Origin of the sequence: Mucilaginibacter psychrotolerans, assembly GCF_004519315.1 — a bacterium.
GTDB classification, from domain to species: domain Bacteria; phylum Bacteroidota; class Bacteroidia; order Sphingobacteriales; family Sphingobacteriaceae; genus Mucilaginibacter; species Mucilaginibacter psychrotolerans.
In genome coordinates this window covers 57,672-142,093 of sequence record NZ_SOZE01000015.1, presented here as the reverse complement: position 1 = coordinate 142,093, position 84,422 = coordinate 57,672, and the positions used below count along the sequence as shown (strand labels likewise).

General features: G+C 45.2%; 70 protein-coding genes and 1 riboswitch (1 of these 71 only partly in view). Of the genes, 31 read left to right on the top strand and 39 right to left on the bottom strand.

Annotation, left to right across the window (positions count from 1 at the left end):
• Positions 1-130 precede the first annotated feature (130 nt).
• Entirely contained in the window at positions 131-454 is a 324-nt protein-coding gene (locus tag E2R66_RS15675) for a BLUF domain-containing protein (protein ID WP_133235305.1), read from the top strand.
• Positions 455-475: 21 nt separating this feature from the next.
• Here E2R66_RS15675 and E2R66_RS15670 read toward each other — a convergent pair whose 3' ends face one another.
• The 8 genes from E2R66_RS15670 to E2R66_RS15635 form a co-directional block, all read right to left on the bottom strand.
• Positions 476-1,108 carry a response regulator gene (locus E2R66_RS15670; protein WP_133235303.1) on the bottom strand — a complete coding sequence of 211 codons (633 nt, stop codon included), beginning with the start codon at positions 1,106-1,108 and terminating at the stop codon, positions 476-478.
• A gap of 1 nt (position 1,109) precedes the next feature.
• Positions 1,110-4,040: a sensor histidine kinase gene (locus E2R66_RS15665; protein ID WP_133235301.1), complete on the bottom strand. Its 2,931-nt coding sequence runs from the start codon at positions 4,038-4,040 to the stop codon at positions 1,110-1,112.
• A 29-nt stretch (positions 4,041-4,069) separates the two neighbouring features.
• Entirely contained in the window at positions 4,070-4,963 is an 894-nt protein-coding gene (locus E2R66_RS15660) for a hypothetical protein (protein WP_133235299.1), read from the bottom strand.
• A 12-nt stretch (positions 4,964-4,975) separates the two neighbouring features.
• The gene (locus E2R66_RS15655) at positions 4,976-5,404 is read right to left on the bottom strand and encodes a DUF3592 domain-containing protein (RefSeq protein ID WP_133235297.1); all 429 of its coding nucleotides are present in this window, start codon (positions 5,402-5,404) and stop codon (positions 4,976-4,978) included.
• Positions 5,405-5,623: 219 nt separating this feature from the next.
• A complete protein-coding gene (locus E2R66_RS15650) occupies positions 5,624-6,127 on the bottom strand; it encodes a hypothetical protein (RefSeq protein ID WP_133235295.1) in 504 nt (167 codons plus the stop codon).
• Between the two features lie 25 nt (positions 6,128-6,152).
• Positions 6,153-7,700, bottom strand: a complete 1,548-nt coding sequence (locus tag E2R66_RS15645; RefSeq protein ID WP_158288423.1) for an LGFP repeat-containing protein — start codon at positions 7,698-7,700, stop codon at positions 6,153-6,155.
• A gap of 78 nt (positions 7,701-7,778) precedes the next feature.
• Positions 7,779-9,800, bottom strand: a complete 2,022-nt coding sequence (locus tag E2R66_RS15640) for a thiol-activated cytolysin family protein (RefSeq protein WP_133235291.1) — start codon at positions 9,798-9,800, stop codon at positions 7,779-7,781.
• Between the two features lie 24 nt (positions 9,801-9,824).
• Positions 9,825-10,547: a hypothetical protein gene (locus tag E2R66_RS15635; protein ID WP_133235289.1), complete on the bottom strand. Its 723-nt coding sequence runs from the start codon at positions 10,545-10,547 to the stop codon at positions 9,825-9,827.
• 510 nt (positions 10,548-11,057) lie between these two features.
• On the opposite strand from E2R66_RS15635, the gene E2R66_RS15630 reads away from it, so the two are divergent.
• Entirely contained in the window at positions 11,058-13,295 is a 2,238-nt protein-coding gene (locus E2R66_RS15630) for an alpha-N-acetylglucosaminidase (protein ID WP_133235287.1), read from the top strand.
• Between the two features lie 256 nt (positions 13,296-13,551).
• Here the strand turns inward: E2R66_RS15630 and E2R66_RS15625 are convergent, their stop codons facing one another.
• The 10 genes from E2R66_RS15625 to E2R66_RS15580 all read right to left on the bottom strand — a co-directional run bounded on the left by E2R66_RS15625 (position 13,552) and on the right by E2R66_RS15580 (position 30,373).
• Positions 13,552-14,538 carry a DUF5007 domain-containing protein gene (locus E2R66_RS15625; protein ID WP_133235285.1) on the bottom strand — a complete coding sequence of 329 codons (987 nt, stop codon included), beginning with the start codon at positions 14,536-14,538 and terminating at the stop codon, positions 13,552-13,554.
• A gap of 65 nt (positions 14,539-14,603) precedes the next feature.
• Positions 14,604-15,317 carry a hypothetical protein gene (locus tag E2R66_RS15620; protein ID WP_133235283.1) on the bottom strand — a complete coding sequence of 238 codons (714 nt, stop codon included), beginning with the start codon at positions 15,315-15,317 and terminating at the stop codon, positions 14,604-14,606.
• Between the two features lie 31 nt (positions 15,318-15,348).
• Entirely contained in the window at positions 15,349-16,869 is a 1,521-nt protein-coding gene (locus tag E2R66_RS15615; protein WP_133235281.1) for a RagB/SusD family nutrient uptake outer membrane protein, read from the bottom strand.
• An 11-nt stretch (positions 16,870-16,880) separates the two neighbouring features.
• A complete protein-coding gene (locus E2R66_RS15610) occupies positions 16,881-20,045 on the bottom strand; it encodes a SusC/RagA family TonB-linked outer membrane protein (RefSeq protein ID WP_133235279.1) in 3,165 nt (1,054 codons plus the stop codon).
• Between the two features lie 327 nt (positions 20,046-20,372).
• Complete coding sequence (locus E2R66_RS15605; RefSeq protein WP_133235277.1) at positions 20,373-22,667, bottom strand: S9 family peptidase; 2,295 nt, start codon at positions 22,665-22,667, stop codon at positions 20,373-20,375.
• A 417-nt stretch (positions 22,668-23,084) separates the two neighbouring features.
• Positions 23,085-24,287, bottom strand: a complete 1,203-nt coding sequence (locus tag E2R66_RS15600; RefSeq protein WP_133235275.1) for a glycoside hydrolase family 76 protein — start codon at positions 24,285-24,287, stop codon at positions 23,085-23,087.
• Between the two features lie 18 nt (positions 24,288-24,305).
• Positions 24,306-26,669 carry a GH92 family glycosyl hydrolase gene (locus tag E2R66_RS15595; protein ID WP_133235273.1) on the bottom strand — a complete coding sequence of 788 codons (2,364 nt, stop codon included), beginning with the start codon at positions 26,667-26,669 and terminating at the stop codon, positions 24,306-24,308.
• Positions 26,670-26,730: 61 nt separating this feature from the next.
• Positions 26,731-27,039: a carboxypeptidase-like regulatory domain-containing protein gene (locus E2R66_RS15590; protein WP_133235271.1), complete on the bottom strand. Its 309-nt coding sequence runs from the start codon at positions 27,037-27,039 to the stop codon at positions 26,731-26,733.
• Positions 27,040-27,125: 86 nt separating this feature from the next.
• Positions 27,126-28,556, bottom strand: coding sequence for a sugar porter family MFS transporter (locus E2R66_RS15585; protein ID WP_133235269.1), 1,431 nt, complete (start codon positions 28,554-28,556; stop codon positions 27,126-27,128).
• Positions 28,557-28,561: 5 nt separating this feature from the next.
• Positions 28,562-30,373 carry a class I mannose-6-phosphate isomerase gene (locus E2R66_RS15580; RefSeq protein ID WP_133235267.1) on the bottom strand — a complete coding sequence of 604 codons (1,812 nt, stop codon included), beginning with the start codon at positions 30,371-30,373 and terminating at the stop codon, positions 28,562-28,564.
• Between the two features lie 269 nt (positions 30,374-30,642).
• Between E2R66_RS15580 and E2R66_RS15575 the strand changes: the two genes are divergently transcribed.
• Positions 30,643-31,371 carry a GntR family transcriptional regulator gene (locus E2R66_RS15575; protein WP_133235265.1) on the top strand — a complete coding sequence of 243 codons (729 nt, stop codon included), beginning with the start codon at positions 30,643-30,645 and terminating at the stop codon, positions 31,369-31,371.
• 375 nt (positions 31,372-31,746) lie between these two features.
• Here the strand turns inward: E2R66_RS15575 and E2R66_RS15570 are convergent, their stop codons facing one another.
• On the bottom strand, positions 31,747-33,348 hold the full coding sequence (locus tag E2R66_RS15570) for a hypothetical protein (RefSeq protein WP_133235263.1): 1,602 nt from the start codon (positions 33,346-33,348) through the stop codon (positions 31,747-31,749).
• Positions 33,345-33,926 (bottom strand): RNA polymerase sigma factor, encoded by a 582-nt coding sequence (locus E2R66_RS15565; RefSeq protein ID WP_133235261.1) that lies wholly within the window; start codon positions 33,924-33,926, stop codon positions 33,345-33,347. Before E2R66_RS15565 ends, E2R66_RS15570 begins: the two co-directional genes overlap by 4 nt.
• A 160-nt stretch (positions 33,927-34,086) precedes the next feature.
• Between E2R66_RS15565 and E2R66_RS15560 the strand changes: the two genes are divergently transcribed.
• Positions 34,087-34,890 (top strand): class I SAM-dependent methyltransferase, encoded by an 804-nt coding sequence (locus E2R66_RS15560; RefSeq protein ID WP_133235259.1) that lies wholly within the window; start codon positions 34,087-34,089, stop codon positions 34,888-34,890.
• Positions 34,891-35,035: 145 nt separating this feature from the next.
• On the opposite strand, the gene E2R66_RS15555 is transcribed toward E2R66_RS15560, so the two are convergent.
• Together E2R66_RS15555 and E2R66_RS15550 are read right to left on the bottom strand one after the other, a co-directional pair.
• Positions 35,036-36,463, bottom strand: a complete 1,428-nt coding sequence (locus tag E2R66_RS15555; protein WP_133235257.1) for an L-serine ammonia-lyase — start codon at positions 36,461-36,463, stop codon at positions 35,036-35,038.
• A 66-nt stretch (positions 36,464-36,529) separates the two neighbouring features.
• Positions 36,530-37,273 carry an RDD family protein gene (locus E2R66_RS15550; protein WP_133235255.1) on the bottom strand — a complete coding sequence of 248 codons (744 nt, stop codon included), beginning with the start codon at positions 37,271-37,273 and terminating at the stop codon, positions 36,530-36,532.
• A gap of 94 nt (positions 37,274-37,367) precedes the next feature.
• On the opposite strand from E2R66_RS15550, the gene E2R66_RS15545 reads away from it, so the two are divergent.
• The 6 genes from E2R66_RS15545 to E2R66_RS15520 are packed head-to-tail and all read left to right on the top strand — an operon-like array spanning position 37,368 to position 43,524.
• Positions 37,368-38,327 carry a stage II sporulation protein M gene (locus E2R66_RS15545; RefSeq protein ID WP_133235253.1) on the top strand — a complete coding sequence of 320 codons (960 nt, stop codon included), beginning with the start codon at positions 37,368-37,370 and terminating at the stop codon, positions 38,325-38,327.
• On the top strand, positions 38,324-39,277 hold the full coding sequence (locus E2R66_RS15540; protein ID WP_133235251.1) for a hypothetical protein: 954 nt from the start codon (positions 38,324-38,326) through the stop codon (positions 39,275-39,277). Before E2R66_RS15545 ends, E2R66_RS15540 begins: the two co-directional genes overlap by 4 nt.
• A complete protein-coding gene (locus tag E2R66_RS15535; protein ID WP_134737936.1) occupies positions 39,277-40,017 on the top strand; it encodes a hypothetical protein in 741 nt (246 codons plus the stop codon). The genes E2R66_RS15540 and E2R66_RS15535 overlap by 1 nt, the downstream gene beginning before the upstream one ends.
• Entirely contained in the window at positions 40,014-41,204 is a 1,191-nt protein-coding gene (locus E2R66_RS15530) for a DUF4350 domain-containing protein (protein WP_133235247.1), read from the top strand. The genes E2R66_RS15535 and E2R66_RS15530 overlap by 4 nt, the downstream gene beginning before the upstream one ends.
• Positions 41,194-42,171, top strand: coding sequence for an AAA family ATPase (locus tag E2R66_RS15525; RefSeq protein ID WP_133235245.1), 978 nt, complete (start codon positions 41,194-41,196; stop codon positions 42,169-42,171). The genes E2R66_RS15530 and E2R66_RS15525 overlap by 11 nt, the downstream gene beginning before the upstream one ends.
• A 6-nt stretch (positions 42,172-42,177) precedes the next feature.
• Positions 42,178-43,524: a DUF58 domain-containing protein gene (locus E2R66_RS15520; protein ID WP_133235243.1), complete on the top strand. Its 1,347-nt coding sequence runs from the start codon at positions 42,178-42,180 to the stop codon at positions 43,522-43,524.
• Between the two features lie 249 nt (positions 43,525-43,773).
• On the opposite strand, the gene metF is transcribed toward E2R66_RS15520, so the two are convergent.
• The 3 genes from metF to hflX all read right to left on the bottom strand — a co-directional run bounded on the left by metF (position 43,774) and on the right by hflX (position 50,182).
• A complete protein-coding gene (metF, locus tag E2R66_RS15515) occupies positions 43,774-44,730 on the bottom strand; it encodes a methylenetetrahydrofolate reductase [NAD(P)H] (RefSeq protein ID WP_133235241.1) in 957 nt (318 codons plus the stop codon).
• Positions 44,731-44,853: 123 nt separating this feature from the next.
• Complete coding sequence (gene metH, locus E2R66_RS15510; protein WP_133235238.1) at positions 44,854-48,573, bottom strand: methionine synthase; 3,720 nt, start codon at positions 48,571-48,573, stop codon at positions 44,854-44,856.
• 197 nt (positions 48,574-48,770) lie between these two features.
• Positions 48,771-48,881, bottom strand: a riboswitch (SAM riboswitch).
• Positions 48,882-48,997: 116 nt separating this feature from the next.
• The gene (gene hflX, locus E2R66_RS15505) at positions 48,998-50,182 is read right to left on the bottom strand and encodes a GTPase HflX (RefSeq protein ID WP_133235236.1); all 1,185 of its coding nucleotides are present in this window, start codon (positions 50,180-50,182) and stop codon (positions 48,998-49,000) included.
• Positions 50,183-50,433: 251 nt separating this feature from the next.
• On the opposite strand from hflX, the gene E2R66_RS15500 reads away from it, so the two are divergent.
• Both E2R66_RS15500 and E2R66_RS15495 read left to right on the top strand, forming a co-directional pair.
• Positions 50,434-50,676 carry a DUF433 domain-containing protein gene (locus tag E2R66_RS15500; protein ID WP_133235234.1) on the top strand — a complete coding sequence of 81 codons (243 nt, stop codon included), beginning with the start codon at positions 50,434-50,436 and terminating at the stop codon, positions 50,674-50,676.
• Positions 50,666-51,019: a DUF5615 family PIN-like protein gene (locus tag E2R66_RS15495; protein ID WP_133235232.1), complete on the top strand. Its 354-nt coding sequence runs from the start codon at positions 50,666-50,668 to the stop codon at positions 51,017-51,019. The genes E2R66_RS15500 and E2R66_RS15495 overlap by 11 nt, the downstream gene beginning before the upstream one ends.
• A 7-nt stretch (positions 51,020-51,026) precedes the next feature.
• Here the strand turns inward: E2R66_RS15495 and E2R66_RS15490 are convergent, their stop codons facing one another.
• From E2R66_RS15490 to E2R66_RS15470, 5 genes are all read right to left on the bottom strand, one after another.
• Positions 51,027-52,448, bottom strand: a complete 1,422-nt coding sequence (locus E2R66_RS15490; protein WP_133235230.1) for an ATP-dependent DNA helicase — start codon at positions 52,446-52,448, stop codon at positions 51,027-51,029.
• Positions 52,449-52,507: 59 nt separating this feature from the next.
• Positions 52,508-53,290, bottom strand: coding sequence for an indole-3-glycerol phosphate synthase TrpC (gene trpC, locus E2R66_RS15485; protein WP_133235228.1), 783 nt, complete (start codon positions 53,288-53,290; stop codon positions 52,508-52,510).
• 177 nt (positions 53,291-53,467) lie between these two features.
• Positions 53,468-54,037: an anthranilate synthase component II gene (locus tag E2R66_RS15480; RefSeq protein ID WP_133235226.1), complete on the bottom strand. Its 570-nt coding sequence runs from the start codon at positions 54,035-54,037 to the stop codon at positions 53,468-53,470.
• A gap of 85 nt (positions 54,038-54,122) precedes the next feature.
• The gene (locus E2R66_RS15475; protein ID WP_133235224.1) at positions 54,123-55,532 is read right to left on the bottom strand and encodes an anthranilate synthase component I family protein; all 1,410 of its coding nucleotides are present in this window, start codon (positions 55,530-55,532) and stop codon (positions 54,123-54,125) included.
• Between the two features lie 211 nt (positions 55,533-55,743).
• Entirely contained in the window at positions 55,744-56,190 is a 447-nt protein-coding gene (locus E2R66_RS15470; RefSeq protein WP_133235222.1) for a cytochrome B, read from the bottom strand.
• 267 nt (positions 56,191-56,457) lie between these two features.
• On the opposite strand from E2R66_RS15470, the gene E2R66_RS15465 reads away from it, so the two are divergent.
• Positions 56,458-57,006, top strand: a complete 549-nt coding sequence (locus E2R66_RS15465; RefSeq protein WP_133235220.1) for a hypothetical protein — start codon at positions 56,458-56,460, stop codon at positions 57,004-57,006.
• A 38-nt stretch (positions 57,007-57,044) separates the two neighbouring features.
• Here E2R66_RS15465 and E2R66_RS15460 read toward each other — a convergent pair whose 3' ends face one another.
• Positions 57,045-58,238 carry an anhydro-N-acetylmuramic acid kinase gene (locus E2R66_RS15460; protein WP_240049332.1) on the bottom strand — a complete coding sequence of 398 codons (1,194 nt, stop codon included), beginning with the start codon at positions 58,236-58,238 and terminating at the stop codon, positions 57,045-57,047.
• Between the two features lie 120 nt (positions 58,239-58,358).
• Here E2R66_RS15460 and E2R66_RS15455 point away from each other — a divergent pair, with 120 nt between their 5' ends.
• From E2R66_RS15455 to E2R66_RS15430, 6 genes are all read left to right on the top strand, one after another.
• A complete protein-coding gene (locus E2R66_RS15455) occupies positions 58,359-60,278 on the top strand; it encodes a glucosamine-6-phosphate deaminase (protein WP_134737935.1) in 1,920 nt (639 codons plus the stop codon).
• Between the two features lie 241 nt (positions 60,279-60,519).
• Positions 60,520-60,945, top strand: coding sequence for a hypothetical protein (locus E2R66_RS15450; RefSeq protein ID WP_133234032.1), 426 nt, complete (start codon positions 60,520-60,522; stop codon positions 60,943-60,945).
• Positions 60,946-61,006: 61 nt separating this feature from the next.
• Positions 61,007-61,423: a hypothetical protein gene (locus E2R66_RS15445; protein ID WP_133234034.1), complete on the top strand. Its 417-nt coding sequence runs from the start codon at positions 61,007-61,009 to the stop codon at positions 61,421-61,423.
• 15 nt (positions 61,424-61,438) lie between these two features.
• Entirely contained in the window at positions 61,439-62,548 is a 1,110-nt protein-coding gene (locus E2R66_RS15440; RefSeq protein WP_133234036.1) for an acyltransferase family protein, read from the top strand.
• Between the two features lie 2 nt (positions 62,549-62,550).
• Positions 62,551-63,012: a DUF2059 domain-containing protein gene (locus E2R66_RS15435; protein ID WP_133234038.1), complete on the top strand. Its 462-nt coding sequence runs from the start codon at positions 62,551-62,553 to the stop codon at positions 63,010-63,012.
• 104 nt (positions 63,013-63,116) lie between these two features.
• Complete coding sequence (locus tag E2R66_RS15430) at positions 63,117-65,978, top strand: M16 family metallopeptidase (protein WP_133234040.1); 2,862 nt, start codon at positions 63,117-63,119, stop codon at positions 65,976-65,978.
• Positions 65,979-66,111: 133 nt separating this feature from the next.
• Here E2R66_RS15430 and E2R66_RS15425 read toward each other — a convergent pair whose 3' ends face one another.
• Positions 66,112-66,717, bottom strand: coding sequence for a hypothetical protein (locus tag E2R66_RS15425; protein WP_133234042.1), 606 nt, complete (start codon positions 66,715-66,717; stop codon positions 66,112-66,114).
• A gap of 64 nt (positions 66,718-66,781) precedes the next feature.
• Between E2R66_RS15425 and E2R66_RS15420 the strand changes: the two genes are divergently transcribed.
• Positions 66,782-69,403 (top strand): ligase-associated DNA damage response DEXH box helicase, encoded by a 2,622-nt coding sequence (locus E2R66_RS15420; protein ID WP_133234044.1) that lies wholly within the window; start codon positions 66,782-66,784, stop codon positions 69,401-69,403.
• 30 nt (positions 69,404-69,433) lie between these two features.
• Here the strand turns inward: E2R66_RS15420 and ypfJ are convergent, their stop codons facing one another.
• A complete protein-coding gene (gene ypfJ, locus E2R66_RS15415) occupies positions 69,434-70,291 on the bottom strand; it encodes a KPN_02809 family neutral zinc metallopeptidase (protein ID WP_133234046.1) in 858 nt (285 codons plus the stop codon).
• Positions 70,292-70,697: 406 nt separating this feature from the next.
• Entirely contained in the window at positions 70,698-71,711 is a 1,014-nt protein-coding gene (locus E2R66_RS15410) for a hypothetical protein (protein ID WP_133234048.1), read from the bottom strand.
• Positions 71,712-71,939: 228 nt separating this feature from the next.
• Between E2R66_RS15410 and E2R66_RS15405 the strand changes: the two genes are divergently transcribed.
• From E2R66_RS15405 to E2R66_RS15390, 4 genes are all read left to right on the top strand, one after another.
• On the top strand, positions 71,940-73,172 hold the full coding sequence (locus tag E2R66_RS15405) for a DEAD/DEAH box helicase (RefSeq protein ID WP_192901982.1): 1,233 nt from the start codon (positions 71,940-71,942) through the stop codon (positions 73,170-73,172).
• Positions 73,173-73,255: 83 nt separating this feature from the next.
• Entirely contained in the window at positions 73,256-74,131 is an 876-nt protein-coding gene (locus E2R66_RS15400; protein WP_133234050.1) for a TIM barrel protein, read from the top strand.
• Between the two features lie 151 nt (positions 74,132-74,282).
• Positions 74,283-74,810: a peroxiredoxin gene (locus E2R66_RS15395; RefSeq protein ID WP_133234052.1), complete on the top strand. Its 528-nt coding sequence runs from the start codon at positions 74,283-74,285 to the stop codon at positions 74,808-74,810.
• Positions 74,811-74,884: 74 nt separating this feature from the next.
• Positions 74,885-76,018 carry an alpha/beta hydrolase gene (locus E2R66_RS15390; protein WP_133234054.1) on the top strand — a complete coding sequence of 378 codons (1,134 nt, stop codon included), beginning with the start codon at positions 74,885-74,887 and terminating at the stop codon, positions 76,016-76,018.
• A gap of 201 nt (positions 76,019-76,219) precedes the next feature.
• On the opposite strand, the gene E2R66_RS15385 is transcribed toward E2R66_RS15390, so the two are convergent.
• The 5 genes from E2R66_RS15385 to E2R66_RS15365 form a co-directional block, all read right to left on the bottom strand.
• Positions 76,220-76,720, bottom strand: a complete 501-nt coding sequence (locus E2R66_RS15385; RefSeq protein WP_133234055.1) for a hypothetical protein — start codon at positions 76,718-76,720, stop codon at positions 76,220-76,222.
• A 91-nt stretch (positions 76,721-76,811) separates the two neighbouring features.
• On the bottom strand, positions 76,812-78,155 hold the full coding sequence (locus E2R66_RS15380; RefSeq protein WP_133234057.1) for an MFS transporter: 1,344 nt from the start codon (positions 78,153-78,155) through the stop codon (positions 76,812-76,814).
• 220 nt (positions 78,156-78,375) lie between these two features.
• Positions 78,376-79,155, bottom strand: a complete 780-nt coding sequence (locus E2R66_RS15375) for a molybdopterin-dependent oxidoreductase (RefSeq protein WP_133234059.1) — start codon at positions 79,153-79,155, stop codon at positions 78,376-78,378.
• Positions 79,145-79,843, bottom strand: a complete 699-nt coding sequence (locus E2R66_RS15370) for a cytochrome b/b6 domain-containing protein (protein WP_192901981.1) — start codon at positions 79,841-79,843, stop codon at positions 79,145-79,147. Before E2R66_RS15370 ends, E2R66_RS15375 begins: the two co-directional genes overlap by 11 nt.
• Before the next feature lie 22 nt (positions 79,844-79,865).
• Positions 79,866-80,669: a DUF1223 domain-containing protein gene (locus E2R66_RS15365; protein ID WP_133234061.1), complete on the bottom strand. Its 804-nt coding sequence runs from the start codon at positions 80,667-80,669 to the stop codon at positions 79,866-79,868.
• Between the two features lie 198 nt (positions 80,670-80,867).
• Here E2R66_RS15365 and E2R66_RS15360 point away from each other — a divergent pair, with 198 nt between their 5' ends.
• The 7 genes from E2R66_RS15360 to E2R66_RS15330 all read left to right on the top strand — a co-directional run.
• Complete coding sequence (locus E2R66_RS15360; RefSeq protein ID WP_133234063.1) at positions 80,868-81,446, top strand: sigma-70 family RNA polymerase sigma factor; 579 nt, start codon at positions 80,868-80,870, stop codon at positions 81,444-81,446.
• A complete protein-coding gene (locus tag E2R66_RS15355) occupies positions 81,443-81,721 on the top strand; it encodes a zf-HC2 domain-containing protein (protein ID WP_240049331.1) in 279 nt (92 codons plus the stop codon). The genes E2R66_RS15360 and E2R66_RS15355 overlap by 4 nt, the downstream gene beginning before the upstream one ends.
• Before the next feature lie 58 nt (positions 81,722-81,779).
• Positions 81,780-82,043: a hypothetical protein gene (locus E2R66_RS15350; RefSeq protein ID WP_133234067.1), complete on the top strand. Its 264-nt coding sequence runs from the start codon at positions 81,780-81,782 to the stop codon at positions 82,041-82,043.
• A gap of 105 nt (positions 82,044-82,148) precedes the next feature.
• Positions 82,149-82,739 (top strand): peroxiredoxin-like family protein, encoded by a 591-nt coding sequence (locus E2R66_RS15345; protein ID WP_133234069.1) that lies wholly within the window; start codon positions 82,149-82,151, stop codon positions 82,737-82,739.
• An 86-nt stretch (positions 82,740-82,825) separates the two neighbouring features.
• Positions 82,826-83,338, top strand: a complete 513-nt coding sequence (locus E2R66_RS15340; protein ID WP_133234071.1) for a molybdopterin-binding protein — start codon at positions 82,826-82,828, stop codon at positions 83,336-83,338.
• A 121-nt stretch (positions 83,339-83,459) separates the two neighbouring features.
• Positions 83,460-83,648: a hypothetical protein gene (locus E2R66_RS15335; RefSeq protein WP_133234073.1), complete on the top strand. Its 189-nt coding sequence runs from the start codon at positions 83,460-83,462 to the stop codon at positions 83,646-83,648.
• Positions 83,649-83,756: 108 nt separating this feature from the next.
• A protein-coding gene (locus E2R66_RS15330) for a sodium:solute symporter (protein WP_133234075.1) crosses the window boundary here: on the top strand, positions 83,757-84,422 show its 5' end (the start). It continues 1,032 nt past the right edge of the window; the window shows 666 of its 1,698 coding nt (coding positions 1-666); it begins with the start codon at positions 83,757-83,759; its stop codon lies off the right edge, out of view.

Below are 84,422 nucleotides of genomic sequence, written 5' to 3'. Positions count from 1 at the left end.
CGCAAAAATCAAGGCTTTCAGGGCTACTTCAAGAGGCGTTAGAGATACTACCTTTTTCCTCTTCAGACTTGCTAAAATCTATGCTTAATCTTTTCTTCCCCCCAACTTTTCTCCTTGATCCAACAAATCCATCACCGGTCTTTTAGTTTTTGTGGAAGGAGTACATAATGGGTCAGTTATCGCCCGTTTTATGCAAGTGCTTGAGGGGCCTGAAGATGAAGTGAAAACTACTTATGAAAAGATTACGAAAGACAAGCGACATCACAATGTGTGCACCTTAGCAGCGGGATCAATAGCTAAAAGATCTTTTGAAGGTTGGGGTATGAAGTTCGAAAAAATCAATTTAAATGCACACCCGGCCTTGTTCGACTTTTTCACGCTCGATCAGCATTTGTTGCAGGGTACTGTTTTCAGCAATTGTGATGCTGCGCTCAACTTTTTAAAGAGCTTCTAGCGCATACCAATGAATTACAATTTATTTAATTATTTTAAGCCTTAAGCCTTTGCCAACAGCCTCGGTGCCGTTAGCTACGTGCATTTTATGATACACATTTTTAAGATGCGTTTTAACGGTTTCAATAGAAATGCCTGTTTGTGCGGCTATTACTTTATAAGGCAGGCCTTGGGATAACATGGTAAGCAATTCAACTTCCCTTTCGCTCAAACCATGACTCGGCAACGACTTTTCTTCCTTAAACATTTGCATTACTTTGCGGGCTATCTCGGGGTTCATAGGGGCACCACCGCCATATACGTCTTTTATGGCTGCCGTTATCTGCGATGCGCTGTTCTTTTTTAACAAATAACCATTCGCTCCGGCCACCAGGCATCTAAAAAGTTTATCGTCATCCTCATAAACGGTAAACATAATGACCTGTACGGCGGGCAACATTTGCTTAGCAATCTTTACCCCTTCAATACCGCCTATACCGGGCATATCTATGTCCATCAAAATCACATCGGGCTTTATGTCACCCTCCAGGTGGTTTTTTATGTGATCGCAATTGTTAAATGCCCCGGTTAGCCATAAATCATCGTCATGGTCAATCAGCAGTTTTAGCGTTTGCCTTAAGCTGTTGTTATCTTCAAATACCAATACCTTTATCATACTACAGCTTTATTTCAACAACTATTTCGGTTCCTTTATTATTGCCTGTATTTATTTGTATCCGCGCACCTATTTCTTCGGCACGCTTACCCATACCACTTATACCATTGCGCTTATGCATTCGTTCGGGTGGTATTCCCAGGCCATTATCAGTAATAGTTATTACCAAAAGTTTTTTTTGTAATTTAAATAACAATGTTGCCGCTGTGGCATTGCTATGTTTAGCTATGTTGTTTAAAGCTTCTTTTACTAATAAATACAGATTGCGGTTAATCTGGTAAGATAATGTTTTTTCCTGCTGGCCCATTTCATCGTAATGTTCAAAAGCAATATCCCTTGCCTCCATCATTACATAACCGTAGTTAACCAGTTTTACAAAAATTTGCTGAAGTGAGTTTTCTTCTTTTTTTAAACTCCAGATAATCTCATCCAGCTTCACCTGTAGTTGCTGCACATCGGTATTGATGCGTTGCAAATACAGGGCAGATTTCTCTGGCAGCCTGGTTTCATCTTTCAGCATACCCGATAAAATATTGATACTACTTAGCGTTGCACCAACATCGTCATGCAGATCTTGCGATATGGCCGACCGGAACTTGCCTATCTTTTTTAACTGTCTTAGTCTGAACGCGAAAAACAGCCATACCAACGATACTACCGCAGCTGTAATGACAATAACAAACCATATCGTTTCGTAAAAAGCAGGTAACGCAAGTACATATAGCAGTAACTGTTTGGTTTGTTGGTTACTTAAATTATCAACAGCTTTTACCGTTATTGCATATTTTCCGGGCTTAAAATTAGAAAAGGTTAAAATCGGGTTATTGCCAAGCGTTGACCATTCGCCATTGTTAATACTGTATAGGTAGGTTATTTTACGTGTATCAGCAAAATCCAGCGTGGAGAAGGCCATTTGCAGGTTACGTTCGGATGGGCTTACGGTTATTTTGTTTGCAATTACCTCGCGGTTCTTTCCGTTAACGTGCAGCGACGAGACGACCAGTTTATTTTGAAGCGTACTTTTAAATACTTTGCCGGTATACAACAGGCTAATGGCTTTGTTAAAGCCGATGGCAATTACGTTATCATTTATTAAATCGAACCCGTAAATGGCATTGTTTGATGGCAAGCCATTTTGAGTAGTAACCAACGTTAGCTCATCTGTTTTAGGGTTCCATACCTGCACGCCCTCTTCTGTGCCGAACCATATACGCCCGTCCGGCATTTCGGCAATCCCCTCCACATGTTCATTGGCCAGGTTATGGTCATTTATAGATATGATACGCGTAACCTGGCCTTGGGGGTTTACCGTATTAAAGCCGCCATAACCCGAAAACAACAAGTTAAACTTTTTAGAAGGCGCGATGTGATTATAATAATCACCTATAAACATATTTTCGTTTTTTGTTCTGCCAGATATAGGCACAAAGGTGCTTTGTAGTTTATCATAAACCGCCAAACCAAAACCGCTCCGCATCCAGCCAGCCAAATAAACTTCGCCCCGGCCAGTTGCATAAATATCATTCCACAAGTTTTCCTTTGCAAATACCGGACTATTCTTTACAGGCCAATTTTTAGCTAAGGAATAATTGACCTTGTTAAGTACCAATACAGGGCCGTTATCCAATAGCAGCCATAGGTAGCCGCCAGCCTCCAACACCTTTTTTATACCAGGTATTTTTACTACCTTAATTACCTTGCCGCCATCATAAACATAAAGCCCCACAGATGTGGCAATCAACAGCTTAGTGCCGTAAACCACTATATGGTTAACCCGTGCCGCCACGGGTAACTTTTCCCAATACCCATCCAGATAGGTAAAATAACATTCGCCAATGCTGGTATTTACAAAGTAGCCCTTACCGTTACGTTGCTTAACAACCTGCGTAATCGCGCTTTCGCCGGCGTTGCCAATAAGCGGGGTTACCGGTATGTTTACAATGGCATCAGCGGGAGGAGTTAGTTTGATTAAGCCCTGGCTGCTGTTAACCCATATAAAACCGTTTTGGCGCACACAGTATATGCTGTTGATAATGCCGCCATAAGGGCGCATATTAAAGATTTCGGTTAAGTGGGCCGACGGGTTGCTTAGCGTATATACCTTATCGCTTGATGCCAGTACAACATATTTTTTACCATTTATATAGCTTGTGGTAATGGAAACAATGGCATCGGTAATATTGGTGTTTGCGGTTGAAAGGATGGTTTGCGTTGAAGGTTGTACAAGAATTAAGCTATTGCCGGCAGCCAGTAAAAGCGAATCGTGCCCTATACGTGCCGAGGTGGAAAAATTTAGGTTATTAAGCAGTTGTATTCTACTTTGGGTTAATTGCCCTGTTTTTTCATTCCACAACTTCATCCCAAAAATACTGGCTATCCATACCTCTCCATTTTTAAACTGGGTAAAGGTGGCCAGCCTGTCTGTGGTACTGTCGTAATCAATAAGCGCATAGCTTTTAAATGCTTTTTTACGGGCGCTGTAATATTTTACATGGGCAAAATCGCAGCACCAGATACGGCCGGCATTATCAACAAAAATATTATTATAATGATCATTAGATGGATCGCTATCTCTAAATTGAGTAGTGGCTATTTGCTTAGCAACGGCTTTATAGGGATTAAACCGGGCCAAACCACCTGTATTGGTATAGTAAACTAAACCGTTATTACCGGCATTATACATGCTTAATATATTGCCGCGCACTGCAGGGTAAGGTTTAAAGTTATAGCCATCGTATCGGCAAATGCCGCGCCTGGTGGCCACCCATAAAAAGCCAACGCTATCGGCAGTACAGCTTTCTACATGGTTTGATGGCAGGCCCAGGTCTGCATTGTACACATCAGCGGTAAATTTATTTTGGGCCTGCAAAACACCACTAAAAAACAGGCAGTTGCATAATATTAAAAGCAGAAGTTGTGTTGTAAACCTCATAGTTAATGTTTAGCAATATACAAAACCTTCTATGGATCTATAACTACTGTAACTTCCAGTTCTTTTGCCTTGCTGCCCGGCAAAAACATGCCCGCGCATGCGCCGTTACCGCTCCCGGTAATACAGCCATCTGCTGCACAAGGCACGCCGTTAAGGTCCATAAAACGGTTTATACAAGCATCCGGATGCACTACTGCGGGGGCTTTGAGCTGCCCCCGGCTAATGAAAATTTTCCCTTTGTACAGGTATGCTTTTTTTATCACGAACTGCTGTCCGGCCTTTGATACATCGCTATACATGGTATTATAGGGCTTCGTTCTTAATGCCGCCGGGATATCGTTTTTTTGTAACCTAAAATATAGCGTGGTATCTATAATCTGCGGGGTATTCTGCAGGGCATCTTCTTTTAAAGGCACAGATAGCATCCAGGTTTTTTGAAGCCATAGCAGGTTTCTTTGCGTTACATCCATATTTTGCAGGTAAGCCAGGTTAAGCGAGTTTTCGGTTACAAAATCAAACAAAACAGGCATGGCATAAATATCCGGTTGCAAGCCTTTAGCCGTAAGCTGTATTTTATACCTTTCGGGATGCACGGTCATTTCAATCAGCATATCATCATCACATAACCAGGCGTAAGTACCAGCCGGCACTGTTACCGGAATTTTAAGCCCGCCTACCTTATCGCTTGCTGTTGCCGAGTATGAAAATGACGTTTGAATATACCGTTTAATCCCGCCGATAAAGCGAGGTTTTGAAACCAGCAATTGCTTATCATAAATCACATTGGCCCTAATGAATTTATTACCAGACAGCGTAGGCGGTAACTTAAAGGTAACGATCATGGTACCTGCCCAATTTTGATTTGTTTGCGCAAATAGATTAAGGTTACCCAGCAAAAGCAGCATTAACAATAGTTTTTTCATAGCGGGCGGTATTTATATGGTATTATCGGCTTTTTCCCATAGCATTTGCCAGGCAATAAAAACAACCAACAACCCAAAAGCGGTAACAAATAAACCGCCTGGCCACTCGCGCCAGCTAAGTATTACAGCGTCCGATGGGTCATCGGCTTTGTAGCTTAATGCTATCTCCTCGTTAATGCCATAGCTTTTACTCAGCCACTTAAATGACAAGGTTTTACTAATACCATTTACTATTGTACCATTAGGAATGGTAAACGAAAAGGCCGGGTGCGCTTTGCCCGTACCTTTTATTCTTTTGTAGCTAGTGATATGCGCGGTAGCTTTTATACCCGTAATGGCCGTGTAGCTGTAATTATAAATGTTCCACATATTAAAAACAGCTATCGCGATACCAAATAGCAGGCAAATTGCTGCAATTAGCTTTTTATTTTTGATGATCATTTTATTTCCATTTAAGTGGCCGATTTAATAAGGCAGAACAATGGTGAAAAATTACCTAAGGCCGGCCAATCAAACTAAATTGACGGGTATCTTATATTACTACCGGTATTGATGCCGGTATCCGCACATTACACCGGTTTAGCATCAGTAATATAATAAGTAACTGCGCTTTTTCATGTTGGTAAATATTGGAGATTAAATACAGGTTAAACCATGCAGTTACAGGGATAGATTAAGATTGTTAAAGTTACCGCTTATTTTACCGGAAGGTACCGTAGCGGCCTTGGACTTGTTTTTTGCTACCGCGTACAAAACCCCGGTAAACGTTCCGGAAACATTTTTGCCCGATACTTTTAAGTTGGCTGTACCGGTAACTTGATACACTGTTCCGTTAATCATGGCGATAGTGCTGGCATCTTTGTTCTGCAAAAGCAGCTGTGTGCCGGTTTGTATTTTGGCTAAAAACAAATGCACCTGCGCACCGTCGCCATGATCAGTAAGAAAGCTGGAACCCAGGTCGTAAATACCTTTCGGACCTTTAATCACCGTGGCGTTATCAGTTATCGAAGCACCCATAGCTTCAAAATGAATAGTACCCTTGCTGTTTTGGTTACGCATTTGTTTAATAATGGCATCCGTTTCGGCATTGCCGCTTTGGGCAAAAGTTGTTTTACCAATAATACATAGCATGGCAAGCAGCCAAATAGATGTTAATTTTTTCATGTTTTTGCTTATAAATTACCTGTTATTATTTTTCAGCCTTTGTATTGTTGCCTGTAGTCACCATTGTTCCTTTTTGGGCACTGTAATAAATTATACCCTTATCAAAATGACTGGCTCTGCTATATTCGGTATAATTATGGTCGTCAGTTTCGTCGCTTGTGGGGAATCCCAGCGGCCCTGTTTCATAACCGGTATCGCCCCACTTTTTCATAATGTCGCCACCTATAGCATAGGCTGCGGCGGTATGCGGGTTATAATAAACCCAGCCCTTTTCGAAACGTAAAAAATATCCGCCTGCACCGGCTGTAGGCCGCGGCATTGCACTTTCGGTATGCACAGCGCCAAGGTTGGCTTCTTTACCCTTATCAAAAATTAATTTTTTAATCAGGTCTGCATTCCCGACTATATTTGTAGCAGTTGGTCGCATGGGTAACGTAGCTAATTGTGCCGTTAAAGTGCTAACCTGTATTGGTCCGGCTTCAAATTCGGCTTTGGATAAAATTTTGGCTTGGCCGGGTTTCCATAAAATATAGCCGTTCGTAAACTGATTGTATTTTTTATATCCAGCCTGCGCCCATTTGCTTTCGGTAGTAGGTTTTATCAACGTGTTTATGATATCGGTTTCATCAGACACCGGCAGGCCCAGTACTTGATTCTTGTACTCGCCAGCCGCATTATAGGCCTTGTATATGTCGCCATGTACCTCAAATGCGTTGCTGACGAATGTTGCGTAGATAGCGCAATTTTCAAAACGAGCTACGTTGCAAACGCCGTTTGTTAATTCGGCAGCGGTTTTAAAATCTACCAGGGCACCGGTATTAAATCCGTTTAAAAGTAGTTGGTTCCATTTTTGCCGTATAGCTTTGTCACTTAGCTGTGCAAAAACAGGTTCGGTACTGATGAAGAAACCATAGTTGCCGTCAAAACCATTTTTATCAAAGTAGTAATTGTCTTTATTAGGGCTTTTAGCAGACTGCAAAGTGGTTAGAACAGCATCCGGATTCCAAAAATTAAAATCAACCTTCTTTTGATAAGCTACTCTGTCTAAATCGTTATCAATGGTAACATATTTTGCTTCTAACGCATTAGTTTTATCAAGGTACTCTTTAGAAAATAACATGGTAAATGCAGTACCAATATCGTCAGCGCCTGCTTCGGGTTGTTCTGCAAACATGCTTTGCGTAGTTTTTACCTGGCCGCGTTCAAAGCCAAGGTTGTTCCATTTAGCATCAAAAGTGCCATCCTGCACGGCAACGCTGATTTTATTTTTGTATGTGGCTACTCTTTTTGCAATATCATCACTATCCCACTCATAAGGTATAACTTCAATGGCTATATCCTGGGCAGGCCCCTCATATAAAACAGGTTCATAGTTTTTAAAATAGGTTCCGCCAGCATCAACACCTCCCTTGTAACTCCATTCGGGGATTTGCCTGGTAGCTATACGAACACCTTTTTTAAATACGTTGATCACAAAATATAGCTCATCACTGCCGCTACCGTTGGTAGTTTCGGCATAGCAATGTATTCCAGCCAATTTTATTTTTACCTGTGCATGGCTACCTAATGCCATAAGAATGCCTATTATAATAAGAAAGCCGCTTTTCATATTCAATTTTGTTTGATATGGTACCTGATAGAATTTTATACCTTACTCAAATGCAAGCCTAAAGGTGAGTTTATAGGTAGATCTGTCACCCGAATCTTCCTGGGCGGTGTATTCTTTGGTTAGCGGCTGCCCAATTTTAGCGGTCAGCACATCGCTCATCGGTATATCTACAAAATAATGGGTGCCGCCATGCCCTGGTCGTGTATTATAGCTTTGCTGTTGTTGCCCCTGTAACGGGCAATAATGATCTTTTGAGCTGTTGATCCAAAACCAAAGGCGTACCCTGCCGGTTGCCCTATCGGGTGCGGCTATATTTTCAAACACGTTTTGATAAAGCGGCGATGTAGCGGTTTCATTTGATGCTACCGCGGCTTTTTTGCCAAAATCAAAAATGGTTTGGTTGACTACGCTTTGCCCGGCATTGTTTAATATTTCGGCATCAACCCAACCCCACATATCGCGGTTGGAATTTTTGTTTTTTGTAAGGGCAATATTCAGCTTCATAGGCCTGTCGGCATTAATCCGGCAATTTTGTTCGGGAATATTTTCTACCTGGCATGATGTTGCTGCTATTTTACCATCTAAAAAGCGCAGCGAGTAACTGATAGGCTCGCCCAATTCCTGCGGGTTGATCTTGTTTCCGGAAACTATGGCCTTTAGCAAGGCATCCGTTTTGCGCAGCATATCGGCATAACCGTAAGCGCTGGTAGATATTGGCTGCCTGGAACCGTAAAGGAAGATCTTGAACCGGGTGTTCTCCATTTTTTGGGTAACCTTACTATCTACCTTTAAATCTGCACCCCAGCCATCTCCTTTAAAATTGTTCTCTATTTCCGATTCATCCAAATCGGCCTCAAAATATACCATCAGCTTTACCCCGTAGGTAATATGATCTATATACACCAGGTTACCGTTTATATTATTGGCATCGCCTGCGTTAAACAAGCTATCTGTTTTAGGGCCGGCCGAAATTGTATATACCGGGTTAACGTAATTAAGTAAAAACTTACGCCTTTTTGTACTGGTAGTGTAGTTAAACTTATCTTTTAAACTAACGCCATAACCTGTATAGGACGCTCCAACGGCAATATTTAAGGCCGACTCGCTATTCACCATGCTCGATTCGAGGTATTGCCCAAAACCCAAAGGCGACGATGAAAAAGGCTGCTTACGAAACTCCTCTACCTTGCTCTTGAGGTTAAATTTATCGGGGACAGGTATCTCAATGGTATTGTCTTTGTTAGTCATGGTAAATACCACCGGGCTCCTGTTGGTATTAATGGCATTAAAGTTACCCTTAGCCATTTCGTTAAGATCATAAACACCGCCCAGCCACAAATTTGTCATGGCTTCGGGGTTCAAAATCTCCTGGTTCATGTCCTCTACGGAATAACTGCGGTATTCTGTTTTACATAGCACAGAATCGTTTACCGGTTTCTCGGCGGTTTCCCTGGTTTTACGAGGGGCAGAGAATTTAGGTGATGAACTGATATCCTTATCTGTTCTCTTAACGATACGCATTTGAATACCGCCAATTTGCCTTAAAGATATGGCCGGGTTAAATGCAGCTACACTTACCTTTGCCGGTGCCCTAAAAGCAATTCTGCTTTTTTTAACAACTTCGGTGCGGCCATCGTTCCAGTAAATGTTGCCGTTATCAAATTTGCTCATCCGTTTAAAACCACTTTGATCTGCATCCATTTCGTCGCTGGCCGGAAAACCAAGTGGGCCGGTTTCGTACCCGGTTTCCCCCCATTTTTTCATGATGTCGCCATATATTGCAAATGCTTGTTTTAAGCTAGGATTGTAATACACCCACCCTTTTTCATAACGCAAAAAATAACCGCCAGGCCCCGCGGTAGGGCGCATTGCCGGGCTTTCGCTGTGTACGTTACCTAAACCCGCCTGGGCGGCTTTTTGCTTTATTAAGCCGGCAATATCATTGCTTTGGTTAGCACCGCCAACTGGCACCCGTGTGCCGCCCGGTCGGTTTATTTGCGCCTGGGTGGTTTCAAATACTATTAAAAGCAGGGCCAATAATAGGGTGATCTTTGTTACTTTCATTTGTGTGGTTTTTAGTTTTTTAAATTAGTTGCAATTATTATAGTCGTTAATAATTTGCAGCAATACTGCCTTGCGGCGTAACTCCCCGTTGTTTACAATAAATGGGTAAAAGTAATCGTGCTCTTTGGCCTTTATCCGGGCAGCAAGCACCGGGCAGTCCTGAACGTAAAGGCTCATTTTATCATTAAAACCAGGTGTGAATTTGCTGCTCTCCAGGTTGTACACTTCATTGGTGCCGCCGGGCAGCCGCAGATAGTATTCAATTGCTGTTTCATCTTTACCTGTGGTTTGGTTCCGGCTAACCACCTCGTTTTGATACAAGTCCATCCTGCCGCCTGGTTGGGTAAGCTGCTTTACAAAACGCAGGGCATTACCTCCCCAAAAATTACTACCTACCAGCATTTTAACACTATAGGTACTACCATTAATGTAAATGGATTTAAGGTCGCCAATAAAATAATCCTGGTAGATGTTGGTGGCATCAATACTAAATTGAATGCGGCTAACCGAACTGTAATTGTCAAACGACCGCACATTTATTTTGCCGTTTAGCTGCCTTCCATTAGCTAAAGTAATGGAGGCTGGCTGGCCACTCATGTTATTAACCGAGCTGTAGTAGGGAGCAGTACAAGCATTCAAAAAAAATACGGCTATAAACAACCATAAAATAATGCAGCGACCGGCTGTACCATTTTCATGTTGCGGGTTAAGGATATTGGGCCAAATGGATAATTTCAGTATCGGCATTTTTTATAAGCTGACACTAAGCTATGCCGATATTTTGCCTGTTAAAATCCCTCAATCGGGTGATGGCTTGCCGTAATAAAACTGAAGCAATTTGACTTTTAATAGATAATTTATGAAAAGCATGGTAATAAGTGTACTCCTGCTTTTACCACTATTATACCTATACCGGCAAATACCTTATTAGGCTGGCGTGTACGCTGTCTTTTTTTAAAAACCAAGCTATACCCAAAAAATCGGCTATAAAATTGGCGACTTGGATATCGAATTTAAAACAAGAAAACTGAATACTTAACGGGTTACTTAAACAAGCCCATAAAATCATCCATTTTTAACTAAGGGGTGTAATAAGCTAATAGGAATAGCGAAATCAAACATTTGAAAATTGCAAATCATTTAGCAAAAATTTATAAAAAACGTCTTTTTAAGCTCCTTTTGCTAAACTATTATTAATACTACCTTAATTTAGTGCGGAAAAGCAATATTGCGTATTATTAAAAAAAACCTAACCCAATGGGAATAAAAAATCCAGTAAAAAAAAGAATTTTAGGACTACTTCTGATGATGTTTGGCCTGGGGCTTACCAGTAGCTTTGGTGCCACCATTACCGATACAGATGATAACGGTAATGCAAAAGCACTCATCGAGCGGATACTACCCGGCCGCTCAAATGCTTTTGTGTTGCAAACCATACCAACGATTAACCAACGAGATAGCTTCTATATTGATAACCTAAACGGCAAAATATTAATTAAGGGTACAGGCCCACTCGCTTTAGCCAAAGGCTTCAATTATTATTTAAAGCATTATTGCCATGCCTCTGTTACCTGGCACGCAAATGATGCGGTAAAGGTGCCGGCTATCTTACCAGCAGTGTCTGAACCAATGGGCCAGGCGTGCCGGTTTGAGAAACGTTTCTTTTTAAACTATTGCACCTTTGGTTATACGATGCTATGGTGGCGTTGGAACGACTGGGAACGCCTGATAGATTGGATGGCGCTGAACGGCATTAATATGCCACTGGCTATAACAGGGCAGGAATACATATGGCAGCGGGTTTGGAAACAGTTTGGAATTACCGAGGCCAAAAGCCGTTCGTTTTTTACCGGGCCATCACACTTGCCATGGCAACGTATGGGGAACCTGGACCGGTGGCTGGGACCATTACCCCAAAGCTTTATCGACGATCAGTTTGCTTTGCAAAAACAAATTTTAAAACGCGAGCGGAGTTTGGGTATGCAACCTATTTTGCCGGCTTTCGCAGGCCATGTACCAAAAGATCTTCAGGAAAAGTACCCACAAATAAAGTTATCTAATTTAGGCTCGTATGAAACCGGCCACCAAAATGATGCCTTTTTTCTTAATCCGATGGATCCGCTGTTTGTAAAAATACAGAAAGCATACCTCAAAGAACAGCAGAAACTTTTAGGCACCAACCATTATTACGGTGCCGATCCTTTTAACGAAATGAATCCGCCAAGTTGGGATGCAAGTTATTTGGCCAGCGTGGCCAAAACCATATATGGCGGAATGCAGGCAGTTGACCCTGAAGCGGTTTGGGTGCAAATGGGCTGGACTTTTTACTACGACCGCAAGCACTGGACCAACCCACGACTGGAGGCTATGATAAAAGCAGTGCCATCCAATAAAATGCTGCTGCTTGATTATTTTACCGAGGACACAGAAATTTGGCGCCTTACCGACGGCTTTTTTAATGCCCCTTATGTGTGGTGTTACCTGGGTAATTTTGGAGGCAACACGCAACTTGCAGCACCTCTTTTAAAAGTGGCTAAAATACTCCCTACCGCCGAAAACGACCCTAATAAACGCCAAATGGTAGGCATAGGCAGTACTTTGGAAGGTTTTGGTGTAAACGACTTTATGTTTGAGTGGCTGTTTGACTATGCCTGGAATGCCGGTGCAACCAATACAAATGATTGGATAAAAGCCTACGCAGATAGCCGCACAGGCCACTCCGACCCGGTGGTGCAGGCCGTTTGGACAAAGCTGCTTCCGTTGGTGTACAACAACCAGGTATCGGGCGTTGGGCTGGGTAATATCGTTCAATCACAACCCAGGCTTAAAGGGCATGGCGGCTATTCGTCGTTAAGTAGATATGATTACGGAGCGGTAGCCAATATTTTCCCCGCATTATTCATGGCTGATTCCATGTCAAAAGCTTCGCCTCTTTTTGTGCGCGACCTGAGCATGATAGAAAAACAGGTATTGGTTAACCTGGCATCATCTTTCCGCGATTCTATCGCCAAAGCATACTATGCAAAAAACGAAGTAGTTTTTGAAAAATACACCACCCTGTTCACAACACTTTGCGATGATTTGAACACGCTTACCGGAACCCAGCAGGAATTACTACTGGGCAACTGGCTTGATGAAGCAAGGAGTTTTGGTGTTACCCCCGAACAAAAAGACTATTATGAGAAGAGTGCCCGTGTGTTGATCACTACCTGGGGCGGTGAAGACAACGAAAATTCGGACTATGCGCAAAAGGATTGGTCGGGTATGTTTAGCAGCTATTATAAAAAACGCTGGGAATTGTTTTTTAAAGAGCTACGCAAGACGATTAAAACCGGCGAAGAGCCTGATATGAAAGCTTTCAATAAAATACGCGCAAAGTTTGATTGGGAATGGACCAGCAACACCCAAACAGAACAGCATTTTGCAGCAAAACCTACGGCTAATGCCCTTAAAGTTTATGAGGAATTATATAAAAAGTGGGCACTTTACTTATAATGTTTTGATATGGGCTTTATCAAAAGCAGCTTATAACATAAGCGGCGTTAGCCGTCAAATAAACAAAAACTAAGGCGAAGGGGGCTGTTTCTAATTCTTAAAGAAACGCCCCTTTGCCTTTTTTGATTGTTGCGTGGAAACAGGTCGGTAAAAAAAAACCGACAGCTAACTGATAAACGTTAGCTGCCGGTAGTAGTTATAATAAGAAGCGTATCTGTAAGGAATTGTACTGATACTTTCTTTATGACACCTGGTGTTATTTGTGTGTCACATCGTTAAATTTAACCTGTACTATGTAGGTCCCTTCGAGTTTTACCTGCCATGACCATCTTGGGTTTATAGAAAAAGTTCCTAACGAGGCAGGGAAACCATCAATTGTAGCAAATTGACTTGGTATCCTGTAATACATTAAGAACCCCCAGTTTGTTGTTGGCGTTATGTAAGATGTTAACGGGAATGGTGCAACCTCAAAATCGCAAATCATAGCGGTATCATTTTTTACAACGGGGTTAAACTTGGCATAGTTTTCAAATACAGGCCTGTCGCCACGTTTTATAATCTCGCCTGTTTTGGGGTTAAATGGCTTGTTGTTTTTATCAACCATTTTTAAGATCACCCTTGCGCCATCGGCAGATATCCTGGTACAAGTTACCGTAGGTGCTTTCATAGGTGTAACGGCCCCGGTTACATCATGAAAAGCATTAGCAACACCATCCGTAATGGCAAAAAGGTCATCAGTAGAAGGATCAACAACGTTAATGTTGGCCAACGACGGAAATATTTTGGTGCCGGTAGGATTTTTAAACTCCACATCAAACGTGTATTTACCAAGCGGTAAATTAATAGATGCCCTGTTAAATGTTAATTGGCCGCTAACTTCGTTAAATGATAAAGGTGGCACTGTTCGGGTTTCTCTTTTTGCATTTAACTGTGCCACTGTTGTATCAGTTGCTGCATCAAAAGACAAACCATCTTTAAACACCACTATTTTGTATGGCGTGGTAAATTCCTTTGGCGCCGGGCTGCCATCAATACCTCTTAAATTTAACATTTTATAGCTGTATGGAGGCGTTGAGCCATCGGCATTTATCCTGTCAGACTGGTACAGTATCAAACCGCGTTTGGCTAAAAGCTCGTTGTCCTTATAACGGATGGCATCACTTTGAAAACCATTAGGAATTTTTTTACAGGCAACAACGCTTGCTAAAAGCATTGTGCCCAAAATATATTTTTTTACTTGCATATAATTTATTGATTAGATACAGTGTGTATTACAATTAACACAATACACACTGTATATGGTAGTTATTAATTGCCGGTTGATTGTGCATTGAAAAACAAACGATGATAGCCATTTAAAACGTGCACTATCCCTGTAGTGGTAATAATGCCGGAGGTTTGAACGTCAACCGCCTTATCTTTTTCGTCATCAGGGATGGTGCTTGGATCAAGCTGCAAATCGTCCCTCGATCCTGTTACCCTTACGTAATTAACGTAGTCTACATGGTCTACATAACTGCTATAATCAAATGACCGCCTAAACTTGATCAGGTATTGTACCGCAGAATTCGGCTGTCCCGGTTTTGCGGGAATAGGGCCAAGCAAACTATCATATAACTTGCCCGTTACCGTTATTTGATCGCGGTTTATTTTACCTGCAAACATGTACGTTTTTAGAGAATCGCTTAATTCCTGTGATGGAATATCCTTGATACCAAAATCAAAGTTTTCAGTTCCCACCTCAAGCGATTTCTCAAACTTTTTTGCAGCTACATATGGCACAATACCATAATTGGTTGTAACAAAAAAGGTAATATCGCTGTTAACTACATCCTTTAAACCGGCCTTGTCAATTATTCTCACCAATGAATCAAATTGAGGCTTTGATTTCAGGTAATCGTAGGTTGTCATATTAACATGCGGATCGCTCACGCCACCGTCATTCTTATAGCTGTCTTTTTTACATGAAGCAATTAAAAAAACCGCTAAGCATAAACATAGTATACTTATATATTTTCTCATGATGTTCTCTTGTTTAGTACTATACATTTTGTTACACTTTACCAAGCCAGTATTTAGTTTGTTTCAGTAATGGATTTTGCTTGAATAGGGCAGGATCAACCGGCCAATAATATCCCTCGGCTTTAAATCGGGGCGATGTTAGCCAATCCACATGATTTTGGTACTCTCTGGTTCGTAACAGATCATAAAATATGGTACCTTCCAGATAAAACTCCTTGCCACGCTCAATGCCATATTCATACATCACATCACTTAAACTATAGCTGTCGTCTATTAAATTGGGGTTCTTATCAAACCTTGTTCTCCAATTGTTGATAATGGTAATTGCAGAAAACTTATCTCCTTTATACAAAGCTATTTCGGCTTTTAATAGTATAAAATCACTTAACCTGAAGATAATCATATTATTACTCAGATAAGGATCGAGTTTTTGGGCAAGGTTTCTGTATATAACATTACTATACTTGGTACACATGGGTTGGGTAGTGGAAACCAGTTCAAAGTTATTTGTATAACGTATATCCGTTGATCCTGAGCCGTAATGCTCGCTCAGGTAGTTTGGCACTACAAAATCGCGCGGATTAGTACTGCCCTGGTTTATGTAGCTTTGGTTTAAAAATCTAATACCAATACCTGCGTTTGAACCTTCGAGCGTGTTTTCGCTCATATTAATTTCAAATATGCCCTCTGACGACCTGCCTACAAAAACACTTTTATATTTGCTGGTGTCTGAAAGCGAATAACCTCCACGCGCCATTAGGGTGTTAATTGTTGTATCGGCACTGTTTACATCAGTAATGTTTGGATTATCGGTTGACACATCAAGCATTGTTGCTCTCCAAAGGTATAAATGCGCAAGCAGCGCATACACTGCACCAGCGTTGGCCGTAACTTTAGCATCACCTGCACTGGCGTATGACCAGGTTAACAAACCCGCAGCTTTATGGCAATCATCCTCAATGAGTTTCATAACATCGGCCTTAGGGCTTCTTGGTAATTGAGGCGCAGTAAGCGGATCGTCGTAAGCTTCGGTAACAATTGGCACATCGCCCCATACCCTAACCATCATAAAATAACTAAATGCCCTTAAAAATAAAGCCTGACCCAGAATGTTGTTCCTGAAAGCAGTAGGATTATCCTCCGTTTGCAGCTGCTCGTCAGTCATTTTCGATACATTTTTGATGACGATGTTTGACATTGCGATAGCCTTGTAGTAGTAGGTATAGTTACCCAAATTCTCCAGGTTGTATTGAAATGTGTAATCACCATTCTGTATACCTTCAAGCCCGTCGCCATTATATTGAATAGTAAAATAATTTTTGGCAACTGCTTCACCGTACATATAGTACCTATCGTTATAGTTGGTCATCGCAGCCCGTACCAGTGCGTAATTGCCGGATATAGCATACCTGGCATCGTTTGCATTTTTCCAAAATACTTGCTGGTAAGTTGAGTTTTTGGGCACCTGTTCCAGCAATTTCTTACATGAAGTAGCGCTTATCAAAAGCAGTACACCTAAAAATATGCCTAATTTTTTATATGTGTTTCTCATCGTTATTTCTGTTATAGATTAATCTCAAACCCTAATGTGTATTTGCTTGGTATAGGATAGCCAGCGCCATTGTATTCGCCGTAAGGGTTTACAGCTTCAGCATCCGGAAGATTTTTAGATTGCTGGAACATTTTCACATTGTCGGCAACAACGTATATTCTCAATTTGCTTAAACCAAGTTTCTTTAAAGCATTTTTTGAAAAGTCATATCCGGCGTTTATGCTCTTAATTCTAAAATAGCCTCCTTTTTCAAGAAAAAATGTTTGGGCGCTGGTATAATAATACCGGTAAGTACCTATATCGTATTTAGCATAGGTAGCATTGGTGTTAGTGGGTGTCCAGATATTAACCTTGCTTAAATCTGGTGTTGAGTAGTAAACAAAATTGTTTACAGCATTACCATCCTGTGAATTTGAAAACCTGTCGGAGTCATACAAGTTCAGTACATCTCTGTCAAAAGTGAATGTACAGAAAATGCCCAGTGTAAAATTTTTGTAGCTGAAGTTGTTGGTCCAACCACCAGTGTATTTAGGGTTTGGATCGCCTGATACTTTTTTATCGGGATTTATACCGCTGTTAAACGTATCTATATAGTAGTCTCCATCCAAATCGGCAACATAAAAATCGCCTGCCTGGTACACACCGTTGCTATTCTTATACTTTTCACCTGTTAACGGATTTTGCGGAACGCTTGCGTTGGTTGGGAAAACACCTTTGGTTTGGTACAGGTAAAACGCATTTATCGGGCTGCCTACTGATAAAACGTGCGATTTATCAAATCTATCGCCACTTAAAACCAAATCCCTGCCACCATTTGGCAAACTGGTAATAACGTTTTTGTTGTAAGAAATGTTAAGACGCGACCCCCATCTGAAAGCACCTTCGAGCGGGTTTGCCGATAACGTTAGCTCCATACCCGAGTTTCGCACACCAACTGAGTTGGTTAAAGCCACATCGTAACCAGTTGTTACGGGCAAATCCACCCCAAAAAGCTGTAATGAATTCTCCTTATTGTACACATCAAACGATAGCGCGTATTTACCGTCTTTTATTTCAATATCTGTACCAATGTTCCATTGTTTCGATCTCTGCCAGCTCAGGTTATCCTGGGCAGCGCCATCATGAAAGTTAGGGGTTACAGCGGTTACGCCATTATAGGAGGTGGCACCGCTGTTTCCATCAAAACCACCGTTATTTACGCTATAAAGGTTATACTGCAGGTAGTTATTATTTGGCAGGCTACCAGATGTACCAATACTTCCCCTTAATTTAACCAGGGTGAAAATATTTTTTAAATTATCCTTCATAAACGCCTCTTCGGATAATATCCAACCAACTGAAGCAGCCGGGAAGAAGCCCCATTTGTGATTTTTTCCGAAACGGGATGAGCCATCTGTTCTTGCACTTAATGAAAACAGGTAACGGCTGTTATAATCATAGGATAGCCTTGAATAATAAGACACTAAGCCGTAAGCCTGATAATCAGAACTGGCGCCAATTTTTGATTGTTGAAAACCGTTAACCACCTGAATATTATCTGAGGGCCCGTTGTAACCAGAGGCTATAGTGTTTTGAAATTGGTTATAATTAATATCCTGCCCAACAATAAAACTCACCGTATGCTTTTTAAAGACATTATTGTAAGATAAAAAGTTGGAGGTTGTTACCGTAATGGAATTATCGGCGTAGCTATAAGAATAGTTACCCTGGCCATTTTCTAACAGATTGCTCCTGCTTAAATCGCGGCGGTTTGAATTATATAAATATGATGATTGTGAATTAAGCGAAAGGTGTTTAGAAATCTCATAAGCTAAATTTAAATTGAATGTCATTTGATTACCTATGTTTTTATCCAAATTTTCGCTGTAGGCACCCAAATAATATGCTTTTTTATCAGCATCTAAATTCAGTAACGATGAAGGCATATTTCCCGATCCCAAACTTATCGGACTGGCATTATTACCATTGCCCCTGGCATTATCAGTGCGTGTGTAAGCAATTAATGGGTTAATAGTTAATTTACCTTTAAGCGCGTGAGATACTAGATTTAACCTGGTTGAGTAACGCTTAAAGCCTGTGGCTTTAATAATACCTTCCTCGTTATAATAACCGGCACTAAAACGATAAGTGGAATTTCCGTTGCCACCTCCACTCAAGCTAAGGTCGGTATTGTTAATTTTCCCAGTCTGATAGAAAAGGCTCTGCCAATCGGTGTTGCCATTAAAGGCCGAATTCAAACTATCTGTTAGAATATAAGGAAGTTGCTGCTGGTCATTATAGGTAAGCTGGCTTTGTAAAACAGCCATTTTTTGCCTTCTTTCAGTTGTACCTAACGTTACATCTCTTAGGTTTGGGCGTTGCGTTAAGCCAACGTATGAGCTGATGGTAACGCGTGGTTCGCCTGATAAGCCTTTTTTGGTTGTAATTAATATCACGCCGTTGGCCGCCCTTGAACCGTAAATTGCCGCAGCCGATGCATCTTTCAATACGTCGATAGTTTCAATATCAGCCGGGTTAATCCCCGCCAGATAATTGGCACCGGTACCTGCGCCTGGCCCCACATATTGTTCTGTTGGTTGTGGCACACCATCAACAACATAAAGCGGGCTGTTTACAACATTATATTCGTCATAACCGCTACTCACTAATGAGTTACCCCTAACCGATACGGAGGCAGCCGCACCGGGCATACCCGAATAGTTTTGTACGTTTACGCCCGAAAGCCTACCCTGCAAAAGCTGATCAAAGCTTGCAGATGGCAGGTTGGCAAGCTCCTTTGCCGATAAGCTGGAAATAGCCGCAGTTGTTTTTTTTCTGGTAATTTTCTGATAACCAATAAGTACAACTTCACTTAGTGTTTGCATATTTTCCTGCAGCACTAAAGTAACCGTCGTTTTATCACCAACCGTTACCTCAAAAGGTAAAAACCCTACGGTTGTACTAACCAAAATAGCGCCCGCTTTAGTAGTGCGGATGGTAAATTCCCCTTTTTCGTTGGTGATTGTAGCGTTTGTGGTGCCCTTTTCTGTTACAGTAGCATTCATAATAGGTAAATTGTCTTTATCTACTACTTTTCCCTTTACAACGGATTGCGCAAACGCGCCCAGGGGAATTAGCCAACAAAGAAAAAGGCATACAATCAGGAGTTTCCTGTAGAATGTAAAATTTTTTGTCATAGTTAATAATTTTGTTTGTAATAATATTTTTATTAATAAACTCAAATATATATATCCAGGAAAGGCTTATTGCGTGTTATATTACCCTATTTTAACGGTTTTTTAACATATTAAATACATAAATGATTTAATATCAATGATTTATATAGACACGGCTTTGCCATTGCGCCCGAGTGGCACATTATTATCGTTATCGGTGATTATATATTATAATCTAGAAAAACTATTGCGATCAACACAATCAACAGGAATGGTATAAACTGTTGTGCGCTTATTTTTTCTTTTATAGAAAGATAGTTTACATATCCTTCACTATCTATACCGCCATTACTCTACCGCTACTTCAGCGTAATTTCTTGCCGGAGGTTCGGCGTTTAACAAATGCCTCACAAAAAAATCACGCTTTTTTTGGCGGCCATAGGGGCCACCATCAGTATGCCCGGCTCCAGGCAACGTTAACAGATCAAAATCTTTATTATTTTTTATCAGCGCATCAACAAAACGGTAAGTTGACTCTGGCGGAACATTGGTATCGGCCTCGCCCACTATCAACATTAAACTACCCTGTAGTTTACCGGCATTTGTAATATTAGATTGCTGATCATAATGGGGGCCAACCGGATAACCCATCCATTGCTCGTTCCACCATTGCTTATCTATGCGGTTATCATGGCATCCGCAGGCAGAAACCGCTGCTTTGTAAAACTCCGGATGAAAAAGTAGTGCGCCCGCAGAATTTTGCCCACCGGCAGATGTTCCGTAAATACCTACACGGGTTATATCCACTTGCTCATATTTTGCAGCAAGGGCTTTAAGCCACAAAATCCTATCGGCAAAACCCGCGTCGGCAATGTTATGCCAGCAAACATCATGAAAAGCTTTTGAACGGTTTGCCGTTCCCATACCGTCAATTTGCACTACTATAAAACCCAATTGGGCTATACTTTGCATTTCATTTATCACCGAAAAACTTTTTGGCACAAATGAATCGTGCGGGCCAGCGTAAATGTTTTCAATTACAGGATAGCTTTTGGTAGCATCCATATTGGCAGGGCGATAAACTACACCCCATATATCTGTTATTCCGTCGCGGCCTTTTGCAACAAACACCTCAGGCAATTTTATACCCGTAGCCAACAGGTCGTTCAAATCCTGGTGCTCCAGTTCAGCTATCGTTTTTAGCGTTGCGGTATTTTTAAGTACAATGCGGGGGGCTACGTTAACCTCAGAATAGGTATCTATATAGTATTTTCTATCGGGCGAAAAACTAACGGCATGGTTGCCTTTTTCGGGCGTAAGATCAACCAAATTTTTACCATCAAACCCAATGCGGTAATAGTGTAAAAAGTAGGGATCTTCACCCTCGTTTTTGCCACTGGCGTTAAACCATATCTCTCTCTTTTTTACATCTACACTATCAATATCCCTTACCACCCAATTACCTTTGGTAATAAGTTTTTGATCGCCGGTAATTTCATTTACAAGATAAGTGTGGCGCCATCCGTCTTTTTCGGTAACCCAAATTATCTCATGGGTTTTGGGCAAATAGCGGGTATAAATTCGTTGTTCATAGATGAAAGTATTTGTTTTTTCATCTATAATATTGCGGGTTTTACCCGTTTCTGCTTCAACCTCAATTACGCGAAAACGTTGATGCCCCCTATCAACCTTCTCATACGTAAAATACCGGCTATCGCCATCCCTCCAATGCAGTGCGGGCACGCCAAAAAAGTCGAGTTTTTCATCGCCAACTTTCAGCTTGCTTTTATTGTCTATACTAAATAAAAAGGGCTCATAGGTAGTAAACTCATCGCCTGGCTGATCATACTCGTGCGATTTTAGCTGGCCGCGGGTTGTTCCTGGCACGGCGCTTAGCACGTAGTAAACATCTTTTATTTTGCGCGGGTCTATACGGTAAGCGATAAGGTGCTTGCTATCCGGCGACCATGATATTTCACCATAAGGCTTTTCTGCACTACCATCGGTGGTAAATTGAATTTCGGCACCTCCTTTTACTGCTTTTGTATAAATATTACCACTCTTTGCAAAAGCAACCCATTGTTTATTTGGCGATATGGAATCTTTTAGCGCGCCTTCCCAACGGTATTTGCGGCGCTGTAGTGGCCTGCTTGGGTCGTAGCTTTTAAATGTTGTGTCGGCAGATTTTTCGCAATGGTAGTCATTCAGATTGCATTTAAACCAGGCATCGTTGTATTTCAGTTTCACCTGTTTTTGATCAGCATCATAAAACAGTTGCGTTACCTTGAATTTATTTGCAGGTATCGGCTTGCCTGTAAGCGAGCCTATAGCATCGGCCATTTTTTGGGTATCAAAAGCTTTATGCTTTATGCCTTTTTCTGCATCTACAAAATAGTAATCGCTCTGGTTATCGGCAACTCTTTTTCCGTACCAGAATTGTTTTCCATTTGATTGCCAGTTTGGCCTTATGGTATAATTAAGCGGCAACTTTTTCCAGGCCGAATCGAGCTTGTTAACATTAGCATAGGCTTGTAACATTTGCGCGTGGCTGGGTAAGTAGGGCTTAACTACGCTCTGCTGCGCATAAACGGCATCTGTAGTAAAAAGAGAGACAATTAAAATGTGGATCAATTGCAAACACATGCAGCGCATATAGATAAGATTGGATTCTCTAAAATTAACTAAATGCCAAACTAATAATTACGATATATTATCATTTATTAATCTTTAATTACCCATTTATTAACAATTACACCAGTTTCTTACAAACCGTTAAAAAAATGAGTCTTTTCCAAACTCGTTTATATCGCCTGAAGGTGTAATATTTATTAAGCTTTGATTAAATCTCCACACCGCTATAATTCCGAAATCAGCAAGTATTTGAACCGGTTCATGATCGCAAGACTGATCAGTCCTGCTGAACGAACACTTTTTACTCCATATTATTTGTTTGATTGGCGGGACAAGGTGCACCATGTTTAATGATTTAATTTTACAAGAAGCGCCACCGGATCTCACTACCGATGGCGCACATATAAACCAAATTACCAACTAAATTGCTTACTTCTTCTGTTTTTGCAGCATGCTTAAACGACCGTAGAGCTCTGCTATACATGCTTCATCTAATAGCCACTTATGTTTTTTGATTAATTCCGGATTTGCTGTCCAGCTACTGGTGGTCAATCCGTGCTGGTCGCGCGTGTTTTGCCATGCGTAGTTTAAATCCTTTTCAATAGCGGCTATATATTGGTAATTACCATCTATCTTATAAAGTGCTTCATATCCACGAAACAGTACCGTTAAAAACCATGGCAAATCTATATGCAGGTTGAGATTTTTGTCGTGCGGCACGCCTGTGTAGTATTTATAGCTATCTAACGCAAGCAATTTAGCCTGAGCCAAGTATTTCTTTTCTCCTGTGAATTGATAAAGCAATACAGCGGCTTCTAATAAAGACCCCGTATTGTAGGTGTAAAAAGTTAGATTTTGGTTACCATTAAGTTTTACATCATTTGCAATAATACCTGTAGCCGTATCGCGCAGCGTTTGGTACATCCAGCTATAAAATTTCTTGCCTTGTTCCAGGTAATATTTATCCTTGCTGCCTTGATAAATCTTGAGCGCGGTAAGCGTAGCCATTCCATTTGTACAAGCGAGTTTTTGATCCTTATGGCCCTCTAACCAGGTTACGCCGCCACCCATATCATCATTCCATCCACTTAAAATAAATGCAAACACACCTTTGGCGCGTTGCAGATATACCGGATTCTTAGTATTGAAGTACGCTTCCACATAATCAATACCAACCAGCCCATTATCATCATAATATCGGTCGGCTTTTTCGAACTTTACCGGGTAGGCTTGGTAACCTGCCGGCTTACGAACGGTATCGCGGTATTGCTCTATACCAACTATCAGGCTATCCAGATATGGTTTATATCTAGTTTTAGAAGATGACGACCTGAGCAATACGTTGGTAGCCGAAAACACACCCGAGAACGGCCATAAAAAGCTTACTTCTTTCTCCTTAACCCCGTTACCCTGAAAATAGTTCAGCGTATCTTTTTTGTTCGACGGAAAATTCTCCGAAAACAATCCTTTATAAGCCGGAACGCGGTAATCTTTCCAGATATTGGCGTACATGGTTTCGGCGCGTTTTAAATATTCGGCGCGTTCATTCTGTTGTGCCTGAGCATGCAAAATGCTAACTGCAAAAACAGAGGCCAAAAGCCCTACCAGATGCATTTTTCTAAAATACGTCATATCGCTCTATAGTTGTATCTATTGTTCTGATGGAGGTGGCACTTTTACGCCCCAATTGGTATTTGGCTGATTGCCCATAACAAACACCAGTTTACCGCCCTGCATCAACTCATCGCGATACAACCAGCAGTTATTTAACGGCTTGCCGTTAAAATCGGCCGCCTGGACATACACGTTCTCTGCAGCGTTGTTTTTTGATTCGATAGACAATGTTTTGCCGTTACCCAAAGTAATGGTAGCCTTATCAAACAGCGGACTGCCCAGTTCAATTATAGGGCGGGCATCTGTTAAGCCTTTAACATCAAACAAGCCCAGGGCATTCATCACATACCACGACCCCAACTGCCCCTGGTCTTCATCCTGCCCGTAACCATAACCATGGATTGGTTCGGTACCGTAAAACTCCTGCCCTATCAGCCTGGTCCATTTTTGGGTTAACCAGGGTTTGCCCGAGAAGTTAAACAACCAGCTGATGTGGAGATTTGGTTGGTTACCGTGGTTGTAAATGGAGTTGATACCCGCAAAAGCGTCAATAGTTTTACCGCCACCAAAGGCCAGTTTTTCTGAAACGGTGAAGATGCTGTCTAACCGCTTATTGAAGTTATCCTTACCAATAGCATCAACCAGGCCTGCGGGGTTTTGCGGCACGTAAAAAGTGTACTGTACCGCATTCCCTTCCTGGAAACCCCTCCAGGGTTGATATGGGTCAAACTTGTCTACAAATGTGCCGTCGAGCCTTTTGGGCTGCATTAACTTGTTTTTGGGGTTAAGCAATTCGCGCCAGCCGTTAGCGTATTTAATGAGCTGCTGATAATCGGCAGTTTTACCCATCGATTTTGCCATTTGTGCAGTTGCGAACGCACTAAAGCTATATTCGAGCGTGTGCGAGCCCGAGAAGTTGGACCCCGTAGAATCGGTCACAAAATCGCGCCCGGTTTGTTCCAGGTGCGGCACGTAGCCATGGGCTAAAAATGCTTTGGTATCCAGCTTACCGGCACCTACAATGCGGTTTTTATAGTTCAGATCGTTGGCCTTAACGGCATCATAAGCCAGGTTAACATCATAGTTGCGAATGCCGGAATTGTATGCTCCTGCTATGGCAAGCCCAACAAAATTAGTCCCCACGCCCGATATGTATTCACTGTTGGCAATGCCATCGCCAAACCAGCCGCGGTCCTTATATAATTGCAATTGTGTATTTACAAAACTGCCGTACCATTTAGGGTAGCTTAATGCCCACAACTGTGTGATGTTCCAGTACCCGCCCCATATGGCATCGGTATTAATAAATTCGGCTTTCAACTCGCCGCTTTGTTCGGGCAACCGACCTGTTGTACCGCCATGTTTAGGATAATCTCCGTTAACATCGCTGGCTATACCCCTGCCCAACAAAGCATGGAATAAGCCTGTGTAAAACTTTGTTTTATCGGGTACGTTTGTGCCTTCAACTACTATCTTGCCCAGTTGCTGCTGCCAGGTTAGTTGAGCGTTTGCTTTTGCCTTATCGAACGACAATCCCCTTGCTTCGGCAATAAAGTTAGCTTTGGCGTTTGCCACCGATGTGTACGACAGTCCTGTTTTCACTTCTATGGTTTCGCCTTCGGCGGTTTCATAGTTCAAGGCCAAGCCAGCTCCCACGCCCTTGGCTTCAACTGTATTGGGGTTGATGTTATCCTTATTAAATGCGGTAACGTTTAATGGTTTTTTGCTGAGCTCTCCATAGAAGAACATCGCCACTTTACCTTCCGGATCGTAGATCTTCACATACTTGGGATAGGTGAACACAAAGCCCTCAAAGTGTGTATCATCAATCATTTTGATACCTGCATCTGTAACGTCGCTACTCTCGCCCTGCTTGTTTCCAATATCAAGTATAATGTGTGATTGCGCGTTCTTGGGGAACGTATAACGCTGAAAGCCTACCCGCTTCGTGGCAGTTAGTTCGGCAGTGACGCCGTAATTATCCAGCAGAACTTTATAGTAGCCGGGTTCGGCCACCTCATTTTTTCTGTCGAAGTTAGAGCGGTATCCTGTAGGCGGTCCATCCAGATCGCCTGGCTTTACCTTTAATTCACCGTTGGTTGGCATGTAGCTTACGCCTCCTACCTGCCACTCGTGAAAATGCACAAAGCCCTCTATCGAGTTTTGACGTGTGTCATAGCCCACGGCCTCCCAGCCGCTTGGGTTACCATAATGCCCGTTGGTTGAAGGGGCAAGCTTAGCCATACCATAAGGTACCGCAGCAGGCGTATAAAAAAACCAGCGACTATGTGCTGTACCAATATTGGGGTCTACATATTTTAGCGCACTTTCGCGCTGCATACCGCAGGATGCCAGCGAAACAACCAACAACGCAAAACCCGCTCTGATAAATAATTTCATAGTTGTATAGCGTATACTGCCAACCGGGCAGCATTTGTTTCTTATTTATATTTGGAAAGCATTACCTGCAGGCGCTGCATCCAGGCCTGGTCCACACCTTCGTAATTATAAACTTACCGTTCACATCAGTAACGGTACCAACTGTAGTACCTGCAATACTGATGTTAACAGCAGGCAGCGGCTGTTTTTGCTCGTCAAGCACTCGCCCGGTAACGATAATATCGGCTACTCTAGTGGTGTTGACAGCTGCGGGGGCAGCTGCCTGCGCAAAGCTGCAATTAAGCACTGCGATACAAAAGAGCATCAGCACAAAGGGGGGGATGTATAGCCTCCTTAATTTTTTTAGTTTTTGTAATAGTTTCATTCTCATAGCAATTGGTTGATTTTTGATTATTTTAGGATTACATTAATGCGGTTCTTCATGCCGCACGATTAATAGTTTCGATTTTCTTTTTCTTACTTAGTGGTTTTAGGGGAGTTGTAATAAGTGCTTTTCCAATAGGCCTCAATGTCCTCCAACGAGCGACCCTTGGTTTCGGGGATCAGTTTCCAGGTGAGCCAAAAGGCCGGTGAACAACATAGGGCAAACAGCCAAAATGTCCGTGCCGAGCCTAAGCCCTCCAGCATTACCGGCGTTAACTGGCCCACCAGAAAGTTGCCCACCCATAAAGAAAGGGTAGCCAGCGCCATAGCTTTACCGCGAATAGCATTTGGAAATACCTCGCCCACCACAACCCAGCAAACCGGGCCGAAAGAAAAGGCGAAGCAAGCTATAAAGGCGAGGATGAAGATGAGTATCCAGGGGCCGGAGGTGAGGCCAAGTGCAAACAAAACGCCAATAACCACCAGCGAAAGTACCGCACCACCTATGCCAACAAACAGCAGCGGGCGCCTGCCCCATTTATCTACCGTAAAAATGGCCACAAAAGTAAACACCACGTTTACCAGCCCAATGGTAACCTGCCCACCGAGCGCATTATTTAAGGTGAACCCGGCCTGCTCTAAAATGCGCGGCCCATAATAGATCACCGCATTAATACCGCATACCTGCGACAGGAACGGCAGCAGGAGACCAATCCACAAGGCCTTGCGGTAAACCGGGGTGAATAGTTCTTTTATGGAGGTGTTATTGTCGTCTCCCTGTGCTTTAAAAGCTTTTATCTCTTTAACGGCCGCATCCGCTCCGTCTATCTTTACTAAAATGTCGGTAGCTTTTTGCTCTTGCCCTTTTAAAAGAAGCCACCTCGGCGATTCGGGCACCAAAAACAAACACAATAAAAATATACCGGCGGGTAAGGCACCCAATCCAAGCATGGCGCGCCACACTTCGGCCGAAAATAATTTTTGCATGGCATCTCCCACATATGTTTCTGATGTATGATTGGCCAGGTAAGCATTGCTAAAATATGCGAGCACAATACCAATGGTTAATGCCAGCTGGTACAGCGACACCATCATGCCCCTCAGTCGCGATGGCGCAAACTCGGAAATATAAAGCGGCGATACCATAGAGGCTACGCCTATGCCCAAACCACCTATTAATCTAAAAACAATAAGGGTATTAAAAGACCCTGATAACATACAGCCCACTGCCGATGCCAGGAACAAAATGGCCGACAGGATGAGCACGATCTTCCGGCCGTACTTATCGCTCAACTTTCCGGAAAAGCTTACGCCAATGATACAACCCAGCAAGGCGCAGCTTACAAACCAGCCTTCGCTTACCGAACTTAAGTTGAAGTCGGTTTTTACAAGGCTAATGGTGCCTGAAATTACGGCGGTATCAAAACCAAACAAAAAACCGCCCAATGCAGCAACCAAGCACACCAAATACAGGTACACATTGCTTTTTTTAGCCGTTTTTGAACTATTTATAGCGACACTCATAATGCTTATTTTAAAAATGCTTTAATAACTTTTGCGCGCCCGTTGCCCAGGTTGGTTAATTTGTAAGAACCCGCTGCTGCGGGTATGACCACCGTTTCGGCATAGGCATATTCTTTAATGGAGCCATCTGCGGTTTCGATATTGATACCCGTACCTTCTACCAGCATCAATACATGGCAGCAATTATTGGTGCTAATGGTGACCTGATTATCAAACTCCACACGATGTACATCGTAAAAATGATCGGCATGGGTGGGCACGTGAACAATTTGCCATCCTTCGGCCTGCTCAATAACCTGCTGTTTGGAGATCAACTCATCCTGTACACGGCTGCCTTTACGCTCAAAATCAAGGTTATTAAACGCATGATCTATGTTAATGGGGCGTGGGTTACCATCCAGATCGAGCCGCACCCAGTCGTACATTTTAAAGGTGAAGATGTAAGGCGTTGCGCTGATCTCCAGCACCAGGTTGCCTGCGCCGGCGCTATGTACGGTTCCGTTAGGGATCAGAAACAGGTCGTGCTTTTGGGCGGGATGCGATTGTACATATTCTTCTATATCTATCTCTTTACCGGCGGCCTGGCTTTCTTCCAGTGCAGTCCTGAATTCGGCAGGGTTGATGTTTTCCTGGAAACCCAGGTACACGTTCGCGCTGTTGTCACAGTCTAAAATATAATAGGTCTCGTCCTGGGTGATGTTCTCTCCAAAGTTCTCGCGGATGTATTTAAGCGTTGGGTGACATTGGATAGAAAGGTTGCCGCCGTCGAAAGTGTCCAGAAAATCAAAGCGGATAGGGAACTCGTCGCCAAAAATATCGGCATGTTTTCCTAATACCTGTTGGTTGTTGTGAAACATCAGCGTATCAAAGGATACTTCCAGTAAGTTGCCGTTGCTTTCAAAAACGATCCCGTTCTCGGGCACGATCAGTTCGAACGACCAGGCATAATTAACGACATCGGTATTGATGTTTTTGATATGGTCTTTTATCCATTGCCCGCCCCAAGCGCCTGGTTCAAACCAAGGCCGCACCCTAATGGTTGACCGGCTAATAGTATCCAGACCATCAGTAAGGTCTGTTTTAAACATCCAGTGGAGGGTGTTTGGCCATTGCCCGTCTGCAACTACACTTATTTTATCAAGAAGAGCTTTTTTGTGGTTGTTGAGCAGTACCCAATCCACAAAGTAAAAGCGTTTATACATTTGGAAAGGCTCTGCAATTTCGGCAGCACCAAGGTTGGTAACAGCGCCCGCCCGCATCCTGAACTGCAGTTCGTTCTTCGGCAGATCGATATAAATAATTGCTGCATCCCAGTTGGCCAGGGCAGCACCCGGGCCTATGATAATATTGATCGCAGTCGATTCATCGGGCAGTTGCCCGATAAGTTCGTCTTCCTTAAAAAGGTCTGTAAGTGTTAAACTACATTTGGTACCCCAAACAGATTCGTATTCGCCCAAAAATGGCGTAACCAATTGCTGCACATCCTGCGGGTCTTTTAAAAAATCGACTGTTTCTACCCAGTTTGTTACCAGCCCCTCTATCTCCAGCAACAGATCTAACTCACCTTTGATCTTATCGAAAAAAACGCCGGCGTAACCATCAATAACAACGGTTTTTTGCGCCACTATCCAAGTCACCAGCGAGGAATATCCGCTGAAGATCTTCCCATCGCCAATGCTGCAAAACGGATAAACATTGTATTCGCCTTTCCCGGGCAATGAGCCATCGATTTTGGCGGGCATTAAATACTGCGAAGTTTTACGCAGGGCAGCATTTTCCAATTCTATGTGCTCTTCAATCTTAATTTCGCTATTCATTTATTTGTAGTAATGTATGTACATATTAATTTAGTTGTAAAAACACCATCTTAGTGGCGCGTGCTTGAAAATTGGTGGTAATTACTGGTTTATAAAGTAGTAATGTACAAACATAGAAAAATATTTAATTATCCAAATTAATTTTTGAATTATATTTTTATGGCTACAAAGTGTGCATATTACACCATTAGGCCATTTCAAAAAAGTGATTATGTACATACATATTAACTATTTGATAAAATTCATTATCATTGTATAACGTAACCGTTATGCGCTACTCCATAGATCATAAAAGCCCTATCCCGCTGCACGCCCAGGCAGAAACCCTGTTAAGGCAGCTAATTGCCGAGGAAGAATATCAAAACGGCAAAATAATGCCCAACGAGATTGAGCTGGCAAAAATGCTGGCCATATCACGCTCTACGCTTAGGCAGGCTATTAACAAACTGGTTTTTGAAGGCCTGCTTGTACGTAAAAAACGTATGGGTACTAAGGTTGCGCAAGCCGGGGTAAGTTCAAAATCAAACAATTGGCTTAGTTTTTCGCAGGAGATGAAGCTTAGGGGCATTACCATCCGTAACTTTGAATTACATGTTACCTGGGCAATGCCCAATGCCGAAGTGACCCGCTTTTTTGAGATCAAACCCGACAAACAGGTCTTAAAAATGGAACGAGTGCGGGGTAAAACGGATGAACCCTTTGTGTACTTTGCTTCGTACTTTCATCCAAGGGTGGGTTTAACGGGCGATGAGGACTTTAAAAGACCGCTGTATGAGCTGCTGGAACATGAACATTCGGTTATTGCAACATTATCCAAAGAAGAGATCAGCGCCATGGCTGCTGATAAATTCATTGCCGATAAGCTGCGTGTACCAATAGGCAGCCCTATCCTGTTCCGAAAACGCTTTGTTTTCGATCAGGGCGAGCGACCTATTGAATTTAATATAGGTTATTATAAGGCGGATAGTTTTGTTTATACAGTTGAAAGTACGCGATAGAATCCATTACTTTTTTTTGCATGCACTTTGAGAGGAATGTTAAGAGCAAAAAAAGGTCTAATTGTGCGAAAAGACCTTTTAGTTATGGTGCTTCTTCTGCCCGGTTTATTGCTGATTTATAGAAAACAGCACGGATTTAAGAATGTTTATGGTGCATGATTTAACCTATGTATAGTGGGGTAACAACAAATTGGTAGAATTAAGTATGATGAATTCCTCACTTTCATTTTTGGCCATGGCTTTTTTTTGCTTTCAAAAGTATACCGGAAAGGGTGATGGCGCTATTATATTGGTATAAAAGCGCTTAGTGCTGCGAATTCTGAGCAGGTTCGATATATGACTGTAGCATCTTACTAATAGCAGAAAGTATAAAATTTAACGAAATCGCCACCCTATCCCCAACTGAAAAGTTTGATAAGTTTTACTATAGTTACCCAATGCATTGCCTATTTTATATGGCTTAAGTACCTGGTAATTTGCATTGATGTCAAACTTTTTAATATGCAGGCTTATTCCGCCTGTGAACCCTATGTTGACCTTATTAATTGTCGTGTGGTTGAGGGCGGCATTGATTTCCTGGGTATAATCCAATGTGTCGCGCGGGTAAGCTATTGGGGCGAGTTTAGTGCTTACTCCTGATTGTTTGATTGGTAAGATAAAAAGAGCTCCTGCTTTGATGCTAAGCGTGTTTGATAGCTTGTACTCAACCGTTACAGGAATATCGGCAACTAACAGCTTACGGGTATCAACTATGGCAAAAGGCGGTATGGAATCCTGAGCATGATAACTTAAGTGTGTAAACCTTCCCGAAATAGTTCTGTTACTGTTAATACGCACTCCCAAATTGATTAATAAGCGTGGTTTTATGGAATAAGTGCCAAATCCGCCAAAATAAAAACTGGTGCTGTTACCTGCACCTATACTTGATCCACCTTCAAGACCGTAATTATACTGCGGAGTAATAATTTGATTAGATTTTTTGTTTTTGACGGACTTGCTTTTTATCAATTTGGCTTTTAGGGAACTGGTTGTGTTTCGTTTGTTGGCGTTGCCCACCGCACTTTTTTGAGTGTGAGTTTTATCATTAAGGGTTGATTTAACAGGCTGCCGCCCTACAGTGTCATTAGGTGTAGAACCTTGCACAACCGTGTTAGCATCGTTAATGCCACTGCCCACAAATTCAGGTTGCATTTCGCTATTTGAATGTATTGCGATAGGCTGTTTTTGTGCTATTTTATCTGTTAATTCTATACTATTGCCTCTGTTTTTAATATCATAGGAATTGTTACCAGTTGAATTCCTTGTCGGCAATAATTGACGACTGGTTAATGAAATATTACCCGTTTTTCGACGCATTGATTGGTCGACCTGCTTTAGTGTTCGTTTACCATCTTTTTCGGCATTATGGTAACGTGAGCTATTATACAAGACGTTACTTGCGCTATTTTTACTTTTGATATTTTTAAGAGCCGGAATACTGGCGGTTGCTATACGATTATTTGCGACGGTAAAAGGTGTATCCTGTTTTGATGAAGCTGTAGTAATACTTCCGACTGCTCCGGGTAAAATCTTTGGTGATTGTTTCGGTGATTTTTCAATCATTAATGAGTCATACGATGTTTTGATCCGGGATAATGTTTCCGGAATATTTGTACTAGTATTGTTTTGTTGATTTTGATCGTTTGTATCCGCTTTAATACTACTCCTATTTATTTTATCAGTTTTGACGGGATGAAATACAGGCAAAGCATAATGTAGGGTAATAACTGTAATTGTAACTATGGGTACCAGGTAGCTCATTACAATTTTCATTAACTTTACTGATGAATGACCGGATCGACCCAACTGATTACCGTTTACAGGCATTTGCTTATCAAGTAAATTGCACATTCCCTTCCAACCCAAATCTGCGTCTTCTACAGGTAATTTGTCAAGCTTCTTAAGCCAAAGTCTTTGATTCCATGCTGAATTCTTCATTTTGCCTCCTTGTTTTCAGTTGGTTTATCAATACTTTGTTCAGCAGATGACAACATTTGCCTTAGCTGTTTCTTCGCTTCAGATAAATGCCAGCGCGAAGTGCTTTCACTAATTCCTAGTTGTTCTCCAATCTCTTTATGTGAATAACCATCAATTACAGCAAGGTTAAAAACGAGTTGCGTAGCTTCAGGCAATACGCGAATCAATTTCAGCATATCTTCGGCAAAAAGTTTATCAAGTACGGCAGGAATGATAAAAATGTCGTCTGTGTCCTTATAGCCTTTTATTTCATAAAACTTCGCTTCCTTTCTGCCCAGATCAATACATGTCCTCACCGTTATGGTTCTAACCCAAGCGCCCAGTTCGCCCTTCTTCAAATCAAACTCGCCGATATGCTGAAATACCTTCAAAAAAGCTGCGTTAAGCGCTTCACCGGCAAGCTCATCTGATTTTAAATAACGAAAACACAAGCGTAGCATTTCGGCATGGAAGCGTTTGTATAAACCTTCCTGCGCCTGGCGCTCATTTGCTTTGCACCCATTGATTAGCTTTTCTTCCTGATTGAAAAATAAGCTCATCAAGGCAGTATAATAAGAATATTGGTATCCATAGTTTCCTGTATAGGTTACGCAGGTCTCCTGGTAAACGCTGGGTTAAAATCGAAATTTATTTAACATATTTTTTACCAAGCGTTTCGATTTCACCTAGCGTAATATCATCAAATTAACTTATAATTTAATGAATCCTTACCTAAGCGAGAAAAAACTATTCGGCGACGATTTCACTATTGAAGAGATAGAAAACTGGTATAACCTGGAGAAAGAAGCTTACGCCAACCTGGGAAGTAAAAATGCGGAAACGTACGTATACCATTATCATGCATTAAACAAGCTGCACGGCTTTAATTATTTGAAAGGCAGGCATTTTAAAAATGTGCTTGGACTTGGTGCAGCCTGGGGGCATGAATTTGAACCAATTATCGACCAAATCAGTAATTTACATATTATTGAGCCATCTGATAATTTACGATCCGATAAGTTAGGTAACATTACGCCTATTTATACTATGCCGCAAATTTCAGGAACTATCAATTATCCCGATGGTTATTTTGACCTGGTAACCTCACTCGGAACACTTCATCATATTCCCAATGTTTCTTACGTAGTAGCAGAGTTGAGCCGGGTTACCAAACAGGGTGGGTATATACTCATTCGTGAGCCTGTTATTTCAATGGGCGACTGGACTAAACCAAGGGAAGGCCTCACCGCAAATGAGAGAGGTATCCCTTTGCCCATATTCAGAGACATTTTGGCTCAGCATCCTTTACAGATTATACACGAAAGCTTTTGTTTTACCATGACTGCCTTTTTCCAACGGACTTGGGTTAGGTTTTCGAAAATCCCAATATATAAATATAAAAGCTACATACTACTGGATAAATTTCTTTCTAATTTTCTCCTCTGGAATTTGAAATATCATGCTACAAATAAGCTCCAGCGCATAGCGCCACAAAGCGTTTTTTACGTTATTAAAAAACGTTGAACATCTGAATTACGCGATTTTTGATACTTAATTCGTCGAGCCTTAAAAAGTCAATAAACGAGGATTGATATTGTAATTTGGTTGTTGAAATGCTGTCTTGACAAGGTGAATGAAGCGTAAAACAAGTGCCAAAAGATTGTCTCACCTAACATTCCGGCAAACTAATCGGGATATTTATCGCAAGCCCCCCATCGGATGTTTCTTTGTATTTGGAGTTCATATCCTGGGCGGTTTGCCACATGGTGCGCACCACGGCATCCAGGCTTACTTTAGCTTTATCGGGGTTGCTTTGCAAAGCCAGTTGGGTAGCGGTGATAGCTTTTATGGCACCCATGGTGTTGCGTTCTATGCAAGGCACCTGTACCAGTCCGCCTATGGGGTCGCAAGTGAGGCCGAGGTGGTGCTCCATGGCAATTTCGGCGGCCATAAGTACTTGCCGCTGGCTGCCGCCTAAAACTTCGGTTAGTGCAGCCGCGGCCATGGCGGATGATACGCCTATTTCGGCCTGGCAACCGCCCATGGCTGCGGATATGGTGGCCCCTTTTTTAAATATACTACCCACTTCTGATGCGGTGAACAGGAACTGTATAATCCTATCCTCGTCAAAACCATCGCAAAAGCAGATGAAGTATTGCAGTACAGCCGGTATTACACCAGCTGCGCCATTGGTAGGCGCGGTAACTACACGGCCGAAACTGGCGTTTTCTTCGTTTACGGCCAGAGCGAAACAACTTACCCAATCTAATATATTCTGGAAGCTATTACCCGTTTCGCGGATGGCTGCCACCCACTCTGTATAGCTATTATAGGCGTGTTTGCCCAACAGGCGCTTGTTGAGTGCGGCGGCACGGCGGCCAACGTTGAGGCCACCGGGCAGGTTGCCTGTGGTGTGGCTACCGCGGTACATACACTCCTGCATTACTTTGAATATTTGGAGTACGTTGGCGCGCGTTTCGGCTTCGCTGCGCCAGGCGAGTTCATTCTCGGCAACTACTTCCGATATTTTGAGTCCGGTTTTCAGGCACCAGTGCAGCAAATCGCCTGCGGTTTCTATGGGGAAGGGCAGGTCTACCTCGGCCTTGTGCGACGCATTCGCGCCCTCTTTCACTACAAAGCCGCCGCCAATAGAGTAGTACGTTGCCGATACCGCTTTACCATTGCTCAGAAAAGCCTGGAAGGTAACCGCATTAGGGTGAAAGGGCAGGCTCTCGGTAAAGAGAAAAAGCATATCATTATCAAAATGGAAGCTGATCGCTTTTGTGCCGCCCAATAGCAACTGGCGGCTGGCATTTATATGCGCTATTTTGCTATCGATTTTATCTACCTCAAAGGTAACCGGGTCGTCACCACTTAGGCCAAGCAATATGGCAATATCGGTGCCGTGGCCTTTCCCGGTTTTAGCAAGGGAACCATATAACAGCACCTTAAGCTCTACCACCAAGGCCAAAGCCCCCTGCCCGGCAAGCAGGGCTACAAATTGCTGCGCCGCGCGCCATGGGCCAAGCGTATGCGAACTTGATGGCCCGATACCTATCTTAAACATGTCGAATACAGAAATTTGCTCGCGTTGCATGGGCGTAAAGATAGGGTTATACCGCCTGTTTAACCAACAATAAACATGGCGAACATTTAAAGCAACTTATCCGATTTGGGGATTCAGGTTCAGTAAAACGTGTTGATGATCTTTGATAATGGTTTGCAGGAATTTATAACTATTTAACCCTTCGGGCGGGGTGATATCCAAATGATCCTGAATTTTCTTTGCCATATTATCTACGAACGCCATATTGCCGGTTCTAAGGAAATGCCTGATTACCTCGTGCACCAAGGCAATGTCCTGATCAGAAAGGTTTGTCGCTTCCATAAAAACGGGCTGGTATTCTTCTTCGGGCAGGGTGGCGTTAAGCTCGTCTATGCCTGCCTTTGGCTTGGTTTTAATGAGCGTGGTATTCGCCACTATATCACCAATGCGTTGCTTATTCTCTGTTACGGCAACAGAAAATATAGCCACTGCGGGTACCGCCAGGGTAAAATCTGCCGCGCGAAAGAGGTAGCGCAACAGGTATTGCCCAAAGCGGGGCCTGCCGCCATCAAGGCTCACCACCTTTATCTTCATCACAAATTTGCCCAGGCTTTGCCCGTTAAACACTACCTCGCATATTAAATCATAAAAGGCGTAGAATACGAAAAATAATATCTGCGGCAGCGTAAAGCCAAATAATACCGACTTTGACATAACGTTATCAAACAGCCACAAATAGAGCAGGATGATGGCCAAAAACAAGGCATAGTCTATAATCCGGGCGATGGTGCGCTCGCCAATACCGGCAACTTCGTAGTCAATATCAATATTTTGGGCCGTTTTTATCCTAATGGTATGCATACCTAACAAATATACTTTCCAATTATCATTTATTTAATTGGCATTTACTTTTTTGTTGTTATTTTAAACAAAAATATCCTAAGCCGCGGAAGCAATGAGAGAGGCCCTGTTTATTAAGCAACGTACCGAAAAATGGAAGGAGTTCGAGAACATCCCGGGCAATGATCCGGATGTGCTGGCCAGCCAGTTTATTATGATAACTGATGACCTTGCTTACGCAAAAACCTTCTACCCTAAATCAAACACTACCAACTACTTAAATGGGCTGGCATCGCGGTTCCATCAAAGTATTTACAAAAACAAAAAGGAGGACCGCAACCGTTTCCTGCTTTTTTGGAAGGCAGAACTGCCCCTGCTTTTTTACCAATACCGCAAGCAATTGCTCTATTCGTTCGTCTTCTTTTTTACCTTCAGCATGATGGGGGCACTCTCTGCCAAGTACGATGATACCTTTGTGCGGTTGATATTGGGCGACGGCTACGTAAACATGACCAACGAGAACATTGATAAAGGCGACCCCTTTGGCGTGTATAAAGATAAAGACCAGGTGATGATGTTCTTCCAGATAGCCGAAAACAACCTCTATATTACCGTAATCAATTTCGTTGCCGGCATATTCTTATCTATGGGTACGCTTTACATTTTATTGCAAAATGCCATTATGCTGGGTTCGTTCCAGTATTTTTTCATCGCCAAAGGCCTGGGGCTGCAATCTTTACTGGTTATCTGGATCCACGGAACCCTCGAAATATCCTGCATTATCATAGCCGGTGGTGCGGGGCTTATACTGGGCAACAGCCTTATCTTCCCCAAAACTTACAGCCGGATAGCTTCGCTTAAAAAAGGCGCAGCCGATGGCATGAAGATAACACTGGGTATTTTGCCCATAGTTGCGCTGGCAGCAATTTTCGAAAGCTTTGTAACCCGCCATACCGAGATGCCCAGATGGCTTAGCTGCGGCATACTGCTGGGCTCTTTTTTATTCATCATAGGCTACACAGTCATATACCCTGCCAGGCTGGCCCGTAAACTTAACATCATCACCCAAAAATGAAACCGAATATAGAACTAAGGCAATCGCGCAATTTTGGCGAGATCATCAACGATAGCATCCTCTTCGTTACCCAAAACTGGAAACCATTATTTAAAGCCTTTTTTATTTTTTGTGGCTTTTTTATGGCCGGCAACATTATTTTCTCCATATTGATGCAGCTGAAAATAGTGGCGATACACAAAAACGACCTTAGCGACTACCGCCGTTCGGGGCTTTCGTTCCTTGGCATTGAGTATTGGATGGTGCTGCTGTTCTCGTTCCTTAATATCATATCCATTATAACAACCAGCCTTTGCTATGTTGCGTTGTATAAAGAGAAGGGTAACCAGCCCCCCAACGTGGCCGAGATATGGGTGTATTTCAAATACTATTTTTGGCGGGTAACCTATTCTGTATTTATGCTGGGTATCTTGTTGATGTTTGCCATATTCATATGCTTTTTGCCCGGGTTGTTTTTTGTTACCATAGCTGGCAGCATGATTGGCGGCTTTGTTTCTTTATTTTGCGTATTGCTGCCCATGGCTTATTTTGTTACGGTATTAACGTTGCTGTTCCCTATTATGATTATGGAGAACGGCGGCCTTTGGTATTCCTTCGGCAAATGCTTCAGATTAATCAAAAGCCGCTGGTGGAACACCTTTGGCGTGGTTTTCGTAACGGCTATCGTAGTGTATGCAACCTATCTGCTGGTTGCCTTGCCGTTCGGCGTGGCATCGGGTGGTAGCATCCAGTTCCTGGCTTATAACGTTACCACCTATCTTATTGTAATCTACAGCATAGTAATAAGCCTGATTCAGGTACTAAACGTACTGCCCATGGTAACCGCAGCCATTACCTACTTTAGCTACGTGGAGGAAAAAGAAAGCCTGGGCCTCTGGGAGCGCATAAATGCACTTGGCGAAGCCGCAGCCGCTACCACAAATGCTGATGAAACCCCTGACGAGTACTGATGGACATGCACAGATTTTTATTAATGCTTTTGTTTGTTTTTGGGGCGACAGCTATAACATATGGCGCCCCCGGCAAACATTCGCCGCCGAAAAAACCAGCGGTAATACAGGTCGACAGCAGCCGGTTGCAGGAGCGCTATTTCGACAACAAAAAGATAAGCGGCTATTCACAAGACCCCGAACTTAGATACGACAAGAACGATTTGGAAGGCGAAAGCCTGTGGGATCAGTTTTGGACAGCCTTTTGGCGTTGGGTAACCAGGCACCTTTTTGCCAGTAAACAAACGACAGAATTAGTCTATTACATCATCATTGGGATAGGCGTATGCTTAGCCACCTATATTTTGATGCGCATATCGGGCATCAGCACATCGTCTTTACTGCGGGGCAACGCGAGGGCCGTGCCGCTATATTATTCAGAATCTGCCGAGGATATACACCTGTACGATTTTGATACTGAAATTGAGAAAGCCGTGGCTGTAGGCAACTACCGATTAGCCGTGCGCTTGTACTATTTGTACACCCTTAAGCAACTGCACGATGCCCGCCTGATAAACTGGAAGATTGAAAAAACAAACTCCGCGTACCTGGGCGAAATACCCGATGGTGAGAGGCGGCAACTGTTCGGCTTGCTTACCCGCAAATTCGAGTACATTTGGTACGGTAATTTCTATATCGATAGCAGCGCTTTTAACGAGCTAAGCGCGCAATTCAAGCAATTTAAAAAGGCTATCAAATGAAAGATTTCAAAGTCTACCTCAGCATAGCCTCTTTATTCCTGCTGGTTTATCTGGTGGCCGAGTATAAACGCCCCAAACCAATCGACTGGACACCCACCTTTTTGAAGAAGGATAAGATACCCCTGGGTACCTATGTATTGTATAACCGACTGCGCGATATTTTCCCGGGGGCCGACATACGAACCTACCGCGAGCCGGCTTACAACGTACTGGCAGACCATGGCATAAAGCACGCCACATACCTTATCATTGCCAATAAAGTAAATATTGACAAAGCCGATTATAGCAGACTAAGCGCTTTTGTAAAACAAGGCAACAACGTTTTTATAGCAGCCACCTATTTTGGCGATTTTTTACATAAAGAACTAAAGGTGGATGCAGATTCCTATTCGGAATATAGGATGGGGACAGATTCCCTCCATTTCGTGAACCAAAAGCTCGATATCAGTAAAATCTACATGGTGGAACCGGAATTGCAAAGTGCCCATTTCGCCGAATTCGATACGTTAAAGGCTATTGTGTTGGCACAAGACAGCCATCAGCAAACCACGTATATCAAATTCCCAATGGGCAAGGGCGCGTTGTACCTTAATACAACCCCGCATTTGTTTACCAACTATGGGCTTCTGGACCAGGGCGGCGCGCAGTATGCATCTACTGCACTGTCTTATCTAAAAACTGATAAAGCTTTGATATGGGACGAATACTACACCCTGGGCCGTGGAGGAGAGCAATCGATAATGCGGGTATTTTTTAAATCGCCGCCGCTTAAGTGGGCCTATTTCCAGGCATTAGCAGCGCTAATTTTATATGTACTGTACCAGATGAAACGCCACCAGCGCATTATTCCCATCGTTGAGCCATTGGCCAACAGCACCCTGGGCTTTGTGCAGGTAGTGGGCCAGTTGTATTACGAAAAGCGCAATAACCACAACATCGCGCAAAAAAAAGCAAGCTATTTTTTAGAACACCTGCGGCAGGATCATCGCCTGGTAACCACTATACTCGATAAAGATTTCACCCAAAGCTTCGCCAATAAAACAGGTGTTGATTACCAACTAGCAGAAAAACTGGTGGCCGCCATCAGTTATGTAGAACGCCATACGTCGGTTACCGACCGCGAACTCATTGAACTAAACCAGCTCATAGAAAATTATTATACCCAAACCGGCTCTTATGGAAAATGAAAATTTTGAACAACGCACAGACCTTGGCAAGCTAAGCAACGCCGTAGCGCAAATAAAAGCAACCCTTGCCAAAATAATAGTGGGTCAGCAACAGGTAATAGATCTGATTATTGCCGGCATATTGGCCGATGGTCATATACTGATAGAGGGCGTGCCCGGAGTGGCCAAAACGCTTACCGCAAAGCTGGTAGCTAAAGCAATAGACGCCAAATACTCGCGCGTGCAATTCACGCCCGATCTGATGCCATCTGACGTGTTGGGTACTTCGGTATTCAACCCGCAAAGCGCCTCTTTTGAATTTAAGCGCGGCCCTATATTCGGAAATATCATCCTGATTGATGAAATAAACCGTGCGCCTGCCAAAACACAGTCGGCTTTGTTTGAGGTGATGGAAGAGCGACAGGTGACCATGGATAGCCATACCTATAAAATGACCGAGCCATTCATTGTGCTGGCTACCCAAAACCCGGTGGACCAGGAAGGCACCTACCGCCTGCCCGAAGCACAGCTGGACCGTTTCCTGTTCAAGATAGAGATAAAGTACCCATCGCTTGAAGAAGAGATTGCCATAGTAACCCAACAACACCAGCAAAAAACACTAGACCAACTGGCGCTTGTGGAGCCTGTTTTGGCGGCAGAAGACATCATTGCCCTAAGGCAGCAAGTACGGCAACTTTACGTGGAACCCAAGTTACTGGCTTTTGCGGCGCAAATTACGCACGAAACGCGCAACAACCGTTCGGTTTACCTGGGCGGTTCGCCGCGCGCATCGCTGGCAATCATCAACGCAGCTAAGGCAATAGCGGCTATCAACGGACGCGATTTTGTAACACCCGACGATATCATCCGTGTAGCCGCTCCGGTTTTGAGACACCGCATTATGCTTACCCCTGATAAAGAAATGGAAGGCGTATTGCCCGATGATGTGATAGCGCAGATCATCCAGAAAATAGAGATACCTCGATAAGCGCCGGTGAAGAAGTTATTCAAACTGTTTTACACCGATCTTTTCCTAACCAGCAGGCTATTTGCATTGCTGGCCGGTAGCGTTGTGCTTTTTTTACTTTGGTTCTTTTTCCCATGGTTGGGCGTGGTGCCGAAGCTTTTCTTTTGGGGGATTATAGTTACGACCTTTGTAGATTTGGTGCTACTTTACCGCATAGGCAATGCCATATTTGCCAAAAGGCATGCGCCCGAAAGGTTGAGTAACAGCGACGATAACGAATTGGGCATTTACATCGAAAATCGTTATTCGTTTACCGTACAGGCTGGTATTATAGACGAGATTCCTGTACAGTTTCAGCGGCGCGATGTTTTATTTAAGACCACGCTGAAAGCCGGCGAACATAAGCTCATTAGCTATGCCTTACGGCCGGTTAAACGCGGCGAATATGCGTTTGGCAGCATCAGGGTGTTTGTGCGTTCGCCGCTTGGGCTCATCAGCCGCAGGCATAATTTCGAACAGGCTGAAACGCTGCCGGTTTACCCCTCTTTTTTGCAGATGCGCAAATATGAGCTGCTGGCCATATCAAACCGACTGAATGAACTGGGTATCAAAAAAATACGCCGCCTTGGCCAAAGCCTGGAGTTTGAGCAAATAAAAAATTACGTACCCGGAGACGATTACCGCAACATCAACTGGAAAGCCTCGGCACGACAGGGCAGCCTGATGACCAACTCCTATACCGATGAGAAATCGCAGCAGGTGTATTGTGTGATAGATAAATCGCGCGCCATGAAGATGCCTTTCGAGGGTTTGAGCCTGCTGGATTATGCCATAAACGCCAGCCTGGTGCTTAGTAATATAGCACTTTTAAAAGAGGATAAAGCAGGACTGATAACTGTTGCCGAAAAGATTGGCGCCGTATTGCCCGCCGATAAAAAACCAACGCAAATAAACAAGATACTGGAGATCTTATACAAAGAGAAAACCCGCTATCTGGAAATCAACATGGAGGCCCTGTACAGCACCATACGCAACGTATTGAAGCAACGTAGCCTGGTGGTGTTTTTTACCAATTACGAGAGCCTCCCCGCGCTGCAAAGGCAATTGCCGTTTTTGAAACGCATAGCGCGTTTCCATTTATTGCTGGTGGTTTTTTTCGAGAATACCGAATTGAAACAGGTGAGCGAGCAACCCGCACGCGATGTAGAAGGCATATACATCAAAACCATCGCCGAGAAATTCGCTTATGAAAAGAAGCTAATCATGAAAGAGCTGGCGGCCCACGGCATCCAAGCCATCCTTAGCACGCCGCAAAACTTAACCATCAATACCATCAATAAATATCTGGAGCTGAAGGCTAGGCAAAAGATATAAGGGTTTCCCGGGAGCCTTTTCCAAACTTGTCATTTCGATGAGCAGCGGGTAGGAAACGAGTGATGGGGCTAAGAGAAACTATCTCTTGAGCGATAGCGAAAAATCTTCTACGCACAGCCGACGACTAAGCAAATCGAAATCCAAAGTGCAATTGCACGCCGCATAAGATTTCTCACCTCCTGCGCACACCTCCTGCGTTTCAGGTTCGAAATGACATGGTGTTGGATTGGTGCTGGTTTGATTGGCTTGCTAAAATATCGCCTCCGCAATCTTTTTCGTTGGCCCCGGGTTACCCATGGTGTAAAAATGCAATACCGGCGCGCCGAATTTCACCAGTTCTTTGCATTGGTTGATCATCCATTCTATACCGATATCCTTCACATCCTTTTCTGCTTTAGCGCCCTGTATAGCATCGCTCAAGTCCTCCGGAATATCGATGTGGAAGGTTTTGGAAAGGTTCACCAACTGCTTTGATGTGGTGATAGGTTTTAAGCCGGGTATAATAGGCACATTGATGCCGTTTGCGCGGCAGTTGTTTACAAAATCGAAATACTTCTTATTATCGAAGAACATTTGGGTTACAATGAAGCCTGCCCCCATATCTACCTTTTGCTTGAGGTATTTAAAATCAGTTTTCATGTTCGGTGCCTCGAAGTGTTTCTCGGGATACCCGGCAACACCCATGCAGAAATCTGTTTTCAGGATGCCTTCGTGGTTCTCATGCAAGTAAATACCTTTGTTCATGTTTACTACTTGCTGCAGCAGGTCGGTAGCGTAGCAGTGACCGTTTGGCGTAGGCACAAATGAGGCATCGCCACGGCGTGCATCGCCACGAAGGACTAAAACATTCTCTATGCCCAGAAATTGCAGGTCAATAAGGCCGTTTTCGGTTTCGTCTTTAGTGAACCCACCGCAAAGCAAATGGGGAACGGTATCTACCTTGTACTTGTTCATAATAGCCGCGCAGATGGCAATAGTGCCCGGGCGTTTGCGGTAGGCCAGTTTCTCCAGCAAGCCGGTTTCGTGCTGCTTGTAGATATAATCCTCGCGCAGCGAAGTAACATCAATAAACGGCGGCTTAAACTCCATCAGCGGGTCGATAGCGTTATAAATACCCTGGATGCTTTCTCCCTTTAATGGCGGGATAAGCTCGAAAGAGAATAAGGTTTTGCCGTTGGCGTTAGCGATGTGTTCGGTTATCTTCATTTTAGTGTTGTCTCTCTACCACGTCATTGCGAGGAACGAAGCAATCTCCAGACTTTGCATGCCGCTTAGCATGTGTAGAGATTGCTTCGTTCCTCGCAATGACGCGTGGTTATTGGCGTCGTATCAATAATTAATGTTAGGGCCAAGCCAACGCTCAACCGTTTCGAGGTCCATATTCTTCCTTACTGCGTAATCCTCCACCTGGTCTTTACTTATTTTACCCAGCCCGAAATATCTAGCCTGCGGATGCGCAAAGTAGAAGCCGCTCACCGATGCTGCCGGTGTCATGGCCAGGCTTTCGGTGAGATGCATTTGGGCATTGTCCTCGGCTTTTAGTATTTCAAACAATGTGGTTTTCTCGGTATGATCCGGGCAGGCGGGGTAACCCGGTGCCGGGCGGATGCCCTGGTATTCTTCTTTGATGAGTTCGTCGGTACCCAACTGTTCGCCTTTGCTGTAACCCCAGTATTCTTTACGCACCAGTTCGTGCATTTTTTCGGCGAAGGCTTCTGCAAGGCGGTCGGCAAGGGCCTTGGCCATAATGCTGTTGTAATCATCGTGATCGGCCTCGAATTCGGCAACCAGTTCGTCGCAGCCTATGCCGGTGGTTACGGCAAAGCCGCCCCAATAATCGGGTACTCCGCTATCCTTTGGCGCGATGAAATCCGATAGCGCATAGTAAGGCTCGTTTTTGGCCTTCTCTGCCTGTTGGCGCAGCGTGTGGATACGCGTTAGCAGGGTAGTGCGTGTATCATCGGTATAAATTTCGATATCATCCCCAACGCTGTTTGCCGGCCAAAAGCCTATAACGGCATTGGCGTGCAGCAATTTGTTATCTACGATGCGTTTCAATAATACCTGCGCATCGTCAAACAGTTTTTTTGCCTCAGTACCTACATATTTATCGTTAAATATTTTCGGGTAGCTGCCGCGCAGTTCCCAGGTATGGAAGAATGGGGTCCAATCAATATACGGCACCAATTCCTCCAGCGGGTAATCTTCAAAAACCTTAGTACCGGTAACGGCTGGTTTGGGCGCTATATCGCCATCTAAACTTATCTGAAATTTACCGGCACGGGCTTCTTCTATGCTAATGAAGCGTTTATCGTTCTTTTTATTAGCATGTGCCTCGCGAGCCTTTTCGTATTCGTCTTTAATGCCCTGTATGTAGGCATCGCGATTATCGCGGTTCATCAGGCTGCTGCAAACGGTTACGCTGCGCGATGCATCCAACACGTGAATGGCAGGACCGGAATAATTCGGCGCAACCTTTACCGCCGCGTGGATACGCGAAGTGGTGGCACCGCCAATAATGAGCGGAATCGTGAATCCCTGCCTTTCCATCTCTTTGGCAAAATGCACCATTTCATCCAGCGATGGGGTTATTAACCCACTTAGCCCAATGATATCCACATCATGTTTTTTAGCTTCCTCTATAATGCGTTGTGCAGGCACCATCACCCCAAGGTCTATCACCTCGAAATTATTACAAGCCAGCACCACACCCACAATGTTTTTACCGATATCGTGCACATCGCCTTTTACGGTAGCCATCAATATCTTGCCCGCATTAGCGCGGCTGCCGCTGCTATCTTCACCGGCATCTATAACGCGTTGTTTTTCCAGTTCTATAAAGGGCAGCAGGTACGCTACGGCCTTCTTCATTACGCGGGCCGATTTTACCACCTGTGGCAAAAACATTTTCCCGGCACCGAATAAGTCGCCCACCACATTCATGCCGTCCATCAGGGGGCCTTCAATCACCTCCAGTGGCTTGGCGAATTTCTGGCGGGCTTCTTCCACATCCTCGTCCAAATACTCGATAATACCTTTCACCAGGGCGTGCGACAAGCGTTCCTCTACCGGGTTTTTACGCCATTCCTCATCGCGTACGATCTCCTTGCCTTTACTTTTAATGGTATCGGCAAATTCAACCAAACGCTCGGTAGCATCGTCGCGGCGGTTTAACAGTACGTCTTCCACCAGTTCCAGCAGGTTCTTTGGAATTTGCTCGTAAACCTCCAGCATACCGGCGTTTACAATGCCCATATCCAAACCGGCCTTAATGGCGTGGTAAAGGAATGCCGAGTGCATGGCCTCGCGCACGGTGTTGTTCCCCCTAAAAGAGAAAGAAATATTACTCACCCCGCCGCTCACCTTGGCGTAGGGCAGGTTGTTTTTTATCCAGCGGGTAGCTTCAATAAAGTCTACCGCGTAGTTGTTATGCTCTTCTAAGCCCGTTGCCACGGTCAGGATGTTCGGGTCGAAAATAATATCCTGCGGCGGGAAGCCTACTTCATCAACCAGGATGTGGTAGCTGCGCCCGCAGATTTCTTTGCGGCGTTCTAATGAATCGGCCTGGCCGGTTTCATCGAAGGCCATTACTACGGTTGCTGCGCCGTAGCTTAATATCTTGCGGGCATATTCTTTAAATTTCTCTTCGCCTTCTTTCAGCGAGATAGAGTTTACGATACCTTTTCCCTGTAAACATTTCAAGCCCGCCTCTATAACCGTCCATTTACTGGAATCGATCATGATGGGCAGTTTGGCTATATCAGGTTCTGATGCAACCAGGTTGAGGAATTTCACCATTACGGCTTCGGAATCGATCATTCCCTCATCCATGTTGATGTCAATTACCTGCGCGCCGCCTTCTACTTGTTGCAGGGCAACGGTAAGGGCAGCCTCGTAATCTTCGGCCAAAATCAATTTGGAGAATTTTGGCGAACCCGTGATATTGGTACGCTCGCCAATGTTTACGAAGTTTGTTTCAGGGGTAAGCGTAACAGATTCCAGTCCGCTGAGGCGCAAGAATGGCGCTATCTCGGGTTTTTTGCGTGGCTTGTATTTAGCAGCTTTTTCGGCAATACACTGGATATGATCCGGCGTGGTACCGCAACAACCACCCACGATGTTGACCAACCCGGCCTTGATGAAATCATCAACCTGGTGGGCGGTTTCGTGCGGGGTTTCGTCGTAAGCGCCAAATTCATTCGGCAAGCCTGCGTTCGGATAAGCAGAAATATATACGCCTGCCTTTTCGGATAATTCCTCCAAGTGTGGCCTCATTTCGCGGGCACCCAAAGCGCAATTCAAACCAACAGATAGCAAATTGGCGTGACTGATGGAATTCCAGAAAGCCTCCACCGTTTGCCCCGAAAGCGTCCGGCCCGACGCATCGGTAATGGTACCGGAGATCATCACACCGCCCGAATCCCTAAATGCCGGGTAATCCTTACCGGCTTCCTTACATTCTTTTTTATATCTATCGATTGCAAACAGCGCAGCCTTCGCGTTCAGCGTATCAAAAATCGTTTCAACAAGCAGCACATCCGAACCGCCATCAACCAGGCCGCGTACCTGTGCGTAATAAGCCTCGGCCAAATCATCAAAGGTAACAGCGCGGTAACCTGGGTCGTTAACATCGGGCGATAACGAGGCTGTGCGGTTTGTTGGACCAACAGCACCCGCCACAAAGCGTGGTTTTGCCGGGTTTTTGGCCGTGTACTCGTCGGCTACTTCGCGGGCTATACGGGCACCTTCGTAGCTTAGTTCGTAATCCAGTTCTTCCAGGTGGTAATCTGCAAGCGATATCTTTTGCGTACTGAAGGTGTTTGTTTCGATGATATCCGCCCCGGCATCCAAATATTCGGCATGGATAGCCTTGATTACATCCGGGCGTGTGATATTCAGCAGGTCGTTATTGCCTTTCAGGTCGCTGGCATGATCGCGGAAACGCTCCCCACGGAAATCCTCCTCGGTGAGTTCGTACCGCTGTATCATGGTGCCCATTGCCCCATCAATAACCAGGATGCGTTTTTCTAGTTCTTTTCTAATGTCCATATGATGATTTCACCGATTATTTTTTGTGATTCCACCGATTAGTTGAAATTTGATTCCACTGATTGCTCGATGATTGCACCGATTGCGCAAACAAAAATCGGTGTAATCAAAATCCAATCGGTGAAATCGATTAAAAATCGGCGTAATCCCAAAAACGTAGCTTATCTCGAAAAGTCAGGATGTAATTGTATGACTTTCGCTTATCTTTCCTAACCGATTTTCTCCCGGTTAAGTAGAATGTAGCACCTTGTAAGCACAGGTTGCCAAGACATCGCAGGGTCTAATCCCTCCGCCTTTCTCCATAAGCATTACAAATATGACTATTAATGTTGTAATGTGCAAGGCTGCGCAAGTATGGGGAAATAAAGTTGCCGTATGGCAAGTTTATTTCCCCGGAGAGCGGTTGAAACAGCGGTTTTGTGGCTTAGTAAAGCAGATTATCGTATGGGTACCGCTCGGTATGGATGGTCTTCACCGCATCGTAAAGCATCGTTTTAAACTCTTCCACGTTTTCTTTTTCGGTAGCAGAGATGAAAATAGCCGGGGCGTTATTTTTAGCCATCCAACTGTGATTAAAGTCGTCCATGTTCAACGGCGTGTCTTTGATGTCGATGTTATGGTCGGCAGGGTTAAAGGCATCTATCTTATTGAATACCGTGATGGTTTTTTTATCAACCACCTTCAAATCCTTCAGGGTTTCGTTTACGGTGCGTATCTGGTCCTCAAACGTTGGGTGCGAAATATCTACTACGTGTATCAATATATCTGCTTCGCGCACTTCATCCAGGGTAGATTTAAAGCACTCCACCAAATGGTGAGGCAGCTTGCGGATGAAACCTACCGTATCTGACAATAAAAACGGCACATTCTCTATCACCACTTTGCGCACGGTAGTATCCAACGTAGCAAACAGCTTATTTTCGGCAAATACGTCCGATTTTGCCAGCATGTTCATGATGGTAGATTTACCTACGTTGGTATAACCCACCAAAGCCACGCGGATCAAAGCCTGGCGGTTTTTGCGCTGGGTTTCGTTCTGCCGGTCGATAAGTTTAAGTCGTTCTTTTAATAAAGAGATCTTATTCAGAATCAAACGCCTGTCGGTTTCTATCTGGCTTTCGCCCGGGCCACGCATACCAATACCGCCCTTTTGGCGCTCTAAGTGCGTCCACAAGCGGGTTAATCGCGGCAACAGGTATTGCAACTGGGCTAGTTCCACCTGCGTTTTGGCCTGTGCCGTTTGGGCGCGACTTGCAAAAATATCCAGGATAAGGTTGCTACGGTCCAGTATCTTTACCTGCAGTTCGCGTTCGATGTTGCGCATTTGTGATGGCGTAAGCTCATCATCAAACACCACGATATCTATTTCTTCGGCAACAACATATTCTTTTATTTCATCCAGCTTACCGGTACCCACAAAGGTGGAACGTTCCGGGCGCTGCAGTTTTTGGGTAAAGGTTCTCACGGTGAGGCCGCCGGCAGTGGCAACCAAAAATTCTAACTCTTCTAAGTATTCTTTTTCGCGTGCTTCCGTTTCGTTGGGGGTAATCACCCCAACCAGCACAACTTTCTCCTGCTTCACAGCAGTATCATAAAATTTCTGTTTCATAAATCAATATAAAGATACGCGGATTTACGCATTAATGCGCGTGGCGTATTCGATAAACAATAGTTGGTGCGGCTTATCTTAGCCAACAATGGAATTCATCAATTAAACGATGAAGGGCCTGGAGTGTTTGAGGATTACATTTTTTACTAGTAGCGCAGCAAAGATAATGTTTTTGCGGGGAAGATGAAATGGGTTAACGGATATTCAGGTTGGTGTTTTGTTGGTTATGGAAGTTTGCTTAACTTTAAATTATGAATGATATCCAAAAAGCCTTGCTTAGCCGCATTACTTTTATCCCTGATTTGCTTAGCGGAAAGCCGACTATCCGGGGAATGCGTTTTCCGGTGAGTGATATTTTGGAGTTGCTTTCATCTGGATTATCTGATGCGGAAATCTTAGAGCAACATCCTATTTTAGAAAAAGAAGATATTAAGGCAGCACTGTTCTATGCTTCACTGAAAATAAAAAACACTGTTGTAATACATGCCGCATGAGCAATGGGAAATTTGGTTAGACACGCAGATTTCACCAATTATTGCAAAATGGATGAATGAATACACTGGCTATGTTGTAAAATCATCCTATAGCCTAAATTTACACTTCCTCAAGGATAGTGAGATTTACTATAGAGCAAAAGCGGCAGGTAATGTCATTTTGGTTTCTAAAGATGCAGACTTCCCCATCCTAATTACCCGTCTCGGGGCACCACCTAAATTAATAAACATCAAAATAGGAAATTGCGACAACCGTACACTATGGGCTTTCCTTAAGCCTAATATCCTTAGTGCCATCGATATCTGTGTATTATCGGATGTTGAAATAGTTGAATTGGAGTAGACCTATTCTACACCACCCACCAGTGTTTTACCAAATGCAATTCCTTTCGGGCGCGGGTAACTGCCGTGTACCACCATTTGCAAAGGCTGGCAGGAGGCATCCTAAACATGGTATTATTTTCATTATCCAGGAAAAGATAGACGTTATTCCATTCGCCGCCTTGTGCTTTATGACAGGTTACCGCATAGCCATAAGTAGCTTTTAAGCAGTTATAATAATCATCTCCCAACATCGCTTCCCGGTATTCTTCGCTTTTAGAGGATATCCCTTTTTCGCGCATGCGGCTATGAAAATCAACCATCAGTTCTTTCGTTTGTTCTTTAGTCAAACTGCCGTTTATGCTTTTGAGCGCATTAACCGAGAGCTGCATTTTGAACTCCGTATCAGATAAGAAAGTTCGCACGGTAACTTTTTGAAATTTAAGCCCGCCCCGCCAGGTAACCTCGCCCAGGGCAGTTACCGTTACAAAATCGCCATTTGTTAGCGGTACTTTATGGTTGTTTTGGGTTACTAATAGTACCTCGCCCGTTTGCAAGTCTAAATTTGCATCGCCAAGCAGTTTATTCCGCATAAAACGATTGATTTCATACACTCTTAGATTAGTCCGCGCTATAGCAAGTGTTTCCGTCGGGCCTGTTTCGGTGTATTTCTCAAAATACCTGTCCAGTTGTTCGTCATCAGCAGGGTGCAACTTTACGTTGTTAAGCTTAGATGCCGGTAACTTTGGATATAATTCAAAAACGCCGCTATCATGCATATCGCGGATGTCGCCGGCAAGTTTTAATATGTCGTTGCCACTGTCGGTCCGCTCAATTTTAGATAACGTGACGGATACGGCTACCTTATTTTGGCTGTTCAACCAATTCTTATCAAGTGCCGGGCTAAAGGGCTGGCCTATTGGCGGCAACTGGCATGGGTCGCCCACAAAAATAATCTTGTTATTGCCCACCACCTCAAACAGGTCGTCTAAAAGCACACCCGAGCCAAAAGTGGCGGGCATGGAATCACTTTCCTGAAATTCGCCCGAAAGCATGGATGACTCATCGACAATATAAAGCCGTTTTTTATTGTCGGCTATACGGGTATTAAACTGCATAGAAAGCTGCGCAGCGTTGCTAGCAGTTGCGCCCGATGGATTATCGTCGAGCCCGTTGACCCCAATAAAGTTATAAAGTTCGCTATGTACAGTGCGTGCGGTAAAACCGGTTTTCCCTTTGAGTACCGTGGCGGCGCGACCTGTAGAAGCTAACAGGCAAAACTCTTCCTTTTCTTCCTTCAGCTTTTTGGCGAGGGCCTGCATCAGGTACGTTTTGCCGGTTCCTGCATACCCCTTCAACACAAAGACATCGATAGATGGGTGCGCCAGAAACTTCTTTATTGCAGTAAAGGCAGCCTTTTGGTCGGCATTAAAGTTCAGGTTATCGGCCATACAATTACTAAATTATTGAATTTATTTAGCAATTAAGCGGGGTAAGCATATTTTCGATATTACAACCCTTTCACAAATTCGCGCATCGCTTGCCCTGGATCTGCCTGCTTCATAAAGTTTTCGCCGATGAGGAAACCCTGGAAGCCCACTGTCTTCAAATCTTTGATGGTTTGCGTATCGCTGATGGCACTTTCCGAAATCTTTAGAAACTCATTGGGGATATGATCTACCAGATCGTAAGAGTTTTGTACCGATACCGTGAAATCAGCCAGGTTGCGGTTGTTTACGCCAATGGCATCGAGGTTAGTATCTATGCTGCGCTCCAGTTCTTCCAGGTTGTGTACTTCTAAAAGAACGTTGAGCTCCAGGCTTTTGGCCAAGCCCGCGAGGTTTTTTATTTCTGCGGGAGTAAGGATGGCGGCTATCAGCAATATAATATCTGCACCAAGGGCTTTTGCCTCTACAATCTGGTACTCATCTATCATAAAATCCTTACGCAGCACCGGTACGATATTTGCGCGGCGGGCACGTTTCAGATCCAGCTTGCGACCGCCGAAGAAGTTGCGGTCGGTCAATACCGATAGCGCCGAAGCACCGGCATCGGCGTACTGTTTAGTTACTTCTTTTACCAGCGCTTCATCATTAATAATGCCTTTGGATGGCGACTTGCGTTTAAACTCGGCAATAATACCCGTCCGATCGGGTACCAATAAAAAATCTTTAAAAGAATACGTTTCCCGGTGGAAATACTCTGATTCCTCCAGTTCGGTGTAGGTGGTTTCGCGTTTGTCGCGAGCCACTTCCCTTTTTTTGTATGCTACTATTTTATCGAGTATGTTCATTTCCACAAATTTATAAAACCCGTTGTCATTTCGAACGAGCGATAGCGAGGAGAAATCTTGTTAGGCAATCCATTAACGCAGGCAAAGCGGCTCTGCATATCGAACAAGATTTCTCTTCGCCCACCCGCGCTTTCCCGCCCGCTGCTCATCGAAATGACATGAGGGAAAGGTTCGGCTTTATCCGTTCAACCAGTTCGCCATCATTTCCTTGCCGTATTCGGTCAATACCGATTCAGGGTGGAACTGCACGCCGCGAACGTCGTATTCTTTATGCCTTAAAGCCATTACCGAATTATCTTCCTCATCAATGGCGGTAACTGTTAGCACCTCCGGCAAATCCTTTTCTACTACCCAGCTATGGTAACGTCCTACTTTAAAGCATTCCGGCAGGCCTTTGAAAAGCTGCTCGGTATCGTCGGTAACTTTTATGGGCGTGGCAATGCCGTGCATGGGCTGCGGCAAATTGTATAATTTGCCACCGAACACTTCTGCAATGGCCTGCTGGCCGAGGCACACGCCAAAAATGCTTTTGGTGGGCGCGTATTTTTCTATCACCTGTAGTAACAACCCTGCCTCAGACGGTATGCCCGGCCCCGGCGAGAGGATGATATGGCTGTAAGCATCTACATCGGCTATATCAAACTGGTCGTTCCGCCAAACGTCGCATTCCAGGCCAATTTCATTAACCAAATGCACCAGGTTATAGGTGAACGAATCGTAATTGTCTATTATTAATATATTGCTCATTTTTCTGAACCTTGATTTTTAGGATTTCAGGATTACCCTGAGCCTATTTGTGTTTACCTAATCTCTATTCTCCAGCCTCTAATCTCTAAATAGATTCCGCCACCTCTATCGCTTTCCTTAGCGCGGCTATTTTATTATCTACTTCTTTCAGCTCGCTTTCAGCAACGGAGCCGGCTACTATGCCCGCGCCTGCCTGGTAGTGCAGCGTGTTGTTCTTGCTCAAAAACGAGCGTATCATGATAGCGTGATTAAAATCTCCGTTAAATCCGAAGTAACCGATGGCACCGCTGTAAAAGCTGCGTTTGGTTTTCTCGTTCTCGTCTATAATTTCCATGGCACGATATTTTGGCGCGCCGCTTAGCGTGCCTGCCGGGAATGTATCTGCTACTATTTTGAATGAAGATACGCCGGGCTTCAGCTTGCCGCTTACATGCGATACCAGGTGGATAAGATGCGAATAGTATTGTACTTCTTTAAAAGCCTTTACGCTTACCTGCTCGCAATGGCGGCTCAGATCGTTACGGGCCAGGTCAACCAGCATCACGTGCTCTGCAGATTCCTTGGGGTCGGCTTCCAACTGGCGGGCTATCTCTGCATCCTTCACATCGTCACCACTCCGTTTAAACGTACCGGCTATCGGGAAAATGCTGGCAACACGATTCTTAACGGTAATCTGCGCCTCTGGCGATGAACCGAAGATCCTGAAATCGCCGAAATCGAAATAGAATAAATATGGCGACGGGTTGATAGAACGCAGCGCACGGTACACGTTGAATTCATCGCCCAGAAACTTACGCGAGAACGCCCGCGACGGTACAATCTGGAACACATCACCACGGTAGATATGCGTTTTCATCTTCTCTACAATGGCAATGAACTCCTCGTTGGTCAAATTCGATTGCTCGGCTTCCTTGCTCTCGAAAGTGTACTCGGGGAAGTTTTTGTTTTTGATAAGGTATTCCAGTTTTTCTAAACCATTGGTTTCGGGCTGGCCGTCTATCTGGTTATGGAAAATATAAAGTTCGTTCTTGAAATGGTCCACCGCAATAATGTAGCTGTAGATATGGTATTGCATCACCGGTATCTTGCGCGGATTGTCGGGCGTTACCTTTAGCTTAATGGTTTCGAAATGTTCAACTGCTTCGTGGGTAAAATAGCCAAACAATCCATTAGAAATAACCTTGCCCACTTGCGCATCGGTGTCAAAACGGCTTAAGAAATTATTGATCTCGTCTGTTAGTTCGAAGGTGCCCGGTGCGCTTACTTCGGTGCTGCCATCGGGGAATTTCTTTTTCAGTTCGCCATCATCCAGCACAAAACCGCTGATGGGTGCGCAGCAAATATAGCTCAGGCTGTTTTCGCGGCTGTGGTAGTCGGAGCTCTCCAGCAGCAACGAGTTTGGGAATACATCGCGCAGGCGCAGGTAAATGCTAACCGGCGTGGTGGTATCAGCAAGTAGCTTTTTATGTGTGGTATTTATTTTAAAAGTCTTCATTTTTCAATAGCTCATTAAACAAAAAAAACCCGGCGGATTGGTGCTCGCCGGGTTTCAATATAGGTTTGTATTTGATTAGTAATGCATGTCAAAAACTATCCGGCTGCCAATTTTATTTGGTGCCACCAATTGTTATTGTTCAAAGTTTTTTTCATGATCGGGCAGCAAATTTATAAAGAAAATCGAAACTGCAAACTTTTTCTGTTCTTTTTTAATTACTCATGCCAAAAAAGGCACGTTTGCTTTGCGCGATAGACACAACTATCACTATAATAGCCAGTAAATAAAATATGGCGACGGTGCGGTGCTTGTTTACCGCGAGTATTTCTTTCTTGGATTTAGCGTGCCCGATAGTAATCAAAACGATGGCAAATATCATCATGCTGATGTGCTCAACCGTCCAATAACGGGCGGTGGCTTCGTGCATAGTTTCTTTGGCAAACTTTACAAAGGGGCTTAAGAAGTACAGCACCAACCCTATCAGCAGCTGCGTATGGGCCGATATCAGGGCAAACAGGTTAAGCTTGCGGTTGCCTTCGGTGTATTCTTTTTGGCCAAACCAGCCGGCTAAGGATTGCACAATAGCCAGCAAAATTAAAACCATTACGATGTATCGGAAGCCGGAGTGCGCCAGGAGGACGAATTTGTATAAATCCATGGGATAAAAATTTTGTTCGAATATAAAAGTTTTCAGTAAGAAAAGACAGACGGAGATTTTTTAACCACGGAGTACGCGGAGGATACGCAGAGGTTCACAGAGCCTGCTAAGCGTTTAAATATCTCTGTGCCTTCTCTGCGCCTTCTCAGTGTAACTCTGTGGTTAAAAAAAAGCTACAAGGGGAAACAAAATTTCCCCACTAAAATCATTGGGCTAATGCCTTCGCCAGTCGACGCAAAACGTTACATTTATGGTGCTGATTAATTTATGGATTGTATTTCTTTTGACGTATTTATTCCCGATGAAAAAAAATTCAGGCCCTCTACTGATGGGATTGTTTTGGGGTTATTTGTTGCCGTAATTGCAACAAATTGGATAGCTGCAGATTTTGCGCCATTCGCTGCTTTCGGTGCTTTTGCTACCTGTATCTATTTTTTGACAGGGACTTTTTGGCGAAAGAAACCATTGGAAGGAACCATAGCCGGAACAATAAAATTCTGCAACCATAAAATAATGGTAAACAACGAAACCATTTCACTTGATAATGTAACGGAGATTGATTTTTTATTTTCAAACTATTATCGAAAACGTGAACCAAACGGACGAAGAAGTTTTAACCCTGTATTTTCTCAAGGGGTAGATAATTACGTCACCTATGTTGATAGGGCGGGCGACAAATACATCATTAACTTCAGACTCAAAACCGAAGACGAACATTACGAATTAGTGCCTTTTGCTAACCAGGCTGTGAATGCCGGCAAGATGTCAGTAAACAGGGCCGTTGAGCTTTTTGGTGATAAGGGCTTTTTCTTTTAACCATAGCGATGGGGTTGAAACTCGCCACTACGGTTACGCTATAAGGGAAAACTAAACTTCCCCATCAGCACTTTCGGGTTGTTGCCTATCGCCGTTGGCTCGCCACAGAGGGCTTCGTTGCCCAACAGCGCAAATAATATCGCTTCTTTAGCATCGGGGTTAATGCCCAGTTCGCTGGTATCGGCCAGGGCAACGCCGGGCAACGCCCGTTTGATGTAATCGGTCACGAAAGGGTTCCTGGCCCCGCCGCCACTTACAAATATTTTCATGCCGGTAGTAGAAAAGTTGGATGCGATGAACCGCAGGATGCTTCGGCCGGTGAAAGCACTTAACGTAGCCACTAAATCGGCTTTGGGTAAATTTAGGGTACGGGTGGCTTGCTGTGCATCGGCTACAAAATTCAAATTAAAAAGCTCTGGTCCGGTGGTCTTTGGCAGGCTTTCGTTAAAAAATGGATGGTGCAGTAGGGCATCCAGCAACGTTTCATTAACCACCCCCGAATAGGCTATCGCCGAATCCTCGTCGTAAGGCTGATCGAAGTAAGCACGGCAGGCAGCATCAATCAGTGTATTGCCCGGACCGATATCTGTACACATCACTTTGGTGTAATCGGCATCTGCCGGCAGGTAGGTAAGGTTGGCAATGCCCCCGATATTGAGCAGTATCCTGTCCTCGCCGGGTTTGCTACCCAACAGCACATCGCCATAGAGGGCCAATGGCGCACCCTCGCCACCGGCTGCAATATGTTTCTGGCGGAAATCGCTGATGGTTAATATGCCGGTTTTTACGGCTATGTGGTCGGCATCACCAATTTGCAGCGTAGCGTTACTGTATCCGGCTTGCCCATGCAAACGTTTTGGCGCGTGGTAAATGGTTTGCCCGTGACTGGCGATGAAATCGACATCGCCAGGGGCAACGCCCCATTCCGCAAGGGACTGTAATATCAATTCCGCATGGAAGCTACCAATATAGGCATTCAGTAACGTCACCTCTTCCAGGTTCGCGTGCTTTTGGGCAAATACCTGCTGTACTTCTTTTTTGAAAGTTTCGCCGTAGGGAATAGTGATGTAATGGATAAGCTTAAACTGCGTTTGCAGTCCGCTGCCGCTAAAGCTGCAAAGCGCAATATCCAGCCCGTCCAGCGAGGTGCCCGACATTAGCCCAATGCCCAGCCGCTCCTCTTTTTGGGCAACGGCGAATAGTTTTTGCAGGTTTTTGTTCAATGCTGGCATGTGCTTATTTTTACCGGGACGGGTGTACGCACAAATGTAAATTAAAATGTCCTGTATATAAATAACGTATATATTTGTTTCAACCCATTGTACACCCATTACCAACCCTAAGCAATTTTTATGGCACGATTAAATTTACTGGAAGAGACACGTTACGAGAAGCTGCCGGTTAGCGTTTACGCCGACCAGAAAGCGGCATCGCTGGCGGTAGCGGCACGCATAGCGGCTTTGATTCGCGGCAAACAGGCTTTGGGCCAGCAAACCGTTTTAGGCCTGGCCACCGGCGTTACGCCGATAGGCGTGTACGCCGAGCTCATCCGTCTGCATCGCGAGGAAGGACTGTCTTTCAAAGACGTCATTACCTTCAACCTGGATGAGTACTACCCCATGAAGCCTGATGCTGCCCAGAGCTACGTCACTTTCATGAACGAGAACCTCTTCGACCATATCGATATCGACAAAAACCTGGTACATATCCCCGATGGTACCCTGGAACAGGAAGATGTTGCTGCTTTCTGTTTGGATTACGAACGCCAGCTGTCGGAACTCGGCGGCTTGGATTTGCAATTACTGGGTATTGGCCGTACCGGCCACATCGGTTTCAACGAGCCGGGTTCCGCCCCTAACTCGGGTACACGTTTGGTTACGCTTGATGATTTGACCCGCCGCGATGCTTCCCGTGATTTCGGTGGCAAGCAGAATGTGCCCACCAAAGCCATCACTATGGGGGTTGGTACCATCTTCAAGGCCCGCGAGATCATCCTGATGGCCTGGAGCGCCAAGAAAGCATCCATCATACGCAAAGCCGTAGAGGGCGAGATATCAGGAGACGTGCCTGCTACCTTCCTGCAGTTGTCCGACCATGTGGAGTTCGTGCTTGACGAAGGCGCAGCATCGGGTCTTACCCGCTTCGACACCCCATGGCTGGTAAAAGATTGTGTTTGGGACAATAACCTGAAGAAGAAAGCAGTGATCTGGCTATCCTGCGCCGTTGGTAAACCGATACTGAAACTAACCGAAGAAGATTACAATAACCACGGCATGGCGCAGTTGGCCGTAGAGCAAGGGCCGGTGTACGACATCAACATCGATATCTTCAACCAGATACAGCATACCATCACCGGATGGCCGGGCGGCAAGCCGGGTGCCGACGATAGCCAACGCCCGGAACGTGCCGAGCCGGCAAGGAAAAGGTCGATTGTCTTTTCACCTCACCCTGACGATGATGTCATCTCGATGGGCGGTACTTTCATCCGTTTGGTTGACCAGGGACATGATGTGCATGTAGCTTACCAAACTTCGGGCAATACCGCCGTTTGGGATGATGATGTATTACGCTACGTTGAGTTCGCCATCGATTTTAAGGAAAGCGTAGGCGAGGATGCCGCTGAACTGAAGAAGCTTTATGGCGAGATGCGCCATTTCATCGAGAACAAATTGCCTAACCAGATAGATACCCAGGAAATACGCAACGTGAAAGGCTTCATCCGCAAAACGGAAGCCATTGCCGGCGCAAGGTTCGCGGGCGTGCCGGATAGCAATATCCATTTCCAGGCTTTGCCTTTTTACGAAACGGGCAAGACCAAAAAGAACGCTGTGGGCGAAGAGGATATTTTGTTAACGATGGAGCTATTGCGCAAAGTGAAACCCCACCAGGTTTTCGCCGCAGGCGATTTCGCCGACCCTAATGGGACGCATATCGTATGCTTCAACATCATCCTGGCTGCCCTTACCCGTTTGAAAGAAACCGAGGATTGGGTAAAAGATTGCTGGATGTGGCTGTACCGTGGCGCATGGCACGAATTCGCCACCCACGAGATTGAGATGGCGGTGCCGCTTTCCCCTGCCGAGGTATTGCGCAAGCGCGATGCCATCTTCAAGCACCAAAGCCAGAAGGACCGCCCCGTGTTCCCCGGCGACGATGCCCGCGAGTTTTGGGTGCGCGCCGAGGACCGCAACCGTGAAACTGCCATAAACTACGACAAACTTGGCATGGCAGAATACGCGGCTATGGAGGCCTTTGTGAGGTATAAATTTTAATATAACAACCGTAGAGGCGCGATGTTTCGCGCCTCTACCTATTCACCTCCGCGTCATTGCGAGTATCCATCAGGGGGTAACCCTGAAAAAAAAGGTTATGACGTGCAAAAATATATACTGATAATCAATAACTTAAAACCACGTCATTATAAGGCACGAAGCAATCTCTACACAGGACAAGCGGTAATGTATAGCCGGGAGATTGCTTCGTTCCTCTCAATGACTTCGTTTATCATAAATTATGTCTTGTCACTTAACGCTTTGGGGTACGGATTTTAACGTTGATGCTTTTCTGGAAAAAAGCGGTTTTGCGGCTGATTCTATAGGCCGCCGTGGCGAACCGGTATATAAATCTAAACCCGATGGACGGAAACTCGACGGTTCCAGTTGCTATGCCACAGTAAGCATTGCCGAATTTAACGAGTTCAATAAACAGGTAAGCGACGCGATAGCCTATCTGAAACTTCATGGTGAAGCATTAAAACACATTTCAACCGCTGAAGGCTTAGAGGACGCTTACCTCGACTTTGGCGTATCTTTTAATCCGCCAAATGGCTTTTACCAAAGCCAGCGCCTTCCGGCCGAACTGGTAAAGCTAGCTGCAGAGAATAATATCGGCATCACCATATCTATTTACGCTCCTTCAGAAGAAGAATTAAATCAATAGAATATTCCATATTTTGCGGATTTCTTTCACATCTGCGTTATAGCGAGGTTTATAATAAAGTATGTCTTGTAACTTAAAACTTGGGGGTACGGATTTTAACGTTGATGCTTTTATTGAAAAAAGCGGGCTAACGGTTTATGATATACATCGCCATGGCGAACCAGTATTTAAATTTAAACCCGATGGCCGCAAACACGATGGCTCCGGTTGCGCCGCCGCAGTAAGCGATGCCAAATTTAACGACTTCAATGAACAGGTAAACGATGCAATAGGCTACCTGGAACATAACGGCGAAACGTTAAAACACATTTCAACAGCCGAGGGCTTAGATTACGCCTTTTTACATTTTGGCGTATCTTTTAATCCGGGGAATGGTTTTTATCAAAGCCATCGCCTTCCGCCCGAACTGGTAAAACTTGCGGCAGAGGTTAATATCGGCATCACCATATCCATGTACCCACCCTCACAAGAAGAATAAATCAATAACATATCCATGACCACAGTCCTCAAATCCCCCCGCCTGCTCTCGCTGGATGTTTTCCGCGGCATCACCATTGCTACTATGATTTTGGTTAACGACCCCGGCGATTGGAGCCATATCTACGCCCCGCTGGAGCACTCCGTATGGAACGGCTGCACACCTACCGATCTGGTGTTCCCCTTCTTTCTCTTCATGGTGGGTGTATCCATCGTTTACGCTATGGAAAGCAAAAAGGCAAGCGGCATGGGCCAATCAAAAATGATATGGACTGCATTGCGCCGCATGGTTATACTTTTGCTGATAACCTGGTGTACCCAGATGATCCTCCGCTGGAATTTCGATTTGAGTAAACTGCGCCTGCCGGGCGTATTGCCGCGTATCGCCCTGGTATATTTCATCTGCACCGTGCTATACCTTAAAACCTCGCAAAAAACGCGCGACTGGGTATTTGTTGTTGCGTTGGTAGGCTATTATCTGCTAATGACTTTCGTTCCTGTACCCGGGGTGGGCTACGCCAACCTCGAACCTGAGACCAACCTCGGTGCCTGGATAGACCGCACGTTATTAACCCCCGACCACCTCTGGCGCTCCTCACGCACCTGGGATCCCGAAGGATTATTGGGCACTTTACCCGCCATCGGCACCGGCCTTTTTGGTATCCGCGTGGGCACCTGGCTTAAACGCAAAGACCGCGACGACAGCATCAAAGTAAGCTGGATGTTTGCTTATGGTGTCATAGCCGTATTGGCGGCTTTGGTTTGGGACCTGTTCTTCCCTATCAACAAAGCATTGTGGACAAGTTCCTTCGTGCTGTACACCGGCGGGCTGGCAACCATTGGCCTGGCCCTTTGTTTCTGGCTGATAGATGTGCAGGGGCATAAGCGCTTTACTTACCCCTTTGTGGTGTTCGGTACCAACGCTATTGCGGCTTACGTGCTGTCGGGCTTCATTCCGCATTATTATAACCTCATCAAATGGGATGACAAAAGCATCTACCAGCATCTGTTTGTGCCGTATTTTTCGCCGGTAAATGCCTCGTTGCTGGGCGCTATTTTAATTGTATTAATCCTTTGGCTGGTGATGTGGGTTTTTTATCTTCGGAAGATATTTATCAAAATCTAATCATGAAATTCAAACTATTACTTGTGTTCGTTTTATTCTGCACGGCAGTTAAGGCACAAACTACCCCTACCGTTACGCCCGCGCAACTGAAAGCCGCCGAAGACGTATTGATGGCATCAAAGGCCGATGTACAATTCACAGCCGGTATTACCACCATGCTTAAACAAGCCAGTGGTTCGCTGCCCGAAGAAAAACGCGCCAAATTCATTGAGGTGATGAACAGCTTCGTTGCCAAATACATCAGCTGGGATGTGCTGAAAGACCAATTAGCTGCGATGTATGCGCAGGAGTTTACCGAGCAGGAATTGAAAAACCTGGCTGCCTTCTACCGTTCGCCCCTGGGCTTAAAACTGAGCGAGAAACAGCCGGCCTTAATGCAAAAAGGAGCCGCCCTGGGCCAGCAAGCTGTACAGGGCCATCAGGCCGAACTACAACAGATGATGCAGGAAGCCTTTAAAGAATAATGACCACAGCCGTTGCCACTGCGGAACACCATCCCTAACCCTTAAAACAATTTGTAACTATATTTTTCGTTTCGCATCTTAGCACCCTCATTCTTAATTGATTTATGAACTTAAACAGAAAAGTTGCGTTTGCTGTATTGGCGCTGTCTTTTGCCACCGGCAGCACCTTTGCGCAGGTTAAAAGAAAACCCGTAGCATCGCCCAAAAACAAGCCGGTAGCTGCAGCCCAGCAGCTAGGCCCAGTATCATTGCCTACCGACCCCAACGTATTGATAGGTAAACTACCCAATGGCCTCACCTATTATATACGCCATAACGAGCAGCCAAAAAACCGCGCCGAGCTTTACCTCATTGTAAAAACCGGTTCGATATTGGAAACCGATGCGCAGCAGGGCCTGGCTCACTTTACCGAGCATATGGCCTTTAATGGCACGCGTGATTACCCAAAGAACGATTTGGTGAACTACCTGCAAAAATCGGGCATACGGTTTGGTGCCGATTTAAATGCTTACACCAGCTTTGATGAAACGGTTTACCAACTGCCTTTACCTACCGATAGCGCCGAGGTATTCAAAAACGGCTTCAACATTTTGGCCAACTGGGCGGGCTATGTAAGCTTTGATGCAGCGGAGATTGATAAAGAACGCGGCGTAGTGCTGGAAGAAGCCCGTCTGCGTGGCAAAAATGCGCAGGAGCGTTTAAGCCAGCAAACCCTGCCAGCCATACTTAATAACTCGCGGTATGCTTCGCGCTTGCCCATCGGCCAGGAAAACATCCTTAAAACATTCGATGCCGCTACCATCAAAAGCTTTTACCATGATTGGTATCGCCCCGATTTGCAAGCCGTAATAGCCGTGGGCGATTTCGATGTAAAAGCGGTAGAGGAATTGATCAGGAGCAAGTTCTCGTTGCTCACCAACCCTGCAGGCGAAAAGCCGCGCACAGTTTATACCGTGCCGCCAACGCCGGGCACCCTCGTAAAAATTGCTACCGATAAGGAGTTCCCTTACACCCTGGCGCAAATTGTAGTGAAACGCCCGCAAACCGTAGTAAAAACGGCCGCTAACTACATGCAAAGTCTGCGCATTAGCCTGTTCAACTATATGATGGGCGAACGCCTGAACGAACTGTTACAGAAACCCGACCCACCATACCTGTACGCCCGCGCCAGTTTCTCTTCTTTGATTGCCAAACAGGATGCTTTTTCATCAATGGTAATTGCCAAACCCGGCGATTTGCAAAACGCCGTAAAAGTAATGGTGGCCGAGGTTGAGCGCGCCCGAAGGTTCGGCTTTACGCTTACGGAACTGGAACGCGCTAAACAATCCGTTTTGGTGCAGATACAAAACGCTTACGCGGAGCGCGACAAAACCAATTCGGCAAACTTCGTACGCGATTACAGCAAGAATTTCCTTACCGGTGAGGCCATCCCCGGCATCGAGTTTGAGTACAATTACATTGCAAGCAACATCAACAAAATTGGTACTGCCGATATGAATGCATTAGCGGGCCAGTTCATCAGCGACCAAAACCGTGTCATCATCATCGAAGGACCGGATAAGGATAAAGACAAACTGCCCGACGAAAAAACCGTACTCAGCTGGATAAGCACAGCAGGCGTTGGCCTTACGGCATACGTGGATAACGTAACCAGCAGGCCCTTGATGGATAAAACACCCGAGCCGGGCAAGGTTGTAACCGAAACAAAAGACGAGTCTATTGGCACCACCACACTCGTGCTGGCAAACGGCCTCACCGTAATACTAAAACCTACCGAGTTTAAAAACGACCAGGTGCTGATCAATGGCTACAGTCTGGGCGGTACATCATTAGCGAGTGATAAGGACTTTACCTCGGCTAATTTGGCTGCGCCTATTATTGCCGGTAGCGGCATTGCCGATTTTAACCAGGGCCAGCTGGATAAGATGCTTGCCGGTAAAAACGTGAGCGTGAGCCCCTACATCAGTGATGTTGCGCAGGGTATCAGTGCCAACGCTTCGCCGCGCGATTTTGAGACCGCCATGCAGCTGATACATTTGTACTTTACCCAACCGCGTAAGGATCAAGACATCTGGAAGGGCAACATCAGCCAAACCCGCTCTATACTTACTAACCGCGGATTAGACCCCGGCAGCGTGTACCAGGATACCGTATCGGCTGTGTTGAGCAACTACAATATGCGTTCTATGGTAACTACACTGGCTAATTTAGATGCTGCCAGCCTGGATAAAGCCTACAGTTTTTATAAAGACCGCTTTGCCGATGCCAGCGGTTTCACGTTTACCTTAGTGGGCAATTTCGACCCGGAAGTGATAAAACCATACGTAGAAACTTACCTGGGATCGTTGCCATCTACACACAAAAAAGAAACCTTTAAAGATCTGGCCATACACCCACCTGCGGGCCAGATTACCAAAACCATTTACAAGGGGTTGGATGATAAAGCCACCGTGCAAATGGTATTTAGCGGTGCTTATGAATACAAGGAGAGTAACAATATACAGTTAGATGCGCTGGAAGAGGTGATGAACATTAAGCTTACCGAACGCCTGCGCGAACAGGAAAGTGGTGTTTATGCGCCCGGCGTACGTATCTCTTACTCAAAAATCCCAACCGGACGTTATACCGCCAGCATTTACTTTTCCTGCGCAAGTGCCAATGTAGATAAGTTGATTGCTGCTACTATGGATGAGATAAGCAAGCTGAAATTGAACGGCGCTACTGCTACCGATATACAGAAGTTTGTTGCTGAGGAAGCACGATCAACCCAGGTGCAATTGAAGGACAACGTATTTTGGGCCGGATACCTTACGGGTGCTTCGCAAAACAACGAAAACCCGGATGATATCCTGAGCCATGTGAGCCACCTGGAAGATATCACCGTGCAAAGTACCAAGGATACTGCTTCGAAATATCTGAACACCAGCAACCTGATCAAATTAATTTTGATGCCGGAGAAGAAGTAGACAGTTTACAGCTCGCAGTTTTCAGTGGGCAGTTGACTTGTGTTGCGAACAAAAAAGAAGGCCTTTTCGAAATACTCGAAAAGGCCTTTTAATTTTTCACTGCAAACCGCCCACTGCAAGCTGCCAATTGGCGCTAATGCATATCCAGATAAGTATCTGCTGTTGAATTGGGCGCATGCACCAATATACTTACGCATTTGCCCGCACCATCAATTTCAAAAGAAATACCTTTGGCTATATCCGAGTAGGTTTTGATGGTTTTCCCTTGTTTGGATTGGTAGCTGTTCCCCTCTTTTAGTGTATAATACTTGCTTACATCTTTCATGGTATTACCTGTGCTCATGTATTCGGCAGTTTTAAACCAGGGCGAGGTGACCAGTATTTTTTTAATACGGCTCACGTCCTCGTCCTTATTGCCCATGTTGCGCCGGCTGAATACACTGGTTTGGTAGCCTGCCGTATCGTGGTTAGCGTACCAGGTGGATAGCTGGCTACCCATGGCGGCATCGCCAGCATCGGGGCGGCCAAGCATCTGTACCAGCGAATCTAAGCTCCCGCCAAGGCTGATGTGCCCGATGCTTTTGCCGGGGGTGATCAATTGCTCGGCAGGGATGGCGCGCACCTCGGTGGTGTCTGGCAAATCCGGCGTTTCGTTACCGGCAGTCGAATCGCCTTTTTGTTTGCATGCCGCCAGTATTAAAAGGGGTATCAGTATCAATAAATATTTGCTCGCTCTCATATCATAACATTTTAAGTACTTTACGGTTGGTATATAACACCATATACCAGGTTTTGTTAGCAAAATGAGTTCAAAAGGGCAGCAGGTTATCCAACAGTGGTATAAGCAAAAGGAATGGAAGCAATTCCCCTTTCAAAAGGAGATGGAGGAGGCATACCTTGCCGGCTTTTCGGGTCTGCTGAACGCGCCTACCGGCAGCGGCAAAACATTTGCCCTATTCCTGCCCTTCCTGGCCGACTTTATCAACAAGCATCCCGATAATTACACCACCAAAACCAACAACGGCCTGTTGATGCTTTGGATAACGCCGCTGCGTGCCTTAACCAATGATATCCGCAAAGCCATGCAGGAAGTATGCGACGACATCGGCCTCCCCTGGCGCATCATGACGCGCACGGGCGATACCTCCGCCGCCGATAAAGCCGCCCTGAAACGTAAGCTGCCCGAAGTGCTGCTCACCACCCCAGAGAGCCTGCACCTGATGCTCGCCCAAAAGGAGTATCCGAAAGTATTCTCGGGGCTGCAGGTTTTTGTGTGCGACGAGTGGCACGAGCTACTAGGCACCAAGCGCGGCGTACAGGTAGAGCTGGGCTTGAGTAAGCTGAAACAGTTGGCAAGCCAGTCAGCAGTTGGCAGTGGGCAGTTGGCAGAGCAACAGCAAACTGTCCAGCGCAAACGGCAAACTGAAAGCCCACTGCCCACTGCCAACTGCCAACTGAAAGTATGGGGTATCTCCGCCACCATAGGTAATCTGGAGCAGGCGGCAGAAGTGCTGCTGGGTAACGATTTCCCGCCGGAGCAGATACGGATGGTGCGGGCCAACATCAGCAAAAAGTTGCTGATTGAGTCGGTTATTCCCGAGAATATTGAGAATTACAGCTGGGCGGGGCACATCGGCATAAAGCTGTTGCCGCAGGTGATGGAGATTGTGGCCAAAAGCAAAACCACATTGATATTTACCAATACCCGCTCGCAGGCAGAGATTTGGTACCATGCCATCATAGATAACTACCCCGAGTATGCGGGTATAATGGCCATGCACCATGGTTCGCTGGATAACGAATTGCGCAACTGGGTAGAGCAGGCCCTGCATGCCGAAGCCCTGAAAGTGGTGGTATGTACATCTAGTTTAGACCTTGGCGTGGATTTTCGCCCGGTAGACACGGTGGTGCAGGTGGGCAGCCCCAAGGGCGTTGCCCGATTTATGCAACGGGCGGGGCGCAGCGGGCACCACCCGGGGGCGGTATCTAAAGCTTACTTCGTGCCAACGCATTCGTTGGAACTGCTGGAAGGTGCGGCGCTAAAGCAAGCCATTAAAAACGGGATATTCGAAAGCCGCGACCCGATGCTGCTCACCATGGATGTGCTGATACAATACATGGTTACGCTGGCGGTATCAGAAGGCTTCCGGGCGGATGAGTTGTACCACGAGGTAAAAACCACCTTCGCCTTTGCAGATCTGCGGCGCGACGAGTTTAACCAACTGCTGGATTTTATTACCAACGGCGGCAAAACCCTTGCACAGTACGATGAATTCTTGAAGGTAGAAGTAGAAAACGGCCTGTTTAAAGTAAATAATCGCCGTGTGGCTATGCGGCACCGGCTAAGCATCGGCACCATTACCAGTGAACTGAGTATCCGCGTAAAATGGCTCAGCGGCGGCAGCCTGGGCACGCTGGAAGAGGGTTTTATATCCAAATTGAAACCCGGTGATACCTTTTGGTTTGCTGGCCGCAGCCTGGAATTCATAAAGGTGAAGGAGATGACTGCTTATGTAAAAAAATCAACCAAAACCAAGGGACTTATACCTAGCTGGGCGGGAGGCCGAATGCCGCTTTCCTCGCAGCTATCTGCCGTTTTCCGCGATAAGCTGGACGAGGTGGCACATGGCCGGGAAGAAGACATAGAAGTAAAAGCATTGAAGCCGTTGTTTGATTTGCAGGCGCAAATATCGCACCTGCCCCAAAGCCACGAGTTTTTAATTGAGTCTTTTAAATCGCGCGAGGGACACCACCTGCTTTTTTACCCCTTCGAGGGGCGACTGGTGCATGAGGGCATGGCCAGCTTATTGGCCTACCGCATCTCCAAGATCAGGCCCGCAAGTTTCTCCATCGCCATGAACGATTATGGTTTCGAGCTGCTTGCCGACGAGGATATCCCGATAGTAGAGGCTTTGGAAGATGCCGATTTTTTCTCGATAAATAACCTTATTGAGGATATCCAAAACAGCCTTAATGCCAACGAGATGGCCCGCCGCCGTTTCCGCGATATTGCGCATATAGGCGGACTGGTTTTTACGGGCTACCCCGGCCAGCCAATGAAGAACAAGCACCTGCAGGCATCAACCTCATTATTGTTCGAGGTATTCAATGAGTACGAGCCGGATAACCTGCTGGTTCGACAAGCTTATAATGAGGCCCTTGCTTTTCAGTTGGAGGAGTTCCGTTTACGGGCAGCCTTGCAGCGCATACAAACGCAAAGTATCGTTCTAAAAACGATAGAGCGGCCCACTCCCTTCGCGTTCCCTATTATGGTTGATAGCCTTGGCCGCGAAAAACTCACTACCGAAACCATGGAAGAGCGCATAGCCAAAATGGCCCGCCGTTATGATGTAGGCGAAGAGGAAGTCCCCGAAGCCAAACCCAAAAGCAGGCGCGCAGGAGTTGTTCGAAAGAAAGGATTTTAGCAGGAAAATGTAATAACCGTCGAATCCGCTTTATTCCAGGTCACTAGCCTTAAAAGTATTCCCCTGGCTTACATCGCCCGTTTCGAAACCTTTTTTAAACCAGTACATGCGCTGGGCGCTGGTACCGTGGGTGAAGCTATCGGGCGTTACGCGGCCCTGGTATTGCTGCTGCAGGCGGTCGTCGCCAATTTGGTGGGCGGCGTTAAGGGCTTCTTCAATATCGCCTTCCTCCAGCACATTCTTCATGCTTTTTTCGTAATGCGCCCATACGCCGGCGTAGAAATCGGCTTGCAATTCCAGCTTTACCGATAGTTTATTGTACTCGGCTTCGCTTAGTTGCTGGCGGGCCTGGTCCATTTTTGCACTCAGTCCCAAAAGATCCTGTACGTGGTGGCCAACCTCATGCGCTATGACATAAGCCTGGGCAAAATCTCCGCCCGCGCCGAACTTGTTGGTCAACTCATCAAAAAAGGACACATCGATATACACCTTCTGATCGCCCGGGCAATAGAAAGGCCCGCTTTGCGACGATGCTTCGCCGCAGGCTGTGCTTACACCATCAGTAAAAAAGTGCATCACGGTGGGCTGGTAACTGCGGCCCATATCGCTGAAGAGTTTACCCCAGATGTCTTCCGTATCGGCCAGCACCACGCGGGCAAATTTCTTTTGATCGTTATCAGGCCCGGCCGTGCCGGCGTTCACCTGCTCGGTTTGCTGGCCGTTACCCTGCACCTGGTTCAACACCTGCGAAGGGTCTATCCCCGTAAAAAAGTATATAGCCATTGCTATAATACCTATTATACCGCCGCCAAATGCAAAGCCACGGCCACCGCCGCTGCTGCTACCTTCTTCTGTATTGCTGCTTTCGCGCCTGCCGAACCATTGCATATCTTCTGTGATTTTTACTGTAAACTAAGATACGCTATAAAATGTTTTGTTACGGGTGTGATGATAATTTCGATTTATAAGCCTCACCTAAACGGCAACGCCCTCATGAAATAATCCTCTCCTTTAAAGACGACTTTTAGGAGGCTGTATGATAAGTAAAAAACGTACTTAAGCCACTCAAAACAAAATTTGGCGGTTATTTAAAACACGGAGTTCGCAGAGGTTTACACAAAGGGCGCAGCGTTTTTGCAGGGTTAAACGGAATAAAAGCTCCGCAATCTCTGTGTTTCTATCTTTGTGAACTCCGTGTTTAAATCGCCGTAACAGTATAAAGAACATAACGTCAAATTCTATCTTGAGTGGCTTTTTTTAAATGTACATATGATACAGGCTCTTAGGGTGAGGCCTACCTGTTCAACAAAAACGACAAGCCCGATGCGAGCCCGATCATGCCATAACCATAGCTGTTTTGAAACGAAAAATTGTAGTCGTCCTGCCCGCGGTAGCCACCGCCGGCCATAATAGATACATCCTGTAAAAAGGGCAAGTGGTAGTAATATTTAAGGCTTACGTTCAAGCGCTTTTTGATGTTGAAAGTATTATAATTATTATACTTATCTGCTATGTACGAGAAATCGAACTGCACGCGCTGCCAGTTGGCAAATAATTTATTATTGGGCCTGATGGGGTCGTCGTAGGCTTTTGCCAGGTTAATCATATAGGTGCCGTTAACCCTTATCCAGCCGTAATGGCCATCCAAACCTGCTGCAGCCCCGGTTCCGAACAATCCCGAATGTACCTCCAGTCCGATGGTTTTGTACTGGTTGATGATCATGTCCTTTTTATCGGTACGCTTGCCTACTGTATAGTTAAGAGTATAAAAATTAGTAGAGAACTTTCCACTATCCGGATTAAAAGAGCCATCAGGCAGCACGGTTGGCCCGCGAACACCATTAGAGTGGTGCGTGTAACCGCCCGATAAAAACTCGGGGTTGCGCACATCGTGGTTAAGCCTGTAGAACAATTGGATGCCCGGCATATAACTTGGTGATTTTACAGGTGCGCCCGGCGTGTTCAGCAGCCTTATCTTCACCCGGGTGAAGGCGTTTACAAAAAGGCGCGATTTAGGTGTATTGTACACCACAAAGTTGGCCACCACATCGGCAACCAATTGTGTTTTGATGGGCTGAAAAAGCTCCTGCCCAAAGAATGAGGAGCGCAGGTTCTGCACATAAATATCGTTAAAATCGCGGTTGATAAGGCGTGTAGCAATTTGCGCCGTGATGGTATCCTGGATAATGGAGGTGCCTTTTACTTTGATGGTGTCTGCAACCGATGCGAAACCAGTGCGGCTAGAGAAGGGTATTAAAATAATTAAGCCTATAAGTATTTTAAAGATGGGCCTTAAAAGAGTAAACATTATTGCTTTATACGATTGTTTTTAAAGGTGAACTATAGTTACAGCCCCGGCGCTGGGATTGTTTGGCCATACCTTACTCCTTTTAAAAACAAGACGCTGGGCTGACAGAAAAGGGTGCGCCAATGGCTGAGTGCTATAGTCCCATTCGCCTTTTATGCTTGGTTTTATGCTATTTAACCCTTTTTAAAAACAAAATGCCTACCTTGCGTAATTTACTTACAGAATATAGTGACTTTCCAGGATTTCAATTTCAACGAACAATTATTAGAAGGCGTATTGAGCATGGGTTACACCAAGGCTACCCCCATACAGGAAATGACCATACCGGTTATCATGAATGGCGACGACCTTATAGCCTGCGCGCAAACAGGTACAGGCAAAACAGCTTCCTATTTGCTGCCGGTTTTAAACCATATTGCCAACAGCAATACCCACCAAACTACCGCACTGGTGCTTGCCCCCACGCGCGAGCTTGCCCAGCAGATAGACCAACAGGTAGAGGGCCTTGCCTATTTCACCGGCATTAGCTCGCAAGCCGTTTTTGGCGGTGGCGATGGCATGGCCTACGAGCAGCAGCGTCGCGGCATCCAAAACAGCGTAAACATTATTATAGCTACCCCGGGCCGCTTAATAGCGCACTTAACCTCAGGTGTGCTCAAATTCAACCACATTACGCACCTGGTGCTTGATGAGGCCGACCGCATGCTGGATATGGGTTTCAGCGACGATATTATGCGCATTATTAGCTACCTACCCAAAAACCGCCAAACGCTTTTATTTTCGGCTACGATGCCGGGCCGCATACGCAACCTGGCCAAAGCTATATTGAACAATCCGCAGCAGATAAACATAGCCATATCGCAACCTGCCGCCGGGATAGACCAGCAGGTTTACCGCGTGCACGACGGGCAAAAAACGCCTTTGTTGAAAGCTTTACTGAAAGACGGCGGCTACCTAAGCTCCATCATTTTCGCATCCCGTAAAGAAATTGTAAAAGCGCTGGCTAAAGAATTGAAACAGGCAAAGCTAGATGTGGCTGCTTTCCATTCAGACCTGCAGCAGAATGAACGCGAAGAAATCCTGCTCCGTTTTAAGAACAAACAACTGCCGGTTATCATCGGTACGGATGCCTTATCGCGCGGTATCGACGTAGAAGGTATTGACCTGGTTATCAATTACGATGTACCCGGCGATGCCGAGGACTATGTACACCGCATTGGCCGTACCGCCCGCGCTGCTACTACCGGGACAGCCATCACCTTTGTGAACGACCGCGATCTTAAGCGCCTTAAAAGCATAGAACAACTGATAGACAGGCCCATAGCCCAAAAAGAACTACCAGAAGAACTAAAAAGCATTGAGCATGTTGCTGCGCCACGCCCACCAGGCGACGACCGCAAAAACCAACACCGCAGGCCAAGCCGTTACAAAGGCAATAAGCCGCGCCCGGCTGCAAGTTAAACCTTAATAAAAATAGATGGTCTATTTGATTTGTAATAGTGAATGCGTTACTTTTACACAAACCAATTAAACACCATAATACCATGACTTCCAGACGTTCTTTCCTCAAAACCTCGGCGGTATTGGGTACCGGGCTATTAATGGCTCCGAACCTTTTTGCCCGCAACAAAAAATATATCGGCGTACAACTTTATACCGTGCGCGATGCCATGGCCAAAGATCCTGTGGGTACTTTAGCTAAAGTGGCCAAAGTTGGCTTTAATACGGTAGAGGGCGCTACTTACACGGGTACCCAAAAATTCTACGGTATGGAACCCGAACAATTTAAGCAAGTGCTGAGCGATAATGGCCTGATAATGCCAAGCGGCCACTACATGCTGGGAGAAGGTATGCCGACTGCAAAAGGCACCATTGATAATGAATGGCAAAAAGCTGTTGACGATGCAGCAGCGGTTGGCCTGAAATATATGGTATGCGCCTATTTGCTCGATAGCGAACGCGGCACGCTGGACCATTATAAACAAACTGCCGATAAGCTAAATACAGCAGGCGCTATCTGTAAAAAAGCAGGTATACAGCTTTGTTACCACAACCACGATTTTGAATTTAAACAAGAAGACGGCAAATACCCATACGAAACACTGCTGCATAACACCGATAAAGATTTGGTAAAAATGGAGATGGATATCTACTGGATATACCGCGCCAAACAGGATCCTATCAAACTCTTTAACGAGAACCCGGGCCGTTTCCCGCTGTGGCATGTAAAGGATATGGATAGCACGCCGAAGCAAATGTTTACGGAGGTAGGTAACGGCGTTATCCCATTCAAAGACATATTCAAGCACGCCAAAAAAGCGGGATTAGATTACTTCTTCAACGAGCAGGATATTTGCCCCGGAGATCCCTTCGACAGCATTACCAAAAGCTACGCTTACATCAAAAAGAACCTGGTATAAACAGCCTACGATACAGCTAAGCCGGACCTTTCAACAGGTCTGGCTTTTTTGTTACCTATTTTTTGCGCCAATTCAGCAATGTGTGTCTGCCCTCCAAATTATATTGAAAGAAACCAAAACGCAGTTACCGTAATTTACCGTATATAGCCATATGATCAGCCAGATAAGAACCCTCCTAATCGCCACGGCATTTAGCCTTGGCTTAACCATACCCGCCCACGCACAAAAGCATCTCGAAAAAGGCGAAAAAATGCCCACCTTTTCCCTTACCGATCAAAACGGGAAAACCTATAACATAGCCGATCAGGTGGGCAAGCATAAGCTGGTGATATACTTTTACCCAAAAGACGAAAGCATGGTTTGCACCAAAGAAGCCTGCGGTTTCCGCGATATGTTTGATGATTTTGCCAAGGCCGGTGCCATTGTAATCGGCATTAACGGCGGCACGGTGGCCAGCCACAAAGCATTTGTTGACCACTACAAACTGCCCTTTGTTTTATTGAGCGATACCGGCGATAAGGTGTATAAAATGTTTGGGGTAAAGAACAAATTATTCATGAGCGGCCGAGAAACTTTTATAGTAGATTTGAATGGAACAGTTGTATACACGCATGCCGCCATGCTGGAAGGCAAGGCCCATGCCGATGCTGCACTCGCCGCTTTAAAAGCAGCCAAATAAAGTATAGCTTTGATGGGTTATATGCCGAAAATCATATTTTTAAAACACGCCCTATTTATCCTAAACTACTGCGCATGATTCGGCTGATCGTTATTGTACTGCTCTTCCTGGTATCACTATTGGCCACTTTTAAGGCCCCTGCCTACTACCTGTGGCTGCTGGCTATCGGCGTAAGCGAATTCCCGCTGTTATTTGCGGGGATAACTTCAGTATTCCTGATCGCGGGCATCTGGCTGCAGAAATACCAGCTGGCTTCAACCGTGATCGGAGTAATAGCATTGCTGTTTTTCCTATCACCCATTGTGCGCGCTTATATTGTAGCGGCATCGCTCAAAAAAGACTTTATTACGGCTTTTGGCCCGGGCAGTGCCAGCATCCATGGCGATAGTACGCAGGCACCGTTTAGCTTTTTTAAACTATTCGAGGCTAAGCCTGTGGTAAAATACCAATCCTTCGTTTACAATACCGATAAGGCCGCGCCGCTTAGCCTCAACTTTTACCCGGCTGCATTAGGCGGCAAAAGGCCCTGTATCGTTTCTGTCCACGGCGGCTCATGGGCCGGTGGCGATAATTCGGAGCTGCCCGAACTGAATAGTTACCTGGCACAGCAAGGCTACAATGTAGCAGCAATAAACTACCGCCTTGCACCTAAATACCAAACGCCAGCACCCGTAATAGATGTTGCCGAAGCATTTGCCTATCTGAAGGCCCACGCCATTGAGTTGCATATCGATACCAATAACTTCGTACTGCTGGGTCGCTCTGCAGGCGCACAGATTGCCCTGCTTTATGCCTATACGCATCCCGAGCCAGGCCTTAGGGGCGTGGTAGATTTTTACGGTCCGGCGGATATGGTTTGGGGCTACTCCGTACCCGCTAATCCGCTCATTATGGATTCACGCAAGGTGATGGAAAACTACATCGGCGGCAGCTACCATATGGTGCCGCAAAAATATGCTGCTTGCTCTCCGCTGGAATTCGTAAACAAAAGCACCATACCCACATTGTTGTTGCACGGCGATAACGACGTGCTGGTAGCACCCGAGCATAGCCGCAGGCTGTATGCAAAGCTGGCAAAAAACAACATACCGCATTTTTGGTTGAAGCTGCCCTGGGCAACGCACGGCTTTGATTATAATTTGTATGGCCCGGGCGGACAATTATCTACCTATGTGGTAGAGCGTTTCATCAACACGATAACCAAATAATATGCACAAAACAGCCATCAATCGGCATCGGCATTGCCGACATGGGCTACGGGCATTTCCTGCAATATCAACGCGATGCATCTGGTGTATTCCAGGCCCAATAATATGAATTATTGAGGAAGCGGGCAATTATGGGTTGCACTCGGGGTATTATAATAGTCTTCCATTGCGACCGCTCTGGCTACGTAGGTTAAGTACCTATTATACTAGATTATTTAGTTCAACGAATCGGATATATTCGTCAAAAGCAGAGATAAAAACACTAAAATCGATATCAAACCTGTCAACGGGACCGTCGTTTGGCCTTTTTATTATGAAAATAACCTTATTGTCCTTATATAATAATAAAAACCCACCAGTCTGATTTGCAAACTGGTCGCCGAAGAAAAGATGAAACTCTTTCCTGTTTTCTGCATCGTCTTTAGTCAATTTCTTACCCGCTGGCCTAAAGAAAATCATCACCAAATAATCAAATATTTCCGAAGGACTCATGTCGCCAAAGACGCTCCGGTAAAAAAAACTTTTATCGTAAACAAATTCCTGATACGTTCGGATGGAATATTTCAACTCGCCACCCTTTGTAAAACTGCCAAGGCGTCGTCCATTTGTCCAGAAGCCAAGCTTGAATATTTCGGTTGATTTGGTAAACCCCAATTCTATAGCAAAGCTTTTTTTATCACCAAATAGCAAAGTGTCTTTCATTGTGCTAATTTATAAATTCCGGATAGCTCACGTGTGAGTCGCAAGAAGAGGGGCTTGCAAACTGACTACTACCCACTGCAAACTGGCAACGCTACTTCCCCCTCTGCTCCCTGAAACGGCTAAAGAAAACAATAGCCAGCAGGCAGAGCACGCAGCCGCAGATACCATTGAGGCGTAAGCCAAAATCGTTACCCGGGTCGATACCGTACACCGTGAGGAAAGCGAATAGCGCTATGCCCAGTGTTTGCCCAAGTTTCACGAATAAGTATTTCACGGCAAAAAACATCCCTTCGCGGTTTTCGCCGGTGCGTTCAGCATCGTTTTGGGCAATTTCTGCGAGGATCGCGTTGGGCAAAATCCCCAATGATGCCAATGGGAACGATGCACTAAGCACCAGTATATATATCTGTACTTTGGGACTAAGCGGCACCTTCCCCAGGAAATATATCGCCACGAAAATCAAACTGAGTAAACCGAAAGAGAACAGCACAATAGGTTTCTTACCGATTTTTTTGGAAAGATAGTTTACCAGCGGGTAAAAAAGCAGCGAAGTAAGCACCATGGTACCCATCAGCAAACCGCCCATCGATTTATCGAGGTTAAGCAGCACGGTAATAAAGTACAGCAACCCACTGGAGATGATGCTGAGCGCCATGTAGTAAGAAAAATCGGAGATGAGGTAATATTTGAAATTACGGTTTTCGAAAGTTTTGCGGATAGCCGGCCATAGCGCAAGGTGCGATGGTGTGCTGCTGCTGTAGCGCTTTTCTTTGATAGCCAGCACAGGCACCAACATCACCAGGCCCGAGAAAAACGCCAGCCCCCAAATGGTGTATTGTACGGCGGTATCGCGGTTGGCAACGTGTGCCCAGCGTTGCATCAGGTCGGCAAAGTTATTTACCAGTGCAGATAGTATGATGCCGATAACAAAGCCCACCTGCTGCAGGGAAGATAGCTTCACCCTTTCGGCACCGGTACTGGTAAGTTCGGGCAGCAGCGCGTTATAAGGGATGATATAGGCCGTAGCACCCATAAAAAAGCAAACAAGCGCTATGGTAAGCCACCAGGCGTTGTTCACATTGAGCGACATGGACCAGGGGCAAAATGTAAGTCCGCAAAAAATCACCGCCGGTAAAATGGCCCACTTCATGTACGGTATGCGCCTGCCTCGCTTATTGTTGCTTTTATCGCTCAAAGAGGCAATAAAGGGGTCGAAAAAAGCATCGATTAAGCGGCCGGATGCCGTAATGATGGAGAGGATATTGAACACGCCGAATACCAGCAATTGCGGTATCAGTGGCCGCAGGCCCGCATTATTTGGTGGCAGGTAAAAGTAAGGCAGCATCACGATGATAATGTTGGTCATGGTGCTCCAGCCTATCATCCCGCAGGCATAGGCTATTTGTTTGGAAAGGGGCAGTTTCGCAGGCGGCATGTACCCGCTAATATGCAAAATTTATGGCATACTTGTTAGACCACTACATAGCCGAAATATGCTTCAGAACAGCAGGGTGAACAAACCGGCAAGCAGGAAGTGCCAGCGTGTGAAAAACGCGATTTGTGAAACACGTTCGCCCTGCAAACCTGCTTCAGCATTAAGCATGCTTACACACGAAACACAGTCCCGAAAGTATAAGTCACCGGCCAACCTTTGGTTACAGGCCCGAATAATAATCATAACCCTGGCGTGCCCAATAATCGGGCGGACGGTTATTGCTGAAAGCGATGCTACCGATGCGTTTGATGTTTTTGATGCCGTACTTCACCGGTATGATGAGCCGCAACGGGGCACCATGGTTACCCGGGATGGGCTTACCATTCATTTCGTAGGCCAGAATGGTTTGAGGGTGTAGCGCACTGGGCATATCCAAACCAACCTGATACTGTCTATTGGGGGTCATTAAGCCCATGTAAGCAAGTGTAGCCTCCTGCGCAAGGCCAAAATGTTCAATAAAATCAATCATTTTAAGCCCGCCCCAGTACTGTATCTGGTCCCAGCCTTCCACGCATTTAAAATCATACACGATCTCGGTTTTGGGCAGGGCCTTTATCTGGTCGATAGTGATTTGTAATACCTCGCCGTTGCTCCTGGTTACCTGCAGTTTCCAGGCCGCTATATCGAAATGGTCCTTTACACCAACATCACTGTTATGGCGCACATTTTTGGCTGCCATTGATTTTGGGTAGGTTTTTACCAAATGGTTATTGCTGAAAAACCTGCGGAAGGCCAGCTCGGTTTGGTTCAACGCCCGGCGCATTGGCGCCCTGGCCCCGGCGGTTATCCCGGCAGTTTCGCGTGGTGCGTTGTACAACCAATTCCAGCCTTTATAGGCAGCAACACCCATCAGGCCAAATACCCCAAAGGAGATAAAACTGCGGCGGTTTATCTTTTGCTGCACGGTAAGCTCTTTTTTGGGCGTATTGCTATTTTTCATCTTCGGCGGGGCTTAAGGTTAGTGGTTCGGGTTTGTTATCGTCAACAACTTCAAAGCCGGCTACTACGGCTCTGAAGTTGTTCCATCCGGCTAAAATCACCTGAATGATATGTATCAGGAAGAAAAACACGTAACCAATAGTAAGTATAAAGTGAATGACGCGGGCCGAGTGGTATCCGCCGCAAAGCCAGGTGATGGTAGCAAATTGCACAGGCTTATAAATGGCAAGCCCGGTAACCAGCGAGCCGAAGCCCATTACGATGATTGCAGTATAGGCAATGCGCTGTGCGGCGTTGTATTTGTTTTGCGGGGGGGCCATCTTGCGAATGTGCAGATCGTGTAACAGCACCAGCCAGGCTTCTTTAAATGATTTGCGCTGAGGCAGCAGCTCGCGCCAGGCGCCGGATACAATGGTGTAAAGCAAATATATCACCCCGTTCAGCGCAAAAAACCACATAAACAAAAAGTGGAAGGCCATTCCCTCGCGCAAACGGTACCCTATATGCAGCTTATCATAAAAACCCTGCGGGAAAAATTTAAAATAGGTATGCCCAAATAGGGTGATGCTGTATTCATCATTTGCCCAGTAGATAATTGCCCCGCTCCATATCATAATGGTTAGCACCGGGAAATTCACCCAGTGAGTCCAGCGCATCAGCAGGGAATGCTTTTCTTTGATTGTTTTCATTTTATGGGAGGCTTTTACTTTTTTAATTACTTGCGCTCATCATCTCCGGGAACGCGGCTCGCTGCGCAGCCAATATCCCACCGTTTTGCGTATTCTGTACAAAAGCAATTACTTCAAAATTTTGTGCGTTGAAGTTCTTCGGCAGTTCAATATCGGCCGCTCCGCTTTTATCTCCTTTGAGTGCGATCTGCTGCAATTTAACAACTATTTGCACATGCGCTAATGTTCGACCGCTATTTTCGCCGGCCTTTACGGCTGTAGTAGCGTTCTTCTCAACCAGGGCTAATACTAAGGCGGTGTTTGCGCCGCTACCTTCGGTACGGTATTTAACGCTTGCCTTACCACCGGCAATTTTCAGGTCCTCCAGGGATAGCGATGTTTTTGCCGTTTTAGCTAAGCCTGTATTGATAGCGTTGCGCAGCTTACCCTCTTCAGAACCAACAAACTCGGTATGGCCGTTCACCACAGCCTGTGGGGTGTAAACCTGGCTAATGTTTAGCCAATGGGCATAAACGCTTTGCCTGTGCGAGAACTCGGCACTGCTGAAAGCGTCTTTCCAGCCCAGGCGGTTCCAATAATCTACGTGGTAGGCAAGGATATAAACGGGCTTGCCCACGCTTTCCTTTTCTATTTTGGCTATTGCGGCATCGGCAGGCGGGCAGCTACTGCAACCCTCTGATGTAAACAGCTCTACTACTGCAAAACCCTTGTTATCAGCAAGTGGCTGCGCCTTTGTGCTGGCCGGTTTCGTACTTATAAATGCTACTGATGCAAAAGCAACCGCAAGCAGTAGGCCCGCTGTGGATAATATCTTGATTGTTTTCATGATTACTCGTCTCTATTTTTATCGGCTTAGTAGCTTTTTATACCATATCCTTACAAATAAATAAAAATAATAATGCGGCTTATTGTTGCTTATTTTAGATACGTAAACGGGTGATGATACAATCGAGGGATCATGTAAATCTCGTTGTAAGGTTTTACATATCCTAACGACAAACAAAAAGTTTATAACGCAGTTGAAATGACAATACCTCCCACAATTCATCAGCTCGACCCCAAAAATTGGGTTAAAGCTTATGCCGATTATTTGTATATGTACGCCATTACCCGCATTAACGATGAGGAGCAGGCGCAGGATTTGGTACAGGAAACTTTTTTGGCAGGCTTGCAGGCCATGAGCCGCTTCGCCGGCAAAAGCAGCGAACGCACCTGGCTAACCGCCATTCTGAAGAACAAGATTATAGATGTATATCGAAAGAAGTCCTCCGGCTTGCGGACGCAGGAACTGACGCATGCCGAAGGCGAGGTAGTGGATTTTTTTGACGCAGGCGATGGGCATTGGACAGAACAGCATGCGCCGCAGCCTTTCGGGTTAGAGCATTACGATCCGCTGGAGGGAAAAGAATTCAACAGCATACTAAAGATGTGTATGGAGAAATTACCGGCGCTTTGGCTATCGGTTTTTACCATGAAGCACCTGGACGAGGAACCTACCGAGGCCGTTTGCGCCGAACTGAAGATAAGCGCATCAAATTATTGGGTAATCATCCATCGTGCAAAACTTAACCTGAGGGCTTGCCTTCAAAAAAACTGGATATGAATATGAACCCACTAAAAGCAATAACGCGAAACTGTAGAAAGGCCACCTTCCTGGCCGATAAGCGGATGGATGGCAAACTCACATTCAGGGAAAGTATAGAATTGCGTATACACCTCGTGGGATGCGGAGCGTGCCGCCTGTACACTATACAAAGTGCCAAAATAAGCCAGATGATCAACGAGTTGCTGAAGTCGCAGCCACAGGACATTCGTTTGGATAGCAGCTTCAAAGCCAACCTGCAAGAGCGCATAAACGATGAGATGAATAAAAATTAAAAAACGGTGTAAGGTTTATTTAAGGGTGCCGACAAAGGGGTAAAAGTAAATTTAAACCATGAAAACTCAAAAAACATCGCTTTTAGCAACTATCGTATTATCTGGCGTATTGGCTTTATGCAGCCCTATTGTAAACGCACATGCCGCAATAACTCCCGGCCATGCTTTAGAGCTAGCGGCCGACACCGGCAAAATGAAAAAAACCATGATGAAAAAGCCAGCTATAATGGACAAAAAGAAAATGGCCAAAATGAAGCCGGCTAAGAACAAGATGGGCAAAATGGATGACAAAAGGATGAAAGATACCGCATCAAAAATGTAACCATGGCCAAAAAGAAAAGCAATAAATAATTGGGAGGTTGTTTTTGTTTTGAAGGACGGGGGCGTGTAGCCCCCTCTTTTAGTTTTATCTTATCACACACAAAATATGAAAAAACACATATTAAGCGCAGTTGGGTTGGTAATGGCCCTCCTGTTTTCGGTACAGGTTATGGCGCAAACCGGGCTTAGAAAAGGAGACTCGGCACCGGCATTTACCGCCACGGATAATTCGGGCAAGACGGTAGATCTGAAGACACTGCTAAAATCGCACAAAACCGTGGTGCTTTTCTTTTACCGCGGGCAATGGTGCCCTTATTGCAACAGGCAAATGCAGCATATACAAGATTCGTTGCAATTGCTAACCGGCAAAGGGGCCTACGTTATAGGCGTAACGCCCGAAACCGCCGAAAACATTAAGGCAACCGTTGCCAAAACAAAAGCTTCATATTCCATAGTACAGGATGCCGGGTACACCATCATGAACAGCTACGGCGTAAAATACGTTATGGACGAAGCCACCGTAACCAAATATAAAGGCTATGGCCTGGATATGAGCAAAGCCAACGGCAACGCCGATAACGTGCTGCCCGTACCGGCCACCTACGTAATAGGCAGCAATGGCAAAATCTTGTTTGCCCATTTTGACAAAGATTACAGTAAGCGGGCTTCTATAAAAGACATCATCGCTGTGCTTTAACGAAGATCATCTAAAGTAGATAACTATTTATTAATTTGCCCGGAGCTAACAAGGGTTAGCCCCGGGCTTTTTATTTTACACCTGCCATGAAGAAATTACTCACTATCCTCCTGTTTATTTATGCTAACCATGCGCTTGCCCAGGACAAAACGCGGCAAACGCTGCAATTTTCCATCACCGGCGAAGTGGAGAAAACATCAGTAATTACCCTCGACTCGTTGAAGCAATATAAAGTAAGCGAAATAGGGGACATTAACGTAACCGACCATACCGGCGCCTTTAAACACAAAGACGATCAACTAAAGGGTGTTTTGCTGAAGGATGTGTTATCGCATACCAAATTTAAAACCACCAGCCCCAAATTGCTTAGTCGTTTTTATTTGGTTTGCACAGGGATAGATGGCTATAAGGTAGTGTACTCATGGAACGAGCTTTACAACACCAGCGTTGGTGACCACGTGTACATTATTATGGAGAAGAACGGCATGGCGATAGATAAAATGCCCGAGAGTATCCAGATGACCGCCGCCGCCGATTTCAAGACCGGCCGCCGCTACCTGCATAACCTGGACAAGATTGTTGTGGGGCAGGTGCAGTAATGGCGCGTCGAATCTGCGGGTAACGGCTACCCTCAATTATTTTCGTCCTACCATACTAAAAATTAGGCAGCAACGCTTTAATAATATATTTTTGCACCTGAATATATAACATACCAATACTATGTCGCACCACAACGAAGAAGAAAAAAACTTTGATTACGTATTTTACCTGGTAGCATTACTTAGCGGTGCTTTTGTAGGCGCTATTATAGATAGGGGCTTTATATGGATACCTGTAGGTGCCATTTTCGGTTTGCTTACTGCTGCGGTATTCATTAAGTTTTTGGTAAAAGGCCGTGAAGAGGTCTGATAGCAGCCTCCCTTCATTTATACAAAACTGGAACCAGTTTTACGGCATCGTGCTTGTATGGCTGGTTTTTTTGATTTTTATATTCTGGCTTATTACCCGCTCTTTTGAATGAGCTTAACCGATTGGATAGTTCTTGGCTGCACCCTGCTTGCCATTGTTGCTTACGGTGTTTTTAAAAGCGGTGGCAATAAAGATATTGGGCAATACCTGGGCAGCCGCTCGTTACCCTGGTACCATGTAGGGCTATCGGTAATGGCTACGCAGGCCAGTGCAATTACATTCCTGGCTGCACCCGGGCAGGCCTATGGCGATGGGATGCGCTTTGTGCAGTTCTACTTCGGGCTACCGCTGGCCATGATTGTGCTGTGCGTAACCTTCGTACCCATTTTCCACAAATTAAAGGTTTATACGGCCTACGAGTTTCTGGAAACCCGGTTCGACCTCAAGACCCGCACCCTTACCTCCCTGTTGTTTTTGATACAGCGCGGGCTGTCAACAGGCATAACCATTTATGCCCCATCCATCATTTTATCGGGCATTCTGCATATCGATATTACATATACCACTTTGTTCATTGGCGGGCTGGTGGTGTTCTACACTGTTTACGGCGGCAGCAAGGCGGTATCGTACACCCAGTTATTGCAGATGACCATCATTTTCGCGGGCATGTTCCTGGCGGGGCTATTCGTGGTGCTGCTGATGCCATCAGATATCGGCTTCCTCAAATCCGTTAAGCTGGCGGGCAACCTGGGCCGTATGAATGTTATCGACTGG

What these genes read in the sequence shown, in the direction of transcription:
- trpC (WP_133235228.1), bottom strand. Translation starts at nt 53,290, where the DNA reads ATGAACATACTCGATAAAATAGTAGCATACAAAAAAAGGGAAGTGGCT.
- E2R66_RS15420 (WP_133234044.1), top strand. Translation starts at nt 66,782, where the DNA reads ATGAGTTCAAAAGGGCAGCAGGTTATCCAACAGTGGTATAAGCAAAAG.
- E2R66_RS15570 (WP_133235263.1), bottom strand. Translation starts at nt 33,348, where the DNA reads ATGAAGAATTCAGCATGGAATCAAAGACTTTGGCTTAAGAAGCTTGAC.
- E2R66_RS15390 (WP_133234054.1), top strand. Translation starts at nt 74,885, where the DNA reads ATGATTCGGCTGATCGTTATTGTACTGCTCTTCCTGGTATCACTATTG.
- E2R66_RS15600 (WP_133235275.1), bottom strand. Translation starts at nt 24,287, where the DNA reads ATGACGTATTTTAGAAAAATGCATCTGGTAGGGCTTTTGGCCTCTGTT.
- E2R66_RS15395 (WP_133234052.1), top strand. Translation starts at nt 74,283, where the DNA reads ATGATCAGCCAGATAAGAACCCTCCTAATCGCCACGGCATTTAGCCTT.
- E2R66_RS15540 (WP_133235251.1), top strand. Translation starts at nt 38,324, where the DNA reads ATGAAACCGAATATAGAACTAAGGCAATCGCGCAATTTTGGCGAGATC.
- E2R66_RS15370 (WP_192901981.1), bottom strand. Translation starts at nt 79,843, where the DNA reads ATGAAAACAATCAAAGAAAAGCATTCCCTGCTGATGCGCTGGACTCAC.
- E2R66_RS15560 (WP_133235259.1), top strand. Translation starts at nt 34,087, where the DNA reads ATGAATCCTTACCTAAGCGAGAAAAAACTATTCGGCGACGATTTCACT.
- E2R66_RS15365 (WP_133234061.1), bottom strand. Translation starts at nt 80,669, where the DNA reads ATGAAAACAATCAAGATATTATCCACAGCGGGCCTACTGCTTGCGGTT.
- hflX (WP_133235236.1), bottom strand. Translation starts at nt 50,182, where the DNA reads ATGAAACAGAAATTTTATGATACTGCTGTGAAGCAGGAGAAAGTTGTG.
- E2R66_RS15480 (WP_133235226.1), bottom strand. Translation starts at nt 54,037, where the DNA reads ATGAGCAATATATTAATAATAGACAATTACGATTCGTTCACCTATAAC.
- E2R66_RS15425 (WP_133234042.1), bottom strand. Translation starts at nt 66,717, where the DNA reads ATGAGAGCGAGCAAATATTTATTGATACTGATACCCCTTTTAATACTG.
- E2R66_RS15335 (WP_133234073.1), top strand. Translation starts at nt 83,460, where the DNA reads ATGTCGCACCACAACGAAGAAGAAAAAAACTTTGATTACGTATTTTAC.
- E2R66_RS15590 (WP_133235271.1), bottom strand. Translation starts at nt 27,039, where the DNA reads ATGAGAATGAAACTATTACAAAAACTAAAAAAATTAAGGAGGCTATAC.
- E2R66_RS15340 (WP_133234071.1), top strand. Translation starts at nt 82,826, where the DNA reads ATGAAGAAATTACTCACTATCCTCCTGTTTATTTATGCTAACCATGCG.
- E2R66_RS15345 (WP_133234069.1), top strand. Translation starts at nt 82,149, where the DNA reads ATGAAAAAACACATATTAAGCGCAGTTGGGTTGGTAATGGCCCTCCTG.
- E2R66_RS15430 (WP_133234040.1), top strand. Translation starts at nt 63,117, where the DNA reads ATGAACTTAAACAGAAAAGTTGCGTTTGCTGTATTGGCGCTGTCTTTT.
- E2R66_RS15545 (WP_133235253.1), top strand. Translation starts at nt 37,368, where the DNA reads ATGAGAGAGGCCCTGTTTATTAAGCAACGTACCGAAAAATGGAAGGAG.
- E2R66_RS15460 (WP_240049332.1), bottom strand. Translation starts at nt 58,238, where the DNA reads ATGCCAGCATTGAACAAAAACCTGCAAAAACTATTCGCCGTTGCCCAA.
- E2R66_RS15635 (WP_133235289.1), bottom strand. Translation starts at nt 10,547, where the DNA reads ATGCCGATACTGAAATTATCCATTTGGCCCAATATCCTTAACCCGCAA.
- E2R66_RS15535 (WP_134737936.1), top strand. Translation starts at nt 39,277, where the DNA reads ATGGACATGCACAGATTTTTATTAATGCTTTTGTTTGTTTTTGGGGCG.
- E2R66_RS15350 (WP_133234067.1), top strand. Translation starts at nt 81,780, where the DNA reads ATGAAAACTCAAAAAACATCGCTTTTAGCAACTATCGTATTATCTGGC.
- E2R66_RS15490 (WP_133235230.1), bottom strand. Translation starts at nt 52,448, where the DNA reads ATGGCCGATAACCTGAACTTTAATGCCGACCAAAAGGCTGCCTTTACT.
- E2R66_RS15455 (WP_134737935.1), top strand. Translation starts at nt 58,359, where the DNA reads ATGGCACGATTAAATTTACTGGAAGAGACACGTTACGAGAAGCTGCCG.
- E2R66_RS15650 (WP_133235295.1), bottom strand. Translation starts at nt 6,127, where the DNA reads ATGAAAAAATTAACATCTATTTGGCTGCTTGCCATGCTATGTATTATT.
- E2R66_RS15375 (WP_133234059.1), bottom strand. Translation starts at nt 79,155, where the DNA reads ATGAAAAATAGCAATACGCCCAAAAAAGAGCTTACCGTGCAGCAAAAG.
- E2R66_RS15550 (WP_133235255.1), bottom strand. Translation starts at nt 37,273, where the DNA reads ATGCATACCATTAGGATAAAAACGGCCCAAAATATTGATATTGACTAC.
- E2R66_RS15565 (WP_133235261.1), bottom strand. Translation starts at nt 33,926, where the DNA reads ATGAGCTTATTTTTCAATCAGGAAGAAAAGCTAATCAATGGGTGCAAA.
- E2R66_RS15595 (WP_133235273.1), bottom strand. Translation starts at nt 26,669, where the DNA reads ATGAAATTATTTATCAGAGCGGGTTTTGCGTTGTTGGTTGTTTCGCTG.
- E2R66_RS15355 (WP_240049331.1), top strand. Translation starts at nt 81,443, where the DNA reads ATGAATATGAACCCACTAAAAGCAATAACGCGAAACTGTAGAAAGGCC.
- E2R66_RS15500 (WP_133235234.1), top strand. Translation starts at nt 50,434, where the DNA reads ATGAATGATATCCAAAAAGCCTTGCTTAGCCGCATTACTTTTATCCCT.
- E2R66_RS15620 (WP_133235283.1), bottom strand. Translation starts at nt 15,317, where the DNA reads ATGAGAAAATATATAAGTATACTATGTTTATGCTTAGCGGTTTTTTTA.
- E2R66_RS15615 (WP_133235281.1), bottom strand. Translation starts at nt 16,869, where the DNA reads ATGAGAAACACATATAAAAAATTAGGCATATTTTTAGGTGTACTGCTT.
- E2R66_RS15645 (WP_158288423.1), bottom strand. Translation starts at nt 7,700, where the DNA reads ATGGCATTAGGTAGCCATGCACAGGTAAAAATAAAATTGGCTGGAATA.
- E2R66_RS15640 (WP_133235291.1), bottom strand. Translation starts at nt 9,800, where the DNA reads ATGAAAGTAACAAAGATCACCCTATTATTGGCCCTGCTTTTAATAGTA.
- E2R66_RS15385 (WP_133234055.1), bottom strand. Translation starts at nt 76,720, where the DNA reads ATGAAAGACACTTTGCTATTTGGTGATAAAAAAAGCTTTGCTATAGAA.
- E2R66_RS15380 (WP_133234057.1), bottom strand. Translation starts at nt 78,155, where the DNA reads ATGCCGCCTGCGAAACTGCCCCTTTCCAAACAAATAGCCTATGCCTGC.
- E2R66_RS15655 (WP_133235297.1), bottom strand. Translation starts at nt 5,404, where the DNA reads ATGATCATCAAAAATAAAAAGCTAATTGCAGCAATTTGCCTGCTATTT.
- E2R66_RS15465 (WP_133235220.1), top strand. Translation starts at nt 56,458, where the DNA reads ATGGATTGTATTTCTTTTGACGTATTTATTCCCGATGAAAAAAAATTC.
- E2R66_RS15625 (WP_133235285.1), bottom strand. Translation starts at nt 14,538, where the DNA reads ATGCAAGTAAAAAAATATATTTTGGGCACAATGCTTTTAGCAAGCGTT.
- ypfJ (WP_133234046.1), bottom strand. Translation starts at nt 70,291, where the DNA reads ATGCAATGGTTCGGCAGGCGCGAAAGCAGCAATACAGAAGAAGGTAGC.
- E2R66_RS15670 (WP_133235303.1), bottom strand. Translation starts at nt 1,108, where the DNA reads ATGATAAAGGTATTGGTATTTGAAGATAACAACAGCTTAAGGCAAACG.
- E2R66_RS15665 (WP_133235301.1), bottom strand. Translation starts at nt 4,040, where the DNA reads ATGAGGTTTACAACACAACTTCTGCTTTTAATATTATGCAACTGCCTG.
- E2R66_RS15585 (WP_133235269.1), bottom strand. Translation starts at nt 28,556, where the DNA reads ATGAGTGTCGCTATAAATAGTTCAAAAACGGCTAAAAAAAGCAATGTG.
- E2R66_RS15440 (WP_133234036.1), top strand. Translation starts at nt 61,439, where the DNA reads ATGACCACAGTCCTCAAATCCCCCCGCCTGCTCTCGCTGGATGTTTTC.
- E2R66_RS15445 (WP_133234034.1), top strand. Translation starts at nt 61,007, where the DNA reads ATGTCTTGTAACTTAAAACTTGGGGGTACGGATTTTAACGTTGATGCT.
- E2R66_RS15555 (WP_133235257.1), bottom strand. Translation starts at nt 36,463, where the DNA reads ATGCAACGCGAGCAAATTTCTGTATTCGACATGTTTAAGATAGGTATC.
- E2R66_RS15495 (WP_133235232.1), top strand. Translation starts at nt 50,666, where the DNA reads ATGCCGCATGAGCAATGGGAAATTTGGTTAGACACGCAGATTTCACCA.
- E2R66_RS15475 (WP_133235224.1), bottom strand. Translation starts at nt 55,532, where the DNA reads ATGAAGACTTTTAAAATAAATACCACACATAAAAAGCTACTTGCTGAT.
- E2R66_RS15580 (WP_133235267.1), bottom strand. Translation starts at nt 30,373, where the DNA reads ATGAATAGCGAAATTAAGATTGAAGAGCACATAGAATTGGAAAATGCT.
- E2R66_RS15530 (WP_133235247.1), top strand. Translation starts at nt 40,014, where the DNA reads ATGAAAGATTTCAAAGTCTACCTCAGCATAGCCTCTTTATTCCTGCTG.
- metF (WP_133235241.1), bottom strand. Translation starts at nt 44,730, where the DNA reads ATGAAGATAACCGAACACATCGCTAACGCCAACGGCAAAACCTTATTC.
- E2R66_RS15525 (WP_133235245.1), top strand. Translation starts at nt 41,194, where the DNA reads ATGGAAAATGAAAATTTTGAACAACGCACAGACCTTGGCAAGCTAAGC.
- E2R66_RS15575 (WP_133235265.1), top strand. Translation starts at nt 30,643, where the DNA reads ATGCGCTACTCCATAGATCATAAAAGCCCTATCCCGCTGCACGCCCAG.
- E2R66_RS15360 (WP_133234063.1), top strand. Translation starts at nt 80,868, where the DNA reads ATGACAATACCTCCCACAATTCATCAGCTCGACCCCAAAAATTGGGTT.
- E2R66_RS15605 (WP_133235277.1), bottom strand. Translation starts at nt 22,667, where the DNA reads ATGTGTTTGCAATTGATCCACATTTTAATTGTCTCTCTTTTTACTACA.
- E2R66_RS15610 (WP_133235279.1), bottom strand. Translation starts at nt 20,045, where the DNA reads ATGACAAAAAATTTTACATTCTACAGGAAACTCCTGATTGTATGCCTT.
- metH (WP_133235238.1), bottom strand. Translation starts at nt 48,573, where the DNA reads ATGGACATTAGAAAAGAACTAGAAAAACGCATCCTGGTTATTGATGGG.
- E2R66_RS15435 (WP_133234038.1), top strand. Translation starts at nt 62,551, where the DNA reads ATGAAATTCAAACTATTACTTGTGTTCGTTTTATTCTGCACGGCAGTT.
- E2R66_RS15630 (WP_133235287.1), top strand. Translation starts at nt 11,058, where the DNA reads ATGGGAATAAAAAATCCAGTAAAAAAAAGAATTTTAGGACTACTTCTG.
- E2R66_RS15450 (WP_133234032.1), top strand. Translation starts at nt 60,520, where the DNA reads ATGTCTTGTCACTTAACGCTTTGGGGTACGGATTTTAACGTTGATGCT.
- E2R66_RS15400 (WP_133234050.1), top strand. Translation starts at nt 73,256, where the DNA reads ATGACTTCCAGACGTTCTTTCCTCAAAACCTCGGCGGTATTGGGTACC.
- E2R66_RS15660 (WP_133235299.1), bottom strand. Translation starts at nt 4,963, where the DNA reads ATGAAAAAACTATTGTTAATGCTGCTTTTGCTGGGTAACCTTAATCTA.
- E2R66_RS15470 (WP_133235222.1), bottom strand. Translation starts at nt 56,190, where the DNA reads ATGGATTTATACAAATTCGTCCTCCTGGCGCACTCCGGCTTCCGATAC.
- E2R66_RS15410 (WP_133234048.1), bottom strand. Translation starts at nt 71,711, where the DNA reads ATGTTTACTCTTTTAAGGCCCATCTTTAAAATACTTATAGGCTTAATT.